The 115,343-nt window shown below is 39.5% G+C and carries 114 protein-coding genes, 2 pseudogenes and 2 riboswitches (2 of these 118 running past the window's edge); of the genes and pseudogenes, 86 read left to right on the top strand and 30 right to left on the bottom strand.

What is annotated here, in order from left to right; translation table 11 throughout:
* The 8 genes from hemE to RGB74_RS16210 all read left to right on the top strand — a co-directional run.
* Window positions 1-490: the end of a uroporphyrinogen decarboxylase gene (gene hemE / locus RGB74_RS16245; RefSeq protein WP_310762909.1), read on the top strand. It extends 539 nt beyond the left edge of the window; only the last 490 of its 1,029 coding nucleotides appear in the window; the start codon falls outside the window, past its left edge; it ends in the stop codon at window positions 488-490.
* A 5-nt stretch (window positions 491-495) separates the two neighbouring features.
* Window positions 496-1,437, top strand: a complete 942-nt coding sequence (gene hemH / locus RGB74_RS16240) for a ferrochelatase (protein ID WP_310760332.1) — start codon at window positions 496-498, stop codon at window positions 1,435-1,437.
* Window positions 1,438-1,442: 5 nt separating this feature from the next.
* Entirely contained in the window at window positions 1,443-2,855 is a 1,413-nt protein-coding gene (gene hemY / locus RGB74_RS16235) for a protoporphyrinogen oxidase (protein ID WP_310760331.1), read from the top strand.
* Between the two features lie 113 nt (window positions 2,856-2,968).
* On the top strand, window positions 2,969-4,246 hold the full coding sequence (locus RGB74_RS16230) for an ATP-binding protein (RefSeq protein ID WP_310760330.1): 1,278 nt from the start codon (window positions 2,969-2,971) through the stop codon (window positions 4,244-4,246).
* Complete coding sequence (locus RGB74_RS16225) at window positions 4,246-4,815, top strand: TetR/AcrR family transcriptional regulator (RefSeq protein WP_310760329.1); 570 nt, start codon at window positions 4,246-4,248, stop codon at window positions 4,813-4,815. The genes RGB74_RS16230 and RGB74_RS16225 overlap by 1 nt, the downstream gene beginning before the upstream one ends.
* 163 nt (window positions 4,816-4,978) lie before the next feature.
* On the top strand, window positions 4,979-7,105 hold the full coding sequence (locus tag RGB74_RS16220) for a YhgE/Pip family protein (RefSeq protein WP_310760328.1): 2,127 nt from the start codon (window positions 4,979-4,981) through the stop codon (window positions 7,103-7,105).
* Window positions 7,106-7,287: 182 nt separating this feature from the next.
* The gene (locus tag RGB74_RS16215; protein ID WP_310760327.1) at window positions 7,288-8,442 is read left to right on the top strand and encodes an ABC transporter ATP-binding protein; all 1,155 of its coding nucleotides are present in this window, start codon (window positions 7,288-7,290) and stop codon (window positions 8,440-8,442) included.
* Window positions 8,435-9,991 (top strand): glycine betaine ABC transporter substrate-binding protein, encoded by a 1,557-nt coding sequence (locus RGB74_RS16210; RefSeq protein ID WP_310760326.1) that lies wholly within the window; start codon window positions 8,435-8,437, stop codon window positions 9,989-9,991. The genes RGB74_RS16215 and RGB74_RS16210 overlap by 8 nt, the downstream gene beginning before the upstream one ends.
* A 273-nt stretch (window positions 9,992-10,264) precedes the next feature.
* Here the strand turns inward: RGB74_RS16210 and RGB74_RS16205 are convergent, their stop codons facing one another.
* Window positions 10,265-10,987 carry an amino acid ABC transporter ATP-binding protein gene (locus tag RGB74_RS16205; RefSeq protein WP_310760325.1) on the bottom strand — a complete coding sequence of 241 codons (723 nt, stop codon included), beginning with the start codon at window positions 10,985-10,987 and terminating at the stop codon, window positions 10,265-10,267.
* Between the two features lie 216 nt (window positions 10,988-11,203).
* On the opposite strand from RGB74_RS16205, the gene RGB74_RS16200 reads away from it, so the two are divergent.
* The 21 genes from RGB74_RS16200 (at window position 11,204) to paaX (ending at window position 31,894) form a co-directional block, all read left to right on the top strand.
* Window positions 11,204-12,190 carry a LacI family DNA-binding transcriptional regulator gene (locus tag RGB74_RS16200; protein ID WP_310760324.1) on the top strand — a complete coding sequence of 329 codons (987 nt, stop codon included), beginning with the start codon at window positions 11,204-11,206 and terminating at the stop codon, window positions 12,188-12,190.
* A 53-nt stretch (window positions 12,191-12,243) separates the two neighbouring features.
* Window positions 12,244-13,539 (top strand): ABC transporter substrate-binding protein, encoded by a 1,296-nt coding sequence (locus RGB74_RS16195; RefSeq protein WP_310760323.1) that lies wholly within the window; start codon window positions 12,244-12,246, stop codon window positions 13,537-13,539.
* A 190-nt stretch (window positions 13,540-13,729) separates the two neighbouring features.
* Window positions 13,730-15,031, top strand: a complete 1,302-nt coding sequence (locus RGB74_RS16190; protein ID WP_310762908.1) for an ABC transporter permease subunit — start codon at window positions 13,730-13,732, stop codon at window positions 15,029-15,031.
* 29 nt (window positions 15,032-15,060) lie between these two features.
* A complete protein-coding gene (locus RGB74_RS16185; protein WP_310760322.1) occupies window positions 15,061-15,888 on the top strand; it encodes a carbohydrate ABC transporter permease in 828 nt (275 codons plus the stop codon).
* 110 nt (window positions 15,889-15,998) lie between these two features.
* Complete coding sequence (locus tag RGB74_RS16180) at window positions 15,999-16,331, top strand: YmaF family protein (RefSeq protein WP_310760321.1); 333 nt, start codon at window positions 15,999-16,001, stop codon at window positions 16,329-16,331.
* A 586-nt stretch (window positions 16,332-16,917) separates the two neighbouring features.
* Complete coding sequence (locus RGB74_RS16175) at window positions 16,918-17,880, top strand: LacI family DNA-binding transcriptional regulator (RefSeq protein WP_310760320.1); 963 nt, start codon at window positions 16,918-16,920, stop codon at window positions 17,878-17,880.
* Between the two features lie 20 nt (window positions 17,881-17,900).
* Window positions 17,901-18,635, top strand: coding sequence for an MBL fold metallo-hydrolase (locus RGB74_RS16170; RefSeq protein WP_310760319.1), 735 nt, complete (start codon window positions 17,901-17,903; stop codon window positions 18,633-18,635).
* 27 nt (window positions 18,636-18,662) lie between these two features.
* Window positions 18,663-19,652 carry a lipoate--protein ligase gene (locus RGB74_RS16165; protein WP_310760318.1) on the top strand — a complete coding sequence of 330 codons (990 nt, stop codon included), beginning with the start codon at window positions 18,663-18,665 and terminating at the stop codon, window positions 19,650-19,652.
* A gap of 621 nt (window positions 19,653-20,273) precedes the next feature.
* Entirely contained in the window at window positions 20,274-21,602 is a 1,329-nt protein-coding gene (locus tag RGB74_RS16160) for a phenylacetate--CoA ligase family protein (RefSeq protein ID WP_310760317.1), read from the top strand.
* Window positions 21,603-21,661: 59 nt separating this feature from the next.
* Entirely contained in the window at window positions 21,662-22,627 is a 966-nt protein-coding gene (gene paaA / locus RGB74_RS16155) for a 1,2-phenylacetyl-CoA epoxidase subunit PaaA (RefSeq protein ID WP_310760316.1), read from the top strand.
* Window positions 22,628-22,648: 21 nt separating this feature from the next.
* Complete coding sequence (gene paaB / locus RGB74_RS16150; protein ID WP_310760315.1) at window positions 22,649-22,993, top strand: 1,2-phenylacetyl-CoA epoxidase subunit PaaB; 345 nt, start codon at window positions 22,649-22,651, stop codon at window positions 22,991-22,993.
* Window positions 22,993-23,799, top strand: coding sequence for a 1,2-phenylacetyl-CoA epoxidase subunit PaaC (paaC, locus tag RGB74_RS16145; RefSeq protein ID WP_310760314.1), 807 nt, complete (start codon window positions 22,993-22,995; stop codon window positions 23,797-23,799). The genes paaB and paaC overlap by 1 nt, the downstream gene beginning before the upstream one ends.
* Window positions 23,800-23,850: 51 nt before the next feature.
* Complete coding sequence (paaD, locus tag RGB74_RS16140) at window positions 23,851-24,330, top strand: 1,2-phenylacetyl-CoA epoxidase subunit PaaD (protein ID WP_310762907.1); 480 nt, start codon at window positions 23,851-23,853, stop codon at window positions 24,328-24,330.
* A gap of 34 nt (window positions 24,331-24,364) precedes the next feature.
* Window positions 24,365-24,670 (top strand): EthD family reductase, encoded by a 306-nt coding sequence (locus tag RGB74_RS16135; RefSeq protein ID WP_310760313.1) that lies wholly within the window; start codon window positions 24,365-24,367, stop codon window positions 24,668-24,670.
* Window positions 24,663-25,439, top strand: a complete 777-nt coding sequence (locus tag RGB74_RS16130; RefSeq protein WP_310760312.1) for an enoyl-CoA hydratase/isomerase family protein — start codon at window positions 24,663-24,665, stop codon at window positions 25,437-25,439. The genes RGB74_RS16135 and RGB74_RS16130 overlap by 8 nt, the downstream gene beginning before the upstream one ends.
* Before the next feature lie 10 nt (window positions 25,440-25,449).
* A complete protein-coding gene (locus tag RGB74_RS16125) occupies window positions 25,450-26,220 on the top strand; it encodes an enoyl-CoA hydratase-related protein (RefSeq protein ID WP_310760311.1) in 771 nt (256 codons plus the stop codon).
* A gap of 28 nt (window positions 26,221-26,248) precedes the next feature.
* Window positions 26,249-27,757: an aldehyde dehydrogenase family protein gene (locus tag RGB74_RS16120; protein WP_310760310.1), complete on the top strand. Its 1,509-nt coding sequence runs from the start codon at window positions 26,249-26,251 to the stop codon at window positions 27,755-27,757.
* A 305-nt stretch (window positions 27,758-28,062) separates the two neighbouring features.
* On the top strand, window positions 28,063-28,935 hold the full coding sequence (locus RGB74_RS16115; protein WP_310760309.1) for a 3-hydroxyacyl-CoA dehydrogenase: 873 nt from the start codon (window positions 28,063-28,065) through the stop codon (window positions 28,933-28,935).
* Complete coding sequence (locus RGB74_RS16110; RefSeq protein ID WP_310760308.1) at window positions 28,935-30,140, top strand: thiolase family protein; 1,206 nt, start codon at window positions 28,935-28,937, stop codon at window positions 30,138-30,140. The genes RGB74_RS16115 and RGB74_RS16110 overlap by 1 nt, the downstream gene beginning before the upstream one ends.
* 19 nt (window positions 30,141-30,159) lie before the next feature.
* Window positions 30,160-30,936 carry an enoyl-CoA hydratase-related protein gene (locus RGB74_RS16105; protein ID WP_310760307.1) on the top strand — a complete coding sequence of 259 codons (777 nt, stop codon included), beginning with the start codon at window positions 30,160-30,162 and terminating at the stop codon, window positions 30,934-30,936.
* Window positions 30,937-31,003: 67 nt separating this feature from the next.
* Window positions 31,004-31,894 carry a phenylacetic acid degradation operon negative regulatory protein PaaX gene (paaX, locus tag RGB74_RS16100; RefSeq protein WP_310760306.1) on the top strand — a complete coding sequence of 297 codons (891 nt, stop codon included), beginning with the start codon at window positions 31,004-31,006 and terminating at the stop codon, window positions 31,892-31,894.
* Window positions 31,895-31,943: 49 nt separating this feature from the next.
* On the opposite strand, the gene RGB74_RS16095 is transcribed toward paaX, so the two are convergent.
* Entirely contained in the window at window positions 31,944-32,459 is a 516-nt protein-coding gene (locus tag RGB74_RS16095) for a gamma carbonic anhydrase family protein (RefSeq protein WP_310760305.1), read from the bottom strand.
* 67 nt (window positions 32,460-32,526) lie between these two features.
* Between RGB74_RS16095 and RGB74_RS16090 the strand changes: the two genes are divergently transcribed.
* The 3 genes from RGB74_RS16090 (at window position 32,527) to RGB74_RS16080 (ending at window position 35,671) form a co-directional block, all read left to right on the top strand.
* Window positions 32,527-33,477 (top strand): NAD(P)H-dependent flavin oxidoreductase, encoded by a 951-nt coding sequence (locus tag RGB74_RS16090; RefSeq protein WP_310760304.1) that lies wholly within the window; start codon window positions 32,527-32,529, stop codon window positions 33,475-33,477.
* A gap of 40 nt (window positions 33,478-33,517) precedes the next feature.
* The gene (locus RGB74_RS16085) at window positions 33,518-34,867 is read left to right on the top strand and encodes a sodium-dependent transporter (protein ID WP_310760303.1); all 1,350 of its coding nucleotides are present in this window, start codon (window positions 33,518-33,520) and stop codon (window positions 34,865-34,867) included.
* 84 nt (window positions 34,868-34,951) lie between these two features.
* Window positions 34,952-35,671 (top strand): SDR family oxidoreductase, encoded by a 720-nt coding sequence (locus RGB74_RS16080; protein WP_310762906.1) that lies wholly within the window; start codon window positions 34,952-34,954, stop codon window positions 35,669-35,671.
* 274 nt (window positions 35,672-35,945) lie between these two features.
* On the opposite strand, the gene RGB74_RS16075 is transcribed toward RGB74_RS16080, so the two are convergent.
* Window positions 35,946-36,362, bottom strand: a complete 417-nt coding sequence (locus tag RGB74_RS16075) for an HIT family protein (protein ID WP_310760302.1) — start codon at window positions 36,360-36,362, stop codon at window positions 35,946-35,948.
* A gap of 155 nt (window positions 36,363-36,517) precedes the next feature.
* On the opposite strand from RGB74_RS16075, the gene RGB74_RS16070 reads away from it, so the two are divergent.
* The 12 genes and pseudogenes from RGB74_RS16070 to RGB74_RS16015 all read left to right on the top strand — a co-directional run bounded on the left by RGB74_RS16070 (window position 36,518) and on the right by RGB74_RS16015 (window position 48,021).
* Entirely contained in the window at window positions 36,518-36,913 is a 396-nt protein-coding gene (locus RGB74_RS16070; protein WP_310760301.1) for a thioesterase family protein, read from the top strand.
* 93 nt (window positions 36,914-37,006) lie between these two features.
* The gene (locus RGB74_RS16065; protein ID WP_310760300.1) at window positions 37,007-38,107 is read left to right on the top strand and encodes a Glu/Leu/Phe/Val family dehydrogenase; all 1,101 of its coding nucleotides are present in this window, start codon (window positions 37,007-37,009) and stop codon (window positions 38,105-38,107) included.
* A gap of 14 nt (window positions 38,108-38,121) precedes the next feature.
* Window positions 38,122-39,187 (top strand): annotated as a pseudogene (pdhA, locus tag RGB74_RS16060) (pyruvate dehydrogenase (acetyl-transferring) E1 component subunit alpha).
* Complete coding sequence (locus RGB74_RS16055; protein ID WP_310760299.1) at window positions 39,187-40,182, top strand: alpha-ketoacid dehydrogenase subunit beta; 996 nt, start codon at window positions 39,187-39,189, stop codon at window positions 40,180-40,182. Before pdhA ends, RGB74_RS16055 begins: the two are co-directional and overlap by 1 nt.
* A gap of 11 nt (window positions 40,183-40,193) precedes the next feature.
* A complete protein-coding gene (locus RGB74_RS16050) occupies window positions 40,194-41,465 on the top strand; it encodes a dihydrolipoamide acetyltransferase family protein (RefSeq protein ID WP_310760298.1) in 1,272 nt (423 codons plus the stop codon).
* Entirely contained in the window at window positions 41,466-42,899 is a 1,434-nt protein-coding gene (gene lpdA, locus RGB74_RS16045; RefSeq protein WP_310760297.1) for a dihydrolipoyl dehydrogenase, read from the top strand.
* Window positions 42,900-43,194: 295 nt separating this feature from the next.
* Entirely contained in the window at window positions 43,195-44,259 is a 1,065-nt protein-coding gene (locus RGB74_RS16040) for an undecaprenyldiphospho-muramoylpentapeptide beta-N-acetylglucosaminyltransferase (protein WP_310760296.1), read from the top strand.
* 69 nt (window positions 44,260-44,328) lie between these two features.
* Window positions 44,329-45,054: an AzlC family ABC transporter permease gene (locus RGB74_RS16035; RefSeq protein WP_310760295.1), complete on the top strand. Its 726-nt coding sequence runs from the start codon at window positions 44,329-44,331 to the stop codon at window positions 45,052-45,054.
* Complete coding sequence (locus RGB74_RS16030) at window positions 45,044-45,349, top strand: AzlD domain-containing protein (RefSeq protein WP_310760294.1); 306 nt, start codon at window positions 45,044-45,046, stop codon at window positions 45,347-45,349. The genes RGB74_RS16035 and RGB74_RS16030 overlap by 11 nt, the downstream gene beginning before the upstream one ends.
* A gap of 95 nt (window positions 45,350-45,444) precedes the next feature.
* Window positions 45,445-45,579: a hypothetical protein gene (locus RGB74_RS16025; RefSeq protein WP_310760293.1), complete on the top strand. Its 135-nt coding sequence runs from the start codon at window positions 45,445-45,447 to the stop codon at window positions 45,577-45,579.
* Between the two features lie 83 nt (window positions 45,580-45,662).
* Window positions 45,663-46,550, top strand: a complete 888-nt coding sequence (locus RGB74_RS16020; RefSeq protein WP_310760292.1) for a Cof-type HAD-IIB family hydrolase — start codon at window positions 45,663-45,665, stop codon at window positions 46,548-46,550.
* A 613-nt stretch (window positions 46,551-47,163) separates the two neighbouring features.
* A complete protein-coding gene (locus RGB74_RS16015) occupies window positions 47,164-48,021 on the top strand; it encodes a glycerophosphodiester phosphodiesterase (RefSeq protein ID WP_396135984.1) in 858 nt (285 codons plus the stop codon).
* Between the two features lie 311 nt (window positions 48,022-48,332).
* On the opposite strand, the gene RGB74_RS16010 is transcribed toward RGB74_RS16015, so the two are convergent.
* From RGB74_RS16010 to RGB74_RS16000, 3 genes are read right to left on the bottom strand one after another with little or no spacing between them, the layout of a single operon-like run.
* Window positions 48,333-49,397: an ABC transporter permease subunit gene (locus RGB74_RS16010; protein ID WP_310760291.1), complete on the bottom strand. Its 1,065-nt coding sequence runs from the start codon at window positions 49,395-49,397 to the stop codon at window positions 48,333-48,335.
* Window positions 49,387-50,271: an ABC transporter ATP-binding protein gene (locus RGB74_RS16005; protein ID WP_310760290.1), complete on the bottom strand. Its 885-nt coding sequence runs from the start codon at window positions 50,269-50,271 to the stop codon at window positions 49,387-49,389. The genes RGB74_RS16010 and RGB74_RS16005 overlap by 11 nt, the downstream gene beginning before the upstream one ends.
* A complete protein-coding gene (locus RGB74_RS16000; RefSeq protein WP_310760289.1) occupies window positions 50,255-50,659 on the bottom strand; it encodes a GntR family transcriptional regulator in 405 nt (134 codons plus the stop codon). Before RGB74_RS16000 ends, RGB74_RS16005 begins: the two co-directional genes overlap by 17 nt.
* A gap of 143 nt (window positions 50,660-50,802) precedes the next feature.
* Between RGB74_RS16000 and RGB74_RS15995 the strand changes: the two genes are divergently transcribed.
* On the top strand, window positions 50,803-51,630 hold the full coding sequence (locus tag RGB74_RS15995; protein WP_310760288.1) for an HAD family hydrolase: 828 nt from the start codon (window positions 50,803-50,805) through the stop codon (window positions 51,628-51,630).
* Between the two features lie 93 nt (window positions 51,631-51,723).
* Window positions 51,724-52,998: a M48 family metallopeptidase gene (locus tag RGB74_RS15990; RefSeq protein WP_310760287.1), complete on the top strand. Its 1,275-nt coding sequence runs from the start codon at window positions 51,724-51,726 to the stop codon at window positions 52,996-52,998.
* 45 nt (window positions 52,999-53,043) lie between these two features.
* Here the strand turns inward: RGB74_RS15990 and motB are convergent, their stop codons facing one another.
* Both motB and motA read right to left on the bottom strand, forming a co-directional pair.
* Entirely contained in the window at window positions 53,044-53,829 is a 786-nt protein-coding gene (gene motB / locus RGB74_RS15985) for a flagellar motor protein MotB (protein ID WP_396135983.1), read from the bottom strand.
* The gene (motA, locus tag RGB74_RS15980) at window positions 53,813-54,598 is read right to left on the bottom strand and encodes a flagellar motor stator protein MotA (RefSeq protein WP_310760285.1); all 786 of its coding nucleotides are present in this window, start codon (window positions 54,596-54,598) and stop codon (window positions 53,813-53,815) included. Before motA ends, motB begins: the two co-directional genes overlap by 17 nt.
* Before the next feature lie 224 nt (window positions 54,599-54,822).
* Between motA and RGB74_RS15975 the strand changes: the two genes are divergently transcribed.
* From RGB74_RS15975 to RGB74_RS15950, 6 genes are all read left to right on the top strand, one after another.
* A complete protein-coding gene (locus tag RGB74_RS15975) occupies window positions 54,823-55,395 on the top strand; it encodes an RNA polymerase sigma factor (RefSeq protein ID WP_310760284.1) in 573 nt (190 codons plus the stop codon).
* Entirely contained in the window at window positions 55,373-56,134 is a 762-nt protein-coding gene (locus tag RGB74_RS15970) for an anti-sigma factor (RefSeq protein WP_310760283.1), read from the top strand. Before RGB74_RS15975 ends, RGB74_RS15970 begins: the two co-directional genes overlap by 23 nt.
* A 274-nt stretch (window positions 56,135-56,408) precedes the next feature.
* On the top strand, window positions 56,409-57,788 hold the full coding sequence (locus RGB74_RS15965; RefSeq protein ID WP_310760282.1) for a plant Invertase/pectin methylesterase inhibitor family protein: 1,380 nt from the start codon (window positions 56,409-56,411) through the stop codon (window positions 57,786-57,788).
* 191 nt (window positions 57,789-57,979) lie between these two features.
* Window positions 57,980-58,621, top strand: coding sequence for a class F sortase (locus RGB74_RS15960; protein ID WP_310760281.1), 642 nt, complete (start codon window positions 57,980-57,982; stop codon window positions 58,619-58,621).
* A 69-nt stretch (window positions 58,622-58,690) separates the two neighbouring features.
* Complete coding sequence (locus RGB74_RS15955; RefSeq protein ID WP_310760280.1) at window positions 58,691-59,239, top strand: TlpA disulfide reductase family protein; 549 nt, start codon at window positions 58,691-58,693, stop codon at window positions 59,237-59,239.
* A 239-nt stretch (window positions 59,240-59,478) separates the two neighbouring features.
* A complete protein-coding gene (locus RGB74_RS15950; RefSeq protein WP_310760279.1) occupies window positions 59,479-60,906 on the top strand; it encodes an ATP-binding protein in 1,428 nt (475 codons plus the stop codon).
* Between the two features lie 49 nt (window positions 60,907-60,955).
* On the opposite strand, the gene RGB74_RS15945 is transcribed toward RGB74_RS15950, so the two are convergent.
* On the bottom strand, window positions 60,956-61,687 hold the full coding sequence (locus RGB74_RS15945; protein ID WP_310760278.1) for a CAP domain-containing protein: 732 nt from the start codon (window positions 61,685-61,687) through the stop codon (window positions 60,956-60,958).
* Between the two features lie 88 nt (window positions 61,688-61,775).
* On the bottom strand, window positions 61,776-62,309 hold the full coding sequence (locus tag RGB74_RS15940) for a histidine phosphatase family protein (RefSeq protein WP_310760277.1): 534 nt from the start codon (window positions 62,307-62,309) through the stop codon (window positions 61,776-61,778).
* Window positions 62,310-62,413: 104 nt separating this feature from the next.
* Between RGB74_RS15940 and RGB74_RS15935 the strand changes: the two genes are divergently transcribed.
* The gene (locus RGB74_RS15935; RefSeq protein ID WP_310760276.1) at window positions 62,414-63,037 is read left to right on the top strand and encodes a hypothetical protein; all 624 of its coding nucleotides are present in this window, start codon (window positions 62,414-62,416) and stop codon (window positions 63,035-63,037) included.
* 420 nt (window positions 63,038-63,457) lie between these two features.
* Here RGB74_RS15935 and RGB74_RS15930 read toward each other — a convergent pair whose 3' ends face one another.
* Genes RGB74_RS15930 through RGB74_RS15920 form a run of 3 tightly spaced genes read right to left on the bottom strand, consistent with a single transcriptional unit; the run spans window position 63,458 to window position 66,317 of the window.
* The gene (locus RGB74_RS15930; protein ID WP_310760275.1) at window positions 63,458-64,459 is read right to left on the bottom strand and encodes an NAD-dependent epimerase/dehydratase family protein; all 1,002 of its coding nucleotides are present in this window, start codon (window positions 64,457-64,459) and stop codon (window positions 63,458-63,460) included.
* Between the two features lie 12 nt (window positions 64,460-64,471).
* The gene (locus RGB74_RS15925; RefSeq protein WP_310760274.1) at window positions 64,472-65,719 is read right to left on the bottom strand and encodes an MFS transporter; all 1,248 of its coding nucleotides are present in this window, start codon (window positions 65,717-65,719) and stop codon (window positions 64,472-64,474) included.
* Between the two features lies 1 nt (window position 65,720).
* On the bottom strand, window positions 65,721-66,317 hold the full coding sequence (locus tag RGB74_RS15920; RefSeq protein WP_310760273.1) for an ArsR/SmtB family transcription factor: 597 nt from the start codon (window positions 66,315-66,317) through the stop codon (window positions 65,721-65,723).
* 170 nt (window positions 66,318-66,487) lie between these two features.
* On the opposite strand from RGB74_RS15920, the gene RGB74_RS15915 reads away from it, so the two are divergent.
* The 7 genes from RGB74_RS15915 to RGB74_RS15885 all read left to right on the top strand — a co-directional run bounded on the left by RGB74_RS15915 (window position 66,488) and on the right by RGB74_RS15885 (window position 75,092).
* Window positions 66,488-66,949, top strand: coding sequence for a MarR family winged helix-turn-helix transcriptional regulator (locus RGB74_RS15915; RefSeq protein ID WP_310760272.1), 462 nt, complete (start codon window positions 66,488-66,490; stop codon window positions 66,947-66,949).
* A gap of 357 nt (window positions 66,950-67,306) precedes the next feature.
* The gene (gene spoIIP / locus RGB74_RS15910) at window positions 67,307-68,458 is read left to right on the top strand and encodes a stage II sporulation protein P (RefSeq protein ID WP_310760271.1); all 1,152 of its coding nucleotides are present in this window, start codon (window positions 67,307-67,309) and stop codon (window positions 68,456-68,458) included.
* A 162-nt stretch (window positions 68,459-68,620) separates the two neighbouring features.
* Window positions 68,621-70,126: a cardiolipin synthase gene (gene cls / locus RGB74_RS15905; protein ID WP_310760270.1), complete on the top strand. Its 1,506-nt coding sequence runs from the start codon at window positions 68,621-68,623 to the stop codon at window positions 70,124-70,126.
* 107 nt (window positions 70,127-70,233) lie between these two features.
* Window positions 70,234-71,016: an undecaprenyl-diphosphate phosphatase gene (locus tag RGB74_RS15900; protein ID WP_310760269.1), complete on the top strand. Its 783-nt coding sequence runs from the start codon at window positions 70,234-70,236 to the stop codon at window positions 71,014-71,016.
* Between the two features lie 77 nt (window positions 71,017-71,093).
* Window positions 71,094-71,250: riboswitch (cyclic di-AMP (ydaO/yuaA leader) on the top strand.
* Window positions 71,251-71,516: 266 nt separating this feature from the next.
* Window positions 71,517-72,176: a potassium channel family protein gene (locus RGB74_RS15895; RefSeq protein WP_310760268.1), complete on the top strand. Its 660-nt coding sequence runs from the start codon at window positions 71,517-71,519 to the stop codon at window positions 72,174-72,176.
* Between the two features lie 35 nt (window positions 72,177-72,211).
* On the top strand, window positions 72,212-73,531 hold the full coding sequence (locus RGB74_RS15890) for a TrkH family potassium uptake protein (RefSeq protein WP_310762904.1): 1,320 nt from the start codon (window positions 72,212-72,214) through the stop codon (window positions 73,529-73,531).
* A gap of 442 nt (window positions 73,532-73,973) precedes the next feature.
* Window positions 73,974-75,092 (top strand): GerAB/ArcD/ProY family transporter, encoded by a 1,119-nt coding sequence (locus RGB74_RS15885; RefSeq protein ID WP_310760267.1) that lies wholly within the window; start codon window positions 73,974-73,976, stop codon window positions 75,090-75,092.
* A 10-nt stretch (window positions 75,093-75,102) separates the two neighbouring features.
* On the opposite strand, the gene RGB74_RS15880 is transcribed toward RGB74_RS15885, so the two are convergent.
* Window positions 75,103-75,561, bottom strand: a complete 459-nt coding sequence (locus tag RGB74_RS15880) for a hypothetical protein (RefSeq protein WP_310760266.1) — start codon at window positions 75,559-75,561, stop codon at window positions 75,103-75,105.
* 185 nt (window positions 75,562-75,746) lie between these two features.
* Between RGB74_RS15880 and hutP the strand changes: the two genes are divergently transcribed.
* From hutP to RGB74_RS15850, 6 genes are all read left to right on the top strand, one after another.
* The gene (hutP, locus tag RGB74_RS15875; protein ID WP_310255711.1) at window positions 75,747-76,181 is read left to right on the top strand and encodes a histidine utilization transcription antiterminator HutP; all 435 of its coding nucleotides are present in this window, start codon (window positions 75,747-75,749) and stop codon (window positions 76,179-76,181) included.
* Window positions 76,182-76,539: 358 nt separating this feature from the next.
* A complete protein-coding gene (gene hutH / locus RGB74_RS15870) occupies window positions 76,540-78,066 on the top strand; it encodes a histidine ammonia-lyase (RefSeq protein WP_310760265.1) in 1,527 nt (508 codons plus the stop codon).
* An 18-nt stretch (window positions 78,067-78,084) separates the two neighbouring features.
* Window positions 78,085-79,746 (top strand): urocanate hydratase, encoded by a 1,662-nt coding sequence (gene hutU / locus RGB74_RS15865; protein ID WP_310760264.1) that lies wholly within the window; start codon window positions 78,085-78,087, stop codon window positions 79,744-79,746.
* A gap of 13 nt (window positions 79,747-79,759) precedes the next feature.
* The gene (gene hutI, locus RGB74_RS15860) at window positions 79,760-81,031 is read left to right on the top strand and encodes an imidazolonepropionase (RefSeq protein ID WP_310760263.1); all 1,272 of its coding nucleotides are present in this window, start codon (window positions 79,760-79,762) and stop codon (window positions 81,029-81,031) included.
* A complete protein-coding gene (hutG, locus tag RGB74_RS15855) occupies window positions 81,006-81,980 on the top strand; it encodes a formimidoylglutamase (RefSeq protein ID WP_310760262.1) in 975 nt (324 codons plus the stop codon). Before hutI ends, hutG begins: the two co-directional genes overlap by 26 nt.
* Window positions 81,973-82,230, top strand: coding sequence for a helix-turn-helix domain-containing protein (locus RGB74_RS15850; protein ID WP_310760261.1), 258 nt, complete (start codon window positions 81,973-81,975; stop codon window positions 82,228-82,230). The genes hutG and RGB74_RS15850 overlap by 8 nt, the downstream gene beginning before the upstream one ends.
* A gap of 44 nt (window positions 82,231-82,274) precedes the next feature.
* Here RGB74_RS15850 and RGB74_RS15845 read toward each other — a convergent pair whose 3' ends face one another.
* The 3 genes from RGB74_RS15845 to RGB74_RS15835 form a co-directional block, all read right to left on the bottom strand.
* The gene (locus RGB74_RS15845; RefSeq protein ID WP_310760260.1) at window positions 82,275-83,318 is read right to left on the bottom strand and encodes an acyltransferase family protein; all 1,044 of its coding nucleotides are present in this window, start codon (window positions 83,316-83,318) and stop codon (window positions 82,275-82,277) included.
* A 155-nt stretch (window positions 83,319-83,473) separates the two neighbouring features.
* The gene (ytvI, locus tag RGB74_RS15840) at window positions 83,474-84,508 is read right to left on the bottom strand and encodes a sporulation integral membrane protein YtvI (protein WP_310760259.1); all 1,035 of its coding nucleotides are present in this window, start codon (window positions 84,506-84,508) and stop codon (window positions 83,474-83,476) included.
* Window positions 84,509-84,663: 155 nt separating this feature from the next.
* Window positions 84,664-85,476 carry a YihY/virulence factor BrkB family protein gene (locus RGB74_RS15835; RefSeq protein ID WP_310760258.1) on the bottom strand — a complete coding sequence of 271 codons (813 nt, stop codon included), beginning with the start codon at window positions 85,474-85,476 and terminating at the stop codon, window positions 84,664-84,666.
* 158 nt (window positions 85,477-85,634) lie between these two features.
* On the opposite strand from RGB74_RS15835, the gene RGB74_RS15830 reads away from it, so the two are divergent.
* The 4 genes and pseudogenes from RGB74_RS15830 (at window position 85,635) to RGB74_RS20160 (ending at window position 89,122) form a co-directional block, all read left to right on the top strand.
* The gene (locus tag RGB74_RS15830) at window positions 85,635-85,832 is read left to right on the top strand and encodes a hypothetical protein (protein WP_310760257.1); all 198 of its coding nucleotides are present in this window, start codon (window positions 85,635-85,637) and stop codon (window positions 85,830-85,832) included.
* A 126-nt stretch (window positions 85,833-85,958) separates the two neighbouring features.
* Complete coding sequence (locus tag RGB74_RS15825; RefSeq protein WP_310760256.1) at window positions 85,959-86,666, top strand: TerC family protein; 708 nt, start codon at window positions 85,959-85,961, stop codon at window positions 86,664-86,666.
* Between the two features lie 446 nt (window positions 86,667-87,112).
* A pseudogene (locus RGB74_RS20165) lies at window positions 87,113-88,177 on the top strand (cache domain-containing protein); the annotation flags it as partial.
* A complete protein-coding gene (locus tag RGB74_RS20160; protein ID WP_396136073.1) occupies window positions 88,172-89,122 on the top strand; it encodes a methyl-accepting chemotaxis protein in 951 nt (316 codons plus the stop codon). The pseudogene RGB74_RS20165 and the gene RGB74_RS20160, both read left to right, overlap by 6 nt.
* 93 nt (window positions 89,123-89,215) lie before the next feature.
* On the opposite strand, the gene RGB74_RS15815 is transcribed toward RGB74_RS20160, so the two are convergent.
* From RGB74_RS15815 to RGB74_RS15805, 3 genes are read right to left on the bottom strand one after another with little or no spacing between them, the layout of a single operon-like run.
* Window positions 89,216-90,196: an ABC transporter permease gene (locus tag RGB74_RS15815; RefSeq protein WP_310760254.1), complete on the bottom strand. Its 981-nt coding sequence runs from the start codon at window positions 90,194-90,196 to the stop codon at window positions 89,216-89,218.
* A complete protein-coding gene (locus RGB74_RS15810) occupies window positions 90,189-91,103 on the bottom strand; it encodes an ABC transporter ATP-binding protein (protein ID WP_310760253.1) in 915 nt (304 codons plus the stop codon). The genes RGB74_RS15815 and RGB74_RS15810 overlap by 8 nt, the downstream gene beginning before the upstream one ends.
* Window positions 91,100-91,903, bottom strand: coding sequence for a GDSL-type esterase/lipase family protein (locus tag RGB74_RS15805; RefSeq protein ID WP_310760252.1), 804 nt, complete (start codon window positions 91,901-91,903; stop codon window positions 91,100-91,102). The genes RGB74_RS15810 and RGB74_RS15805 overlap by 4 nt, the downstream gene beginning before the upstream one ends.
* 143 nt (window positions 91,904-92,046) lie before the next feature.
* Here RGB74_RS15805 and RGB74_RS15800 point away from each other — a divergent pair, with 143 nt between their 5' ends.
* The 4 genes from RGB74_RS15800 (at window position 92,047) to copZ (ending at window position 94,892) form a co-directional block, all read left to right on the top strand.
* Complete coding sequence (locus tag RGB74_RS15800; RefSeq protein WP_310760251.1) at window positions 92,047-93,258, top strand: DUF418 domain-containing protein; 1,212 nt, start codon at window positions 92,047-92,049, stop codon at window positions 93,256-93,258.
* A gap of 34 nt (window positions 93,259-93,292) precedes the next feature.
* Window positions 93,293-93,685 (top strand): hypothetical protein, encoded by a 393-nt coding sequence (locus RGB74_RS15795; protein WP_310760250.1) that lies wholly within the window; start codon window positions 93,293-93,295, stop codon window positions 93,683-93,685.
* Between the two features lie 404 nt (window positions 93,686-94,089).
* A complete protein-coding gene (locus RGB74_RS15790; RefSeq protein ID WP_310760249.1) occupies window positions 94,090-94,635 on the top strand; it encodes a TVP38/TMEM64 family protein in 546 nt (181 codons plus the stop codon).
* 47 nt (window positions 94,636-94,682) lie between these two features.
* Window positions 94,683-94,892, top strand: a complete 210-nt coding sequence (gene copZ / locus RGB74_RS15785) for a copper chaperone CopZ (protein ID WP_310760248.1) — start codon at window positions 94,683-94,685, stop codon at window positions 94,890-94,892.
* Between the two features lie 86 nt (window positions 94,893-94,978).
* Here copZ and wrbA read toward each other — a convergent pair whose 3' ends face one another.
* The 3 genes from wrbA to RGB74_RS15770 form a co-directional block, all read right to left on the bottom strand.
* Window positions 94,979-95,605, bottom strand: a complete 627-nt coding sequence (gene wrbA, locus RGB74_RS15780) for an NAD(P)H:quinone oxidoreductase (protein WP_310760247.1) — start codon at window positions 95,603-95,605, stop codon at window positions 94,979-94,981.
* A gap of 110 nt (window positions 95,606-95,715) precedes the next feature.
* Window positions 95,716-96,153: a hypothetical protein gene (locus tag RGB74_RS15775; RefSeq protein ID WP_310760246.1), complete on the bottom strand. Its 438-nt coding sequence runs from the start codon at window positions 96,151-96,153 to the stop codon at window positions 95,716-95,718.
* 346 nt (window positions 96,154-96,499) lie between these two features.
* Window positions 96,500-97,165, bottom strand: a complete 666-nt coding sequence (locus RGB74_RS15770; protein ID WP_310760245.1) for a phosphatase PAP2 family protein — start codon at window positions 97,163-97,165, stop codon at window positions 96,500-96,502.
* A 329-nt stretch (window positions 97,166-97,494) separates the two neighbouring features.
* On the opposite strand from RGB74_RS15770, the gene RGB74_RS15765 reads away from it, so the two are divergent.
* The 7 genes from RGB74_RS15765 to RGB74_RS15735 all read left to right on the top strand — a co-directional run bounded on the left by RGB74_RS15765 (window position 97,495) and on the right by RGB74_RS15735 (window position 101,807).
* On the top strand, window positions 97,495-97,719 hold the full coding sequence (locus RGB74_RS15765; protein WP_310760244.1) for a hypothetical protein: 225 nt from the start codon (window positions 97,495-97,497) through the stop codon (window positions 97,717-97,719).
* 132 nt (window positions 97,720-97,851) lie between these two features.
* Entirely contained in the window at window positions 97,852-98,061 is a 210-nt protein-coding gene (locus tag RGB74_RS15760; RefSeq protein ID WP_310760243.1) for a hypothetical protein, read from the top strand.
* Between the two features lie 375 nt (window positions 98,062-98,436).
* Entirely contained in the window at window positions 98,437-98,994 is a 558-nt protein-coding gene (locus RGB74_RS15755) for a DJ-1/PfpI family protein (protein WP_310760242.1), read from the top strand.
* Window positions 98,995-99,211: 217 nt separating this feature from the next.
* The gene (locus RGB74_RS15750) at window positions 99,212-99,856 is read left to right on the top strand and encodes an FMN-dependent NADH-azoreductase (protein WP_310760241.1); all 645 of its coding nucleotides are present in this window, start codon (window positions 99,212-99,214) and stop codon (window positions 99,854-99,856) included.
* Between the two features lie 91 nt (window positions 99,857-99,947).
* Window positions 99,948-100,559, top strand: coding sequence for a nitroreductase family protein (locus RGB74_RS15745; protein ID WP_310760240.1), 612 nt, complete (start codon window positions 99,948-99,950; stop codon window positions 100,557-100,559).
* A gap of 106 nt (window positions 100,560-100,665) precedes the next feature.
* On the top strand, window positions 100,666-100,851 hold the full coding sequence (gene ytzI, locus RGB74_RS15740; protein WP_310760239.1) for a YtzI protein: 186 nt from the start codon (window positions 100,666-100,668) through the stop codon (window positions 100,849-100,851).
* Window positions 100,852-100,874: 23 nt separating this feature from the next.
* Window positions 100,875-101,807 carry a DNA-3-methyladenine glycosylase family protein gene (locus RGB74_RS15735; protein WP_310760238.1) on the top strand — a complete coding sequence of 311 codons (933 nt, stop codon included), beginning with the start codon at window positions 100,875-100,877 and terminating at the stop codon, window positions 101,805-101,807.
* 327 nt (window positions 101,808-102,134) lie between these two features.
* On the opposite strand, the gene RGB74_RS15730 is transcribed toward RGB74_RS15735, so the two are convergent.
* The 6 genes from RGB74_RS15730 to RGB74_RS15700 all read right to left on the bottom strand — a co-directional run bounded on the left by RGB74_RS15730 (window position 102,135) and on the right by RGB74_RS15700 (window position 107,667).
* A complete protein-coding gene (locus RGB74_RS15730) occupies window positions 102,135-103,064 on the bottom strand; it encodes an ATP-grasp domain-containing protein (RefSeq protein ID WP_310760237.1) in 930 nt (309 codons plus the stop codon).
* A 93-nt stretch (window positions 103,065-103,157) separates the two neighbouring features.
* Window positions 103,158-104,375: a hypothetical protein gene (locus RGB74_RS15725; protein WP_310760236.1), complete on the bottom strand. Its 1,218-nt coding sequence runs from the start codon at window positions 104,373-104,375 to the stop codon at window positions 103,158-103,160.
* On the bottom strand, window positions 104,369-105,592 hold the full coding sequence (locus RGB74_RS15720; RefSeq protein WP_310760235.1) for a DUF58 domain-containing protein: 1,224 nt from the start codon (window positions 105,590-105,592) through the stop codon (window positions 104,369-104,371). Before RGB74_RS15720 ends, RGB74_RS15725 begins: the two co-directional genes overlap by 7 nt.
* 2 nt (window positions 105,593-105,594) lie before the next feature.
* Window positions 105,595-106,542 carry an AAA family ATPase gene (locus RGB74_RS15715; RefSeq protein WP_310760234.1) on the bottom strand — a complete coding sequence of 316 codons (948 nt, stop codon included), beginning with the start codon at window positions 106,540-106,542 and terminating at the stop codon, window positions 105,595-105,597.
* Between the two features lie 152 nt (window positions 106,543-106,694).
* Window positions 106,695-107,282: a 3D domain-containing protein gene (locus RGB74_RS20155; protein WP_396135982.1), complete on the bottom strand. Its 588-nt coding sequence runs from the start codon at window positions 107,280-107,282 to the stop codon at window positions 106,695-106,697.
* Between the two features lie 229 nt (window positions 107,283-107,511).
* Window positions 107,512-107,667: an aspartyl-phosphate phosphatase Spo0E family protein gene (locus tag RGB74_RS15700; protein WP_310760233.1), complete on the bottom strand. Its 156-nt coding sequence runs from the start codon at window positions 107,665-107,667 to the stop codon at window positions 107,512-107,514.
* A 220-nt stretch (window positions 107,668-107,887) separates the two neighbouring features.
* Here RGB74_RS15700 and RGB74_RS15695 point away from each other — a divergent pair, with 220 nt between their 5' ends.
* On the top strand, window positions 107,888-109,459 hold the full coding sequence (locus tag RGB74_RS15695) for a cation:proton antiporter (protein WP_310760232.1): 1,572 nt from the start codon (window positions 107,888-107,890) through the stop codon (window positions 109,457-109,459).
* A gap of 119 nt (window positions 109,460-109,578) precedes the next feature.
* On the opposite strand, the gene RGB74_RS15690 is transcribed toward RGB74_RS15695, so the two are convergent.
* A complete protein-coding gene (locus RGB74_RS15690) occupies window positions 109,579-109,740 on the bottom strand; it encodes an aspartyl-phosphate phosphatase Spo0E family protein (protein ID WP_310760231.1) in 162 nt (53 codons plus the stop codon).
* 41 nt (window positions 109,741-109,781) lie between these two features.
* Window positions 109,782-109,868, bottom strand: a riboswitch (cyclic di-GMP riboswitch).
* Between the two features lie 256 nt (window positions 109,869-110,124).
* Between RGB74_RS15690 and RGB74_RS15685 the strand changes: the two genes are divergently transcribed.
* The 4 genes from RGB74_RS15685 to RGB74_RS15670 all read left to right on the top strand — a co-directional run.
* Window positions 110,125-111,429, top strand: coding sequence for a hypothetical protein (locus tag RGB74_RS15685; protein WP_310760230.1), 1,305 nt, complete (start codon window positions 110,125-110,127; stop codon window positions 111,427-111,429).
* A complete protein-coding gene (locus tag RGB74_RS15680) occupies window positions 111,426-114,209 on the top strand; it encodes a DEAD/DEAH box helicase (RefSeq protein WP_310760229.1) in 2,784 nt (927 codons plus the stop codon). Before RGB74_RS15685 ends, RGB74_RS15680 begins: the two co-directional genes overlap by 4 nt.
* 178 nt (window positions 114,210-114,387) lie before the next feature.
* Window positions 114,388-115,068, top strand: a complete 681-nt coding sequence (locus RGB74_RS15675) for a hypothetical protein (RefSeq protein ID WP_310760228.1) — start codon at window positions 114,388-114,390, stop codon at window positions 115,066-115,068.
* A 125-nt stretch (window positions 115,069-115,193) separates the two neighbouring features.
* On the top strand, window positions 115,194-115,343 hold the 5' portion of the coding sequence (locus RGB74_RS15670) for an SDR family NAD(P)-dependent oxidoreductase (RefSeq protein WP_310760227.1). 621 nt of this gene lie beyond the right edge of the window; the window shows 150 of its 771 coding nt (coding positions 1-150); the start codon lies at window positions 115,194-115,196; its stop codon lies beyond the right edge, outside the window.

The raw sequence follows: 115,343 nt of genomic DNA, 5'->3' as shown, positions 1-115,343 counted from the left end.
CATGACAATCGCATATGCAAAAGCACAGATTGCTGCAGGTGCACAAGCTTTTCAAATTTTCGATTCTTGGGTTGGGGCATTGAATGCTGCTGACTACAGAAAATATATTAAACCAGTGATGTTCCGCATTTTTTCCGCATTGCGCGAAGAGAATATTCCATTGATCCTTTACGGAACTGGTGCTCGTCACTTAGTGATGGAGTGGAATGAGCTACCAATCGATGTCATCGGACTGGATTGGAGACTTTCACCGCGAGAAGCTCGGCAAATGGGTGTAACAAAAGCACTTCAAGGAAACTTAGATCCTTCCATTCTATTAGCACCATGGGAAGTGATCGAAGCAAGAACGAAAGAAATATTGGATGAAGGTATGGAAGAGCCCGGATTCATTTTCAATGTAGGTAAAGGTATTTTCCCTGAAGTTAACATTGCGACTTTGAAACAGTTAACGACCTTTGTTCATGAATATACGTCTAAAAAGCTAGGGTGAGTAAATTGAGTAAAAAGAAAACAGGTTTGCTGGTTATGGCTTACGGAACGCCAAGAAGCTTGGATGAAGTAGAAGGTTATTACACACATATTAGACGTGGACGCAAACCTTCTCCTGAACAGCTTCAAGATTTGACAGAACGATATGAACTGATCGGCGGTATTTCACCTTTAGCAAAGATTACAGAAGACCAAGCTCAAAAGCTTGAAGAAGAGATGAACAGCCGATATCCGGACCGTGAATTCAAAAGTTTCCTAGGTTTAAAACATATCGACCCTTACATTGAAGATGCTGTCGGGCAGATGAAAGATGAGGGAATTGAAGAAGCGGTAACACTCGTGCTGGCACCTCATTATTCAACGTTCAGTGTAAAATCCTATAATGGACGTGCAGTTGAAGAGTCAGCTAAGATCGGCGGACCTTCATTTACTACAATTGACAGCTGGTATGATGAACCTGAATATATTCAATTTTGGTCGGATAAAATTAAACAAACGTTTAAAAGCATACCCGCAGATGAGCATGATAAAACGGTAGTCATTTTCTCTGCACATAGTCTTCCGGAAAAGATTTTGCAGATGGGTGACCCTTATCCGAAACAATTGCAGGAAACAGCAGACTTTATCGCAAGAAGTGCTGATGTTCCACATTATACAATCGGCTGGCAAAGTGCGGGTAATACACCAGAACCATGGATTGGACCAGATGTGCAAGATCTTACCCGTGACCTTTTCAATGAGCATGGATACACTCATTTTGTTTATTGTCCTGTAGGTTTTGTTGCCGATCACTTAGAAGTTTTATATGACAATGATTATGAATGCAAAGTGGTAACAGATGAACTAGGCGTAAACTATTATCGTCCTGAAATGCCGAATGCGAGTCAGGAATTTATCGATTGTCTGGCAACAGTTGTTGAAAAAGCTTTAACGAAAGAAAGAATGTGAATCCGATGAGCGAGCGAAAGCACGTGATCATTTTAGGCGGCGGCATTACGGGATTAGCTGCTGCCTTTTATGTACAAAAATATGCAAAAGAAACGGGAAAACCTGTCACGTTTACACTGCTTGAAGGCAGTGATAGACTTGGTGGGAAAATAGAGACGATTCTTCATGATGGATTTGTGATTGAACGAGGACCGGATTCGTATCTTGCCCGAAAAACGGTCATGACCGATCTTATTAATGAGGTTGGCCTTGGGGGAGACCTCGTTTCAAACAATGCGGGTCAAGCTTATATTTTGCATAATAAAAGACTGCACCCGATACCAGAGGGAGCGGTGATGGGTGTCCCGACAAAAATGATGCCTTTTGCTTTCACTCCGTTATTTTCGATTTTTGGAAAGGTAAGAGCTTCTTTCGATTTGGTTCTTCCAAAACGTTCAAATGCAGACCAGGATATTTCAGTAGGACATTTCTTTAGAAGACGTTTAGGTGACGAGGTAGTGGATCGTCTGATCGAGCCGCTGTTGTCTGGTATTTATGCTGGTAAGATTGACCGGCTAAGTTTGGAGTCTACGTTCCCGCAGTTTGTTCAAACTGAAAAAAAGCATAGAAGTTTGATTGTAGGAATGAAAAAGTCTCAGCCAAAAGCTGAAAAAACACAGCCCGTTCAAAATAAAAAGGGTGCGTTTTTAACATTGAAAAAAGGATTGTCTTCACTTGTGGATGCACTTGAGAAATCTATTCCTGCTGAGAGCATATTAAAAGGTGTGAATGCGAATCAAGTTAAGCAGCTTGATGATGGAACATATGAAGTGAGTTTAGAAAACGGTTCATCACTTACTGGAGATCACGTTATTGTGACAACACCATACTCCGTTACGAAGAAATTGTTTAATGAACAACTGTTCCCAGAAGGATTTCATGAAACAAAACCGACATCTGTTGCGACGGTTGCCATGGAATTCAATGCAGAAGAAGTTGCTTTTGCACTAGAAGGTACTGGTTTCGTAGTGGCGAAAAGTGAAGATACTGTCATTACGGCGTGTACTTGGACGACACGAAAATGGCCGCATACAACACCCGCAGGCAAGGTGCTGCTGAGGTGCTATGTAGGTCGTGCTGAAGATCAGGAAATTGTTTCAGAACCAGACGAAGTGATACTTGAAAAAGTTTTGACAGACTTGAAATCTACGATGGGTGTTGAAGTTCGTCCGGAAAATTATCATGTTTCACGTATGGTGAATGCAATGCCGCAATATGAAGTCGGTCATAAGGAATATGTACAGAAACTGCAAACCGCGTTTCATAAACAGCTTCCGGGGATACTTTTAGCAGGGGCTTATTATGATGGAGTTGGGTTGCCTGATTGTGTGAATTCTGCCAAAAAAGCTGTAGAAAGTTTATTTTCACTGAATAAATAAATAATGTATTGAAATAATTGACGACAAATGGATAAGTTTGTCGTTTTTTATATTTTATTGTATTAACATTCTGCTATACTGTAGGGAGAAAAAGCGGGGGGGGAGAGGACAAAGTGGAAGCATTCATTGAACCATTATTCGTAAATATTGCAATCGTTTTCTCCTTTACACATCTGATTAATATGATTTATCCTCTTCACCCAGGTGTAATTCCCGGTATAAAGAATAAGATTTTATTTGGTGTTATTAGCGGTATTGCAGCACTTGTATGTATGATGTATCCAATTGAAACACTGCGTGATTCATTTTTTGACCTGCGTAATGTTCCCATTATGATTGTAACCCTATATTCTGGCTGGCTCCCTGGGGCGATATGTTCAATATTTGTTATTGCTGCCCGCACGATTATGGGAGGAGAGTTTGTTTGGCTAGGGATTGTACTTACATTGCTCGCTTTTATCGTAGCATTGACGTATCAGAAATTCTTCGATGAAGATAAACGCAGGTGGGTCTCAGCATTTTATATTTCGATTGTTTATACTTTGTTTTATATCCTATTTATTCATACGTATTTGAAGTTTTTAACTCTCAATTTTTATTTAGTGTATTTCTCATGCTTCATGATTGCTTTTTTTTCATGTATTTTTTTAATAGAAAGATTAGTTAAAATAAACATGCAGTTAAAAGAAACGGTATATTTGGACAAACTAGCTGTGGCAGGCCAAATGGCAGCTGCTATTGCTCATGAAGTCCGAAACCCGATGACAACGATCAGGGGAATGATTCAATTCCTCGGAAGTACGACAACCGATGCAAAATTAAAAGAATATTCACCGCTATTAATCGAAGAATTGGATCGTACAAATAAGATTATTACAGATTACTTGTCGATGGTAAAACCAGACGAGCCAAAATTGGAGAGTATTAAACTTAATAAAGTGCTGTCAGATGTTGTATCTTTAACAGCACCATATGGCAATATTTATAATGTAGAGGTATCGGGAAGCAAAATTGGTCCGCACATTGTAAATGCTGATGAACCAAAGCTGAAGCAGGGACTTATTAACATTATTAAAAATGGCATTGAAGCAATCAGTGAATCAGGAAACATTCATTTGTACACATACAATGTATCGAAAAAAAGTATCACGATTGCTATTGAAGACAATGGAGCTGGCATGACGAAGGAACAGCTTGAACAGATTGGCCTTCCTTTCTATACAACTAAGGCAAAAGGAACAGGTCTTGGAATGATGGTTACGTATAAACTTATTCAAGACATGGGCGGTAAGATAAGATACGAAAGTGAAGTCAACGTTGGTACGAGAGTGCTTTTAACATTGCCATTATGCCCGAAGTCATTACAGCTGGATGAGGAAGTGAGAAATTGATGGATCGCAGGCAGAGTATATTAGAAGCAGCAGAAAAATCTTTTTCAATGTTCGGATATAAAGCAAGTACAGTTGATCAAATTGCTAAAATCGCGAATGTAGGGAAAGGTACAATCTACACCTTTTTTGCAAATAAGGAAGAACTTTTTTCTGAGATCGTTACAAGTCTCGTAATGGAGACAAAGCACGCTGCTTCTGAAGCGATTAAAGATGATCGTCCTTTTTATGAAAATCTTCATGATGCACTATATCGAGTTATTGAGCTTCGAAAAACACATCAATTAGCGGTAAAATTGTCACAAGAAGTAAAAGAACTTAACACTTCTCCAGTGAAAGAGGCGGTTCACAGAATTGAAAAAGCCGTATTAAATTTTGTGAAAAATGAATTAGATAAAGCAGTGGAAAAAGGGGAACTGAAGAATTGTCCAACTGACATCGTAGCTTTTATGATGGTTAAGCTTTATGTAGCACTCATCTTCGATTGGGAAAAAGACAACCCAGCAATTCAGAAGGAAAAAATGCTTGAAGTACTTGAAATGTTTGTTATGGATGGTTTGCGAAAATCTTGATGTTGCAGAAGGGGATAAAACGTGATAAGTTAAGTTGTGACCGAAAATGAAATCTGGTCAGTTTTAAAAAGTGGACGATGCGATGTCTCTTTTTTTGATATTAAATGACCATTTGACTGAAATAGTCATTCGGTATTATATAGAATTGTAAGGAGTGAATATGTTGTTTAAAAGTATCACTGCACAGTTTAAGGCAGTATTTACAAATAAAAAAATTGCTATACCTGTTTTGGCAGTTCTTTTTATACCGATTATGTATAGCGGAACTTATTTATGGGCGTTCTGGAATCCATACGGCAAGATGGAGGAGCTCCCAGTCGCTGTAGTTAATCAGGATGAAGGCTACAAACATGATGGAGAAAACCTGCATGCCGGTGACGATTTTGTGGAAAAACTGAAAGAAAACCCTTCTTTTAAGTGGAAATTTGTTAGTGAAGAAAAAGCACAGCAAGGGTTGAAAAATAATGACTATTACATGATGATCGAAATACCTAAAGACTTTTCTAAAAATGCTTCAGAAGTATCTGATGATAAGGTGAAGAAGCCAGAATTAATTTTCACACAAAACCAGGGGTTTAACTTTCTTGCTTCTCAAATAGGCGGATCGGCCGTAAATAAAATGAAAGAAAGTCTTTCACATGAACTTACGAAAACATATGCTAAGGTAATGTTTGAGCAAGTAGAAGAGCTAGGCGGAGGACTCAAACAGGCAGCAGATGGTTCTCAAAAAATTACTGATGGTTTAGAAAAAACAGCTTCTGGAAGCGGCGAACTTGCGAAGGGTATGGCTGATAAAAGTCCCCAGATTCAGCAGCTGAACAGCGGAGCCATACAATTAAATGAAAAAATGGGACAGTTAAACAACGGTTTAAATCAATTAGCCGCTGGTCATAAGCAGCTTTTAGCTGGCCAACAGCAGCTAAGTGATGGAGCAACATCCCTAGAGCAAGGTTTGGGAGAAGCTGCAGTCGGATCTGGAAAAGTAAAAAATGGCAGTCTGGCGCTGCAATCAGCAGCTGAAAAATTATCAAAAGGAGCGAACACACTTTCAAGCTCTGCTTCACAATGGAATGCCGGAGCGCAAAAAACTAGTGCTGGATCAAAGCAAGTGGAACAGCAGCTAAATGCTTTGATTCAAAATCAGAAGAATATGTCTGATGAAGAGATTGCAGCATCATTAAAACAAATAGCTGCAGTAAGCGGTCAAGTGAATGCTGGAATGGACGGATTAACAGCTGCCTCTGGAAAAATAGCAGAAGGCGCTGATCAGCTTTCTAGCGGTTCTAAAAAGCTGAGTGATTCACAGGCAGCTGTAGCTAATGGGGCACAACAAGTACATGATGGCCAGCTAAAACTCGTTAACGGTGCGGACCAGCTTTCTAAAGGCCAAGCTGAATTAAACGGCGGTACACAAACGTTCCAAACTAAATTAAATGAAGCAGCAGCAGGTGCTGGAAAGTTACAAAGCGGCACGAAGCAACTGGCAGATGGAACTGCGGCAGCAGCAAATGGTTGGAATGAAGTATCAGGACATGTTCAGGAGATCCATAATGGAGAAGAACAGATTTTGGCAGGCAGCAGTGAGCTGACCGCAAAATTAAGTGATGCGGCTATTAAGACAGATAAACTTGACCCGGATGATAAAACGTTTGAACGAATTTCAAACCCGGTAAATTTGAAAACGAAAAGCTATACTGAAGTACCGAACTATGGGACCGGAATTGCTCCTTACTTTTTATCGCTTGGATTATTTGTAGGGGCACTTTTCACAACGATCGTATTTCCATTGCGTGATTTGGCTGGAAGACCTAGATCGGGATTCAGCTGGTTTGCGAGCAAGTTTTCCTTTCTAGCGGCAGTTGGTATTCTGCAGGCGATCATTGCAGATTCCATATTATTATATGGATTGGATATACAGGTCAGCAGTACACCCGCATTCTTTGGTTTTACGATTTTAACAAGTCTTACATTTATGGCACTTGTTCAGCTTCTTGTAACGATACTCGGAGATCCGGGCCGTTTTATTGCGATAATCATACTGGTTCTTCAGCTTACAACAAGTGCGGGTACGTTCCCGTTAGAAATGATTCCTCACAAACTGCAAGTATTTAATTCATGGCTCCCGATGTCATATTCAGTTTCTGGTTTCAGATCTGTAATTTCAAGCGGGAACATAGATACTTTTACGTCCAGTGTCTGGGCACTGTTCGGATTTATGACAATATTTATGATTGGCACTCTCATTTTCTTTATCAGCCAGTTTAGTAAAGTAAATAAGACAGCAGAATAAAAATTCAATTACAGAAATGCACCCGGATACGTTTACTCCGGGTGTTTTTTTATCGAATGGTGTAAAGAGCTTATGTTTTTCGAAAAATAAATTAATGTTTGCAAGTTAGCAAGCAAGGGAAACATACTAATTGGGCATTCTAATAGATGCAGCTTAATTCATAAAAAAGGAGAGAACCATTCTTGATTACTTTCAAAAACGTAGGGAAAAAGTTCCCTGACGGTTTTGAGGCCTTAAAAAACATTGACTTTCATATTAAACCAGGGGAGTTAGTCACGTTGATCGGGCCTAGTGGTTGCGGTAAAACGACGACCATGAGGATGATAAACCGTTTGATCGAACCATCAAAAGGAACAATCTTAATTGATGGAGAGGATATTGCAACTAAAAACCCCGTTGAGCTGAGAAGGAATATCGGATACGTTATTCAGCAGATTGGTTTACTGCCGCATATGACGATTGAAGACAATATTTCTCTTGTCCCACGCTTAAAAGGGTGGAAGAAGGAAGAGTATGAGGGCAGAGTAGACGAATTGCTAGATTTAGTAGGACTCGATCCTGCTACTTTCAGAAAAAGGTATCCTTCTGAGCTAAGCGGCGGTCAGCAGCAGCGTATTGGAGTTATCCGCGCACTTGCTGCAGAACCTCCAATCATATTAATGGACGAACCGTTCTCGGCACTGGATCCAATAAGCCGTGAACAGCTTCAGGATGAACTTGTTAAGCTTCAGGAAACAATTAAGAAAACGATTGTGTTTGTAACCCATGACATGGATGAAGCCATCAAAATTGCAGACCGCATTGCTATCTTGAATAAAGGTGAAATCGTACAATTTGATACACCTGAAAGAATTCTGCGCCATCCAGCGAATGACTTCGTTAAAGGCTTTCTTGGTGAAAACAGACTCGCTTCAGGAGACACTGATATGCCGGAAGCAGTTGATCTTATGAGACCGAACCCGGTAACTTCGAGATACACAAGAGGGCTAGCAGAAGCATTGAAGATGATGAAGCGTTATGGAGTAGACAGTCTTCTTGTAACAGATCAGCAAAATAAATTGCTTGGTATAACTACACTTGAATCGATCGAACGCCATTATCCAGAAGAGGATAAAACGGTCGGTGATCTAATGAAAACAGATATACTAACGGTTGATACGAAGACCACATATACAGATGTTGCTGAAATATTCGCTACAAATCAGGTTAGTATGATTCCAGTTCTTGAAGACGAGAAGCTTGTCGGTCTAATTACAAGAGCAACGATGATGAGAGGACTAGCTGGATTAAACATTGCTGCGCAAAAGCCTCTAGAGGGAGGTGCGGGCAATGAATAATTTCTTTACAACAATGAAAGATACTTTCGTAAACCGTTGGCCAGAAATTTTAACCGGTCTTCAGCAGCATTTATTTTTATCGTTTGTATCGATCTTAATTGCAGCTATTATTGCCGTACCGCTTGGGATTTTTATTTCGAGAAGAAAACGTGTCGCAGAGCCCGTTATCGGAGTTACTGCCATTTTTCAAACGATTCCAAGTTTAGCCCTTTTTGGTTTCCTATTGCCTGTCTTCGGAATCGGAAGCACAACGGCGATCATCGCTCTTACTGTTTATGCGCTTTTACCGATTTTGCGAAACACATATACCGGGATTACAGGTGTCGATAAATCGGCAGTTGAAGCCGGAAAAGGGATGGGGATGACGAATTCTCAAATACTGAGAATGATCGAACTTCCTCTCGCATTGCCGATCATTATGGCAGGACTTCGAACAGCTACGGTATTAACAATAGGTGTAGCAACACTTGCCGCCTTTATCGGTGCAGGAGGACTTGGAGATCTGATCTATCGCGGGTTATCTACTACGCGAAATGAACTCGTTTTAGCTGGAGCAATCCCGGCTGCATTGCTGGCAATCATTTTTGACTTTATTTTGCGCCGAATTGAAATGGCAACGGAACCTAGAGCTAACAAACGAGCGGGGTCATGGAAATTACCTGTATTGATTGTGGTTCCTGTAGCAGCACTTATTCTTTTCTTAGCCTTAAGAGGCGGAACGGATGAGGATGCGATCGTTATAACCGGTAAGAAGTGGACAGAACAATATATCCTGCCATATCTTATTTCTGAGTATGTGAAAGACAAAACAGATTATCCTGTTGTCGTTAAAGAAGCAATCGGTGAAACCCCTATTTTAACGGAAGCGATTAAAAAGGGTGATATCGATATGTATGTGGAATACACAGGGACAGGGTATTTAACGATACTTAAAGAAAAATATGATCCAAGTATGACTCCAGATGAAATCTACGACAGTGTTAAAAAGGGTTATGCGGATAAATATAATTTGAAGTGGACGAAGCCGCTTGGATTTGAGAACACGTATGCACTGGCGTTGAATCCAGCAGTTGCTAAGCGAGTGAATGTTGATACGATTTCAGAGCTCGCGCCAAAATCTAGTCAGCTTAGTTTTGGCGGCCCTACGGAGTTTTTTGAGCGTGAAGATGGTTACACACCATTCATTAAAACATATAACTTAAACTTCAAAGATAAGAAAAGTCTGGATCCAAACTTAATGTATACGGCTGTTAAAGAAGGTAAAGTGGACGCGATTCCAGCATATACGACAGATGGAAGAATTGTTCGCTTTAACTTAAAAACGCTAGAAGATAACAAGAAGTTTTTCCCGCCATACTTTGCAGCACCAGTAGTAAGGGAAGATACGCTGAAAAAATATCCGAAGCTTGAGAAAGTCATGAATGAGCTTGCCGGAAAAATTTCAGAAAAAGATATGGCAGAAATGAATGCGAAAGTAGACTTGGATAAGAAAGATCCACGTGAAGTGGCTCAAGAATTCTTGAAAAGCAAAGGCTTGATCAAAAAATAATAAAGTAAGCTGGGAAAAGTGCGGGAAACCGCACTTTTTTCTTTTGTTTCAGGGGTGACAGGCGAGTTGGTGAGGGAGTATTTCTGGAGGATTAAGTCTAATTTGAAAAAATTAAGTCCGATGGAGGGTGAATTAAGTCTGTTTTGATGAAGATTAAGTCTGATTGAACCTTAATTAAGTCTCATTCAAAACAAGCCATCTCATTTTATTCCCCTGCATAATGACAGCAAAAAACCAGCTCGCATTTGTGAGCTGGCTTTTCACACTATATTTTTATAGTACTTTACTTAAAAAAGACTTCGTACGTTCGTGCTGGGTATTGCCGAAAAGTTCGGAAGGTATGTTTTCTTCTACGATATATCCGCCGTCCATAAAAATAACGCGGTCGCCAACTTCACGTGCAAAGCCCATTTCATGTGTAACGACGACCATTGTCATTCCTTCTCGGGCAAGGTCTTTCATAACTTCCAATACTTCTCCGACCATTTCTGGATCCAGGGCGGAAGTCGGTTCATCAAACAGCATAATTTTAGGGTCCATTGCCAGTGCACGGGCGATTGCTACACGCTGCTTTTGTCCGCCGCTTAGCTGTGATGGATAGGCATTGGCTTTTTCTTTCAGGCCGACTTTTTCTAATAGTGCAGCTGCTTTTTCCGCAGCTTGCTGTTTGTTCACGTTTTTAACTTTGAGCGGTGCAAGTGTTACGTTTTCTAATACGGTTTTATGAGGGAAGAGGTTAAATTGCTGAAACACCATACCAACATCTTCACGGATTTTATTGATGTTTGTTTTTGGATCCGTAATATCTGTGCCATTGACGATCACTTGACCGCCTGTAATTTCCTCCAGCTTATTGATGCAGCGGAGGAAAGTGCTTTTCCCTGAGCCAGAAGGACCGATCACACAGACAACTTCCTGTGGTTTAATTTCAGCATTGATATCCTTTAGTACCTCTAGGTCACCGAAGGACTTTTTTAGATTTTTTACTTTAATCATAGTCTGGCTCCTTTCATAGTTCGATTAAACATTTGTTTAAGTATTTTATCATAGTTTCGGCTGTTCCTTCTTATATCCTGCTTTCTGATACAAACTTTCGTTTAATTATAAAAACTTTCTGAAAAATCATTGACCGAGTTAAAAAGTTGAAATATACTCTGTTTATGAAAACGATTTCATGAATTCGATTCCAGAAAGTTTCAAGAGGAGAATTTGATGGCAACCATTCAAGATGTGGCAAAACTGGCAGGCTTGTCCCGTACAACAGTTTCAAGGGTAATCAATCGGCATCCATATGTAACTGATGAGAAAAAAAAGCTCGTTACAAAAGCGATGCAGGAATTGAATTACGTTCCGAATTCATCAGCACGCAGGCTGCGAAGGCAACAGACTGAAACCATCGCTGTTTATGTACCGCGTATCACAAATCCGTTTTTCAGCCACTTGGTTGAAGTAATGGAAAAAGAAGCAGCAAAAAGAGGGTATCAGCTCATTTTATGCCAAACCCAGTACAAAAAAGAGCAGGAGCGTAACTTTTTAGAGCTTCTAAAAACAAAGCAAGTAGACGGATTGATCCTGACATCGATCGAAAATGATTGGAGTCAGTTCGAACCTTACTTAACGTTTGGTCCGATAGTTGTCTGCAACGAATATTCGGATGAAGCTCAAGTTCCATCCGTATTCTTAAACCAGATTGAAGGAAGCTACTTAGGAACGAAACACCTACTCGATCAAGGTTATAAGAAGCTTGGATACTGTGCGGGGAACCATAAAAGTTCCAGAATCTCGAAAGATAGAAAAATCGGTTTTTTAAAAGCCCTTGAAGATGCTGGGATTGGGATAAAAGACGAGTGGTTTTTCAATAAAGCCTACAGTGTACAAGATGGGTTTGATGTTTTTGAAACTATACTTAAATTGGACGACCCGCCAGAAGCCGTTTTTACGGGAAGTGATGAAGTCGCTGCTGGAATTGCAAAAGCTGCAAAAGACGCTGGATGGAAAGTTCCTGAAGACATTGCTATCATCGGATTTGATAATCAGCCTCTAGCTGAACTTATGGATTTAACAACAGTGGAACAACCGATTGAACGAATTGCCCGTCATGCGATGGAGTTAATGGTTGAAGCGATTAAAATGAAGAAGCCTCTCAAAAGGAAAGAAGTCATTTTGCCGTTTCAATTAATCAAAAGGTTATCCACTTAAATTACTCGAATAAATGAAACCGTTTACAAAACAGAAGAGTAGGGGGAAAAGACATGAAAAAGCTTAAAAAGATTTCTAAAGTGATTTCGACTTCACTAGCGCTTTCACTTGTGCTTGCAGCTTGTTCTGACAAAGATGACAGCAGCAGCAAATCCGGCAGTAAGGACGAGAAGGTAAAAATTGTTTATGCACGTGGTAAGGATGATACACAAGGGACAAAAGCAATGGTGGAAGCTTTTGAAAAGAAATACCCTAACATTGATGTTCAAGTAAAAGAAATGCCTGCTGATACGGGTAAACAGCATGATGCTTATGTAACAGCATTTAATGCAAATTCCGATGAGATCGACGTGATCAATCTGGATGTAATCTGGCCGGCAGAATTTGCTCAAGCTGGATACTTAATGCCTCTGGATCGTTTTATCGAGAAAGATAATGTTGATCTAGATGCACATAACCAAGGAGCTTTAAGTGCTTCTAAATTTAAAGGTAAGCAATGGTCGCTTCCTTTGTTCATTGATGCAGGTATGCTTTTCTATCGTACAGACCTAATAAAAGAAGGAACTGCACCGAAAACATGGGATGAGCTATTGGCTAAAGCGAAAGAAACAAAAGGGCAAGGCGGAACTCAGTTCGGTTACTTAATGCAAGCGAAACAATACGAAGGCCTGGTATGTAACGCGGTTGAATTTATCGCATCTTACGGCGGTAAAATTATCGATGAGAACGGCGAAGTGAAAGTGGATTCTCCTGAAGCAATCAAAGGGATCAGTAAGATGGTTGAAGTTGTAAATTCTGATGTTGTTCCACAAAACGTTACAACATTCTCTGAGCCTGAATCTCATACGGCTTTCATCAATGGTCAAAGTCCTTTAATTCGTAACTGGCCATATCAATTTGCTCTTGCAAACGACAAGTCTCAATCTAAAATCGCAGGCAAAGTTGGAGTAGCTCCACTTCCGGCTGGTGATGCTGGTTCTGCAGCAGCACTTGGTGGATGGATGATGGGTATCAACAAGAACACGAAGCACGCTGAAGCATCTTGGAAGTTCTTAAGCTTCATGACTGGAAAAGATGGACAAAAGATCAGTGCCATCAAAGGTGGACATGCACCAACAATTCTTTCTCTATATGAGGACAAAGAAGTTTTAGATGCTAACCCATACTTTAAAGAAGAAGGATTCGTAAACGCACTTAAAGCAGCGGTATCTCGTCCGGTAGCACCGAATTATCCTGAGATTTCAGACATCATTCAAGTTCAGATGTCTAAAGCAATCGCTAAGCAAATCACACCTGAAGAAGCTGCGAAAAATATGCAAAAAGAGATCTCTGAAAAGCTAGAAAAGTAATCAAGTTATTTTAGTTAAATAGGGGTAAGCCTTCGTCAATGGAGGCTCCCCCTTTTACTATAACTGGTATCGATTTCATAGAGTGAAATGGATGGACGTTACAACGCCCGTCCGTCGATTGCATTCGAATAGCAAGGAGCTGAATCTGTTGAAACCAAATCTAATGCCGAATGATCCGAAAACAATAAAAATGGATACGAAAAGCAAGACGAAAAAGAAGATGTCTGAGAAAAATCTGGGCTATCTGCTTGTTGCACCAGCATTGATTCTTATACTTGTCATTGCCATTTGGCCAGTAATTCAATCGTTTTATTTTAGTTTGTTTGATCTTCGATTGAGTAAACCATCGAAGTCAGAAGCTTTTATATCCTATAAAGTAGATCTGCATACTTACTTAGATAACTACCCGTTTTTAATCAGTTCTTTAGAAGATGAGACGGAAAAAGCAACGGGGAAAACAAAAGAAGAACTTGAAGAAATACAGGCTCGTCTAGAAAAAGTAGATTCAAAACTGAAATCCGATAGCAAAGTAAAAGAACGTTATGACCAAGTTGATGAAAAACTGATGGTAATGAAACCTGTCAGTGAAGATCTTGCAAAAACGAAAGCTGACAAAGAAGTCGTACTTGAACTGGAAAAAGTAACTAGCGATACGACAAGTTTAGGAAAAGAAATGAAGGATGAGCTGCAAAATCCAGATGATGTAATCGGCTTATCATCTTCATTAAATGATGCTGTTATTAAGCCGAACTTTATTGGATTTAAGCATTATAAAGATAATTTAAGCGACGGCCGGATGTGGAAAGCACTGCAAAATACGACTGTATTTACAATCATTTCTGTACTTGCAGAGCTTGTCATTGGTTTAGCGATAGCAGTTCTGATTAATAAAGCGTTTATTGGAAGAGGGCTTGTTCGTGCGACGATACTGATTCCATGGGCAATTCCAACGGCAGTATCAGCTTTTATGTGGAAGTATTTATATGATGGTCAAAATGGAATAGTCGCAAAAGTGTTCGAGAAGGCCGGACTAGTTGATCATATGACATCCCTTTTAACAAGCAGTAATGGTGCGATGTTCTCTGTTATTTTCGCCGATGTTTGGAAAACGACTCCATATATGGCTCTCTTGCTATTAGCAGGCTTGCAGACGATACCAACGTCGCTGTATGAAGCTGCTGCAATTGATGGAGCCAGCAAGTGGAAGCAGTTCATTACGATCACATTGCCACTATTAAAGTCTAGCATTCTAGTTGCGTTGCTGTTCCGTACTTTGGACGCGTTCCGTGTGTTTGACTTAGTGTATGTGTTAACAGGCGGAGGTCCTGCAAACTCAACAGAAACGATATCGATTTTGGCTTATAAAGTGATGTTCGGACAGACCAATTTCGGTGAAGGTTCGGCGTTGTCCGTTATTGTGTTTGTCTGTGTAGCCGCCATTTCAATGATTTATATTAAGTTCTTAGGCCGTGACCTTTTAAATGATAAGTAAAAACGGAAAAGTAAAGGAGTGAATAGGAAATGAACAAAAAAGCAGGTCCGTTATTTTATGTCTTCTTAGCATTGTTTGTCTTCCTTGTCATGTTTCCGTTTTTATGGGTACTGACAAGTTCGGTTAAACCAGTAGCAGAGCTTTTTGGTGAACGGGCGTTTAAACCATTTACAGATAATATGACAATAGCAAATTATAAATCTGTATTTGTGAATTATCCCTTTTTAAAATATTTATGGAACAGTTTAGTTGTTTCAACTGTTACTACATTATACGTGGTGTTTGTTGCGAGTTTTGCAGCTTATGCAATCGCTCGATTGAAGTTTAAAGGGAAAACCTTTATCTTGGGATTGGTTTTATCGGTCTCAATGTTCCCGCAGATCGCAACGATTTCACCTATTTATATCTTTTTAAAGAACATTGGACTGACAAACAGTTATCTAGGTTTGATCATTCCTTACACAACATTTACACTGCCATTATCCATCTGGCTGCTCGTAACGTTTTTCAGAAAGATTCCGTTCGATCTGGAAGAAGCAGCGAAAATCGATGGTGCTTCCATGATGCAGACATACTGGAGAGTCATCTTGCCGCTTGCGATTCCAGGGATTTTTACAACAGCCATTCTTGTGTTTATCTCAGCTTGGAATGAGTTCCTGTTTGCACTAACCATCAATACAGATGATGCTTACAAAACGGTTCCGGTTGGGATCGCGATGTTTGAAGGCCAGTTCACGATTCCTTGGGGAGAAATAACGGCTGCAACAATTATTGTTACCGTTCCTCTCGTAATCATGGTATTGGCGTTCCAGCGCCGTATCGTATCTGGATTAACATCTGGTGCGGTAAAAGAATAGAGTTTATTAATGAGAACCTGCACCTATAAGGATGCAGGTTTTTGTTATGTATTTTTTTATATCAAAAACATAGAAATATGAAGATGATATTTAAGGAAGGAGGAAGTTTAGTGCACGGTCATGATATTGAACATATAAAATGGAGAGGCAGAAATGTTCATGTTCATCAATATTCTACCCAGACCACTGTAAATGATGGGCACTCACATACTGTCCAAGGAATGACAAACACTGCATATAATACGATGGGACATGTTCATCACTATGAAGGAACAACTACTTTTGATGACGGTCATGTACATCGCTTCTCGGGAACAACCGGCCCTCCTGTTTATACGGCAGATGGAACACATTATCATATGATTACCGGAACAACTTCTTTTAATGATGGACACCTGCATCAATATTCAGGCTGGACCGGGAAAAATATTACTGAGGGATAAAAGTGTGGTAAATAAAAAAGAAAACTCTTGTTTGAATTGAACCAATAAAGTTGGACAATAGGGGACAGAAGTAACTCTGCAGAGATTTGCTGCAGAGCTTTTTAATGTTAAGGGTATTTTGGACGGTGCGGTGTGAGATGTTGTCGAATTTTGTAGAAAGGCTTAATTATTTTAAATTAGACTTAATTATGTTCCAAACAGACTTAATTCATCCCGAATTAGACTAAATCGAGAAAATCCCAGTCAAATTCACCTCTGCTAATTCTGCATAAACCGCGAAAAACCGACCAGCCGTTGTGATCGGTTTTTTAACGTGCGAAAATAAAAGGAAAAGACCTCACAATTAATCACCATACACATCAAATAAGTAGTCGAAAGGATCTTTGCTTATATTTGGGTTCTTTCTCTTGTTAAAAGGTAATGATAATGCAATCGAGAATGTAAGTAACACCGTGAAGCATAGTAGAAGTAAACAAATTAAACCGATTATAATATCCATATCGAATTCCCCCCTTTCTTTAAATTCAGGGTAAAGTATGGAACGCGTTTCAGAGCAAGAAAAAGTTTGAGTGAAAAAGGTGAGAAGATGGCCAACATAAAAGATATCGCTAAAATGGCTGGAGTTTCAGTCACAACAGTCTCCAGAGTTCTGAATCAGCAACCTTATGTCAGTGCGGAAAAAAAGCAAGCGGTTCTCGAAGCAATTAAGAAAAGCAACTATAAGCCAAACATTAACGCTATCCACCTGAGTACAGGAAAGACGTTTCTTGTTGGTGTCGTTGTTCCATTTTCTAATCATCCATATTTCGGTTACTTAATTGAAGGGATCGCAAAGGAAGCATTGAAGCATAATTACAAACTCGTTTTGTTTCAGACGAATTATGAGGAAGAGAGAGAACTGGAAGCCTTAACAATGTTAAAGTTAAAACAAATTGATGCATTGATCATCTGTTCCAGAAATTGTTCCTGGGAAACGATTAAAGATTATATTTCTTTTGGACCGATTGTTTTATGTGAAGATGCAAGAGACAAGCAGGTTTCCTCAACATTTATCGATCATTATAAAAGTTTTACCATAGCGTTAGACTATTTATATGAAAAAGGTCATAGAGAAATCGGCTTTTGTATAGGCAGAAAATCGGGAACGAGCAGTGAACAGAGGTACCTTGCATACCGGGATTTTCTTAACAAAATTAAACAACCGTTTAAAAAAGAATTCATATTTTACGATTGTTATCAGCTTGATGATGGTGAAAAAGTAGTGAACAAACTGCAGAGTATGGGGCACCGGCCATCTGCATTGCTCGTAACAAGTGATCAAGTAGCAGCAGGGATACTAGCATGCGCAAAGGAACATACAATCACTGTGCCGGATCAGCTAGCCATACTGGGTTTTGATAATCAACCAATTGCAAAGGTAATGAACATTACGACATTGGAAATTCCTTTGTTTGAGGTAGGCAGAAAATTATTTAACCAGGCGATGCAGACTGAAACTATACTTTATGAAGAAGTAGAAGTGAAACTCATTGAAAGAAAAACGGTTTGAATATAGAGGAGGATGTAAAAATGAAGTTAACAGTATTAGGTTTTTGGGGTGGCTATCCTGGTGCAGGAGAAGCGACATCAGGCTATCTTTTGCAAAGCGAAGGGTTTAACCTGCTTATTGATTGCGGAAGCGGGGTTCTTGCGCAGCTTCAAAAATACATAAAGCCAGAAGAGCTTGATGCAGTTGTACTTTCTCACTATCACGCCGATCATGTAGCGGATATTGGTGTCTTGCAATACAGCAGACTTATTCAGTCCTTTTTACAGAAGGGGATGCAGACACTGCCGATTTATGGACATAACGATGATGAAGCTGGATTGCTTTCGCTTACACATCTTCACCATACAAAAGGTATGTCGTATGATCCTTCTCGTGAACTAAAGGTTGGACCGTTTACGATTACGTTCCAGCTGACAAAGCATGCAGCAGTTTGTTATGCGATGAGAATCACCGACGGAAAGGAAACGATCGTTTATACGGCAGATACTGCGTTGATTCCCGAGCTCGTTCCTTTAAGCAGCCAAGCGGATTTACTGATTGCTGAGTGCAATTTTTATAAAGGAATGGATGGAAGCGGTCCAGGTCACATGACGTCTGAGGATTGCGGGAAGCTTGCTGCACAAGCGGAAGTGAATCATCTTCTTCTGACACATCTTCCTCATTTTGGAGAGTTGCCACAACTTGTCACAGAGGCGAAAGAGGTGTATAACAATAAAGTGGAGCTTGCATCGTCTGGCTGGACGTGGGGAGCTTAAAGTTTAGGGGTTGAAAGAGGGAAGAGTATGCTTTTTATTGATAATGAGAACATTACAGATCCACGCGTGAATCTGGCAATAGAAGAGTTTGCTTTAAAACATTTAGACATTAATGAAACGTATTTGCTATTTTATATAAATGAACCTTCTATAATTATTGGGAAGAATCAAAATACAATAGAAGAGATTAATTCAGAGTATGTTCGTGAAGAAGGGATTCATGTGGTTCGCCGATTATCTGGCGGCGGAGCTGTTTATCACGATCTAGGCAATCTTAATTTTAGTTTTATTACAAAGGATGACGGAAATTCTTTTCATGATTTTAAAAAGTTTACCGATCCTGTTGTAAAGGCGCTGAAAAAACTCGGTGTTCACGCAGAACTTAGCGGAAGAAATGATATTTTAGTAGATGGCAGAAAGATTTCTGGAAACGCACAATTCTCTACAAAGGGAAGAATGTTTAGCCACGGAACACTGTTGTTTGATTCTGAGATCGAAAATGTTGTTTCTGCATTGAAAGTTCGATTGGATAAAATTGAATCTAAAGGAATTAAATCGATTCGAAGCCGAGTAACGAATATTTCTGAACACCTTCCTGAGAAAACAACGATGGAAGAGTTTAAACAAACACTTCTTACGTATCTTTTTGAAGAATTTGATGCTGTTCCAAAATACGAACTAACAGCTAAGGATTGGGAAGAGATTCGCAAAATCTCCAGAGAACGTTATGCGAACTGGGATTGGAACTACGGAAAATCTCCAAAATTCAATGTTGAGTTATCTAATCGTTTTGCAGCGGGATCCGTTGATATTCGGCTCCATATTGTAAAAGGAATCATTCAAGAAAATAAAATTTTCGGGGATTTCTTTGGTGTAGGCGATGTTTCGGATATCGAGAAAAAATTAACTGGAATACGCTATGATCGTGAAGAGATTGAAAAAGCGCTCGAAGATGTTGATATGAATCATTATTTTGGCAATGTATCTCGTCAGGAGTTTTTAGACCTTTTATATTAATAAAAATAGCTGTTTTCGCATTGTTTGTAGCTTTTTTAAGTTGTTAATTTCCGCTCCAGGATGCTCGCTTTCCGCGGGGCGTGCGGTGAGCCTCCCTGGCGCCTTGCACCTTCAGAGTCTCACCTGTCCCGCTGATCCCGCAGGAGTCTCGCACCTTGCACTTCAATCAACTTATCCATGATGAGAACGAACAATACGAGCCAAAAACAACAATCTTCTAGAAAACAGCCATAAAAATAGAGAAACCGCCTTTTTGTGAGGCGGTTTTTGTTTTGAATTCTTATCATTCCATTTTAAATACACATTTTTTAGATTAGTTGGCATAATCCCAGAAAAAAACTCAATAATCCCAGAAAAATTTTTAACAATACCAGACTTTTTTTAGTTAATCCCACAAAAACAACGGTTCATTACAGATTTTCCAATAAAGTGTCCGCCTGAGAAGGAAACTAGCAAGTTAAAGCAGTTATTCGGTACTATTTTTATTTGACACCAATTCGCCCAAAATGGTAAGCTGAATTCAAATCACATTACACTAATAGTTATTAACGGTATAAAAACGTCATATTTTTTTAATCATTAATGAAACCGCTTACATATCATATAGGGAGATGAGAATGTATGATCCTTCATCCTGATGTAGAGTGCTTGAGTGATAGTAAAAAAAGGGAGCTTCAGCTTCAACGTTTAAAGAACACGGCAGAAACCGTTTATGAAAAAGTACCATTTTATAAACAAGCGTTTAATGAAAAGGGCATTCATCCAGATGATATAAAGTCTTTGGAAGACCTTCAGAAACTGCCGTTTACCGTAAAAAAAGATCTTCGTAATAACTACCCGTTTGGTCTATTTGCAGTTCAGCAAGGTGAGCTTGTTCGTTTGCATGCTTCTTCCGGTACGAGCGGAAAACCGACAGTTGTGGGTTATACACAGGGTGACATCGATCGTTGGAGTGATATGGTAGCCAGGTCGATCGCCATCGCAGGCGGGGAGCCTGGAAATGTTCTTCACAATGCTTATGGATATGGTCTTTTCACAGGGGGACTTGGACTTCATTACGGGTCAGAGCGGTTAGGTATGATAACTGTTCCAGTGTCTGGCGGCAATACAGAAAGACAGATTATGCTTATTGAAGACTTTGAACCGCAAGTGATATGCGGAACACCTTCCTATATATTGACGATTGCGGAAAAGATGGAGCAGCTCGGCAAAGATCCGCGTGCCACTTCATTAAAATATGGAATTTTTGGTGCTGAACCTTGGTCAGAAGAGATGAGAGCAACCTTAGAAGAAAAGTTCAACATTAAGGCGATGGATATCTATGGCCTAAGTGAAGTGATGGGTCCAGGTGTAGCGATGGAATGCCATGAAGCACAGAACGGACTGCACATTATGGATGACCATTTTATTGCTGAAATCATTGATCCTGAATCACTGCAGCCTGTTCCTGACGGTGAATATGGTGAGCTTGTTTTCACTAGTCTCACGAAGGAAGCATTCCCGATTATCCGCTACCGAACGGGTGACATTGCTTCCATTGATCGGACACCTTGCAGCTGTGGAAGAACATCGGTAAGAATGAGCAGGGTTAAAGGAAGAATTGACGATATGCTCATCGTCAAAGGCGTAAACGTGTTTCCGTCTGAAATCGAAAACTGTCTTCTTTCAGTAGAAGATATTGTGCCGCACTATCAGGTTCATATTTTCAAAGATGGATTGAAAGAAAGAATAGAGCTTCATGTGGAGATGAGCGAAAAGCTTTACGCATTAACGATTGGTGATGAATCACAAGGGAATGCAGAACTGTTGAAGCAGACGATTAAGAAAAAAATAAAAGATACTTGTCTCGTTATGATGGAAATAAAAGTACATTCACCAAAAAGTATCCCTCGTTCTGAAGGGAAAGCGATTCGAGTTGTAAGGCATGAGCAAAAAAAATTAGAAGTTTAATATATAACGATATTTAAGGATTACGGTAATTAAACGTAATATAACAGGAGGGAAATAGCATGACAGTTGGAATAAGCTTTAATCAGCTAAGTGAAGAAGAAAAAATGCAGCATTTTCTTGACCGGATCAATGCGGGTGAGAAGATTGAACCGGATGACTGGATGCCGGATGACTACAGATTGCAGCTCATCCGTCTAATCTCCATGCACGGAATTTCGGAAATCATGGGGGCGCTTCCTGAAAAAGAGTGGGTGCCAAAAGCACCTTCACTGCACAGAAAGCTAGCAATCATGGCAAAGGTGCAAGATGAGATGGGTCACGGACAGCTGCTGCTTCGTGTTGCTGAAGATCTGATGGCGCCGCTTGGCAAAACACGCCATGACATTATGGAAGATCTTTTTTCCGGAAAGCTGAAGTTTCATAATGTGTTCCATATGGACGCACCAACTTGGGGAGACGCAGGGATTATTGCGTGGCTTGTTGATGGAGCGGCAATTATTTCGCAAAGCATGATGCTTGATTCATCTTATGGACCGTACGCACGCGCATTAAAACGTATTTGTGCGGAAGAAGTATTCCATGCACAGCATGGTGAAAGCATCATTTTAGCGATGGCAGAAGGTACACCTGAACAGCGTGAGATGCTTCAAGACGCATTAAACCGCTGGTGGGAAGCCCTGATCATGTTCTTCGGACCAAAGTCCGCGCAAGAAACAGGGAATTCAAATGCAGATAAGAACATCATGTATAAAATTCGTGCAAAAACGAACGAAGATCTTCGCCAGGAATTTTTCACAAAATACATTCCTCGCATCCAGTCTCTTGGACTGACGATTCCGGATGATACGATTCGATTCGATGAAGATACACAAATGTGGATCTATAAAGATGCTGACTGGAGCAAGTTTAAGCAGATCGTTACAGGACATGGACCGCAATCACAAAATCGTCTAGATCTGCGACGCCGTTCGTATCAGAACAATGAGTGGGTCCGCGCGGCATTGGCTGCCAAAAAGGCGATCTAACAGGGGAAGGAGAATTCAAAAGTGAACGAGCAGAATAATGAATTTTATAACGTATATGAAGTATTCAGCAAAAAAACAGACAAATCTCCGTTTCAGCATAGCTTCAGCTTGCTGGCTCCCAATGCGGATATGGCGCTCATCATGGCAAAAGAGAACTTTTTCAGAAGAGAGACAGTCGCTGATATTTGGGTCGTGAAGAGAGAGAACATCCGAGGTTTGAGCCAAGATGAAAAAGAAATGCTCAAACGTTTGGATAAGGAGTATCGAGAGACTAAAGGATACGGTTATTTAAAGAAAAAATGGCGTGACTACAATCAAGAGCAATTTACCGAGAAGCACATTCTTGGCGGAAGGGGAGACAATTAATGACACAGGAAACAATAAAGCCACAAGAGAAAGCAGCGTTAATCGAGCTCCTCTATCAATTAGCAGATGATGATTTCATTCTTGCTTACCGCGGATCAGAATGGCTCGGTCTTGCGCCTCATATTGAAGAAGACGTTGCTTTTTCTTCAATCAGCCAGGATATGATGGGACATGCGAACCTTTACTATCGTCTTCTTGAAGATTTAGGAGAAGGGGAAGCGGACAAAATCGCTCATCTCCGTTCAGCTGACAAGTTCAAAAATGCCATTCTTTTAGAAGAAGTAAACGGACATGGAACGTATTTGAAAGAGCCTGATTATGATTGGGCCTTTGCTGTAGTAAGAAACTATTTTTACGCTTTGCATAAGCAAATTCGCCTTGAATCATTAAGACATTCGGACTATGAGCCGTTAGCAGAAGCAGCACGCAAGATTATGATTGAGCAATACTATCATTTGATGCACTGGGAAATCTGGTTTAAGCAACTTATGACGAGTACTGATGAAGCGAAGAAACGCATGACGGCAGCTGTTGAAAAGGTTTGGAATGACTTTGGCGGTGTTTTAACTCTTGGCCCTTCGTACGCTGAAATCGTAAAAGCGAACTTTATCGATGATGAAGCGGTCATGAAGAAACGCTTTATGAATAAAATTGAAGCTGTATTTAATGAGGTTGGTCTCAACATTTCTGGTGAACCTCGAATGGAAAGAGGCAACGGGCGGAATGGAGTTCATACAATGGACTTAGAAAACGCACTTGCAACATTATCAGAAGTTTACGCAACGAACCCTGCAACAGGCTGGTAATTAAAGACGAGAAGAAAGGAGATGAACCACGTGTCCGAATCAATAAACAGCATGAAACTGACAGTTATGGATGTGCTAGGGCATGTTAAAGATCCTGAGATTGCTTCCGTCAATATTCTTGACCTCGGTATGATCCACGAAGTTGAAGTGACAGATGGAACAGTGAAAGTATCTGTACTTCCTACTTTTTCCGGGTGTCCAGCGTTGCACATTATTGAAAGAGATATTAAAAAGGCTGTCGAAAAAGTAGAAGGAATTACATCAGTAGAAGTGAACTTTGTATATACACCGCCTTGGACAACAGACAGGATTTCTCCAGAAGGACGTGAGAAGCTAAAAGAGTTTGGCATCTCGCCTCCGCCGGCAAACCATGTAATGGGCGAGCCTTGGGAGATTGACTGTCCGTACTGCGGTTCAACTTATGTGACGATGGAAAACATCTTTGGTCCGACAGCTTGCAGAAGCATCCTTTACTGCAAATCGTGCAAGAACCCGTTTGAGGCAATGAAACCCGTTGCCGATATGGGATAAAAAATATGTATGTAAATATAGGGAGGAAACAAACATGGTAAAACTAATCGCACTATACAAAACACCTGAGAATATCGAAAAATTCGACGAACACTATTATGGACATCATACAGAAATCACGAAACAAATTCCTGGCCTTCGTAAAATGGAAGTAACAAAAATTGTAGGTTCACCAATGGGAAAAAGCGACTACCACATTCTTTGTGAAATGTACTATGACGACCATGATGCATTAAAAGCAGCGATGAAGTCTGATGAAGGAAAAGCTTCTGGAAAAGACTTGATGAGCTTTGCAGCTGAACTTGTAACGCTCATGATCGGTGAGGAAGTCAATGAGTAATTTTGAGACAATCTTAACCTCAGTTGATGATGGGATTGCCTTAATTCAATTAAACAGGCCGCGCGTGCTCAATGCGATTAACAGGCCGATGGTTACGGAACTTCTGGATGCTTTTGAAGGATTTGATCGTAACGACGAGGTAAAAGCGATTGTTTTGACTGGCAATGAACGAGCATTTGCCGCAGGTGCCGATATTGATGAAATGAAAGATGACGACAGCGTATCTCTTGAACTATTAAACCAGTTTAAGGAATGGGATCGTCTTGCAACAATAAAGAAGCCGATTATCGGTGCTGTTAATGGCTACTGTTTCGGCGGAGGTTTTGAATTAGCATTATGTGCCGATATTTTGTTTGCCGCTGAAAACGCTCAGTTTGGTTTTCCTGAAATCAAGCTGGGTGTTATGCCAGGAGCTGGCGGAACGGTTAAGCTCACAAAATTAATGGGCCAGAAAAAAGCGTTGGAATGGCTGTGGCTAGGTGATCCGATGACTGCCGGAGAAGCTCTTCAACACGGTGTGATCAACCGCGTGATTGCTCCGGAACTCGTTTTAGATGAAGCTATAAAATATGCGAAGCAAGTAGCATCAAGAGCACCATTATCTGTTCGTTTAATTAAAGAAACTGTCTATAAATCAATCGACTATTCAACTTACGATGGCATGCAGTTTGAACGAAAAAACTTTTATCTCTTATTCTCATCACAGGATCAAAAAGAAGGCATGAAAGCTTTTGTTGAAAAACGTCCTGCAGAGTTTAAGGGTAAATAGGGGGATAACGATGTTTGAAACGATAAGCTATGAAACAAGAGGGAAAACGGCTTGGATTACATTAAACCGTCCAGATAAGCTGAACGCTTTTACATCCCTTATGCATAAAGAAATGGTGTCGGCGATTAAAGAAGCGAACAAAGACAGCAATGTGAGAGCTGTTGTCATCACTGGTTCTGGCCGGGCGTTCTGTTCAGGACAAGATCTATCAGGTTCAACAGATACGGATTATGGCGAAGTTCTTCGCAAAGGTTATAACCCGATGGTTCAAGCTTTAGTAGCTATGGAAAAGCCTGTTATCGCAGCAGTTAACGGTGTAGCAGCCGGTGCGGGTATGAGCCTCGCGCTTGCTTGTGATTTCCGGATTGCGAGTGAAAAAGCAAGTTTCATAGAAGCGTTCATTCATGTTGGATTAGTACCTGATTCAGGAAATCTATATTTCTTGCCTAGGCTTGTCGGACATGCGAAAGCGATGGAACTTGCCGTATTAGGCGAAAAAATTTCAGCAGCACAAGCGAAAGAGTTTGGACTTGTTACGAAGACGGTTAGTGAAGAGGATTTCATGCTGGAAGTTGAGACGTTTGCAGAGAAACTTTCCAACATGCCTACAAAAGCGATCGGACTTATTAAGCGCTACATGAATAAAAGTTGGGATAGCGACCTGAACGAAGTGCTCGAATATGAAGCACAAGCTCAAAAGATTGCTGGGGAATCAGAAGATCATCAAGAAGGATTACATGCTTTTTTAGAAAAGAGAAAACCTGCATTCACAGGCAAGTAGACAGCTAAGAAAAGGGGAGTCGAGTAACATGGGTACACCTAAGACAGAAGTAAAAGCAGTAAAGCGTGATCAATACGATATGATTATCGGCGGACAAAGTGCAGGCGGTTCAGAAGGTGAGTATTTCATAACGTGCAATCCTGCGACTGGCGAACCGTTAGCAAAAGTGGCAAAAGCAACGAAAGCTGACGTAGACCGTGCTGTTGAAGCTGCACGGACTGCTTTTGAAACGGGGAAATGGAAGCGTTCTCCTGTAAATAAGCGCTCGCGAACCATGAACAAGATTGCGAGCATCATGCGTTCACGCTTCAACGAGCTTGTTGAACTGGAGATTTTAAACAGCGGAAAATCATTAAGTGCTGCACAAGGACAAGTGATGCAGGCAATCGAGGACTTTGAGTTCTATGCAGGTGCGATTGTAAGTCACCGCGGTGCTGTGAACCCGATGCCTGGACCTTTCATGAACTATACACTGAAAGAGCCGCTAGGAGTATGTGCACAGATCATTCCTTGGAACTATCCGATGATGATGGCAGCTTGGAAGATCGCTCCGGCTATCGCTGTTGGCTGTTCTGTTATTTTAAAACCTGCAAGTTTAACACCTTTAACGGCAATCGTGATGACTGAGATTTGTCATGAGGCGGGTGTTCCAGAAGGTGTTGTAAATATCATTACGGGTGACGGTGCTACCGTTGGATCCTATCTTGCTGAACACGAAGGTGTTGATAAGGTAGCCTTCACAGGTGAAACAGGAACGGGTAAAGATATTATGGCAAAAGCTTCACAAACACTTAAGCGTGTTACGCTTGAACTGGGCGGAAAATCTCCTAATCTCGTTTTTGAAGATAGTGATATTGATGCTGCTGTTGACGGTTCTCTATTTGGAATCTTTTATAACACAGGTCAGTCTTGTGAAGCGCGTTCCCGTCTGTACGTTCAAGAAAGTGTATATGAAGCGTTCATGCAAAAATTTGTTGAGAAAGCGAAAAGACTTGTTCTTGGCAATCCACTTGATTCAGGTACTCATGTTGGAGCAATTATCTCAGAGCGTCAGCTTGAAGTAATCGATGGCTACGTGAAGTCCGCTGAAGAAGAAGGAGCAACAATTGCTTTAGGCGGCGGACGTGCGAAAGTGGATGGTTTTGAAAATGGTCACTGGTACTTGCCGACGATCATTACAGATGTTAACGAAAACATGAAGGTGGTTAAGGAAGAAATCTTTGGTCCGGTAGTTGTCGTTTCAACGTTTAAGGATGAGAAGGAAGCGGTAAAACTTGCAAACAACACCGATTTTGGTCTGGCTGCAGCGATCTGGACAAAGGATCATGCTAAAGCTACTCGGGTTGCAGGTATGATTCAAGCTGGTACAATCATGATCAACTCACCGTTTTCTGCTTTCCCGGGAACACCGTTCGGCGGGTATAAGCAATCCGGATTCGGCCGTGAGCTTTGTATCGAAACGTTAGATCTGTATACAGAGACAAAGAGCGTCGTTTCCTACACAGGATCTCGTCCATTGAATCCTTTTAACCTTTAAGATACTTTTTTTCTAAATGATTGCTGCTTATGGGTAAATGCTTATAATGAGTCTCCATTGACAAGTTAATTGGAGCGGAAGTTGCGAGACTCCTACGGGATGAGTGGGACAGGTGAGACCACTTAGGGCGCGCAGCGCATGGGGGCTCACCGCACACCCCGAGGAAAGCGAGCAAACTGCAGCGGAAATCAACCACCCTAAAAAAGCATCAAAGTATACAAGTACAGCTAAAAAAAGCGGGCCATCGTGCTCGCTTTTTCATAATAAACGTTAAACACTTGTTTAAAAGAAAGGCAGGAGAAACCATGTTGCAAAATGCAGTAGTCATCGGATCTGGTGTAATGGGAAGAGGAATTGCATACGTATGTGCAGTAGGCGGTTTTGATGTACAGCTCGTTGATGTAAAGGAAGAACAGTTGAATAATGCTAAAAAGGAAATCGATTCTATTTTTTCAAAAGCCGTATCGCGCGGAAAGCTTTCTCCAGAAATCGCACATTCTGCACAAGGAAGACTCAACTACTCAGTGAATCTTTCTGCAGCAGTCAGTGCTGCTGATATCGTGATCGAAGCAGTTCCTGAAAACATAGAAATCAAGCGTGCAGTTTTTGAAGAATTAGACCGTTCAGCACCAAGTCATTGTGTGCTTGCTACAAATACGTCAACGATGAGCCCGACTGAAATTGGTTCGTTTACAAAGCGTCCTGAAAAAGTAATTGCGATGCACTTCTTTAATCCTGTTCACCGTATGCCGCTCGTTGAAATTGTACGCGGGCATGAGACAGATGATGCTACAGTTGAACTGGCAACAGAGGCAGCCGTGAAGATGGGGAAAGAAACAGTAACTGTTAACGAGTTTCCTGGTTTCGTAACGAGCCGTATTTCAGCGATGATCGGCAACGAAGCGTTCTATATGCTGCAGGAAGGTGTAGGGACGCCAGAAGACATCGATAAAGCGATCAAGCTTGGATTGAACTTCCCGATGGGACCCTTTGAGTTAGGGGATTTAGTCGGGCTTGATACACGTTTAAACAATTTGAATTATCTTCATCAAACACTAGGTGAAAAATATCGCCCTGCACCATTGCTCGTTAAATATGTAAAAGCAGGGAGACTTGGCCGCAAATCAGGCAAAGGGGTATATGACTACACGACAGAAGATAGCGGAGTGAAAAAATAATGAGAGAAGTCGTTATCGTTGATGCAGTAAGAACACCGATTGGCCGGTATAAAGGTGCTTTAAAATCTGTGCGTCCTGATGATCTTGGTGCGGTTGTCATATCCGCGCTTCTGGAGCGAAACAGCAGCTTGCCTTCTGGAGAAATTGAAGAAGTCATCTTCGGAAACGCGAACGGTGCAGGGGAAGATAATCGAAACGTTGCGAGAATGTCTGCTCTTTTAGCAGGACTTCCTGTGGAAGTAGGCGGAACAACGATCAATCGTCTATGCGGATCAGGAATGGATGCTGTTATTTACGCCGCCCGTGCTATTATGGCTGGAGAAGGCGATGTTTTTATTGCGGGTGGAACGGAAAGTATGACACGTGCACCGCTTGTTATGGGGAAACCTGAAGTGGAATATCCTCGCGGCGATATGAAAATGTTTGATACGACGATCGGCTGGCGCTTCGTTAATCCGCTCATGCATGAAAAGTATGGTACGGATTCGATGCCTGAAACTGCAGAAAATGTAGCGAAGAAATTTGGAATTTCGCGTGAAGAGCAAGACCAATTCGCATACAACAGCCAGCAGCGTGCCAAAAAGGCGATAAGCGAAAACCGTTTTAAAGAAGAAATCGTACCTGTAAGATTAATAGATAGAAAAGGGAACGAAACTTGGATTACAGAAGATGAGCATCCGCGTCCTGAAACTTCCCTAGAAAAATTAGGTACTCTTAAACCATTGTTTAAAGATGGATCCGTTACAGCAGGGAACGCTTCCGGTGTAAATGACGGAGCATCTGCATTATTATTGATGAGCCGGGAAAAAGCGGATGAACTCGGATTAAAACCGCTAGCACGCTATGTGTCATCCGGGGTTGCAGGACTAGAACCGTCGATAATGGGTGTAGGGCCGATTGAAGCTTCTCGAAAGGCTTTAAAGCGTGCAGGACTCTCGGTAGAAAATATTGACCTTGTTGAACTGAATGAAGCATTCGCTTCACAGTCATTGGCATGTATGAATGAACTTGGGTTGGATGCTGAAAAAGTTAATGTGAACGGAGGAGCGATTGCTTTCGGTCATCCGCTTGGTGCGAGCGGAGCGAGAATTTTAACAACACTTGTTCACGAAATGAAAAAACAAGGATCGCGGTATGGACTTGCTGCAATGTGCATCGGCGTTGGCCAAGGAATTGCTTCTGTCATTGAAGTTATACAAGATTAATAAGGGGGAAGTTATCGAGATGTCAGCTATTTTATATGAAGTAAAAGACCATGTTGCATACGTTACACTTAATCGTCCTGAAGTATTGAACTGTTTCAACTTTGCAACGTTAAAAGAACTAGAAGAAGTCGTTGAAGATATCCATCACAACAGCGATGTCCGTGTTGTTATTTTTACGGGAGCAGGCGAAAAAGCATTCAGTGCTGGTGCAGATTTAAAAGAACGCCGTAATCTTTCGGAAGCAGAAGTGAGACGCAACGTCCGTAAAATCCGGGATGTGTTTTCAGCTGTTGAAGCTTTGCCGCAGCCGACGATCTGTGCGATCAATGGACACGCGTTTGGCGGCGGGTTCGAGCTGGCATTAGCTTGTGATCTTCGCGTTTCTGTCAGAGAAGCTTCAATGGGACTGACGGAAGTAAGCTGGGCGATTATTCCGGGAGCTGGCGGAACGCAGCGTCTGCCTAGAATTATCGGTCAGGCGAAAGCAATGGAGCTTATTCTAACAGCGAAAAAATTGATGGCAGAAGAAGCGTTCTCATATGGCATTTTGAACCAAGTCACATCCAGAGAAGAATTGATGGCTGTTTGCGAGAACTATGCTGCGGCAATCATGAAGAATGGTCCTGTTGCAGTTCAGCAAGCAAAGTATGCGATCAAGCACGGAACTGAAGTGGATCTTCAAACAGGTCTTGCGATTGAAGCGAAGGCGTATGAAGTGACGATTCCTACAAAAGATCGAATAGAAGCGCTTGTAGCGTTCGGAGAAAAAAGAGCACCTGTCTTTAAGGGAGAGTAGCTTGTTCTTCTTTATAGGATTCTGATAGGATTGTACAGAGAATACAGGTACAAATGAGGTTATGAACATGCAAAACAGTTTGAACACGCGTTCCATGATCTTCACCCTTTACGGTGATTATATTCGTCATTATGGAAGTGAAATATGGATCGGGAGCTTGATCCGTCTATTAGAAGAGTTTGGTCATAATGAACAAGCGGTAAGAGCCGCGATATCCAGAATGAACAAACAAGGGTGGATCGCCGCCAGGAAACAAGGCAACAAAAGTTATTATTATTTAACAGAACGCGGAAAAAAGCGGATGGATGAAGCAGCGAAAAGAATCTTTAAGGTGCAGCAGGAACCTTGGAACGGTGAATGGCTCATGTTTACATATACCATTCCAGAAGATAAAAGAAGTATTAGAGACGAACTGAGAAAAGAACTGGTGTGGAGCGGATTTGGCCTTTTAGCCAACAGCTTTTGGATTTCGCCGCATCAATCAGATGAACAAATTAAATTGATGATAGATAAATATTCAATTGAAGATTATGTTCATTCGTTTACCGCGGTATACAACGGCCCCAACGAAAATGAAAAGCTAGTTTCAGAGTGCTGGGATTTAAATGACATCAACGAGAAATACAATTCGTTCATCGTAACGTACTCTCAAAAATATGTTATTGATAAAAACAAGATTGAAAAAGGTGAGATGACGGACGGTGAATGCTTTGTTGAACGTACAAAGCTTGTTCACGAATATCGTAAATTCCTTTTCATTGATCCGGGACTTCCTCAAGAGCTTCTCCCTTCTGAATGGCTTGGAGATCATGCAGCTTCTTTGTTCAGTGACTATTACCGAGCATTAGCAGGACCGGCAAGCCGCTTTTTTGAAAGCATCTATTCAGACGGAAATGAACTTACGAAAAATACAAAACACGATGTGCTGAATCATCCTCTAATCCAAGAAAATCGGTAACATAAAAAAAGCACTTTCGGGAATATCTGACGAAAGTGCTTTCTGTTTACTACTTTTTCAGTTCGGCAGCAAATTGTTTTCCTTTTTCGTAATACGTGTCGATCGTCAGCTGAATGAGCTTAAGGTCTTCATCGTTCAGTTCACGGACTATTTTTCCAGGAGAGCCCATAACCATTACGCGGGGAGGAATCTTTTTGCCTGATGGAATGAGTGTGTTCGCTCCGATAAAAGACTGTTCACCAATTTCAGCGCCATCTAAGATTGTGGAACCCATGCCGACGAGGGCTCCTTTTTTTATCGTACATCCGTGTAAAATGACGTTATGGCCGATTGAAACTTCATCTTCAAGGACAAGTGGAAATCCTCCATAAAGGTGAAGTGTACAGTTGTCTTGAACGTTTGTTTTTTTACCTATTGTAATAGGACCTTCATCACCGCGCAGAACACTGTTGAACCAGATGGTAGAGCCTTCACCGATTTCAACATCACCAATAATATGTGCTCCAGGAGCTATAAAAGCGCTTTCATGAATGTTTGGCGTTTTACCGTTAAATGTATATTTCATAAAGTGTGCCTCCTCAACTGCATAGATAGTTTTAGTATAACAAAGGAAAGAATATGAGGTGGAGATATTGAATACGATTTGTGAAAAATTAAACATTACCTACCCTATTATCCAAGGCGGAATGGGGAATGTTAGTAATGCCGAATTGGCAGCGGCAATCTCCAATGCTGGCGGATTAGGTACGATTGGCGCCGGAACAATGACACCGGAACAAGTGGAAAATTTAATCATTGCCACAAAAGGGATGACAGAGCGGCCATTTGCTGTTAATGTACCTTTATCCGTTTCATCAAATGTGAAAGAAATTTTAAAACTTGTGATTAAGCATAACGTTGAAGTCGTTTCATTATCTGCAGGCAATCCAGCACCTTTTATTCCAAAACTAAAGGAACATGGGATAAAAGTGATCACTGTCATTGCCTCGGTTTATCATGCGAAAAAAGCAGAAACAGCTGGGACTGACCTGCTTGTGGCGGAAGGGTACGAAGCAGCAGGTCTGAACTCTCCGTATGAAACTACAACGATGACACTGCTCCCGCAAGTTTGCAGGAGTGTTTCTGTTCCTGTTATTGCGGCTGGAGGAATAGCGGATGGGAGCGGGTTGGCAGCTGCATTTGCACTTGGTGCTCAAGGTGTACAGATGGGTACACGTTTTATCGCCACTAAGGAAGCTCCATTCCACGAATCTTACAAAACTTCGCTTGTACAAGCTGATGATACGAAAACATTGATTGTCGGACGTTCCGTCGGAAAGATTAGAAGACTGTATGATACACCATATGCCCAGCATCTTATTCAACGTGAGAAAAGCGGTACCACACCTGAAGAATTTCAACAGCTTACTACGGAAGACCATCATATATTAGGTGCTGTAAAAGGTGATTTGGAGAACGGATTTATTAACAGCGGGCAGATTGCTGGAGCGATTAAAGATGTTCCTTCAGTAAAAGAGTTGCTTGAGAAAATGATGAAAGAAGCGAAAGAAGCGGTTAGTTTATTAAACAAGCGTTTAATGTAGGCTAACTAGGTGTTAATGAATTAGAGGAGGAAACATAAGTATGAATCAGCAAGATCAATGGACGTCGAAGCTAGCGTTCATTTTAGCAGCAGCAGGGTCAGCGATCGGACTCGGGGCCATATGGAAATTTCCTTATGTAGTTGGAACAAGCGGGGGCGGTGCATTTTTTCTTATCTTTTTATTGTTTACATTTTTAGTAGGTTTTCCACTACTGATGGCTGAATTTGTGATCGGACGAGGTGCTCAGAAAGAAGCGATTTCTGCTTATCGGACACTTGCACCAGGATCTGCTTGGCCGTGGCTGGGCAGAATGGGTGTAGTTACTGCCTTTATTCTCTTATCTTTTTACAGTGTGATTGGCGGCTGGATTGTTCTTTATTTAAGCAAAAGCTTCTCATCAAATTTCTTTAATCATGATTTTAATCAGATGTTTGGTGAATCGATTACAAGCACTTGGCCGGCAGTGGTTTCGCAATTTGTTTTTATGATTATCACGATTTTTGTTGTAAGTCGCGGGATTAAGAACGGGATTGAAAAAGCAAATCAAATAATGATGCCTGCACTTTTTGTCCTTTTTGCCGTTCTTATTATCCGTTCACTAACACTTGACGGTGCGATGGAGGGCGTTAAGTTTTTTCTTTACCCTGATTTTTCAGAGATCGGTGGAGATGATGTTCTTTTTGCATTGGGACAATCGTTCTTTTCTCTAAGTGTCGGTATTTCCGTTATGGTAACGTATAGTTCTTATTTAGGAAAAAATGAGAGTTTGACCAAATCGGCAACGACTATTGTGCTGCTGAACGTTTTGATTTCACTATTGGCTGGATTGGCGATTTTCCCTGGAGTTTTCTCGCTTGGTCTTAAGCCGACTGAAGGACCAGGATTATTGTTTGTCGTCCTTCCTGCGGTATTTGATCAGATCATGTTTGGACAATTCTTTTTTATCGTTTTCCTGGCATTGTTCTTGTTCGCAACATTAACGTCTGCGTTTTCGATGCTTGAAATCATTGTGGCATCCATTACAAAAGGTAAATTAACAAACCGTGCAAAATGGTCGTGGATCATTGGATTGTTAATCTTTGCTTTCGGTGTTCCTTCAACACTTTCTTACGGTGTTTTATCACATGTTACTTTATTTGATAAAATCATCTTTGATCAATTGGACTATTTAGTAAGTAATATTCTGTTACCTTTAGGTGCATTGTTCATTGCCTTATTTGTAGGTTATAGATATCCAAAAGACCTGCTTCTTCAGGAATTTAAAGCAGGATCTTCCGTAACGGTCAGAGGATTTGCGATGTGGCTTATGCTGATTCGATATGTAGTTCCGGTCATTATTTTTATCGTATTCCTGAACAGTCTCGGTATTTTTAAAATGATAACAGGTTAATGAAAAGCGGCGCAGACGATTTGGTTCTGCGCCTTTTTTACCTTATAATGAGTCAGAATGCGAATGCTGAAAGGATGATTAATGTTGCTGCAAAATAAAGTAGCGGTTGTTACTGGTGCTTCACGCGGATGCGGAAGAGCCATTGCTGAAAAATTAGGTACGCTTGGAACGAAGTTAACGGTTGTCGGATCGTCTGATAGTATTTTTAAAACAGCTGAAGAATTAAAAGATAAAGGATACGAGGTTCTGGCAGTAAAAGCCGATGTATCGATCGAAGCAGATGTTGCTGAACTTTTTAAACAAACGTTTGATCAATTTGGACATGTAGATCTATTAGTGAATAATGCTGGTATTGGGCAATTCAAGCTGGCAGAAGAACATTCTTTGGAGGATTTTAAACGGATGTTTGAGGTAAACGTACAAGGTGTTTTCTTGTGCAGTACAGCAGTCGTTCCTCACATGAAAGAGCGTAAGGAAGGAACAATCATCACGATTTCATCTGATGTTGGCCGCCGAACAATTGCGAACGGATCAGTTTACACGGCAACAAAATATGCGGTACAAGGTTTCTGCGGCTCATTAGCTCAAGAACTGCGCGAGTTCGGAGTTCGAGTTGGCACGGTGAATCCGGGTGCGATCGACACGTATTTTGCAGATAGCGAACCAGGCCTTAATTTTAAAGAAGACTGGCTGAAAGTGAGTGACATCGCTGATGCAGTAGCCTACATGGCGAGTGCGCCAAAGCACATGGTAGTGGATGAAATCATGCTTCACCCTCTTTCGCAAGAATACCCGAACGTATAAAAAGAGGCTTTTAAGCTGAAAAATAAGTAAAATCCCGTTCAAATGAGCGGGATTTTTTTCAAAAAGTCTAATAAACAATCGTAAAGTGGACAAACATCCTGAAAATAGGGTGTTTATCTTTATGTAAGGTGCTGTGATCTAATTAATTCCACGGTAAATCCAAATATACCCACGGTAATCACGAATATATCCACGTTAATTTTGATTTAACCACGAACTGTCAACAAATGATAAATTTCGCACGAACTCTCATTCAATGCCCGATCAAAAAAAGTTACTTAACTCCAGCCTCGCTCATCTTCCCAGGTCTGCGGTTTGCTTCGGACTTAATCCACGCTCTAATTCCTTTTCCAGCATACGGCTCATCAGCAAAACGAGGAATAATGTGAAAATGAGCATGAGGGATGCTTTGGCCGCCGACTGGTTTCACATTCCATCCCGTACTGTAGCCGTCAGGCGTATGTAACTCATCTAACAAGCTTTTTGCTTGCTGCATCAAATCAAATGTATCCATCCATTCTTTTTCGCTGAGATCGAAAACCGTTTCTTTATGCGCTTTAGGGATGATCAGTCCTGCACCTTCTAAAATATTTTGCGCTTTTGGACTTTGAAGAAAATAACAGCTATCATTCTCAAAAACTATTTTTTGCTCTGGAAAATTCATTGGATTGCAAAATAAACATTCTTCCATTTAACCACACCTCTTCATTTATGATCACTATTATTGTAAATGATTTCAAACAAATGGAACAATTCGGGTGATTCATTGACCGCTTATCACACAAAATGATATGATTACGTTAAGAAAACGTTATATAAATTTCTTGAAAGATATGAGGTGTATGCATGAAATCAGGTATGGAAGTTGGTCAAATCGCTACTATATCAGCTACAGTAACACCCGATATGTTTGCACAATTTGAAGGGAACCTTGTTCATCCTGCGTATTCAACCGTGAGTATGGTCTATCACATGGAATGGGCAGCCCGGCAGATTATTCTTCCTTATCTAGAAGATCATGAGGAAGGAATCGGTGGCGGAGTAGCTGCTAAGCATGTGGCACCAACTCCAGAGGGAGCTAACCTAACGATCACTGCAACATTGCGTGAATTAAAAGGCAAAGCGGTTATTTGTGATGTAGTCGTTCATAACGGAAAGGCCGTTGTGGGTGAAGGGGAAGTGACACAGTATATTTTACCTAGAGCAGCCATTGCTCAAAAAATAGACGAAATGAAAGTGTGAATTTTTTTGAGTTAAAATGTAAGCGCTTTCACTTTAAAGCAGCAAAGTGAAACAGAATCAAAGAGAACTAGAGAAATACTAGGGGGATTCAACATGTTTGAAAAAATATCACAGCATGAGCAAGTCGTATTTTGTAATGATCCATCAACTGGTTTGCAGGCGATTATCGCGATACATAACACAACGCTTGGTCCAGCTTTAGGCGGATGCCGAATGAGACCTTATTCATCAGTCGATGAGGCGTTAGAGGATGTATTGCGTTTATCTAAAGGAATGACCTACAAATGTGCGGGAGCAGACGTGGATTTTGGAGGAGGGAAATCGGTTATTATCGGAGATCCGACAACTCACAAATCACCAGAGCTTTTCAGGGCTTTCGGACAATTTGTAGATTCATTGAATGGACGTTTTTACACAGGAACTGATATGGGAACAACGCCTGATGATTTCGTTCATGCACTAAAAGAAACAAACTGTATCGTAGGTGTCCCAGAAGAGTACGGCGGCAGCGGCGATTCTTCGATTCCTACAGCACAAGGCGTCATCTACGGACTTCAAGCAACGATTCAGACACTTGAAGGTACTGATGATCTAGGAGATAAATCGTATACGATTCAAGGATTAGGAAAAGTAGGTTTTAAGGTTGCTGAACAGCTTTTGGCTGCAGGAGCACAGATATATGTAACAGATATTAATGAAAAAGCGCTAAAACAAATTCAAGAGCGTGCTGAATTACTTCCTGGAAATGTTGAAGTAGTAGAGGGCAGTGACATCTATGGTGTGGATGCGGACATTTTTATTCCGTGTGCATTAGGCGGAATTATTCACGACGAAACGATTGAACAATTAAAAGTTAAAGCGATCGTTGGAAGTGCGAACAACCAGCTGCTTGAAGACAAACATGGTTTGTATCTGCAGCAAAAAGGGATTCTGTATGGACCAGATTACATCGTGAACGCGGGCGGATTGATTCAGGTTGCTGATGAACTTTATAGTCCGAACAAAGCACGGGTACTGACAAAAACACGCGCGATCTATGACAGCTTGATTCAAATCTATCGTGAAAGCACACAAAACAATATTTCTACAATGGAAGCAGCCAATCGTTATTGTGAAGAAAAAATGGTGGCTCGATCAAAACGCAACAGCTTTTTTGCTCACAACCAGCGTCCTAAATGGCAGGTTCGAAACTAAGGAGGGATTCATTCATGGAGAAGTTATTTCCGAAAATGCAAATCATTAATGAGAACGGTGAATGGACGGATGAAACGTATCGCAGTGAAATTACCGAAGAGCTGACTAAAGAGCTGTATACGAAGATGCTGCGTGCCCGTCTGTTTGACCGTAAAGGTGTTAACTTGCAGCGTCAAGGAAGAATCGGGACATATGTTCCATTTGAAGGTCAGGAAGCTTCTCAAATCGGGAGCTCAATGGTAATGGGTGAAGGTGACTGGATGTTCCCGACTTACAGAGATCATGCAGCAACGATGACGTTCGGTCATTCTTTGAAGACACTTTTCCTTTATTGGAAAGGTCGTCAAGAGGGCTGTATTCCTCCGGAAGGAAAGAACATATTTCCGCCTGCAGTGCCGATTGCATCACAGCTTTTACACGCGACAGGAGCAGCTTGGGCTGAAAAGCTAAAAGGAACAGACCGTGCGTCCATCGTTTACTTTGGTGATGGAGCGACTTCTGAAGGGGATTTTCATGAAGGTTTGAACTTTGCGAGTGTATTCAACGCACCCGTTGTATTTTTTAACCAAAATAATGGCTTTGCGATTTCGGTTCCGATTGAAAAACAAATGAAAAGTAAAACGATCGCTCAAAAGGCTGCTAGCGTATGAAATCGAAGGCGTACGATTAGACGGTAATGATGTTTTCGCTGTTTATTTTCATACACGGACGGCAGTTGAGCGTGCTAGAAGAGGCGACGGTCCTACATTGATTGAAGCTGTGACATGGCGCTATGGAGCACATACAACAGCGGATGATCCGTCTAAGTACAGAGACCAAAATGAATCAGCTTCACGCCGTGAAACAACAGATCCAATTTTGCGTTTAGAACGTTTTATGAAAAAGGAAAACATGTGGGATGAACAATGGGCAGCTGAATTATCCGAATCGCTCACAGCTGAAATCGAAAACGCTGTAAAAGAGATGGAAGAAATGCCTGCAGCCCATGTTAACGATATGTTTGATCATGTGTTTGCTGAAAATCCTTGGCCGATTGACAGCCAAAAAGAAGCATATGCAGAGTCGAGAGGTGATCGCTAATGACAACGGCAGTTGATACGAAAAAATTAACGATGGTTCAAGCTGTAACAGACGGCATGCGCGTGATGATGAAGGAACATGAGAACGTAATCGTGCTTGGGGAAGACGTTGGACAAAACGGCGGTGTTTTCCGTGCAACAGACGGATTGTTTGCTGAGTTTGGTGACAGACGAGTAATTGATACACCGCTTGCTGAATCTGGAATCATTGGAACTTCTATCGGCCTTGCGATGAACGGTTTTAAACCGATCGCTGAGATGCAATTTCTTGGCTTTATCTACCCGGCATTCAACCAGATCATGACACATGCATCCCGTATTCGTGCACGAACACTTGGTGCTTTTACAGTACCGATGGTTATAAGGGCACCATTCGGAGCAGGTGTCCGTGCGCCTGAAATACATTCTGATTCAGTGGAAGCTCTTTTTACACAAATGCCTGGTATGAAGGTCGTTGTACCATCAAATCCATATGATGCAAAAGGATTGCTGATCTCGGCGATTGAAGATCCGGACCCTGTCCTTTTCTTAGAGCCGATGCGATGCTACAGAAGTACAAAAATGGATGTTCCGGACGGAAAATACAATGTTCCCCTTGGAAAAGCTGCTCGTTTGCAAGAAGGGGACGATGTAACGATTTTTGCTTATGGTGCGATGATTGATGTTGTGACGAAAGCGGCTAAAACGGCAGAAAAAAAAGGCATCAAATGTGATGTGATCGACCTCCGCACACTTTATCCGCTAGATAGAGATATGATTGCAGAAAGTGTTCAAAAAACTGGCCGTGCTGTAATTGTTCACGAAGCTCCTGGAACGGGCGGACTTGGCGAAACGATTGTATCACTCATCAATGACACTTCGTTTTTATACATGAAAGCACCGGTTGAGCGTGTTACTGGTTTTGATACGCCAGTGCCGATGTTCGCTTTAGAAGATCACTATTTGCCTAGTGCAGACCGTGTAGTAAAAGCGATTGAAAAAGTAACGCAATTTTAGGAGGTGGAAACATGGTAGAAGTAAAACTGCATGATATCGGAGAAGGTATGCATGAAGGAGAAGTGATCCACTTTTTTGTGAAAGCGGGAGATACGGTGAAAATTGATCAGCCGCTTGTAGAAGTGCAAACAGATAAAGTGACTGCTGAACTGCCTTCACCTGCTGCCGGAACGATTAAAGACATAAAGGTCAAAGAAGGCGACGTGGTAACAGTGGGATCCGTTATCCTTACCATCGAAGCTGTTTCCGCACAACCTGCTAAAGAGATGAAGGATGAACCTGCAGCCGAACAGGAACAGCCTGTTGTTGATAGAATTATAGCAACACCGAAAAATACAATGTTTACAGGCGGTATTTCAACGTTGAATAAACGCGTACTTGCTGCACCTTTTACAAGAAAGATTGCACGCGAAAATGGCGTTAGCATTGAAGAAATTGAAGGAACAGGACCAGGCGGCCGGGTTACAGATCAAGATGTTTATCGTTTTATAGAAAATGGCTCCGCACCTAAAGCAGAAGAAAAAGCGGATTCCGTTGATACACCTGTCACATCATCAGCAGCTACTGCTTCAAAGGAAGCGGAAGAGATTCCGTTTAAAGGGCGCAGAAAACAGATCGCGAAGAAGATGGTTCAGTCACTCGCGACGATTCCTCACGTTACACATTTTGAAGAAATCGATGTTACAGCTGTAATGGATTTGAAGAAACAGCTAAAAGCTATGGATCCAGATAATAGGCGTGGTATGAATGTGTCTGTAGCCGCATTTTTTGTAAAAGCGATTCAAATCGCACTGAAAGATTTCCCGATTTTCAATGCGAAGCTGGATGAGGAAAAAGAAGTGATCCGACTTGAGAAAAACGTCAATATCGGGATTGCGACGGATTCCGATGAAGGATTAATCGTTCCGGTCATTTCTCATGTAGAACAGCGAAATGTAAGAGATATCGCGGTTGATATGAAGGATAAGATCACGCGTGCCAAAACAAACAAGTTAAAAGGCTCTGATATGACGGGTGGGACGTTTACGATTTCGAACGTTGGACCTCTTGGATCCATTGCAGCAACTCCGATTATCAACCATCCTGAAGTGGCATTAATGGCTTTTCATAAAACAAAGAAAACACCGGTAGTGGTCGGCAATGAGATCGTGATTCGCTCGATGATGAACGTTTCTATGTCATTCGACCATCGTGTAGCAGACGGGGCAACGGCCGTTATGTTCACGAACCGGGTAAAAGAACTCATCGAGAACCCTTACTTCATGACACTGGAGCTGATATAAATGGTTGTAGGTGATTTTGCAACAAAACGCCAGTTGGTCATTATCGGAGGCGGACCTGGCGGGTATCATGCAGCCATCCGTGCGGCACAGCTTGGATTAGAAGTGACATTGATCGAGAAAGAGAAGCTTGGCGGGGTATGTCTTCATAAAGGATGCATCCCTTCTAAAAGCTTAACGCAAACGGCGGCCAATTTTTCAGGAGTGTCCCAATTCAAACAAATGGGAATCACTGTAGCTGAAGCAACCTTTGATTATGAAACGTTCTCAAACTACTATACTAATGTAGTGGAAGGTCTCCAAAAGGGAGTAGAGGCACTGATCAAAGCGAACAAAATTGAGCATTTAACTGGTTCTGCATCGTTCATGTCAGATGAGAGAATCGGGATAGACTCTGGTCATCATTTTGAGATGTATGAGTTTGAACATGCATTGATCGCAACTGGCTCAACGCCAAAGCTGCCGGAACAGGCAAGTCTATCCAGCCGTTTGATGACACCTCATACATTATGGGAGTTAAATGTGCGCCCTAAAAGCTTGGTAGTTTACGGTTCTGATTATTTTGCGCTTGAAGCGGCGATGGCGTACAGACAGCTGGGCAGTGAAGTAACGTTAGTGACAACGGGTGATGGGTTTGGTTTGGACACTGGCATTGAAAAAGAACTGCAGCGGGTGTTAAAGAAAAATAAGATCAAAGTCTTTAAAAATCATCAATGGGTCAGTGCTGAAGAATCTGATGAGACCATTACGGTTACGTTATCTAAAGAAACAGACGAAAAAGTTTCTGTTGAAGCCACCCATGTTCTTTTTATTGATGGATATGTCCCTAACACGGATGGACTAGGTCTTGAAGCTATTGGACTCGAACGTGATGAAAAAGATTTTATCGTAGTAAATGAACATAGTCAGACGAGTATCTCCAATATTTATGCGGCAGGTGATTGCACGATCGGCATGAAGCTTGCATCAAAAGCGATCAAACAAGGAAAGACGGCAGCTGAACATATGGCAGGGCAGCACTCTGCTTATAATTTAAGCTTAGTACCTCTAGTTGTTCATACGAATCCTCCAATCGCAACTGTAGGATTGACAGAAGAACAAGCCGTTAGTGAAGGATATGAAGTGAAGACAGGGCAGTTCTCCATGAGCGGTAATGGCTTTGCATCTATTCTTGGACAAAAAGAAGGTCTTGCAAAAATGGTTATGGATACAAAAACTGATGTTTTACTCGGAATCCATATGATGGGCGCAGGTGCCATAGAAATGGTTCAAGCAGGCACTTTTGCTTTAGAGATGGTGGCACGGGAAGAAGACTTGGCTTACCCGGTTTATGCACACCCTTCTTTAAACGAAGCGTGGCTGGAAGCGGTTGAAAGCATGAGCGGAAAAGCGATTCATGTTCCTCCAGTACGTAAAAAAGAGAAAAGTTCAGTGTAATGAAGAAGCTGACTCGAAAGTGTGATTGTACACTTGAGTCAGCGTTTTTTATTATGCTACATATTTTTCTGTTAGACGATTCCTCACAAATTTGACGTTTTCACTCTCTTAAAGGCGATTTTGTAACAATCTGAATCAAAAAATGCTGATGTTGTGACGAATTATTTTAAACAGTTGTTTAAACACTGTAATAACATCCAGCTGCCATTTTCTTTTTTTAGCAACATATATTAAAATGGCGGTAAGATAAAATCCGTTGAGATAGCCGGATATACAAAGAAGTGAGGAATGCAGTTTGAAAAAGTTAGTTTTAACAGGCGGTGGTTCTGCTGGCCATGTAACACCGCATCTTGCCTTAATACCAAAATTAGAAAAAATGGGATGGGACCTGCATTATATTGGTTCTGTTGATGGCATAGAAAAAAGCTTGATCGAAGAAGGTACAAACGTCCCTTATTATGGAATCTCCAGCGGGAAGCTGCGCCGTTATTTTGATTTAAAAAATATTAAAGATCCTTTTAAGGTATCGGCAGGGGTTGCGCAAGCTTATTTTAAACTCGGGAAAATTAAGCCGGATGCTGTATTTTCAAAGGGCGGCTTTGTATCGGTTCCAGTTGTTATTGCTGCAAAGCTGCGAAATATCCCGGTTTATATTCATGAATCAGATATAACACCAGGACTTGCGAATAAAATTTCTTCTAAGTTTGCAACGAAGATTTTCGTTACGTTTGATGAGGCGAAAAAACATTTTGCCGCAGGTCAGGCAATTGTGACGGGTTCACCGATCCGGGACGAACTTTTGCAAGGTTCAAAAGAGAAAGGTCTAACCTATTTAGGTTTTCGAAGTCACCTTCCTGTATTGACGATTATGGGAGGAAGCTTAGGTGCCCGTAAAATTAATGAAGCAGTAAGAGGAGCTCTTCCTGAATTGACTCGTTCATATCAGATCGTTCATATTTGCGGTAAAGGGAATACGGATGAAAGTCTGCAAAATACTGAAGGGTATAAACAGTTTGAATACATTCAGAATGAATTGCCTGACGTTGTTGCTGCAACTGATTTTGTTATTTCTCGTGCAGGTTCTAACAGTATTTTCGAATGGCTGACATTAAAGATACCAATGCTGCTTATTCCTTTATCAAAAGCAGCAAGTCGAGGAGATCAGATTTTAAATGCTGAGTCTTTTGAAAAACAAGGATTCTGTCATGTTTTACATGAGGAAGATCTTACGAAAGAATCATTGCTGCGTTCATTAAAAGAACTAAAAGCAGATGAAGTGAACATGAAGCAGCACATGGAGAACTACAAAGCGTCCGATAGTGTAGACGTTATTTTGCGAACAATTACAGGCGGAAAATAACAAGAAAACAAAGGGGGTCTGTCCCGGGGACAGACCCCTTTATCCTAAAAAAACGGAGATGAGAAAACGATGCTGCCAAGTCCGGCACTTTTCAGAGACCAACCCCAAATGCCATGGAAGAAGGGTGTTCAAGCTGGTCTGCCCATCGCAATAGGCTACATGCCAATTGCTTTTACCTTTGGTCTGCTTGCAAAATCGGCAGGTTTATCTTTATTTGAAACGGTTGGAATGAGTTTGATTGTTTTTGCGGGCGCTTCCCAATACATCGCACTCTCCATGATTGCAGCTGCCAGCGGGGCTGTGGAACTTATATTAACTACTTTTATTATGAATATCCGTCATTTGTTAATGAGTGCTTCTCTGAACGAAAAAGCAGAGGATGATCCAAAATGGCTGAAAGGGATTTATGCGTTTTTTATTACAGATGAAACGTTTTCTGTCGCAGCAACTTCGGGAAAAACCATTAACGGCGCCTTTCTATTAGGACTTGGTCTTATTGCATACAGCTGTTGGGTTGTTTTTTCAGGAATCGGTTATCTGATGGGAGCGGGTCTGCCTGCTGAGTTGCAGGCAAGCATGGGCATTGCGCTTTATGCGATGTTTATTGCTCTACTTGTTCCAGCGGCAAAGAAGAGCCGAAAAGTGGTTTTTTTAGCAGGAAGTGCAGCTATCTTGAATTCATTGTTCTCATTTATTCCGGGATTAAATGGAGGATGGGGAATTATTTTATCCACTTCTATTGCAGCTGTCACGATTGAATTCTTTATGAAGGGTGATGAGCCGAATGAATCCTGATCTTATATGGGTAATTTTAGTAATGGGTCTAGTAACCTATATTCCTAGGATGCTGCCGCTCGTATTGTTTCATACGAACAACCTTCATCCTAGAATTCAAGGGATCTTGAAAAACGTGCCTTTTGCCATTTTAGGGGCGTTGATATTTCCTGGCGTATTAAAAATAAACCCCGATTCTTATCTTTATGGAATCATTGGAGCTGCAGCAGCTTTTGTAGCAGCATGGCTGAATTTAAACGTTATTGTCGTTGTTCTTGCCTCAATTTTAGTGCTGTATGGGTATACCTTTTTTTAAATCATTGTCATAATTTGCAATAAAATATTTAACCTTATGAATTGAATTTAAGCAATCATAGGCGTATAATCACTGTTAAAAGGAGGAGATGAAAAGTGCCTCAATTAATTCGTTTTATATTTATAGGCCTGTTTTCAATTTCAGCCTTGTCCGTGTTATCGTTTCAAGCGGTTGAAATCTTCCATGCCGTAACAGATATGGTGCAATCGTTTATTTCTAAAGATTTGTAAGATATATAATTTATTTAAGGAGCTAAAGATAATAGCTCTTTTTTTCATGATTAAATATAACTGTGTTAAGGTTAAACTTAATAATGGATAAAGCAATAGAGGATGATTATATGAAATTAATCGCGATTGATATGGATGGAACACTTGTTAATAAACAACTCAAAGTAACAAAAGAAAACAGCAAAGTCATTTCGCAAGCTGTAAAAGAAGGACATCATGTTGTGATTGCTACTGGGCGTTCTTATGACGAGGCAAGACATACACTGGAAGATGCAGATCTTCATTTGCCGCTTATATGTGTGAATGGCGCTGAAATCCGTTCTCAGGATTGGGAGATTCTATCTTCGGTTCCATTGAAGCAAACACAGTATGAAGATATCAAAACCATTCTAGATGAAGAAGACATCTATTATGAACTTTATACGAGCAAGGGAACATTTACCGATAATCGGGAAAAAGCTTATGAAGTTATGAAAGATATCGTCTTAACGTCAAACCCTGAAGCAACGGATGATGATGTTGAAAAAGCAGCACTGCGCAGATTCCGTTTAGGTCTCGTAAGTGTTGTAGGAGATTTCACTAAGTTATTAGAACAAGAAGGCATGGAAGTTTATAAATTTCTTGCGTTCTCGAGTAAATCGGAAAAACTTCAGCAAGCTTTTAAACGGTTAAAAGGGTTAGAGGCATTAGCAGTCAGTTCATCTGCTGATAATAACTTGGAAATCACCAATTTTGAAGCGCAAAAGGGCATCGCACTTAAAAGATATGCTGAATTGAAGGAAATACCTTTAGAAAATACAATGGCTGTCGGTGATAACTATAACGATGTTTCAATGCTTGAGATCGCTGGATTCCCAGTAGCAATGGGGAATGCGGTAGACGAGATAAAAGAAATAGCGGCATTTGTGACAAAAGACAATGATCAGAGCGGTGTGGCCTTTGCCATTCAGAAATTTTTAGAAGAAAAGTAAATAGGAGTTTTACAAAAGGTTAGTTCTATTATTGAACTAGCTTTTTTTATTGTTAGGAAAGTTGTTCGAAAATTTAAGTAATTACAGATACAAAAGCGGGGCCATTAAAGGAGAATTGAAAGCCATATTGCCACGGAAAAACAGATCCTGTCTTAAGGTCAAATAATCATTATTTTTAATGTACCTCATCGTCATAAGGGGTTTATTGTACCCATTTAGGAATAAAAGTAAAATTCCAGGCAAAAAAGATGAAAAAATGACCGGAAATACAATCAATACGGAAGAAGATCGACCATTCCATCTTCAAAACCTTGTAGATAAGAACTTTTTTAGAATTAATAAGCCTCCTACAAACCATATATCCACGGTCATCCTCAATATATCCACGCTAATTCAAATAATTCCACGTTAAACGGCCATATTTCCACGTTAATTTCCGGATTACCACGAACCGACATCATTCGACACTAATCTATGCCTCCTCCACTATTTTTCCAGTTGATTCCTCCTTAACGAACTCTTAACAACGCATTAACTTTTCTGTAATCGATTGTTCAAACTCTCTTGTTAAAGTGACTCAGTAGGTTACATAAGAAGAGGAGAGTGAAACATCATGAAAAAGAGTTTTAAAACGATTGGTGCTCTTGCACTTAGTTTATCGATTATGGGGACAGGGCTTGCCGGGGCACATGCTTCTGAAAAAAAGCAAGAAGATATTCTAAATGTTGCTCATCGCGGAGCTTCAGGGTATGCTCCCGAACATACGATAACTTCATATAAAATGGGCGAGAAGATGCATGGCGATTATATCGAACTTGATCTTCAGATGACGAAAGATGGAAAGCTCATTGTGATGCATGATGAAACACTCGACCGTACAACAAACGGAACAGGACAAGTTAAGGATCACACGCTGGCGGAAATAAAAAAACTGGATGCTGGAAGCTGGTTTAACGAGAAATATCCAGAAAAAGCGAACCCGGATTATGAAGGCTTGAAAGTGCCGACGTTAGAAGAAGTGTTCCAAACCTTTGGCAAGAATGCGAGCTATTACATTGAAACAAAATCACCTGAAGTATATCCAGGAATGGAACAAAAACTCGAAGATATGGTGAACGAGTATCACATTAATAAAGACAAACTTCTTGTACAGTCGTTCAGTTCAGCAAGTTTGCTGAAAATGCACGAAATCGATCCGAGCCTTAAATTAGTTCAGCTAATGGAGTATACTGCACCTGCATCATTAAGTGATGCTGAAGTACAAGCTATCAAAAAATATGCTGTAGGTATCGGGCCAAATAGTGATATGATCGATAAAGCTTACGTTCAAAAAGCTGTACAAAATGGACTGCAGATTCATCCATACACAGTAAACGAAAAAGAAGAAATGCAGAAGCTGATTGATTGGGGCGTGACGGGTATGTTTACAAATTACCCGGATCTCTTGAACGAAGTGAAAAAAGGAAGATAATTAAAAATTTGAAATAAGATGATCCAAAAAAATGTTGCTAAAACATTTCTTTTGGGTCATTTTTTGATTCTTTTACTAAATTTAATTTACATTTAGTAAATCATCCCCCGTTTAGAATAAAGATACTAAACAGGATGCCCAAGGGGGTCTGACCCCAAACAATTTATTTCCATCAACGGTTTAAGGATACACTCCTGGGGAAATGCTCTATTTTCTGTGCAATTATCACCTAATTTTATTTTGCTGAAAAAATAGGGATGCCGCTAAAGTTTGCAATAATTGCAGCCTTTCTCAGCATCCCATTATTCATTTTATCGAGTTAATCGAAGTTGGAGATTAATAAATTTTTTTAAGATAAAATAACTGATTATTCCCCCGATTGCAGCAGAGAAATAATAGGCTAAATAGGAAGGTTCTCCATATGATCCAAAGATCTCTCCACCGAACATGCCTCCAAGCAAGGCGAAGCAGAGTACAACTCCACATATGAAAAATCTTTTTCCTCTTTCAAACACGAGCAGCTTTCCGTTGTTTTCATTTTTGGTGATGCTAAAGAGCCAAGTTCCAATCAGCAGGGTGATCAGTAAATAAACACAAGCTACCAAGATCGCATTATAAGAAGGTGCCTGTAATTCATTTTGAATCATTCCTTTACTGCTGTCATCTGCATAATAGAAAAAATGCAGAATAGGGATTGGCAATGTGATTAACTCTGAAATTTTCCCAAGTATATTTAAAGAACCATCCAAACGATGCATCGGATCATTCAAAAAGCCGTTAAAAGTAAAGAACGACCCAAGCAATGTTAAAAAGCCAATGGGAAAGAAAATAAAGATTAAGCTAAGGATGAATTGAGAAACCATAGTGCCGGCAATGGTTCCAATAAACATGCAGAATGAAAAAATTGCAAGTGATGTCGGAATAACAAAACTCGTGAACTCCAATAGAAATTTTGCATTGGTTACTTCAGAAAGCACAGAAAATTTAAGAATCAGTACACACAATAATAGGTTAACTAATAGACTTGTAATAATATGTGCTGCTCCAAACAGCCATTTTGAAAGAAAGATATCTTTTCGGCTAAATGGCAGTGCAAATGTAAGATCAGTAGAATGCGTCGTCCGTTCTTGCCCAATTAATAATGCGGCCATCCCAACTAATATAAGTGTTAATATGACAGCGATTTCTCCGCCTTGAAAGTGAAAATACAGATTAAAATCTCCTGGATGATCCCGAAACCGATCCATTTCCTTTTTAAAATTTGCCGCTTTTCCATAAAAAGAAAAAGGCAGTAAGAAAAAAAGGACAAGATAAAGCGCCCAAACAGCGGAAGCGGCCAATTTATAATTGCGCATCCATAATGCTTTATGAAACATGTGATTCGCCTCCTAGGGAAGAAATGAAAATGTCCTCTAGTGTCATCGGAAGTTCTTCTACTAATAAAGGGTTCTCTTGATGAAGCTGGTTCAATGTTGCTTCAATATTTCCTTTTATTAATAATGTAGAGACTCTGCCAATTTGTGAAAGGATGGAAATGTTGTTTAATTGCAAGATCGATTCAGGCAGTGAGTTTTTATATACAACTTGAACTTTTTTGTATTCTGATTTTGCATCTTCTATGGATGTAACAGATTCTAGTTTTCCTTCTTTCATCATGATCAGCACATCCGCCATTTTTTCCACTTCTTCTAAGTGGTGAGTTGAAATCAATACACATAGCTGGCGTTCGCTCACTTCTTCAATGATGAATTGTAAAATGTTGCGTTTAACGATAGGATCCAATCCGTTTGTAGGCTCATCTAAAATGATGAATTCCGCTTTCGTAGAAAAGGAGAGAATCATTAAAAATAAAGCTTTCATCCCTTTAGAATAGCTTCTAAGTTTTTTATTTTTAGGAAGCTTGAAGCGGTCCATCAAAGAGTAGAAATACACGACGTCAAAACTTTCATAGATTGCATCGAACAGCTTAACAATCTCTTTTACATTGTAGGTTTTCAATAGCTCGGTAGAATCTGGAACGTATGACAGTTTTTGTTTAACATACGGCTGTTCGTGGATGTTCATCTCATTAAATATGACTTCACCATGATCAGGATCTAATATCCCAGCCATCGTACGTAAAAGAGTAGATTTCCCGACGCCGTTTCTTCCAACAATCCCTGCAATTGATCCTGGTGTTAATTCGAGATTAATATTTTCTAAAACGAGTTTTCCGTCAATCGTTTTACTGACATTACTCACTTTCAGCATGATTACTTATCCCCCCAAGGTCCTCAGCCTGTTTGTTTATCCATTCTATTAATGTTTGTTGATCAATACCCAAATAAGACGCATCAATCAAGAGCTGTTTAAGCTGCAGTCTTAACGTTTCTATTTTTTGTTCATCTGCCTTGGGAGTAATGTTAGACGAAACAAATGTGCCTTTGCCTCTTAACGTTTCAATAATACCTTGACGCTCTAGTTCCTGATAGGCTTTGCTAACTGTATTCGGATTAATTAATACCGAAGCTGATAATTCTCTTACCGAAGGCAACTTGTCTTCTGGCAGCAGGACTTCCTTCAAAATGAGCTCTTTTATTTGATGGACGACTTGTTCCCAAATTGGTGTATTGCTTCGGGGATCTAAATTTAATAACATACTATCCCACCTTTATATACTACATGTGTATTACTAAGTATAGTACACACATAACATTACATGAATGACAAAATCGTGTCAATGTTCATTTTTTGCTTTTACCGTCATGGAAACTTAAAATATGAAGCAGGAGGGATACCATTTTGAAAAATATAATAGATGACGCTAAATTGCTTATATTTGATTTAGATGGAACACTTTACGAGGATACAGATCACTTTGATTATTATGGCAGGCTACTGCAAAAACGAGTATCAGAAAATAATAAACAAGCTTTTTGGAATACATATGAAAGTATGAAGGACGGAACTCACCCCATAGGAATTGGGAAAGTATACGATATCAAAAACGATGCGAGTGTCACTGTAGATCCGATGACACTGCAAGTTACAAAAGTCATTTCCTTTGATGGAATAGAATGGTCTGAAGAACAAATTAAGAAGGAATATGAAGGCGAATTAGTGTATGACTTTGAACGTTTGATCGCAATCGGCGACGGATGGTGGCTCCCTTATGCAACAGCGATGCATTTTGGATTGAAGCAAAGTGACACTTGGGAGTGCTACAACGCTACAAAAGATTATATGGTAACTGATGAGTTTACTTTATCAAAAACACCTGGATTAAAAGAAGCGCTTTTAAAGCTGCGTCAAAACAAAAAATTGGTACTCATGACCAACAGTGAGAAAGAAGATGTGAAAAGGCTCCTTAACGAGCTTGAGTTAGAAGAAATCTTTCACACCCTTCACACAGAAAGCCAGAAACCTTTGCTGACACAAGATAAACTGCAGGCTATTTTGGAAGAATTTCAAGTACAGCCGCATGAAGCAGTTTCTATTGGTGATAATTTTATTAACGAGATTGCCCCGGCATTGCTGATGGGGTTAAAGGCGATCTATATACAGCCGAACAAAATAGAAACAGAACATGAAAATCTGCATGTGGTTCCGACATTGTCTAACGCACTTTAAATAAATGAAAGATGGATTTTTTCATGATGCTTGTTCTAATTTGGACAAATTAACCTACATTTTATAGTAGGGCATAAAAAGGGGGCATCCATTTTGAGAAAATCCATTTTGTTTTTGGCGGGCTTCGCTATATATGGCGTATTGATGTGGTATTATCTTTTTCACGGCGCGAACTCAGTATTGCCGATCGACCTTAAAGGATCCGCAGCAGACCCAGCCATGTTTATGACAGATCGCGAACTCGAGTTAAGCACTGATTTTTCAAGGATCAAAGATTTTTTGTATTTTATTTCTGTTCCACTGGAATGGCTGATCTATTTGTTCGTTCTAGGTTTTGGACTTTCACGCTGGTTCAGAAAAGCTTCAAGCGGGTTAACAAAATTTTCGATTGTTCATACAGGAATCTATGTTTTACTTTTATCGTTTGCAAGCTGGGTTTTAACGTTTCCTCTTAAGTATTACAGCTTCACCGTTTCAAAAAGCTATCACATTTCTGTGCAGACCTTCCATAGCTGGATGAGAGACAGTCTAGTCGATTTTTGGATCAGCTGGCTATTGACAACCGTTATGGTAGCTGTGATGTACTGGCTAATTAGGAAAAATGAAAAGAGATGGTGGCTTTATGCATGGATGCTTTCGATTCCGTTCACCATTTTTATGTACTTCATTCAGCCGGTCGTAATCGATCCGCTGTATAACGATTTTTATCCTTTAAAGGACCAGGTACTGAAAGAAAAAATATTGAACATTGCTGATAAAGCTGATATCCCTGCGGAAAATGTATATGAAGTGAACATGTCGCAAAAGACAAATGCTTTAAATGCGTACGTGAACGGGATAGGATCGAACCTTAGAATTGTTCTTTGGGATACTACGTTAAACAAGCTGACTGATAATCAGGTGCTTTTCGTAATGGCTCATGAGATGGGGCATTATGTAATGAATCACCTGTATTGGAATCTGATTTCTTCGGTAGTTCTATCGTTCCTCGGCTTATGGATCGGGAATATGCTGTACCGGAAATGGATTGAGAAATACGGAAAGAGCTGGGGGATAAAAGGTGTAGGCGATCTTGCCGCATTACCTGTATTGCTGCTTATTTTTTCATTGCTAACCTTTGCGGTTTCTCCGGTTGAAAATGCTGTTTCCAGAAAGGCAGAGAGAGATGCTGATCTGTATGCGATTGAAATGACAAAGAATCCAAAAGCGGCGGTCGGTGCTTTCCAAGAGCTAGCTACGGTTTCATTGAGTGAGGTCAATCCACCAAAAATCGTAAAATGGTTCTTGTATGGACATCCGACAATGCTGGAGAGACTGCACTTTTTAGACAGCTTCGAAACTTCGAATATGACAGAAATGAAAAAGTAATAGGGTAAAGAAAAAGAACTTGAGGGGAATTCCTCAAGTTCTTTCTTATTTTACAGATTTCAAATTCGCGTTTGGTAAAACCAATACTTCAACACGGCGGTTTTTCGCACGTCCTTCAGCTGTTTTATTATCCGCTTTTGGTCTGTACTCACCATAACCGCTGGCACTTACTTGATTAGGTTTTAATCCAGGGTTCTCAAGTAACACGCGCATAAAATTAATTCCCCGGAAAGCACTTAATTCCCAGTTTGACTGGATATCCGGTTTATTGATCGGTACGTTATCCGTATGCCCTGCGATTACGATGTTACGAGGAGGAGTGGTAACAAGTAGCTCTGAAAGTTTCTTGCCAATCTCTCTTGATCCAGGTTTCACGATTGCACTTCCTGAATCAAATAGTGCATTGTCGAGTATCGTGATAAGCAGTCCATTTTCAGTGAGCTGTGTCTGCAGGCTCGAGGTTAACTTATTCGATTGAATATAAGAATTGATCTTCTTTTGCAGTTCTTCTAGCGCTTCAAGCTCTTTTTTTGCTGTTTCCAGCGTTTTTTGTTCTTCTTTTGATAATGCGATTGATTCTGTATCTTTTGGTATAGGGTCTGTATCAGGTGTAGGAATCGTTGCCTGTTCCTCCATAACCCCCGTGCCGCTCGTAAATTCGTTTCTAAACGCACTTGCCATCTGCTTGAACTTTTGAGCATCGACTTCGCTCATTGCGAAAAGTACGATAAATAGAGCCAATAGCAGTGTAAGCATGTCTGCATATGGGATGAGCCATGATTCATCTACATGTTCTTCATGATGCTTCTTCTTTTTAGCCAACCGGACCACCTGCTTTATATTGATCGCGCTCGCTCGTCGGAATATAAGTTAACAGTTTTTCTTCTAAAATTTTTGGTGAAGTTCCATCTTGTATCGATAACAAGCCTTCAATCATAATTTCTTTAATCATGATTTCTCTTTTAGATTTGCGTTTTAATTTATTTGCGAATGGATGCCATAGGACATATCCTGAAAAAATTCCAAACAGTGTTGCGATAAAGGCAGCGGAAATCGCGTGACCAAGAGCTTCGATGTCTGCCATGTTGCTCAGTGCTGCTACTAGACCAACAACTGCACCTAATACGCCAAGTGTAGGAGCGTATGTACCAGCTTGGGTAAAAATTGTTGCGTTGCTCTGATGTCTTTCTTCCATCGTTTCTAAATCTTTCATAAGAACATCTTTTATAAATTCAGGAGGCTGTCCATCAACGATCATTTTAATTCCTTGCTGCAAGAAAGGATCATTCACTTCTTCAGCTTTTGGTTCAAGTGCGAGTAATCCTTCTTTTCTGGCGATCGTTGCCCATTCAATAAAAGTTGTGACGAGATCTTTCATGCCGATCAGCTGCTGTTCTTTAAAAAGGATTTTAAAAAGAGAAGGTATTTTTTTAATCTCATTCATCGGGAATGCAATCAAAATTGCAGCAGCCGTTCCAGCGAAAATGATGAGCAATGCTGCCGGATTCAATAATGAAAGAGGACTGACCCCTTTTAGTACCATTCCAACTCCTATTGCGATAACCCCTAAAATAATGCCTATAAAACTTGTGCGATCCATTTGATGTTCCTCACTTTATCTTTTATTTCTGAATTAAATACTATTTTTTAAGATTTTTCTTTATATCGGAAAGAAACAGGGAAACTTAATGATAAAAGATGGAAAAATAGTGATCCGAAGCAACTATTTAAACGTTAGCTATGTACATCCATCCTATTAAAAGACAAACACTGACTCATTTTGGTATGATGTAACTATTCTATTGAGCAGTAAAGGAGACAAAGATGGGTAGAATTTCTGATTTAGAACTTTATATTCAAGTTCAACAAGAAAATAAAGAAGCCCTTGAACGGTTATATGACCGCTATGAAAAGCTATTGTTTTCCTTTTCATATAAAATGTTGAAGCAGCCTGAACTTGCTGAAGAGGCAGTTCAGGATGTTTTTATGAAACTGTGGCGGAAAAAAGGGATCTATGCAGAAGAAAAAGGGAAGTTCTCTTCTTGGCTGTTAACCGTTACCCGAAATGCATGTATTGATCTTATACGGAAACAAAATAAAAATGAGGTCGAAATACTGGAAAGAGATATTGATTATGAACGTTCTGAAAGTGTAGAAGAAACGGTCACATGGAACGAAGAAAGAGAAGTGCTTAAAGAAGCTGTCTCAACATTAAATGAGGAACAGCAGGATATTGTAGAGATGTTCTATTTTAAAGGATACTCTCAGTCTGATATTGCGGATAAAAAGCAGCTTCCGATCGGTACAGTTAAGGGAAGGATAAGATTGGCACTCAAACACCTAAAGAAAATCTATTCAGAGAGGGGGGATAAATATGGAGCAGAAAGAATGCGATAAGCTGCTGGACTATTATAATGAAATACTGGTAGGGGAAGAAAAAGCAGCTTTTGAATCACATTTACAAGATTGTGATTCTTGCCAGGAAGAATTGGCGGAATGGCAGGAGCTAACGGCTGATCTGCCCTATTTATCGGAAGAGATTGAGCCTCCTCTTGGAATGAAGAAACGCATCATAACGAATGTAACATCAGAAGATTCACTTGATGCTGTGCCATTTACTAGTGAGAGTGATAGTAAAACTAACACTGATGCTGCTCCAATTCCTATTTCTGTGCAAACAAAGAAACCAAGAACTTGGATGTCAGGGCTATTAGCAGCCGGACTTCTCCTGTCGCTTGGTGCAAATGCCTATTTATTTGTAGAAAATAATAAAAATGAGCAAGTGATTGAAGAGCAGATGAGCAAAACGTTTAAAACGGTTCAAATGGCTTCTGACCAAGGTGATTCCGCTGGTGTCGCTTCAATGGTTCAAGAAGACAAAACGATGAAGCTTGTCATTCAAACACGCAACATGTCACAAGTTAAAGGTACAGAATCCTATCAGGTTTGGCTTATTGAAGGAGACAAAAAGTACAGAGCAGGTACATTTACACCAGATGAAAATGGAAATGGGGCTGTTGTTTATCCTGTAACATATCCAGGTGAACATAAATGGGATGCAGTTGCGATCTCCCATGAGCCGACACCAAATAGCAAACAGCCAAAAGGCAAAATTGTTATGGCATCCAATTTGTAAATTCCCAAAAAACAACAACTCGAAACATGAGGTGTTGTTTTTTTGTGCTTAGATAAATTTAGGTATGATTCATGCCGAAATTTGTAGAAAGACTTAATTATTTTAAATGAGACTTAATCATGAATTATTTAGATTTAATTTTTTATATGAGACTTAATTCTTCAGAAATTAGACTTAATCTGTTCTCTGAAATAAAAAAATCCTCAAAAAAGTGATCCAAATTAAAATCCATTCCGTTAGCTAAGTGAAAATACAAATTAAAGGAGTGGTTTTAATGATAGGGTTGTCGAATACGCATACAAATTGGAAAAAATGGATGGTTGCTGTACCACTAGGGTTATCTTTAGCTATCTCATCAAGTGCAGGTGTAAGCGCACACGGAAATGAACAGCATGCAGCTAAGCCGATGGTGGATACACCAGCTGTTGAATTACGTTCAACATTAGACCAATTATTATCAGAGCATGCTTATCTTGCTGTTGTAGCAATGCGTAAAGGTGTAGACGGCAAAGCTGATTTTGACGCAGCAGCAGGAGCTCTGAATCAAAACACAGAAGATCTATCAGCAGCGATCGGATCTGTTTATGGTGAAGAAGCGGGTGCACAATTTAAAAAAATGTGGGGAGACCACATCGGTTTTTTTGTAGAATATGTTCAAGCAACAGCTAAAAAGGACGAAGCGGGCAAGAAAGCCGCTTTAGATAAACTGAATAATTATCGAACAGACTTTTCTAAGTTTCTTGAAACCGCAACAGGGGAAAGACTCGAGGCTGGTGCGCTGGCTGAAGGTCTGCAAATGCATGTTAACCAGTTAATAGGGGCGTTCGATGCTTATGTAGCAGGTGATTATGATAAGGCTTACGAATACGAACATGAAGTAACTTCTCATATGTTTATGGTAAGTAAAGGTCTATCCAGTGCGATCACTGATCAGTTCAAAGACAAATTTGAAAACTCGAAGGCTGTAACACCGGCAGCTGATCTACGTTCTAACTTAAATCAATTAATGACAGAACATGCTTCACTAGCTGTTCTAGCCATGCAAAATGGTATTGATGGTTCTCCAGACTTTGAAGCTTCAGCAGCTTCTTTAAATGAGAATACAGAAGCATTGGCAAAAGCAATCGGAAGTATTTACGGAGAAGAAGCGGGAGCACAATTTAAGGAAATGTGGTCTGCTCACATCGGTAACTTTGTGGATTATGTGAAAGCAACTGGTGCAAAAGATGAAGCGAAGAAAGAAGAAGCACAAAAAGCGCTTGATTCTTACCGAGCTGAATTCTCAAAATTCATTGAAACTGCAACTGAAGGACGTGTAAAAGCTGATGGTCTTTCACAAGGGCTTCAAGAACATGTTAACCAGCTAACGGCTTCATTTGATGCTTATGCCGCAAAGGATTATGACACTGCATATGAAAAAGCACGTGAAGCATACGCACATATGCTAATGCCTGCAAAAGGTTTATCTGCAGCATTTGTGGATCAATTCCCGGACAAGTTTCAAGGAAACATGCCATCTGATATGCCGAAAACAGGTATGGGCGGTATGAGCCATGAGAACGGTATTGATGAACAGTGGATGCTATTAGGATTGTTGCCTGCAGCGGCACTTGTAATGTATATGGCCCGAAGAAAAATGGCTAAAAATAAGTAAACGATTCAAAAAATAGTGAGGGAGAGAAGGGGTTTCCTTCTCTCCTTTTTCCACTTTAAGAAAGTATAACTTGCGGCAAAGGTGATAGCCGGTGCCGTTACAATTTTCATGTGCAAAGTATAAGTGCAGCTGAGGCTGAAAAAAAGGCTTAGCGTCAGCCCGTTTTCTTTATAAGAAAGGATGTGATGTTTTTGAAGAGGCTATTGCTAATTTACCTTTGTATATTCTTTGTTTTTATATCAGGCTGTTCAACTGAAGATAATGGAAGATCGCAGGAAAAGAAGGATGTAACTTATTCAGCGAAAAGTAATGATACTGTTAATGCTTCAAGTGCAAATGCATCTTCTAAAAACATTGATGGAGAGATTATTAAAGATGAAAATACATCAATCATACCGAAGATGATTGAAATTCCTGCCATACATGTCAAAGCCACGATCGAACAAGTCGGTACATTGAAGAATGGCCAGATGGGTGTTCCAGAAGATTTCAATTCGGTTGGCTGGTACAAGGAAGGTTCAATGCCAGGTGATCGAGGCAGTGCGGTTATGGCCGGGCATGTTGACAGCAAGACGGGTCCTGCTGTTTTTTATAAGCTTGAGGATTTAAAAAAAGGCGATAAAATCTTGGTTTCTGACGGTGATGGGAAGCAATTGACATTCGAAGTCATGCGTACTGAAGCTTATCCGCGAAAAAACGCTCCCGTGGATAAAGTATTTGGTTTCACTTATCGAAAAAAACTGAACTTGATCACGTGTACAGGAAATTTTAATCGGGATGCAGGGACACATGAAAAAAGGCTGGTAGTTTATACTGAGCTTGTAAATTCCTGAACTTTTGCGAAACAGAATGCAAATCCTCTATACTAGTAACAGATTGAATAGGAAATGAGGAATTTTGCAATGAAACTCAAACCGATTATTATCATTGTTATTTTTGCTTTTCTAATCGGGGGAGCTATTTATACAGCGCAAATTGATAACAAACAAGCAGAAAATAAAGGAACTTCTAATCTGAAAAGCGGATTAAAAGAAGGCAGTATAGCACCGAATTTTACTCTTAACACGTTAGATGGAAAGCAGATTTCTTTAAAAGATTACAGAGGGAAAAAAGTGATATTGAATTTTTGGGCTACATGGTGTCCTCCTTGTAAGGAAGAGATCCCTGAAATGATGCGGTTTTATAAAGAATATCATACAAAAAATGTAGAAATTCTAGCTGTAAATCTTGCGTTTACAGAAACAAAACCACAGAAAATAAAGGATTTTGTCAGAGATTACGGAATGACGTTTCCTATTCCGTTAGATGAAAAAAATACGATCAATAAACAGTTCCGGGCAGTTTCCATCCCGACAAGTTACTTTATTAATGAAAAAGGAATGGTCAAAAGCAGGCATGTAGGTCCTATGGACTACGATTTCATGAAAAAAGAAATAAATGAAATGCAGTGATAAATATTAAGAACACCTTTGTATTTTTAAAATACAAAGGGTTTTTTTTAGTTCTTTTTTTGAAATTTGAATATTTATACAGCTGAAACTGAACCTAAAGACCTGCATCAATTTATTGAAAAAATGGTAAAGTCGACCAATAGGGGAATGAGTGATTTTGTCGAATTAATGAAAATGGATTTGAATATTATTTTATGAAAATTTAATAAGCGAATTTATTTTTTAAAGGGGATTACTTAATGAACAAGCAATATGAAGAAGCAGAATCTAAGCGTATTGCAGATTTTCATGCTACCACATTGTCAAACTGTCCCATCCATCTCTTTGGATTAAGGAAAGAAATGAGAGGGTTCTATTCATATACGTATTCTGCTAGGGCAATGTTCGATAATTTAGGGATATCCATGCCTTCGCCAGGAAAAAAGCTTCATCAGCATTATTCTAAAGAACAGATGTCACAATGGATCCCGCAAATCGAAAACTCGTTTGTCGGGGAAGTAGAAATCGTCGATACAGATCTCACAGACAAAATGATAAAAACAATTCTGTACCCTGTAAAAGATAATGAGCAGATCATTGCCGAAGTTGTCGGTACTGCATATATACTTCCTAAACAGGAAATGAAAAAGGATGAACAAATTCAAAGTTTGCAAACGTTTAAACAGCTGTTTGATCATGTTATGGATGCGATAGTATTATGTCATTCTGATTTTAGAATCGCAGAAGCAAATGTAAGGGCATGTGAGCTTTTCAGGCTGGAAAGACACGAGTTAATCCATAAAAATGCTGAAGATTTTTTTAAGAACAATGGAAAACTTATCGCTGAAAAACGGGACCAGGTAATGAACGGCAAGAAGGTTTATGGTGAATTTCGATTTAAAACAGCAGACGGCTTTTTTAAAGAAATTGAGTACACGTGTGATAGCGATAATGTTGAAGGTTTTTATGTCATCATTTTAAAAGACATAACAGAACGGAAATTAACGGAACAAAAGCTACTTAAGGCAGAAACATTAAATGTTGTCGGTGAACTTGCAGCGGGAGTGGCCCATGAAATCCGGAATCCTTTGACGTCTTTAAAAGGATTTGTTCAGCTCATTCAAAATCAAACGGCTGACTATAATCACTATCTGTCGATTATTTTAACTGAAATAGATAGGATCGAGCATATTATTAAAGAATTTTTAGTTCTTTCAAAGAGTAATTCACAAAACTTTGAGTTAGCTAATGTAAAAGATATTATTCAAGATACTGTTTATTTATTGAACACACAAGCGATAATGAGAAATATAGAAATTAAAACAGAATATGAAGAAAATTTGCCGCCAATTTATTGTGATCCTTTGCAATTAAAACAGGTATTTATTAATTTTGTTAAAAATGGAATTGAAGCCTCAAAAGTAGGTGGATGTGTAAAAGTAGTGATGAAGAAAACCAGCAATTCATTTCTTCAGATTCAAATTCGTGACTATGGATGCGGAATGGATGAGGAAGTTCTAAAGAATATAGGAAAACCATTTTATACAACGAAAGAAGAGGGAACTGGCTTGGGGTTAATGGTTAGCAGCAATATTATAAAGCATCACAGTGGAAGACTGGACGTGCAGAGTGAGAAAGGAAAAGGGACCAATTTTATTATTTCTATACCCATGCAACCTGAAAAGTAGAAAAAAGCTGACTCATAAGAGTCAGCTTTCTTAGTAATAATAATATTAATTAACCTTTAAATTCTTGAACGAACATTTTCCCGTAAGATCCGCCATCGACAATACCGATTCCAACTTTAGTGTAATCAGCTTTTAAGATGTTTTCACGGTGACCTTGAGAGTTCATTAATGCTGTGTGAGCTGCATCTACAGTTTGGTTGCCTGCAAGGTTCTCACCAGCTGTATTGTACTCAATTCCAAATGTCTTCATCATATCAAATGGTGAACCGTATTTTGGTGAATTATGATCGAAATAGTTATTGTCGATCATGTCTTTTGCTTTAACGCGAGCCATTTTTGTTAATTCTGGGTCAGCTGTTAATGCTGGAACACCAGCCTTTTGACGCTCTTGGTTCACTTTGTCTAACATTTGTTGTTCTTGAGCAGTTAAATCCGCACTAGTTTCAGCTTTTGGTGCTTCTTGAGCTGGAGCTGCTTGTTGCTGTTGAGGAGCAGCTTGTGTTTGTTGCTTTGGAGCCGGAGCTGGAGCAGCTTGCTGCTGCTTAGGTGCCGGAGCTTGAGTTTGTTGTTGCTGTGGCACCTGAGCCAGACCCTTTTGAATTTGTTGCTGAATTTCCGGCGGTAAATTTTTAATAAGTTGAGCCGGATCCACTTGAGTTTGTGGTTGCTGTGGCTGTGCTTGATTATTATTTAATGGGCATGATGATGCTGCCTCTGAGATTCCTGCGTTTGCGCCGAAAAGGGAAGCGCCTAATACTGATGCAATTACTAATTTTTTCATGTTGTGTTTCCCTCCTAATGATTTAGCTTACGTGTACATGATTCGGGACTTTAGTAGGAGGGATGGGGGTCTGGAATTAACTACCAGTTTAAAGACCCCAAACCTTGGACACAGTTCTTTTTGATGTCTCAATGAGATATACATCGGGGTTGGAGAGAAGCTGCCATTCATCAAATCCAAATGAGGATTGAAACAAGTTAATCATTAAACTCATTAAGTTTCCATGTGTTACGACTAAAACACAGTTGTAAGAATGTGATTCTAAATCACCAATAAATGAATGTATTCTTTCTTTCGCTTCAAAAGTTGATTCACCACCTGGAAATTTTAGATGTTCTTCTATATATGTACGTTTTAAATTTGTCTTCCAATTTGGATCATCTTCGTTTGATAAAATCCTTTCCGTTAATCTTTCATCCAGGTGGATCTTATACTTTTTAGAATCGGCAAATGGTTTGATCGAATCTATTGCTCTTAAGAAACAACTGGAATAAACAGCATCGAATTGATATTTTTCTAAAAAAGAAACTAATTCCTCCGCTTGTACTTTCCCTTCGGCTGTTAAGGCAGCATTTCTTTCTTGTCCTTCTGCTTTGCAGTGTCTGACTACAATGATTTTCATGAGTAACCCTCTTTTCAATGTCCTGTGCTTCTTTTTTCATTCGAGACGTTAAATGAGTTTCCTTCCCGAAAACTATAAATGGTTATATACGAAGGGGGATTAAGATGTATCCTGAATTAAATCATTTTAAGCAAATGAAAAAAGAATATGATGAAGACATAGCAAGAGTGAACGAAAGATGGACGCTGTTACATAAACAAAAAGAATGGGCATCAAATGAGTACGAAGATTTGCTGAATGCATATGGGGTAAGAAATTCTAAAGTAACAATGGAAAACTTATCAGAAGTAAAAAATAAGTATTTGAAAGCTCTGGAAAAAGAGCGAGAGGCAATGGAAGAATTGGACCAGTTAAAAGAGAGCAGGGATGACAGGCTTGCGGAATATTTAAAGACAGTCTACATGTCACGTGACCGTGAACTAGATGCTGCCCAAAAAAGCATGGAGAAAAAAATAGATCAAATCGAACGGTTAAAAGCAGAATATTTAATGATGGTTCAGCAAATTCATGAAATTCATGGTTACAGGCTATCTGTTGAAAAGGAAACGAGTGATGTCGTTAACAGTTATCAGCAATCATATACGCCTAAAGAAATTTTGCCATTATATCCTGAATTAACGCGTATGGAGATTCCGCTGAATGATATTCAGTATGTTTTTCAAAAAGGCGAGATTCCTGATCATTTGAAAAAATATGTACAGTTTGATGTTACTTCTAAGACGAAATAAAAAGACCATAACCCTTTACGGAAGGGTTATGGAAAAAAAACCGAACGCATGATGAAGAAATGGGGGTAGGGAATTGCTCTGTTGACCTTTGCCAACAGGAGAGATTATATCTCACAATCCTACTATATGCATAATGAAGCAAATGGTATGGACAAGTGCCATGGGCAAATATGTAATTTTAATAAAAGTGAAAAATATAATAAAGTCTTTGAATAACTAGTGAAAAGACTCAAACGGCTGATATACAGCAGCCTTTGAGTCTTTTTGGTTGATTAGTACTCGGACAGTAGTAAACAGGGACGGGAAATAACAAGGCTATATTATACACAAAATGTAAACCGTATGAATTACATTAAGAGAAATGAGAAAACGCTTTAGATCAAATCGAGAGTTTTAGTAAGGGAAATAAATTATTTGGGGTCAGTCCCCATTTTTTGTTTTGGCAGTCCATTTTCTAAGGAGGTCTTTTTCTTTGTCTGGATGTAATCCAGCTTTCCATTGTTCTGGCTGCTGTCTTCTGCTAAGGGACCAAGAAGCAGTATCCTGAATCGTTTCTTCAAGAGACCTGAATGCCAATCCTTTATTTACTGCTTTAGAGTCATCAGCATAATCAAGCCCTCTGTAATCTTCACTTGAGATCCATAACGGCATCTCAACCCATTCTCCAACACCTTCTTCTAATAAGAAGGATTCTGGAACAGAGACTATTTTTGTATCTAATTCTTTTGATAGACACTTCTGGATAAAGTCATTAAAATTATATGTTCCCCCAACTGCCTGATAGACTCCGTTTTCTTTATTTTCAACCATTCTTACTATCCAATCTGAAAGATCACGAGCATCAATAAAACGGACAGTAGGATCTTTCATATCGGGAACGAGGATATCACCGCCGCGAGCCCCTCTGTCTGGCCAATACGTAAATCGGTCGGTATAATCGTATGGTCCTACAATTAAGCCTGGGCGTACGATTAATGCTCTATCTTTAAAAATGTTCTGAACTTCTTTTTCACATTGTGCTTTTAATTCACCGTACATTTCTAACTTGAATTCAGTGATGTTTGGATCTTTTAATTCACTGACTTCATCCTCTTCAGTGATATTGCGCTTCGATTGGTCAGCGTAAACTGAAACAGATGAAATATAGACATATGATGCTGCATTCTGTTTTAACGTTTCAGCCATTTTGCGAACATGGATCGGAAGGAAACCGCATGTATCGATTATTGCATCCCATGTGCGATTTTCTAATGGGCTTAAATCTTTTTCCCTGTCACCAAGAATGATTTCGCATGAAGAAATCTTTTCAGGCGGAGGTGTATTACCTCTGTGAAACAAAGTAACTTCATGGTTGTTTTTTAAAAGAGAGTCTGTAAGATGTTTTCCTAAAAATCGTGTACCGCCAATGATTAATACTTTCATCTTTAACACCGCCTATTCCATTTTTCTTAAAGCAGGAAGTTTCCATATGATCATCAAGTTTACAACGATTAAGCTTACTGCTCCCCCAGCCATGATTTTGTCAATCGTAAGTCCATAGGAGATCAGCGTAGAGGTTGCTGCGAGTGAAAGAGGTGCAAGCCCCATACTTGCCATAGTTAAAAGACCCATTAACCGTCCCAACATTTTTTTATCAACGGATGATTGTACAGCAGAAATGAGTGGGATGTTTGTTGCTGGAAATGTTATTCCGATAAAGAAAATTGCGATCATACAAATATGAAGCGACGTACTTTGGCTAAACCAAAGAAAGAATACGTTCATTGCCAGCAGGGACACGGTAACCATAAGGCCGCGTCTTTTTTTTGTGTTGAAAATACCAATAATAATAGAACTTAATAGCATCCCAACTGCCATCGATCCTTCAACATAGCTAAAGTCGAGAGCACTGCCGTTGAGTATACTTTTTACAAAGATCGGAAGACCCATCATTAAAGGACCCGTGACAAAAACATTCAAAAAAACAGTACTAATAAAAAGCGCTTTCAAAAAGGAGGATTGTTTTACGACGTCAATGCCTTCTTTAATGGACTGCCACATGCCTGATTTTTTCTCGCCAGTGCTTTCGGATGCAGGTGCGTTCAAAAGAAAAGCGAGTATTGCTGAAATGAACAGCATGACAGCAGGTACACCAAAGGAGAACATGTAGCTTCCGCTGCTTGCAACCAGAAGTCCGCCAATCATCGGTCCTAGGATCATTGAACTTTGCTGAGTTGTCTGGATGATTGAATTAGCTCTAGTTAATTGATCATTATCAACGATTGCAGCAATTAATGAACCGTTAGCTGGCCAAACAAAAGCATCCAATACACCAAAAAACAAGCCGAAAATGATGAAGGATAAAAGGGACAGATGGTCGGTTGCGAGAAGAAAGAGCAGACTGCAAAGTAAAACGGTTCTGAGAGTATTTGAAACATATAAAATCTTAGTCCTACTGATTCGGTCTGCTAGTACGCCGCCAATTGCCATAAATAGAATCCGGGGTACATTCGCAGCTATAAATACGAGACCCAAAGAAGCTTCTTTATCGAGTGTTTTTACGACATACCAGCTTTGGGAAAACTGAATGATCGCGATTGAAAAGGACGAACAAAGTACGATTGCCCAATAAAACAAAAATGAGCGTGATTTTAAAATTGATTTCATTTTGGATGGTGTAGTGAGCACGGCAGCCTGTGACATATTAATCAAGCCCCTCTTCAGGATATGGTGTATCTTTTAATGGAAATGAAAGCATAAAGTAATGATAAATTTCTCCCTCCTCATTTTCTGTTTTCTTAAACTCCGAAATGAGCTCAGAAACTTCTTTTGCTTTTTCCTGCAGCAGTTTTACTTGATCAGGAAGCAGCTTTACATGTCTATAGCCGAATTTGAGCGGTGAGTTTGAATACATAAAAATTTCCGGATCGAGCTTACGGATCATTGACTTCGTTTTGTCTAATGAAACAAGAATATTTTCTTTGAGCGCATCCGATAGTTCATCCTTTACGGCAGTTCGTTGGTCGGGAAGAATTTCTTCGATGGAGAAAGACTGAGCAATCGGTCTGTAAAATTTTTGGATGATTCCATTTTTCTCCTCTGTTCGTTCTACCTTAATTAGTCCTACACGTTCTAACTCTTTGAGGTGGTAGTGAATCTTAGGAGCAGGGGATTCTAATATGTCTGCTAAAATTTTTCCGGTCTTTGCTTCGTCCATGATCTCCCATAAAATTTTGATGCGCAGCGGGTCGCTTATTACTTTTAATTGTTCGACTTCACGAATAGAATAAACTTCTTGCATGTTTAACACTCCTAAAACGTTCAAATATATTTGAAGGAAGCATACTGTAATTATATGTAAAATGTCAACTTGATTCCACATTATTGTAAAAAATAGTTCAAATGTTGTGAAAATTTATGTATAATCTTAGTATTATATTCGCTAATCAACTAGGCATGGGGGTTCTTAGTATGGGGAATAAGGATTTGAAATCGTATGTAGAAAGACTCGAACGTGTACATTACATTGTTTCAAAAAGACTGCATCCAGAAATTGGTATTGAACGAGAGCTGACCAAAACACAATTTGTTTTGTTAAAAACATTGTGTGTTAAAAATAAATGGACGGTTTCAAAATTAGCTGAATATATGGGTGTAAAACCAAGTGCGATAACAGTTGGTGCTGACCGACTTTACAAACGAGGTTTCGTACGTCGTTATAGAAGCGAACTGGATAGAAGGATCGTATATTTAGAAATAACTGATGAAGGTCAGCAAATTCTTAAAGAAGCTGAAAATGAGAGACTTACTTCTATCAGTAATTACTTAACGCATCTGTCAACAGATGAATTGGGTACATTTATAGAAATATATGAAAAACTTGCAAATGGAAGCCAGACGGAAGATTTTGTTCTTTCAACAAAAACGAGTTAAATCAAGTTTGTGTAAATATGAAGTATTTATATGGAAAGACTCAAACGGTTCAAGTAAGAGCCGTTTGAGTCTTTTTGTTTTCTAATATTCCTCTTTTTTTGAGCTCGAGATTACTAACAGCAGCGGAAATTTGGAAGTGGTAAATATCTATATTTAAAAGCATTTAAATAGAAAAGTAATAATAAACATAGGCAGAAGTTGAGTAAACACACATAAGCAAATCTCGAAAATAGCAAAGGAAATAAATTGTTTGGGGTCAGTCCCCCCTCTCTATTATTTTTTCATAGAATAGATTCTATTTAAATTTTCTCCTGCATAAGATGTGATAGAAACGACTTAAGAAGTGGAGGAGGACGAATGTTTACCCCGCAGATTAATATGAAACGTCTACCAATTTTAGTTGCAGGAGCCATGCTATTTATTGTAATAGCCACAAGTTTTATCACTTCATTTGAGCACAAGTACAGGCTGAGCTCTTCGATGATGCATAAGTGGCTGACCGATTTTTCGGGTGAAGCTCTCGTATATTTTGTAGGCTGGGAGAACCGGTACTTTACTCAGGAACTTCCAAAAGAAAGTAAGCCTCCAGCTTTATCCAGCGTTTTGCTGGAACTGGCAACAAGCATTAAGCCTGGTGATATCAGAAGCTTGTTAGGCAATGAACTTCCTGGATTCGCCCTTTACGATTCAACGATCATTGTTGCAGGGAAAGGGACGGATTACACCAATATCGGCTATGAATCACCCCCGCCGATGGAACTTCTGTTGAGCGGAGAAGATGCTGAAGTGCAGGATATTGAGAGACTTGAGGACCCGTCACCAAATGATTCAGACAATCAGCCGAATCAAACGACAGAAGGGAAGACAGTAGCCTATATTTATCACTCACATAGCTGGGAATCCTTTTTGCCGCATTTAAAAGGTGTAACCAATCCAGATCATGCCATCCATTCAAAAGTTAACATCACGATGGTTGGAAAAAAACTAGGGGAGGACCTAGAAGCACATGGAATTGGAACATCAGTAGATATGACGAATATGACAGAGCTTTTAAGAAAAAATAATACCGATTACCGGAAAAGCTATCCGATGTCCAGAACACTTGTACAGAGTGCGATGGCAAGCAACCAGGACTTGCAATTAATTTTTGATCTTCACAGGGATTCTTCCCGCAGAAAAACAACGACCGCCACTATAAACGGCAAGCCATATGCACGTGTCTTATTTGTAATTGGAACAGCAAATCCTCATTTCGAAAAAAATCAGGAGATGGCTAAGGAGCTTGACCAAATTCTCAGCAAAAAATTCCCTGGACTTAGCAGGGGAGTTATCGGTAAGAACAAAACAAAAGGAAATGGCGTGTACAATCAGGATTTATCATCAAACTCCTTGCTAATCGAGTTCGGGGGAGTAGATAACAATATGGATGAATTGTATAGAAGTGCCGATGCCGTTGCAGATGCTGTTGCTCAATATTATTGGGACAAGAAGAATGTAAAAGCTGAATAAACATTTAAAAACGCCCGGGCTTTTCGGGTGTTTTTTTGTATGAAGTAACATATTCTGCAAATAGTAAGCAAAAATGGTATAAAAAGAAATAGGGGTTTGTTTTATTTCTAAAGAGTAGGGAATAAAAAAGTAATTGGTAGACTGGGAAGAAGGAGCTATTACATGAAAAGAAGGATCTGGGAGTTTTTTCTCACCATATTGTTGCTTATTTCAATATACGTTGTATTTTTCACACAAGGATTATTCATTATCAAAACGATATTTGTACTCCTATATTCATCTGTAATCATTTACACAATTTATTCGTTAATGCTGGAAAACCGAACGGCACAGCATACCCTCTTATGGATTTATGTTCTCATTTTTTTCCCGTTTTTCGGATATATGTTTTATTTGTATTCCGGACAACTGTATTTAAAAGGATACTTATTTAAATCCAAACGGAAAAATGATAGAGACGAGTGGATACGTGTTTCGAAGCAAGATGAAAAACCGGATTTCAGTGATCTGAAAAGGCATCAAACCAATTTTGCAAAACATGCTCACCATATTACTCTGACTCGTTTAAATAGAAAAACAGCTACGAAAATCCTTGAAAATGGTGAAGAAACCTTTCCGGAGATTAAAAAAAGGCTGTTAGAAGCGCAAGAATACATACATATTCAGTTTTATATTTTTCGCTCTGATCGCCTTGGTAAAGAAATCATTGATATCTTGATTCAAAAAGCGAAAGAAGGTGTAAAGGTAAGATTTCTATTCGATGGAGTAGGCAGTCTATCCTTACAGCAGCAAGATATAGACCGGATGAAAAAAGCTGGAGTTTTAGTTCAGGCATTCCTGCCGGTTCGTTATGGATTTTTTAATCAAAAGCTTAATTTCCGAAACCATAGAAAAATTGTAGTAATCGATGGCAAGGTAGGTTTTGTCGGCGGTTTAAATGTGGGGGTTGAGTACTTAGGCGAAAATCCTGATATTGGATTTTGGCGTGATACACATATGGTCATGGAAGGTGAGGCGGTACAGGTTCTGCATGCCATCTTCCTAATGGACTGGGAATATGTGTGCGGAGAAGACTTGCTTGAAGATGATCATCTAACAACAGCGTACCCGTCAGACGGAGATGGCACTGTTCATGTAGTGGCGAGCGGACCTGATACACAGCTGGGCATTATGAGTGATCTGTATTATTCACTGATCTCTTGTGCTGAAAAATCGATATGGATAGCTACTCCATACTTTGTGCCAAACATTGCCATACGAACTGCTTTAAGGATCGCTGCCCAAAAAGGGATTCAAGTGCGGCTGATGGTTCCAGAAATCAACGATGGGTTTTTAACGCAATATGCGACACGTTCTTACTTTCCAGAACTGCTTCGTGCAGGGATCGAGATTTATTCGTATCAAAAAGGGTTTCTGCATCAAAAAGTCATTATAGTTGATGGAGATACAGCTTCGATCGGAACGGCAAATATGGACATGAGAAGTTTTCATTTGAATTTTGAGGTCAATGTTTTCTTATTAAACACAAAGTCCGTTAATGATTTAGTGGAACAATATGAAAGTGACATGGAAGATTCAAAAAAATTGCGCCCAGTTGAATTTTACAAGCGAGGTCTTTATGAACGAACAAAAGAATCATTTGCCCGTCTCTTTTCAGGCGTACTTTAAATAGATGTAGTGATGAGATTCGCGGTTTATCAAAAAACTAAGGTATAGAAGAGTCCCTTTGAGAATAAGGTTGTACGAAACAATCAATTCTTGAGGGGGCTTTTTTTATGGATTGGTTAGAGGCTGTTATTTTAGGAATCGTTCAAGGATTGACTGAGTTCCTGCCTGTTAGTTCTACAGGTCACCTTTTACTAGGTCGCAAGCTGTTTGACTTAGACGAAGCGGGATTGTTTCTGGACAGCATGCTGCATATCGGAACGCTTCTTGCTGTTATGACAGTCTATGGAAAGGAAATTTTACAGGTTTTAAAAAAACCCTTTGGACGTACGGGTATCCTGCTCATAGCAGGAACGATTCCAACTGCTGCAATCGGACTGCTATTTAAAGATTTTTTTGAGGAGATTTCTAAGACAGGCATAACAGTCGGGTGGGAGTTCTTAGCTACAGGCTTGCTTCTTTGGTGGGCTGATTCGTTTAAAAGAAATGGCTACAAACGAGTAGAGGAAATTACAATAAGAGATGCCGTTATAATCGGTACGTTTCAAGGAGCAGCTATACTTCCTGCTGTGTCGAGGTCCGGGTTAACGATCGCGGCAGCGCTGTTTTGTAAAATTGATAAAAAAGCAGCAGCTTACTTTTCCTTTTTATTATCGATCCCATCGATAGCAGGCGGGGTCGTTCTTCAATCAAAAGACCTTTTCACGGGTTCAGCTCCAGTTGTTTCTTTTGAGGTACTGGCATTAGGTACTGTAGCATCTGCGCTATTTGGTTACATTGCGGTGAAATGGATGATTAAACTGCTGCAAACAGGAACATTAAAAGGCTTTGCAATCTATGTCTGGCTAGTTGGAATCGTCGTTCTTACTCTTCAATTTTCAGGGAAAATGTAAAGTATTTGTGAACCTATAAAAATGGATTGACAATTAATATATGGAGGATTACAGTATATGTAATTCAAAATTTAGCAGGCTTTAGATCGCTGAATTTACAGTTAATTCTTAATAAAGAAGAGCATTGTAAAGCGGGGGAACCAATTTTTTGGGGTGAATTTTGCACAACGCAAAAAGGGATACTCCAATCCCTAATCCGACAGCTAACCCCGTAAGCGTCATGTCACTGGAGAGGTCTAAAATGGTGAGTAACCAGACCCGCTTTTTTGTGTGGTCTTTTTTTTGTTTTTTCACTTCCATAAAGATAACTGGCTACTTGGATGAATTACGACGTAGTGACAAGTTTAAGTTTAAAGTATGAGTGCAACTAAAGCTGGCGGAAACAGTCTAGCATTTTAGCTAAGTTTTCTTTATAAATTCTTTGTGACCCTCTTAACCAGCTAGGCTAGGGAACAACAAAGCAAAACTTCGAAATGAGTTTAAGGGGAGAATAATCAATTATGAAAAAAAAGCAGTTTGCAGTAATAGGATTGGGTCGCTTCGGCGGTAGTATTACGAGAGAGTTTGCTGAAATGGGATATGATGTCCTTGCAATTGATAAGGATATGGAAAAAGTAAACGAATTCGCTACAATTGCAACACAAGCAGTACAAGCTAATTCTACAGATGAGAAGGTCATGCAGTCTTTAGGAATTCGCAACTTTAATCACGTAATCGTTTCAATTGGTGAAGATATACAGTCAAGTATTTTGACAACATTGCTTTTAAAAGAAGCTGGAGTAAATAAAGTATGGGTTAAAGCTCAAAATGACTACCATCATAAAGTACTGGAAAAACTAGGAGCAGACCGTATTATCCATCCGGAACGAGATATGGCACTAAGAGTCGCACAGCTTATCTCATCGGAAAAAATTATTGATTTTATCGAGTTATCACAAGAACATAGTATTGTTGAGATAGGTGTAACAGATAAATTAGTAAATAAAACATTAACTGATTTAGATGTTCGTGCCCGTTTCGGATGTAATATTGTAGCGATTAAACGCGGTGATGATATTCTTGTTTCACCTATTGCGGATGTAGAACTCAATTATGGAGATGTTCTTGTAGTCATTGGGCGCAATGAGGATTTAAACCGCTTTGAGGATGAGGGAGTGTAAATTTGGCACTGTTTGTTAATAAATCAAGACAATTTATGTACCACCCATTTTCTTTAAAGCCGCCGCAGATTTTAGCTTTGCTTTTTTTGTTTTTAATCATTGTTGGAGCTGTTTTGTTAAAACTGCCAATTGCTCACGAGAAGACTTTGTCATGGGTGGATGCTTTTTTTATTGCAACGTCTGCATCTACCGTTACAGGTCTAGTGACCGTTGATCCAGGAACGACATTTACTTTATTCGGTGAGATCGTCATTCTTTTCTTAATCCAAGTCGGCGGTCTAGGCGTTATGTCATTTGCTTCACTTATCGTAATTATGCTTGGAAAAAAAATATCGATTAAGCAAAGAATGCTAATGCAAGAAGCACTTAATCAGCCCTCTTTAGGCGGGGTTATTAGGCTTGTAAGAAATTTATTTCTCTTTTCGATTAGTATTCAAATCATAGCAATTACTATTCTTTCTATACGATGGGTACCGGATATGGGCTTTTCAAAAGGTGTATATTATAGCGTTTTCCACGTGATTTCAGCGTATAATAATGCCGGATTTGCGCTATGGTCAGATGGATTGATGAGATATGTAGGTGATCCAACGGTTAACCTTGTTATTACATGGCTTATCATTACTGGTGGAATTGGATTTACTGTATTGATTGACTTATGGGTGAGTAAAACGTGGAAAGAGTTAACACTTCATACAAAAGTGATGATTATCTCTACATTTGCAATAAACATTTTAGCTATTTTACTCGTTTATTTATTCGAGTTTAATAACCCGAAAACATTAGGTGTACTTTCAGGAGCGGAAAAACTGTGGGCCGCTTATTTTCAAGGAATCTCTCCAAGAACTGCTGGCTTCAACTCCATTGATATGACAGCGATTCAGCCAGATACAGCTCTCTTGATGACCTTGCTAATGTTTGTAGGAGCAGGTAGTGCTTCAACAGGCGGAGGTATTAAGTTAACAACGTTTGTCGTGATTCTTTTTACTGTTTTGACTTTTATTAAAGGAAAAGATGAAACGGTAATTTTAAAACGTACAATACGTAATGCGGTTATTTTCCGGGCGCTAGCCATTACGATGATCTCTTTAATGGTAGTATTTATAGCACTTTTCATCTTAACGTATGCTCAAAAAGGAGACTCCTTTATGGTAATTCTTTTTGAGGTTGTCTCTGCATTTGGTACAGTCGGGCTAAGTATGGGATTGAGCCCGCACCTAATGCTGGTCAGCAAAATAGTGATTATGGCAGTAATGATCTTTGGAAAACTTGGACCATTAACGCTGCTGTTCAGTTTAGCAGCACCAAAAAGAGAAAATATCCGCTATCCTGACGGTGAAGTATTAACAGGATGATGAGATTGAGAAAAGCCTAACTCAAATGAACATTTTGGGTTAGGTTTTTTTTATATTTTTAATGTTAGCAAGATTCCGGTCAAAAAAGGTGAAAAACCGACCATAAATAAGACCAATTCGGAAGAAGATGGACCATTCCATCTTCAAAACCTAATAAACAAGAACTTTTTCAGCCTCACTAAAGCTTTAAACACCATATATCCACGGTAAATCTTATTTATTCCACGGTAATTCAAATAATTCCACGTTAAACGGCCATATTTCCACGTTAATTTCGGGATAACCACGAACCGACATCATTCGACACCAGTCTCGCATATTATACGTCGATCACCATTTTGATTTGAGGCAGTTACAAAAATCTAGTTATTATTGGGTTAATTATGAAAAGGGTGGGAAAGCTATAACAAGATAAAATGGCCGGACGAAAGGATAAGAAGTGATGCAGAAAATTAAAGAAGTTTTCCTTGTTTCTCCCTTTCTTGTGTTTTTCCTCATACACTCTGAACAAGTCGGTGTCGGTGTTTTAGGTTATCAAAGAATCATAGCGAAATATGCTGGATATGATTCCTGGATATCTGTCATAATTGCTGCTGTTTTTGTTCACATTCTGATATGGATGATTTATTATGTGCTCGACAATGGCGGCGGAGATATTGTCACAATTCACAAAACGCTGTTTGGAGGTTTTATAGGCAATATATTCAATCTCGCTATTGTTTTGTATTTTCTTTTATGGTCGATTACGGTTCTGCGAACGTACATAGAAGTTATTCAAGTATGGATGTTTCCAACGCTGAATACTTGGAAGCTTGCTGTTGTATTTTTGATTTTAACGTATTATGTCGTATCCGCGGGTTTTCGAACGGTAGCAGGGGTATGCTTTCTTGGTGTTGTTATCCCGCTCGCACTTATCGGTCTATTGGTTTATCCGCTGCACTTCACCCATTTTTCTAACCTATTGCCAGTTTTCGATGAGAGTATTAAGGATTATTTAACTGCCACTAAAAATATGATGCTAAGCTATCTTGGATTTGAAACGATTCTGGTTTTTTATCCATTTATTAAAAATGCGAAAAAATCACAAAAGTTTGCTCATCATGCAAACATTTTTACCTTTATGATGTATCTTCTCGTTACGTTGTTTTCATTTGCCTTCTTTAGTCAGGAACAATTGGCAAGGAATATTTGGGCAACTCTTTCAATGGTGAAAATTGTACAAGTTTCATTCGTAGAACGATTTGATTATATTTTCGTATCAGTCTGGTGTTTAGTAATTTTGCCAAATATCACGCTGGCGATCTGGTGTTCAAGCCGTATTGCAAAATTAATGCTTAATGTTCGGCAGCATTATACACTCATTGTTGTTCTGGCTATCGCTCTGTTTGCGTGTATTCTTTTAGATAGCCGTTTCAAAATCAACATGCTAAATAATTACACAAATAAAGTGGGATTTTATTTGGCGGTCAGCTACATACCATTTCTCTTTGCAGTGACATTTATCCGGAAGATGATAAAGAAAAAAGGAGCTAACAGTGAACAAAGCTCCTCTTCTTCTTAAAGTTTGTTAATTATGCCTGCAGTAATTGAGTTAGGCGGTCTTTATGCTTTTCACGCTGCTGCTGATCAGATGTGTTATGCCACTCTTGAAGTGTCTCGTTAATCAACTGTTTCACCATGTTCTTCGTCCATACTACATAAGCTCCATAAGTATCTCCCTTAAAAAAGTGTGTGAGCATGTTATTTTCAGGACCGAAAAAGAATCCGAGCTGGTCATGAATCAATGTCGCTTCATTTAGGTTAAATGGCATGATCGTATCAGAAAGTGAAAATTGGTACGAATTATTTTCATCTTTTATAAAAGCAATTCCGTAAAGTTGTTCCTCCGGCAAGAAACCTTTAGTAGTTGGAAGCAATAGTACTGGGTTATGTCCTTGATCATAAGCGATAAAAAAGTTATTCACATCTTCCTCAAATTGCGGAGTTCTTAACATAGAAGCTAATGTAATTTCTTTTTGAACATGCAGCATCCAGCAGCCCTCATTTCCGTTGTTTTTATTTAATCACAGTGTTGCCGCTAGATTGATAGATTATACGTAGAATCCATCCTTTATTCTGATGACGTGATAAGTTGTTGAAAGGGAATTGACGGACAAATTGGAAACGCATACACTAAAGGTAGTGATTAGCTGCGAGCAGAAAGAGTGAATAAATTATGGCATTATCCAATGACAGGCTTTTAGGAAAAATGGCCATGTTAGGTGTTCTTGATGAGAGCTATTTATCAGAGATTGAGAAACAAGGCTGGAAGTATTGCACAGGCAAAGCCGGTTCTATGGATTCTCAAAAAGTAGTGGCGGCTATTGAAACAGCTGCTAAAAATGAAGGTGTCATTCATACAGGAATCTATCGTGAAACACATTCACTGTATCATGCGATCATGGAAGCTTTTCATGGTGTGACGCGTGGACAGGTACAGCTTGGAACTGTTCTTAGGACGGTAGGTCTGCGCTTTATCGTAGTACGCGGGAATCCGTATGAAAAAAAAGAAGAGGGCGACTGGATAGCAGTTGCTTTATACGGAACGATCGGAGCTCCTGTAAAGGGACTTGAGCATGAAGCGATCGGTCTTGGCATTAACCATATTTAAATAACTGCCCATAGTTATTAGTGATGAGGGGGCGTATTCGAAAGAGTTTTCTTTCGAGTGCGCTCTTTTTTGTTTGGTTCTCGGCTGTTGTTTGTGAAAGTAGTTGATCTCCGTTTCAGGATGCTCGCTTTCCGCGGGGCTTGCGGTGAGCCCCCTGGCGCTTTGCGCCTTTAAGGGTCTCACCTGTCCCGCTGATCCCGCAGGACATGGAAGGCTTCGGCAGCTATATAGCGCACGAAGAAAATGTGGTTTTCCATTTTCGAGGAGTCTCGCACCTTACACTCCAATCAACGAAGCAGCGATGGGGCATCATAACACCATTCAAAAACAACAATCTTTTAGAAAAAGAGGGATAATCATGGTTACATTAACGGGAAACACACTGTCCATGGAAGAAATTAAACGAATTTTGCACGGAAATGAACCGGTTGAAGCATGTCCATTAAGCATGAAAAAAGTTGCTGACAGCCGTAAAGCGGTTGAAGAAATCGTGAATTCAGGAAAAGTGGTATATGGTATCACAACTGGATTTGGAAAGTTTAGTGATGTCTTTATTTCAAGAGATGATGTTGAAACACTGCAATTAAACTTAATTCGCAGCCATGCATGTGGAATCGGGGACCCGTTTCCTGAGACAATCAGCAGACTCATGCTGATTTTACGAGCAAATGCTCTATTAAAAGGATTGTCTGGCATTCGGCCTGTTGTGATCGAAAGACTGCTTGATCTTGTTGCCCATGGCGTGCATCCGGTCGTCCCGCAGCAAGGATCACTCGGTGCAAGCGGTGACTTGGCTCCGTTATCACATTTAGCACTCGTTTTAGTAGGCGAGGGTGAAGCGATTTATAAAGGTGAACGCATGCCGGGACAAGACGCATTAATGAGAGCAGGGATAGAGCCGGTCGTATTAACTGCTAAAGAAGGTTTGGCTTTGATCAATGGTACACAGGCGATGACTGCGCAAGGAATAGCGGCTTATATCGAAGCAGAGCGGATCGGGCTGATGGCCGATGCGATTGCTTCACTGACAACAGAATCATTAAGAGGAATTACAGATGCTTTTGATGAAGATGTACACATCGCACGAGGTTACAAGGAACAGGTTGAAGTAGCTGAAAGGCTGCGCAGTTATTTAGAAGGCAGCCAGCTAACAACAAAACAAGGTGAAGTACGAGTTCAGGATGCCTACTCGTTAAGATGCATTCCTCAAGTGCATGGTGCTTCATGGCAAGTACTTGGATATGTAAAGGAGAAGCTAGAGATCGAAATGAACGCGGCAACTGATAACCCGCTTATTTTTGATAATGGAAACAAGATTATTTCTGGCGGCAACTTTCACGGACAGCCGATCGCATTTGCAATGGATTTCTTGAAACTGGCAGCAGCAGAGTGGGCGAACATTTCCGAACGCCGCATCGAGAGGATGGTAAATCCGCAATTAAGTGATCTGCCAGGTTTCTTGAGTCCAAATCCTGGTCTTGAATCAGGTGCGATGATTATGCAATATGCTGCAGCATCACTCGTATCGGAAAACAAAACATTGGCACACCCAGCGAGTGTTGATTCTATTCCGTCTTCTGCCAATCAGGAAGATCATGTGAGTATGGGTACGATCGCATCAAGACATGCTGCTCAGATCATTGCAAATGCGAGACGTGTGCTTGCGGTTGAATTAATCTGTGCCATGCAGGCTGCAGATTTTAGAGGACCGGAAAAGTTAGCTCCGAAAACAAAGAAAATATATGAGCACGGCAGAAAAGTTAGTCCCGCAATCCACTGTGACCGCATGTTCCATCGTGATATGGAAGCGATTGCTTCTTGGATGCTGGATCAATCGTGGAACGATATTTTAATAGAAACGAAAACCGAAAAACTACCACACTAATTAGAGGAGGCAATTACTATGACAAACGTAAAACAAACGATAAAAGCAGCACGCGGAACAGAGATGACAGCAAAGGGATGGGTGCAGGAAGCTGCTATGCGTATGCTGATGAATAATCTTGATGGCCAAGTGGCAGAAAACCCGGATGATCTCGTCGTTTATGGTGGAATCGGGAAAGCTGCCCGCAACTGGGATTCTTATCATAAAATCGTAGAAACGCTTCAGAAACTGGAAAACGATGAAACTCTTCTTGTTCAGTCAGGTAAACCCGTTGCAGTATTCAAGTCTCATAGTGATGCACCTCGTGTACTGCTTGCTAACTCAAATCTTGTTCCGGCATGGGCGAACTGGGATACGTTCCGTGATTTAGAAAAACGCGGCCTTATGATGTACGGCCAAATGACCGCAGGAAGCTGGATCTATATCGGAACACAAGGCATTCTGCAAGGCACATATGAAACATTTGCGGAAGCGGCCCGAAAGCATTTTAACGGGTCATTAAAAGGAACGATTACCCTTACGGCCGGTCTTGGCGGAATGGGAGGCGCACAGCCACTAGCTGTAACGATGAATGACGGAGTAGTCATCGCGATCGATGTGGATGAAACAAGAATACAAAGAAGACTCGACACAAAATATTTAGATAGAAAAACAGACAGCTTGGAAGAAGCTTTGAAACTTGCAAAAGAATATGCAGAAAAAGGTGAGCCTCTCTCAATCGGATTACTTGGAAACGCTGCTGAAATTTTACCAAAACTTATTGAGATGGGTGAGATTCCTGACTTGGTAACTGACCAAACGTCAGCTCATGATCCGCTGCATGGCTACTTGCCGGTCGGTTTCTCTATGGAAGAAGGAGCAGAACTGCGTACGCGCAATCCGGAACAGTATATTGAAAAATCAAAAGAGTCGATGGCGATTCATGTTCAAGCGATGCTTGATATGCAGAAAAAAGGAGCTGTTGTCTTCGATTACGGGAACAATATCAGACAAGTTGCTTTAGATGAAGGTGTGAAGGATGCTTTTGATTTCCCAGGTTTCGTTCCAGCGTTTATCAGGCCATTATTCTGCGAAGGAAAAGGTCCTTTCAGATGGGTAGCATTATCTGGTGACCCAGAGGATATCCGTAAAACAGATGAAGTTATTTTACGTGAGTTCAGCGATAACGAACATCTTTGCAAATGGATTAAGATGGCGCAGGAAAAAGTACAATTCCAAGGACTTCCTTCCCGCATTTGCTGGCTAGGGTACGGAGAACGTGCGAAGTTTGGAAGAATTATTAATGAAATGGTAGCTAATGGCGAGCTGTCAGCACCAATCGTAATTGGGCGTGACCATCTGGATTGCGGATCTGTTGCTTCTCCAAACCGTGAAACAGAGGCGATGCAGGATGGCAGCGATGCAGTTGCAGACTGGCCGATTCTTAACGCAATGATCAACGCAGTAAACGGTGCGAGCTGGGTTTCTGTTCATCATGGCGGCGGTGTTGGAATGGGCTACTCGCTTCATGCAGGAATGGTCATTGTGGCTGACGGAACAGAAGAGGCTGCACGCCGATTGGAACGCGTTCTGACGAGTGACCCTGGTATGGGAATCGTAAGACATGCAGACGCGGGATATGATTTAGCGATCCAAACAGCGAAAGAAAAAGGCGTAAACTTGCCGATGATTAACGAATAAAGGAGTGTTACTTATGCTGGATACTTTAATTTTTGCTTCACAAGTTATCGTTCCCCAAGGTGAGAACAGGGCACTGCGCGGTGCAGAAATGAACGAGCTTAAAGTGATCGATAATGGAGCTGTCGGAATAAAGGACGGCAAAATCGCTTTTATCGGAACTCGTGAAGAAGCAACTCACTTACAAGCAAAAGAAACGATTGACGGTACAGGCAAACTTTTATCTCCTGGTTTAGTGGATCCCCATACACATCTTGTGTTTGGTGGATCCCGTGAACATGAGCTTGCTTTAAAGCAGCAAGGAGTTCCTTACTTGGAGATCTTAGCACAAGGCGGCGGGATTCATTCCACGGTAAAAGCGACGCGTGAAACGAGTGAAGAAGCTCTTTATGAAAAAGGTCTGTTTCATTTAAACAGATGTTTAACTTATGGTGTTACGACGATGGAAGCGAAAAGTGGCTATGGATTGGATAAAGAAACAGAAATGAAGCAGCTGCGAGTTGCTAAGAAACTGAATGAAAACCATCCAATTGATTTGGTTTCAACGTTTTTAGGAGCTCACGCGATTCCGGAAAAATACAAAGGCAGACCGGAAGCTTTTTTGGAAGAAATGCTTTCGATGCTGAAGGAAATATCGAAAGAAGGCTTAGCTGAGTTTGTTGATATTTTTTGTGAAACCGGCGTGTTTTCGGTTGAACAATCGCGCATCTTCCTGCAAAAAGCAAAAACAGCAGGCTTTGGTGTGAAGATCCATGCCGATGAGATCGATCCTCTTGGCGGAACGGAAATGGCTTGCGAGATTGGCGCCATTTCAGCTGATCATTTAGTCGGTGCAAGTAAGAAAGGCGTTCGTATGTTAGGAGAATCCGATACGATTGCCGTACTTCTTCCGGGAACAACGTTTTATTTAGGAAAGGAACATTTTGCACCTGCACGGGATATGATTTCAAGCGGAGCAGCCGTTGCATTATCCACGGACTTTAATCCCGGGAGTTCACCTACCGAAAATCTTCAATTCATTATGAACTTGGCAGCTTTAAAGCTGAAAATGTCTCCGGAAGAAATTTGGAACGCTGTTACGGTTAATGCGGCTTACGCAATTGGCAGAGGGAATGCTGCAGGCAGTCTGTTAGAAGGCAGAAATGCAGATCTTGTCTTATGGGACGTGCCGAATTACAAATATGTTCCTTATCATTATGGTGTGAACCACGTGAACAAAGTATGGAAAAACGGAAAAGTGGTGGCAGGAAGGGCGGATTCACATGCAAACTATACCCTTTCTTCTTAAAACGGGAGAGCCGCCATTTACAGACAGAGGTATTAAGAAAGCAGGTCAGCTTTTAAAGCAGTGGAACGGTGAACAGGTGAAAGGGGTAGCAATAGCAGGTGCGCCTCTTTCGAAAACCTCGATTTCACATTCGGGAGCTCATTTAGCACCGCAGACGATTCGAGCAATGATGCAGTCGTTTTCTACGTACAGTATTGAGCTTGAAAAAGACATGTGGGATCACGTTATAACAGATTTTGGTGATATTGAGATGCATGTTACAGACCTCTTACAATCACAGGCCCGCATACATTCGGTATTAAAAGAGATTCAAGAAGAGCATCGTGAAGCAGTTGTGATTACACTTGGCGGTGATCATTCCGTCTCAGCAGGTGCCATTCAGGCGTTTCAAGAAACGAGAGGAAAAGTCGGCATCATTCAGTTTGATGCTCATTTTGATCTAAGGAACACTGAAGATGGAGGTCCTTCAAACGGTACTCCATTCAGACAGCTTATTGAAAAAGGGATCATTTCCGGTGATCAGCTCATTCAGCTCGGTATCCGTGATTTTGCTAATGGCAAGCTTTATCATGATTATGCAAAAGAGCATGGCGTAACTGTTTATACGATGGGTGATATAAAACGAGAAAGCTTGCTCGTTTTGCTGAAAAAATCAGTTGAACAGTTAAAACAGACAACAGATAACATATATATTTCACTGGATATGGATGTACTGGATCAGGCATTTGCTCCTGGATGTCCTGCGATCGGTCCTGGCGGTTTGGACAGTGAGTCATTAATCGAAGGCATTCAGTGGCTTGGGCAGAATGAGTCTGTAAAGGGGATGGATATAGTAGAGATTGATCCCACTCTTGATTTTAGAAATATGACAAGCCGACTCGCTGCCTACTTAATCATGCAGTTTACCTTATTTTATTCGAATAGAATGGGAGGAAATGAAAATGGGTGAGTTTGGAACATTTATCGAAACTTCCAGAAAACAAAAAGGATTAAGCAAATCAGAACTTGCGAGAAGATTGAACATTACACCACAGTATATGGCAGATATCGAAAAAGGCAGAATGATTCCTTCTGAGGAAAAAATCGAAAAGCTAGTCATTGCGTTAGAGCTGAATGAAAAAGAAACATATAAACTGGCAGACAAACTCCCTTTACGAGTGCTGGCAGAAGCTAAACAAGCATTCTATAATTTAGTGTAAAAAAAAGTCTGCCGAATATGGCAGACTTTTTATCTTATTATCAATTATTCTTCTTGCGGCCTGGATGGTGTAGATGGCTTTTGTTTAAACAGTTGTTTAAGTTTAGACCAGCGAAGCTCGATTAATGGCTGTGCGATTGCGATAACAGGTTTGCTGGCCAAGAATAATGTAACGATTACAGCAAAGAAAAGCAGCATGAAGTACAAACCGTTTTCTTTTATTGATGCAAAAAGCTCTGTTGTAAACAAATACTTCAAGATAAACCCATGCAAAAGATAGATGTATAAAGTTCTTTCACCAAACGCTGTGAAGAACATTTTTCGCCTTGGGATCAGCGCCAAAACACTAAACGTAGCAAGAAACATCACACCGTACATCACAAGTCTGATCAATCCCCCAAACCACGTCTTATACCCTATGATTTCAGAGTAGGAGGATGAAGCTAGAAACCATTCTTTCATTCCATTTGGTAAAAAGAAATGATAAGTGATGAATAAAACGACCAAGAATACGGCTGCAGCTGCTTTTCGTGAAGGCTTCATTATTTTTTTGAAGTCTCTTTTTTCAAGCAAATGTCCCAGTAAGAAAACCGGGAAGAAGACAAAAGTTCTCATCAGACTAAGGAAAGTCCCCAGTTCATGAATGTAGCCTACTGCTACGCCTATACCTATCGCTAAGATTAGCGGGTGTTTCATTTTTACAAATAGTTTCAACAGTACGTTCCAGAATAACAAGCTTAACAGAAACCAGAGTGTCCAATGCGGATCAAAGAAATCGAGTTTCATTTCGCTTTTTCCGTATAAGTCATAATAGAAAAAACTATAAACAATTTGAAAGATCAAATAAGGAATGAAAATCTTTTTGAAAATTTTAGTTAAATATCCATCTCGCCATACACCTTTTGTGAAAAAGCCGCCAATTAATATGAAAGCAGGCATATGAAACGTATAGATAAAGTTGTAAATCGTATAAAGCCACTCATTCTGTCCTTTTATAGGAGAAATGAAGTGTCCGAACACGACCAGAAAAATCAAAATAAATTTGGCGTTATCAAAATAGTAATCGCGTTCGCGTGTTGCAGTACTCATTCAAAATTCCTCCAATAAAAATTCACCATATTAAGTATTCGTATAAATTTCGCTCTTTTCTACTATAATTCCCAACCTTCACATGTTTTCTAACCTCTAAATGTAAAAAAACGCATTTCCCTTATAAAAGGAAACACGTTTTTTGTTTTCAAGCGTTAAAAATCAATTTTGATTTTCAAGAATCCGGCACTTCTAAGTGCTTCATAAATAATCACTATGGCAGGTCCGATGATCAATCCCATAAATCCGAGAAGTTTGAAACCGATATAAAGGGATACGAGAGCTGCTAATGCAGATATGCCAAGGCTCGATCCGAGAATTTTTGGTTCAATAATCCTTCTAATGATGGTAATGAGACCGAACATGATCAAAAGGCCAATGGCTAGGTGATCATTATGATTAACGAAGAACGAATATGCGGCCCATGGAACAAGTACAGATCCCGTTCCTAATATAGGAAGAATGTCGACTACGACGATTAAGACCGCTATGATTACAGCATATTGTACATCTAATATCATAAGTCCGACAAAAGCTAGAATGTAAGTAACAAAACTTAAGATAATCTGCGCTCTGAAAAAACCGACTGTTGCTTTAGATAACTGGCTAAAAACAAGTTCAACTTTCTCGCGTGCAGAAGTTGTAAATAAGTTAAGAAATTCAGCGTACAATCTAGGTAAGTCCAATGAAAATAAAAATAGGGCTACAAGGTAAATGATAAAGTAAATCATTAATCCTGGTATAGAAGTGATAATTCCTAAAATGCCTGTTGTAAGTCCTTTTGCAGATTGAACGGCGTATTCTCTTAATCCACTTAAGCTGTCCTCGAGTGTTCCAACCACCTCAGGAGGCAGACTAGCATAAAAGTTTTCCATTTCATAAAATGTGTTTTCTGCTATTTCAAACAAATGGACAGAATAGGATGGGAGAACGGTTATGAATTCGATGACCTGAATAACGAGTGTTGTAACAAGCCAATATGTAAGTAGGCCGGTTCCTGTTAAAAATAATAAAAATGTAATCGTAACTGAAAGCAGCCGCCTGCCCTTCATCAGCTTGATAAACATTTTTACGATCGGTTCGAGCATGATAGCCGTAATTAATGCAAGAAGGAGAGGAATACTGTAAAAGACAAAAACGATGATTCCAGCAAGCAATATAAGCAGTAAAACGATGTTCTTTACAGTCATGATCCGGCTCCTATCCCCGTAAAATTATCCGGTATATTTGCAGTTTAATGTTAACCATTATGACCGGAAATTGAGGTGAAAATTCTCCCTCTACACAATGATGTTACGACAGCGTGAAAAAGTCAATTGTAAGAAGTGAAGTTTTCAAAAATCTTTTATTTTATTAACTGTTTTTTCAAAGCGAGAATAGCATTAAGCTGTCCTCCTGCAATAAGAATCATCGCAGAAAGATAAAACCACACCATCAACGTTAAAAGTGCTCCAAGGTTTCCGTATATTTGACTATAATCAAAAATCAAAACATAAGATGAGAATAAGTATGAAATGACATGCCATCCTATAGTGGAAAAAATGGCTCCTGGCCAAACATTTTTGAATGATAAGTTTACGTTTGGTGCAAACATATACAGTGCCGAGAAAATGGAAAGCAATACAGAAAATCCAATAACATAACGGGCTGTTTCCCAAATCTGCCAGATCGGATTTGAAAAACCGCTTTTCTCAAAAACATACATGCCGATAGTTCTTCCAAAAACGGGTAATAGGAGTGCAGTTATGCTCGCACTTACTAATCCAAATGTTAAAAATATGCCTAATATCAGTTCTTTAAAAAAGGGTCTGCTTTCTTCTACTTGATAGGCTTGGTTGAATACACGAATAATTGCATGAATGCCAATGGATGCAAGCCAGATCATCACAACGAACGAAACAGATAATACATCTCCCCGCTGCTCGTCCAGTACTGTTATTAAATTATATTCTAGTAATTTATATGCCTCTTCAGGGGCAATAGACTGAAAAAGAGTTAAAACATAAGAAGTAGAAATCGGTAAATACCCTAGAATTGTAAAGATCAAAAAAACAAACGGAAAAATAGAAACGAGAAAATAATAGGCGAGCTGTGCTGACAGATCGAACACTTTATCTTCAAAAAAGCGGTGAAGCCATTGCTTTAACAACCAGCGCATATGTATAAGTCCTCCAGACTGCAGCTATCTTATCATGCATTATTCCCCTAATGAAAAAAAAGAACGCTTTTTTTGAAACAAAACGTTCGTTTATCCGTAGTAGTGTGTTGAGGTGAAAAAACTAAAATCTATTACAGCAGGATGAGGTACTTCTAACAGTGTTAGAGCCGCAGCCGCTGCTGCATAGAGTAATTAAAGGAGAGGTAGCAGGCGGTGACGGAAGAATGGGACAGCAGCATGGAGAAATATCTTGGCAGAAAATAGGGGCACCACCTATTCATACACACGACATGCACGTAATAGTACAACCGCATGAGAACATGAGAAAAAACACCCTTTTCACTTATTGTATGTAAAGTGGTATAAGCCTGGCAGGGCATAAAGGCTTTGTTAGCAGCCTTTTTTCTATGATTTGATCGAAATTAATTCAATCTTTGAAGGTTATACTATTAAACAGATGCTTAACAGGGAGGATATTAGGAATGGAATTATTTGCAGCAGATTTTTGGTCTGCATTACTGGCGATTGTCGTCATCGACTTAGTTCTGGCGGGAGACAATGCGATCGTAATCGGATTAGCAGCTAGAAATTTACCAAAAGAAAACCAAAAGAAAGTGATTCTTTGGGGTACTGTAGGTGCTATCGTAATAAGAGCAGCAGCAACATTAGCCGTTGTCTGGCTTTTAAAGATTCCAGGTTTATTATTAGCGGGAGGACTCATCCTTTTATATATTGCTTATAAATTAATGGTAGAAGAAAAAGATCACGAAGTTCAAGCGAAAGATAATATATTCGCAGCAATCAGGACAATCATTATCGCGGACGCAGTAATGGGGCTGGATAACGTTCTAGCAGTAGCCGGTGCCGCACATGGAGATTTTCTGCTTGTTGTCATAGGATTATTGATCTCTGTTCCGATTGTTGTTTGGGGAAGTACCTTATTCCTAAAACTGATGGAAAAATATCCGTTCATCATTACGATTGGTGCTGGAGTGCTCGCGTGGACCGCTTCTAAAATGATCGTCGGTGAAAAATTCATGAAGCCTTATTTTGAAAATGACTTCATTAAATACGGATTTGAATTCTTAATGATCGTTATCGTATTAGGGCTGGGAATGCTGAAAAAGAAGAAAATGAGTGAAGAAAAAGAGGAAGAAACGGAAACACCCCCTACTAAAAGTGAAGTATAAATGATGCGCTGATCCAAAAGGAAACCTATCCTTTTGGATCTTTTTTTTTGATGGGAGGAGCAAGATTGCAGGATTGGAGTGTTTGTTGGCAGGATTAGACTCCCATTAAGCAGGACTATGATGGAGAAAGCCTAATTTTGAAAGGTGAAAACTGTAATTTTCACCTGCACAAGCTATTAATCCAACGACTTTTGATCATAATTCAACGAAAAATAGGTATAATCCAACGACTTTTGTTCATAATCCAACGAGAATTGACCATATATCCCCGAGTCGACAAGAAACGACACGTCTTAAACATCAGCGGGTAATCCTTACTACGTAACGAGTAGCTTTTAAAATAACTGTGTCTTTTGTACCTGTTTCGCCCTATGCGATAAAACTCATGTAAGTATTTGTCGATATTTAGAAGGTAATGAACCAGGGATGAACAGGGGGTTAAACAGATGTTTAAAAAGATACAAACTAAAGTCATGTTATCTGTAAGTATTCTCGTTGCAGTGGCGCTTATTTCTTCCTCATTGTTTTCATATTTTCAAACGAAAAAGCAGATGGAGAAGAACATTCAAGAACAAGCAACGGGACTAGCAAACGATGTGAAATCTTCAACAGAGTTATATTTAAAGTCTTATGGAAGTACAATTGACCGCTATAGTAAAGATAGCCGTCTGATCAATTATTTACAAACATTAAAGACGGATGAAACAAAAGGGATTGGAGAATCGTGGCCGATTGTCGATCAGGATTTCCATCATTTTTTAGATCTGAACAAAAATGCGGCTATTTTATATGTAGGGGCTGCAACGAAGCAGTTCAAAACCTCGCCTAAGATTGATCTTCCTGAAGGTTTTGATCCGACTAGCCGGCCGTGGTATCAAACGGCTATTCAATCGCCAGAAAAAGTGATGTGGACAGAACCTTATAAAGATGCAAGTTCTGGAGAATATGTTGTGACAGTGGCTAAGCCTGTGCTTGATCCTGTGAGCAGTGAAGTTCTTGGTGTAGTTGGAATGGACTTAAGTCTTGCTGGTCTATCTAGTATGATCAATCAAACGAAGGTTGGCTATAATGGTTACCCAATACTATTGGATGCAAAAGGGATGGCACTTGTACATCCAAATGAACAAGGAAAAAACTTAAGCAAGCATTCTTTTATTAAAGAGATGTTTAATAATGAAAAAGGAAACATCTATTATAAGTATAAAAATACGGACCGTGAGCTATTTTACAATTCAATTAAGGATACAGGCTGGAAGCTCGGATTAGTTTATAAAAAAGCAGATTTGTTGAAAGATGCCCAGCAGCTTAGAAATACCGTTTTATTATTCGCTTCTATTGCTGTAGTCATTGCTCTTTTATTAACCTATTTCTTAGCTAGAAGTATCGCGAATCCAATCAGGAATCTGCAAAAACAAGTACAGCTCGTAGCAGAGGGCGATCTGACAGTTTCGGTCAATACAAAATCCAAAGATGAAGTGGGGACTCTCACTCATCATTTTAATGCGATGGTAGAAAACATGAGAGGACTGATTGCTTCAGTCAGTCAATCTGTTGAGACGGTGAATGAATCAACATCAAACTTAAGCGCTGTGTCGGAAGAGACGATTGCCGCGAGTGAAGAAGTATCCAGAGCGGTTGCAGAGATTGCGTCAGGAGCTACAACACAGGCAGAGGATGCGGACGAAACGAATAGAAGAACGCTCGATTTGTCTTCACAAATTGAAAAAGTAAACAGCCATGCAGAAGAAATGACCCGCTTATCATCATTTGCGGAAACTGCGAACACAAACGGTCTTGCCCAAATGAACGTTCTGCGTGAAAAAACGAGTGAGAGCAACAAAGTGCTGCACAATATTGAAGAAGTCATTTCAGGTCTCGCAAATAAAGTGGAAGAAATTGAACATGTCATTCAATCGATAACGGATATTTCTGAACAGACCAACTTGCTTGCCTTAAATGCAAGCATTGAAGCGGCTCGAGCGGGTGATAGCGGAAGAGGCTTTGCGGTGGTTGCAGATGAAGTCCGTAAACTCGCTGAACAATCAGCAATCGCGGCAGATAAAGTCAGAAAAACAATTACCGGAATCGGAACAGAATCCGAACGCGCTGTAAAAGAAATGGAGCAGACGAAACAGATTGCGTATGAGCAAAATCAAACAGTTTCTGATACAGAGCTAGCATTTAATGAAATCGCTGCTACGATGAATAATATGGTTAAATCCATTCAAGAGATTACGAGTGAAGTAGATGTCATAAACAACTACAAAGATGAAGTAGTCGCTTCTATTCAAAGCATTGCAGCTGTAGCGGAACAATCCGCAGCCGCAAGTGAGCAAGTGAGTGCATCTACAGAAGAACAAGTTCGTGCACTTAGTACCGTTTCAAAGTCAGCAGAGGAATTGAACGAGGCTTCTCACTCATTAGCGAATATGATTAAGTATTTTAAAATCGATTAAGAATACTGTTGAATTGATATAAAAAGGAAACAAAGCCTTGAGCTCTGTTTCCTTTTTTTTAGCTATTTTTAGAATTCTTTTAACAAAGCCCTTTTAATAAATATCCCGTTTTGAAAAGGTTACGAATGAAATGATAAAGCCGGCAAGTCCCCAAACTGCAAGGACAGTCATTGAAAATCCTAATGTCATTCCTTCGATTGGCGTAGCCATTCCGCTTATATAGTTTGTGAGCTGTAAGTTGACCATAAAGAAATATTTTGCGCTTTCCCATGAAGATACCATGTTGATGAGGATTGCCCCGGCGATGAGAGAAGCGAGCATGATTCCCATTACTGCAGCGGTACTTCTTAACAATACCGAAAGCATAAAGGTCAATGTACCGACGATGACACACACATACCAGACGAGGCCGAACTCCATCAAAATGTATTGCCATTGCGGGACGATATGCACAAAATCTGTAACGAGCTCATCTCCAGAAACAGAAAACCCGGTTAAAAGAGGCATACTCCAGCCACCATATCCGAAAACTAATCCTGATATCGTATAAGATAAAAAGGCTACTGAAAGGACAATAAATGAAACAGAAAGCAGCATGGCTATATATTTACTTAACAAAACGCGCCATCTTTTTACTGGTCTGGTCAGCAGAAGCTTTATCGTACCTCCGCTTGATTCAGAAGAAACGAGGTCAGCGACGATAACCATGACGAGAAGAGGTAATAACAAGTCAATCGAATTCTCTACAAAAACACGCATAAACGTTGGAGCGCCAGGTGTGTTGGGGTCGATGTCATTTTCAAGATAATACTGCTGCTGAGATAATCTGATCTTTAAGTATTTGCGCCACTCATCCTGCAGGCGGCTAGAACTGAGTCTGTTTTGGGTATCCGTTATTTCTTGCTGAAGAACGGTCCGCCAATCTTGCGTCCCCATCTTTTCGCGCTGTTCCTGGATCTGCTTGAACTGAGCGTATGTAAATAATGGTACGAGGAAAGCGATAATGAGCACGATGACGTATAATCTTTTTTTTCGAAGGAGCTTCAGCATTTCATTGCGCACAAGATTAATCAATAGTTTCTCCTCCTGTCACTTCCAAGAACAAGTCTTCAAGAGAAGGCAGCTGTGTTCTCATCTCTTTAACTTTCACTCCAGCCATAACAAGCTTTTTGTTCCACTCTGGCAATAATGATTCATTACAAAGCGTAATCAAAGTTTCGTCTGGACCTTCTGTTACAGCCGTTTCTTCTTGTAAAAGCTGTTTTGCAAACTCGATAGGCTCTGCTTTCCAAATCACTCTTTCTTGTTCTGCAAGTAAATTTTCTACCGAATCTGTTCGAATGACAGAGCCTTTTGAAATAATAGCGACTCTGTCACACATAAGCTGAATCTCGCTCAGTAGATGTGATGAAACGAGTACACTTAAATTTTCTTCCGTTGCAAGCTGTCTGATAAATTCTCGCATCTCCCGTATTCCAGCAGGATCAAGACCGTTTGTCGGCTCATCGAGAATAAGTACTTTTGGTTTTCCTAGCAGAGCTTGGGCAATTCCGAGCCTTTGTCTCATCCCGAGGGAGTATGTACTGACACGGTCATGTATTCGATTTGACAGACCTACTAGTGTTATAACTTCTGTTAATCTATCTTTTGAAATGGAAGGATCCATTCTAGCAAAATGGTCCAGATTCTCCCAACCGGTTAAATAAGAATAAAGCTCTGGGTTTTCAACAATACAGCCAAGGTGTTTCATCGCTGCTGTAAATTCTGTCCGTACATTTCTTCCGCCGATTCTTATCGTACCTGAAGTAGGAGAGATCAAACCGACGATCATCCGGATCGTCGTCGTCTTCCCAGCTCCATTTGGTCCCAGAAATCCAAATACTTCCCCTGGATAAAGTGTAAATGAGACGTCTTTTATAATTTGCTTGCCTTTAATCTTCTTTGTGAGATGGTTTACTTCTAATGCGGGAGTATTTGTCATGACTCTTTTTCCTCCTGTTCAAAGTCGATCAGTGAGGCTACGCGTTCTGCGATAAGCTTGTAACCTTTTGTATTAGGGTGAAATTGATCTGTGTATAAAAAGTTTTCAACCTGAAGCTGAAAAAGATCAAAAGTAGGAACATAAACGATTTTTTGAAAAGCGGCCGCCGTTTCTGCTGTTTGAAAGTTCCAGTCTCGTACGATAGAGGATGTTGTTTTTGCATCTGCTAGATTACTGAATGGGTTATAGAGACCGACATGATAGATGACAGCTTGATCGTTTAATTCTCGCAGTTGTTTATAAATCTTTGAAACGTTGTTAAGGTAGACATCTTTTTGTGTATTTATTTTAGTGAGATTTAAGGATTCTAAAGCGGTACCTTGCTGGAAAAGATCGTTGCCGCCGATCGTCATGATAATAACATCTGCATTCTTCACCTGACGCTGTATTTCGCGTTGATGAAGCTGCCTGAGAAGCCCCTGTGATTTCTCCCCTTTAACAGCTGTATTGATAAGGTTGACATCTTTGTCTGACTTTTTCTTTATGATGTCTGCAAGGTAGCCAGCATATCCTTTACTGTCAGCATCGCCTGTTCCTCGCGTTAAAGAATCGCCTAAAGCGAAAATGTTTAAGTTATTATCATCCTTTTTTTGGATGGCTGATTCTATTTTTTCTTCTGGTTTCATTAATTGTTTATTGGCAGTGAACTGATCCTGCAGTGTCCATCCTAAACCGAGCAGCCATATAACGGTAGCCAAAATCGAAACAACAGATATTACAGTTAGCATGTACTTTTTCAAAACGGTCTTCATCCTTCCCGATTCCCTTACTCTGTTCTTTATAGGATAGCAAAAAATGAATCGTATTCTAACTTTTTTGCCTTTTTAAGGTAAAATAAATCAAAGAGGAGTGAAAATATGCAAAAATATGAGTGGTTATATATATGAAGTGGGCTCCGATTGGTGAAAAACAGCGGATAGAATCGTTAGATATTTTAAGAGGAATCGCCATTTTTGGTATTTTACTCGTTAATATGAAATCTTTTTCGGGTCCAGATGATCCGGTCAGAAGCTTAAGTTATGAATTTTTTGATCAGCCTTATCACATTTGGACGAATATTTTACTGGACTTTTTTGTTCAAGGAAATTTCATTACAATGTTTTCGTTTTTGTTTGGATTTGGAATGATATTGATGGCCGAAAGAGCGGCAGAAAACGATAAAGGTTTTGTTACAGTTTGGATCAGACGGCAATTCGTTTTGCTGGCATTTGGAATTCTTCATGTCGTCCTTTTTTGGTACGGAGATATTCTGATTACGTATTCGATCGTTGGATTGCTGATGCTTTTATTTTATAAGCTGCCGCCTAAGTTTTTGCTGATCGCAGGAATAGTGCTCCTCGTTCTGTACGGTTTGTTTATGACCAGCCTTACTTATTTCTACTGGGCTAGCGGGACTGCATTAAGTGAACAGGCAGCGTCAAACGCGCATTACCTTTCAGAAATTAAACAATCGGTACAAATTTATAGTGAAGGAACATTTGGAGAAATTACGTCAGAACGTATACGAGAATGGACAGATTTAAACAGCTTTCTGCCATTTTTTATAGCAGGGCTGCTGCCGATGTTTCTTTGGGGAGCATATGCGGCTAAAAAGCGTACTTTTTCAAACAGAACGTTGTGGAAGCTTTGGTTTGCTACGATGATCTTAGGGGCAGGAAGCAAGCTGCTGCCTATACTATGGTTTGGTTATAAAGGCGAAGATTGGCACTATGACACGGTAATGTCCTGGGGATATGAATTTGGCGGTCCGATGATGAGTATCTTTTATATTTGTTCGATTGTTCTTCTCAATAGACATGGAAAGTTTAAACGTTTGTTTAACTTATTCCGTTTTACAGGCAGGATGGCGTTTACGAATTATTTAACACAATCAATAGTCGCAACAACTATTTTTTATAGCTATGGATTTGGTCTGTATGGAAAGTATGGTCCGTTAGTTGGCGTATGTTTTGCATTTATTATTTTCGGTGTTCAAGTTGTGTTTTCGAAATGGTGGCTTGCTAATTATTACTTTGGTCCATTTGAGTGGGTTTGGAGGTCATTGACTTACGGTAAAGTTCAGCGGTTAAAAAGAGCAAAAGAACAATCTGCATAATGTGACGATGAAAAAAAAGAAAAGAGGCGGGCAGATGCAAGAGTATGGATATACAAAAACGGTAGGTGTGACCTTAGGTGTGTTAACAATCATTGGAGCAATCGGATTTGGCATCTTGTCTTTAATCGGAATGAGTTTATCAAAAGCATTAAATGGTACACCGGATAATTCTTCAATGGGCAGTTCCGTTTTGATGGTTTTTTGTATACTTCTTCTATGCGGTTTAATTACAGCCTTTGGATCTTATAAGCTAAAAAGTAAAGCTTGGAAAAAGTCTTATATGGGATTCTGTTTTATCATTGGTATCGGTTCAGTCATAACCTTTTTCGTTTCGTTCGGGGCGTTGGGATTTAATAACGAAATCTTCATTTTGTGTATGGGAATTGTTTATTTAGTTTTAAGCTATTTAGTGAAAAGGAAAAAATGATCGTAATAGATTGTTGTCGGGGTAGAGGAGTATGATCGCGTCGAAGCATGTCGGTTCGTGGTTAAATCAAAATTAACGTGGAATTATGCTTTATTTTCGTGGATATATGAGCGATTACTGTGGAATAAATAAGGTTTACTGTGGATATATGGCGTGGAGAGTATTTATTGTCAGGCAGAAAGATCCTATTATATTAAAATGGAAGATGAAAATAAACATTTTCTACCTTATTTTCTGATTTTTTTCGTTTTTATAAGCTTTTTTAAGCAGTATACATGAATTTTCCTTCAAGGTATGAGGTGAACCAGCTCTTCATAATAATACCGATCTAAAATCATGCAGATGCATGGTTTTTTTAGTACCATAAACTTTGTTGATGTTAACCAATGTGGGGGCGATACATAGTGACGGATTCAATCTTAACTTTTTTTAATGAATACAGTGAGTGGGCAGTGGCGGTCTCCCTTTTCATAAATATCATAATTGCTGTGTTGGGTATTGTCCCATCCGTTTTTATAACAGCTGCAAATATTCTGTTCTTTGGATTTTGGTACGGAACGGCTGTTTCTTTTATTGGAGAGGCACTTGGAGCGGTCGTTTCTTTTGCTTTATACAGAAAAGGATTTCAGAGCGTGTCCAGACAAAAGCTGATGAAGTACCCCCGGGTGGTAAAACTGCTGAATGCTCGAGGGAAAGAAGCTTTTACCTTAATCTTTTCATTGCGTCTGCTGCCATTCGTCCCATCTGGTCTTGTTACTTTTGCAGGCGCGATTGGCACCGTTTCTATAGGAATATTTACAGCAGGCAGCTCACTGGGGAAAATTCCAGCTCTTATTCTGGAAGCTTACTCGGTATACAATATAACTGAGTGGAATAGGGAAGGAAAGATAATCTTAGGGGTAATCGCACTGATAGGGATTTATGGAATTGTAAAAAAGTTGAGAATATAAGCAAATTAAAACGAGTAAGTTTAAAACAAAATTAGGAGGAAATTAAAATGGAAATGAAAACATTCAATGTAGAAGGTATGACTTGCGGACATTGTAAAAGTGCGGTAACTAAAGCATTAACTGAGCTGGATGGTGTTAAAAACGTAGTGGTTCATCTTGAATCAGGTAAAGTTGATGTAGAAGTGGATTTGTCCAAAGTAACGGTTGCGGAAATGCGTGAAGCAGTAGAAGAGCAAGGCTATGATGTTAAAAACTAATAAACGTTCTATATAAAGAAGGGGTCTGTCCCGGGTCTGACCCCGGGACAGACCCCTATTTTATAGAAAGCTTGTCCAGTTACAAATTAGATGTTTCCTTTTAGTGCTTTTGCAACTTTTGCAACTCGTGCTCCTAATCGTGAGGCCATTTGTTTTTCACCATCAGCTGGCTGTTTGCTTCCGTCAGCTCCCGCAACAGTTGATGCAGCATACGGTGAACCGCCGATACCATCGGCCGTCATCTGTTCTGGATTTTCGCCGTAAGGGAGACCTACATAGATCATTCCAAAATGCATCAACGGAACAAATGAAGTAATAGCTGTGGATTCCTGTCCGCCATGAATCGTATTCGAGCTTGTAATAACCGCTGTTGCTTTACCTTCAAGATCTCCATTTGCCCAAAGACCTCCAGCAGAGTCCAGAAGCTGCTTCATCTGTGCAGGCATCATGCCATATCTCGTTGGTATCCCCCAAACGATTCCATCAGCCCATTTTAAATCATCAAGTGTAGCCTCCGGAATATCTTCCTGAGCTTCTTGAGCTTTAACATATGCATCCTGCTGTGACATATATTTTTTCGTTATTTCAAATTCTGGAACTTTTACGACTTTAACTTCTGCACCTTCTACCTGCTTGGCACCTTCAGCAGCTGCCAGAGCCATTTCATGAATGTGTCCATATGAACTGTAATAAACAACTAAAACATTAGCCAAAATAATCTACCTCCTTAAATTTAACGACGATATTACTCTTCCCGTTTCTATAAGGTTAAAATCATTAAAAATAAAAAAAACGCCTGAATTCTTATCAGGCCATCATTTTTTTAATATGGATAATATGGATAAGAATAAGGGGATGGGTATGCTGGATATGGATAAGGTGTGTAGTACAATGGATAAAGTGATAGTGCAACAATTGTAGAAACTGGGAATATCTGTCGGTAATACCTTCGATAATGCGGGCCGCCATTCCATTGACGCTGTATTTGTTGGCTTACTTGGCCAGACTGCTGGGCGCTTTGCAGAGTCATCTGCTCTTCGGGTTGCTGCTGTGCACCCTGCTGTTCTTCATCAGCAGGCATCATGTATTGCGGGACTAGCATGTAAACATTTTTATGATCCAAATCCGTAATAATTCCTTCCACTTGCTGACCACCGCTCGTTTGTGCGATAACGTGATAATACATATGCTGCTTGCAAAGCTCATGCATCGATTTGTCCGTACGATTCACTGCTTCTGGATCAGCATTTCTATGATTCATTGGTATCACTCCTTCCCATTTATATCTTTATTTCATCATTTTTAGAGATATGCCTAACTCAAAAATTGATAATAATACCGCTAAAAACAAAAACACCTTTCTTAATATTTAATAAAAAGCTCTGTTAATTGATAGTGTTGATAATTCTTGAAGGTCAGAAAATCCAATTCCTTTCCACTGACGAACCGCCAAGTCTCCTCGTCGTACCTCCTGCGGGATCTCGGATGCACGTTTTTCCGCAGAAGTGTCACAGATTTTCTTTGCAATTTCAACAACGATGTTCAGAGCAAATAAAAAACAGCTCAAAGTGATAGAATCACATTGAGCTGTTCTTTTTGCGAAATGTTTAACTTTTTTCTGAGCTAGGCAATTTAGCTTTAAACAACCGTTTGAAAAATGAAAAAACCATTTCTGCTTCCAAGTAATAAAAAAGTTTGAAAAGTAAGCTTCCGAGTAAAATACCTGCAACAGCATCTAATACGACATGCTGTTTAAGAAATAAAGTCGATAGGATAATACTGAATGAAATCGTTGAAACGAAAAAGTCTTTTTTAATGGTCCATGTTTTACTGTGGCGTATCGCCAAAATCATTAAATAACTGGTAAGAACATGGATACTCGGAAAACAGTTAAAAGGCTGGTCGGCCCCATATACATATTTAACCATGCCAGTAATAATCCCATCTCCATTTAAATCAGGGCGGGGGACAGTCGTCTGAAAAAAGAAGTATACAGCATAACAAGTAAGCATACCGATGCAAAAACTTAATAAGGTCTTGTAATAAATCGCTCGATCAAATACACATAAATAAACAAACATCAAAAAAATAAACGCATACCATAATAAATAGGGAACCACAAAAATCTCTATAAATGGGATTTTGTGATCTACTGCAGTGATAAGTTGTCTTGCTCCACGCTCCCCATTGTTTAACACACCATAAATGATACTTAGTAAAGGGATTGAGAGGAGAAGACATAATGCCAAAATATTCTCTTTTATTAATCGCACTACGAACTACTCCTTTATCAATTATCAAACAATTTAATTATTCTATTTCTATACCCGTTCTGTGAAGATATACACGTATCCTTAAAAATTACCATATTGTGGGTGTTGTGTCATTCAAAAACCCTTCAATTTTACCAAAAATTTTTTCAATGTTTCTTCTATTAGTGTTCCCCAGTATTTTTTCAAAAGGTCTGGCACTATTTGTGACAAGTAGTAATAATATCAAATAAAACGAAATATTTTTTGACTTTTCTGATAAATACAATATAATGAAGGTACAACCGTGTGACCTATTGCATAATTAACCTCTTTTGAAAGGAGTGTTATGGATGTATGTAGGCAATACCATTAAAGTTAGCCGCTATGATGGAGAGTATTTTGAAATTAGCCATGATTGGATGATGGAAGTGGTATGGAATAAATATAACATGCCGCTTAAAGAGTTCATGTCGTCTTATGACAAATTTGACAGTGATTATATTTATTCACTGGCAGTCATTGAATCCATTGATTTTAAATTAGAGCATGATGAAGACTACCTGCATATCGGGTAGTCTTTTTTTACTGTTATAGGTGTAACTATCGAATAAGTTTAAAATCATTTACTAACTAAGTTTCTTTATGTCAAAAGTCCCTCTGCCAACATACACTGTGTTTAGAGTTCAGGGTAGGGGAGTGCAGAAGAAATGGCGAAAAAAAAAGCGAAGAAAAATAATAAATATGACAGCCAAGTTAATAAATATCAGCACACATTGAAAATGGTAACGAGCGAAACATGCATTGCTTGTAAAACACAATGTGCAAGAGGACTGGAATATATTGAACGAATGAGTGAACCAGGAGCTTTCGGAAAAGGAGTCCCTTGCCATCTTACAAAAGGCAAAGGTTTTAGATGATATTAAAATAATTGAAAGTTGAGATCGTCTTAAAAGGATGATCTCTATTTTATTTATTAGGGACACTGGTGGAAACACGTACTAGCAAGACACAATAAGCAGAATACGAATGAGAAATCTTAGTCTATCGTCAGCGGAAAGGATGTAAAATTTCTGGTTATCAACAGAGAAGTTGCTTATTCCGTTGCTTTTTTAGATAATAACCGCTATTTCTTACCAGAAAACTTGGGAAAACTGCATGCATTATACTAAAAAGAAAGCACATGTTCTCGTTCAATTTTCCCAATACACAGGATTCATCACCCTTGTTACAATAAGGTTATCCCAACGATCTTATGAAAGGCGGGTAAAATTGTAACAGGACGGGTGAATGGCGTGAAAAAGAAAGTACTTGTTTATTTGTATCCTCAATTTAGAGAAGTTGAGATTATGACAACTTTGTCTATAGTCGGTAGAAAATATGAGGTTTTACCTTTTTCACTATTGCCAGGAACTGTTACGAGTGAATGTGGATTAATGATGCAGCCTGTCATTAAGATGAAGAATATCAGCCCAATGGATTATGAAATGTTGATCATACCCGGAGGAAAACAAGTATTCACCCAAGGAAACACAAGACTTTTGCATTTAATTCAAGTGTTTAACCGCGAAGGGATAAAAATTGCCGCGATCGGTAACGGTGCAGCAATTTTAGGCAGAGCGGGTATATTAAATGATCGTACTTATACCGTTTCTTTGAAAGAAGATGAATACTCAAAGGCGGGGATCTGGCTAAATGGGAATTTCACTTCTAAACCATTGGTAGAAGATAAGAATATCCTTACTGCCCAAAGTCATGCATATATTGATTTTGGCTTAACGATCGGGGACCGTTTGAAATGCTTTGACGGCCTTGAAGAATATAATTTTTATAAAGGTACAAGTTCCTTTTAAGGAATTAACGATGCTCCCCCTTACGTTCTCTGGCTTACGCCGGAGAACGTTTTTTACTATTGGAAATAACTAACAAAAAGTCAGGGTAATAATTTTAAGTTCACTGCTTGACAAAAGTAAGTGTCCGTTTTATTATATAAAAGAATTAACTAACAAAAAGGAAGTTAGTTGAAAATACTTACAATATTACTCATACAAAAAGGGAGAGCTGCTTCAAATGAAAATACTTTATATCAATGCCAATCCAAAACCGATGGAACAATCTTTTGGTCTCCGTTTAGGGCGCCATTTTCTTAATGAATTATCTAACCAAAGTGAAAATGTAGAAATCGAAACAGTTAATTTATACGAAGAAAACATTCCGTTTATTGATGCTGATGTTCTCGATGCTTGGGGGAAAGCAGCAGCTGGTCAAGAACTTTCACCATCTCAAATCGAAAAAACAACTCGAATGGGTGAAGTTTTAAACCAATTTTTATCTGCTGATGTATATGTTTTTAATACACCAATGTGGAATTTAAGCTATCCTCCAATGTTAAAAGCATATATCGATAACGTAGTAATGGCTGGTAAAACATTTAAATATACCGAAAATGGACCAGCAGGACTGCTTGGCGGCAAAACAGCTGTTCACATACAATCACGCGGCGGTGTTTATTCTGAAGGACCTGCTCAAGCGTTTGAATTTACGAACGGTTACTTGCAAGGTATAATGGCGTTCATCGGAATCACTGATTATCATCATGTATTTACAGAAGGTATGGCTGCTGAGCCAAATCGTGCAGAAGAAATTTTATCTGCAGCGAGCGAAAAAGCTTCTGAATTAGCACAAGTTTTAGCAGCAGCTAAAAATAACGCTTAATAATGGATGAATAATAGTGGAATAGTAAAAAGGTGACTGTGAAATCAGCACCTTTTTATATTTTTTGAAGATGAAAAAGGAGTGGAGAGGCATGAACGAAACATTCAAAGTCATGGAAGAACGGTCATCGGTTCGTCTTTATCAAAAAGATAAAGAAATACCAAATGAGACATTGTACAAAATTTTAGAGATGGCAGGAAAAGCACCCTCTGCATGGAATCTTCAGCATTGGCGATTCCTTGTTGTAACATCGAAAGAACAGAAAGAAACGCTTTTCCCAATTGCCTATAATCAAAAGCATGTGCTGGATGCATCAGCCGTTGTTATTATATTAGGGGATACTGAAGCTGATAAAGTGGCTCCGGAAGTTTTTGAAAAAGCACCTGAAGAAGCACGGAACATGTTACTGAACAATATTAAAAGTGCTTACTCGCAAGGGCGGCCTTTAGGGGAGAAAGAAGCTCTGAAAAATGCATCATTAGGAGCGATGCAGTTAATGCTTGCCGCTAAAGCATTAGGCATCGATTCATGTCCAATGTCTGGATTTGATCATGAGGCGATTATTCCGGCATTTGGCATCCCGGAAAGATTTATTCCAGTAATGATGATTACACTCGGGTATGCAGATGAACCTGCAAAACCAACCGATCGATTTGATATTAAACGACTTGTCATGCACGAAAAGTTTGAAGATAATTTTTAATAGCTAATGAATAAGCAGTCTTGTTTCACATTGATGAAACAGGCTGCTTTTTGTTTAGGTAAATATGCTATTATTTATATAACATCCATCCATAAAGGGGCTTTTTATGAGTACGTTAACGATTTCTTTACTTGTTTCGCTTGTCATTATTATTTTTGTCATCATCATTTTTGCTGCTGCGATCACGAAAGGCTATTCCTACAAACATACTGTGGATACACTGGAAGATAATCCGTATTTAAAGAATGAAAAAGAGAAAAACGGAGCGGAAGAAAACGAAAAATATGAATAACTTGATGATCCTTGAAGGGAAGTATGGAAGACATGGAATTTACGATCAGTCCAAAACCACCATTTGATTTTCAAAAAATGATGCAGCGTTTGACGGTTACAGGAAAAACTCATGTCTTAAAACTAAATGAAGAGCTCACAAAGTATGAAAAAATTATACATATCAATCGTTTGCCTTGTTATCTTGGTGTGACGTCACTAGGGACTGTTAATCATCCAGTTTTGAATTGCCGGGTAATACCGATCGAAGGGAACATTCGTGAAGAAGAAGCTAGAAAAAAAGTACAGCAGCTTTTTTCAACAGACCTGGACCTTTTTCCTTTATATAAATATTTTAAAGATCATGAAGAATTAGGACCCGTATTAGAACGCTTTAAAGGTTTAAAGCTTTTAACGGAAACTGACTTGTTTGAATCCATTGTAAAAATCATATTAGGCCAGCAAGTAAATTTAACTTTTGCTGGAACACTAACAGACCGCTTAATCAGACTTGCAGGGAAAGAGATTGAGTTTGAGGGCTCATTTTTTCAAGTGTTTCCGACACCAGAGGACACAGCTCAATTAGCATACGAGGATTTGCGTGAATTGCAATTTAGCCAGAGAAAAGCTGAATACATCATCGACCTTGCTCGATTAATTGTAGATGGGACGCTTGATTTAGAAGGGTTATGGAATCATACAGATGACGAAATCATGAAGTGTTTGCTACCTATAAGAGGTATTGGAAAGTGGACAATTGAATGCCTTTTAATATTTGGAATGGGGCGTCCAGATATTTTACCGGCAGCGGATATTGGCCTAAGAAATGCCGTTCGAAATGTGTGGCATTTAAACAGCCAGCCGAATGAAGAAGAAGTGCGCCAGCTTGCAGAAAATTGGAAACCATGGCGTACATACATCACCTATTATTTATGGGAAAGTCTGAATCAAACGCCAAATGTTGTGGATCAAACGTAAATGTTTTCAGAATGACTCAATAAGTGCTGAAAAAGTACTTATTGGGTATTTTTTTGTTCATTTTTCAGAGAAAATGAAGTGAATATTCGTTTATGAAAATTCCGGGACCGGAAATTACATTTTTTTTATTATCGTAATAAGATTGAGAGACATCGTAAGAAATAATCCAACGAGAATCAGCGATAATCCAACGGAAATAGGACTTAATCCAACGGGTATTGAGTATAATCCAACGAGTTTTTATTAAATACTTCCGAGTCGACAATATTAGACACGTGAACTTTCATAAAAAAGGTAAACCCCAACAGTGGGGTTTACCTCTACTAATTAAAGCTCTTTCCCTAAAAACTCCGCAATAGCCTTCATTCCATAGATGCCTGCAGTTTCTTCGGCATCACGATTATAGTTGGTATTCGTGTTAACGTCATAAGCAAACACGTTTCCGTTTTTATCCGTAATGATCTCAATTCCAGCAAACGCTATTCCATTAGCTTTTAAAAACGCTTCATAATTGGATTGAAGGGGCAGTGTAAAGTCCTTTAAGATATGAAACTTAGGTGTTTGCTCAGCTGGTTCTTCAGTAATCGGGCAAAATTGATCGCCGATTTGGCAAGCATCAGCAGGACATAACTCAAACCCTTCTGAAGTATCAACTCGTACGGCATACAAAAATTTTCCGCCAACGAATTCACAGCGAACGATGAACGGTTCAGGTGCCTCGATATAATCCTGCAGCAATGTGATTCCGTCAATGGAATCGTCAAACTGCTCACCATTCACATATGATTCTAACGCTGATATTGATTGAAACAGTTGAACGCCAAGTCCTTTACCAGCTCGATTATGTTTCGTAATAAATGGGCCATTAAAATAATCCGCTGCTTTTAAAAGTTCCTCTTTACCATAAGCCGCAATAGTACGAGGTGTTGGAATGTCGAAATTTTTTAGTGCACTATATTGGTTTACTTTACTGATTTCTAGCTGAAGCGCCCTGCTATCATTGAATACTTTTCTGCCGTAGCTCTCCAGCCAGGCAAGGACCGCAGAGGTGTACTCTGGTGAATAACGATGTCCTCTTGTATGGGATGAAGCACTCATCCGATTATAAAATATACCCTCCGGTGGTGCAGTGCTTAAATCAATATGCCCTTTTGCCATATGCCAATCTTCATAGGGAAGACCGAGTTCATCAAAACGTTGGAATAATGGGGCAGTCCACTCACTGTTTTCATGAATGACGTATATTTTTTTGTCCATGGGAATCCTCCTCACATCAAATCCGACTGCTCTTACAAACTTAGTCTATTATAGATAGCAGTGATTGAACAGGTAAACGCAAAAAAAGAAGTCTTATTTCAACTTCTTTTTCTGAATGTGTTCTATTTTTTCTATATTTTTTAATGCTTTTGAGTAATCATGGAATTCATCATTTGAAAGTAAGCGATCTCCATAACGGACTTTTTCATAAGCATTCAGAACAGTGTCTGCCTCAGAACCTGAAAGCTTTAGCCGTTCAAACCATAGTGGCGCAGATTCACCGGGCATTCTTGGGAACCCGTGCTTGAACATCGTTTTTTCAAACTGTGAAAACTTCTTTCTCGTTCGATCTTTCGATTGTAGCCATCTGCGGTTTTTAAAAAAAGAATCATCTAAATCAGAGCTGTTAATAGACGATACAGTTCCTGTCAATAATGCGGCAGGTTTGAGCTGTGGAAACAGTCCCTTTTTCCATATGTAGATTATAATTACGAGGAGAACAAGAGCCATTAAACTCCACATCAAGATAGAATAATCATGATCGAATAAATGTTTATCCCACTTTTGTTTAACTAAATCATTACTTGCACCAGTTTCTCCGCTTTTTCTTTTTGAAACCTTATCGGCCAGTAAATTCCTCAAGAATAATATGAATCCTGAATCGAACAATTTCGAAAAAGGGATACCAACTATATAATAAAGTACAAAGAGAATGCCATTAAAAACCCATAGGATAAATGATTTTAGTGGACCCATAATGACGAGCATGATGATTCCCAAACCAGCAATCAAAAGTGCAGGCGAAAATTCTTTCCACATTTTAGCTCGGTTTGCAGCGTTTTTTAAGTAATGAAGAAACATCTTTATGCCCAACATGAGTAAAAATTGCATAAAAACAGCACCGAATAGAACGCCGAAACCTTCTTTTTGAAAAAGTGATAGTCCGCCTGCAAATAACGCGCTTATTGTAATAATGGCTTCTGTATCAGGCTTTAATGGATCTTCCCAGTTAACTGTTGTTCTCCATGCGACAATAAATGCAAGTAAAATGGAAAGGACAAGCGATAAAGTAAGCATCCAAAATAGTGCGGCTGACAGCACGAATGAAGAAACAAGTGATAATTTAACAAGATTAGGTTTTAGATTAAAGAAAGCAGCACTAACGGCAACGACCGCTAGATTAGCCAAAATAAACAAACCTAAACCTTGCCAAGCTGTTCCTTTATTAAATAGAGCAAGAACTAAAAACAATAACAAACTGTCAAGTATCATGTTCATTGTATAAAGGAGGTTTCGTTCATAAGTCAGCATGAAATTTCCTCCCTGGATACATAAGGCATAAGATAGCTCTCTGTTCCATTTTGATTCACATAAAAGATTCTGCCGCTTGATTTTCTCCATTTTTGCAGCATGATTCGATTAGCGGCATCGGTAGGTACTGAGCCAAGCAAAATCACAAAAGGAGTCGTACCGGTAAAATTCTTATCAATCTTTTTCCACATCAAGCTAGGTTTCACAGTAATACTTGTTCGATCAATTCTAGCTAATCCTTCTAAAATCTTGGCCAGATGCTGAGAGCCACTGCCAGATGCAGCGTGATAAACACCTGTTGGGCCAGGTACTTTAAAGTTAATATAGACTTCGAACGGAATCCCTTTTTCCGTTGCAAACTTGCACATATACGCTAAATAACTTATTTCCTTCTCAATTTCATCCGTTGTCTTCATATTTTTTTTACTAAGTTCGGACTGAATCGTATATATGAAAGTCCAGTGAAAAACGACCGTTTTTTCGAATACCTTCGTCTGGAGTAATCCAGTTTTTGCAGTTGCTTTCCAATGGATTTTATGAAAAGAATCGCCTGAAGTATAATTCCGTGTTCCAGCAGGAAGCGAATCATTCTCATAAAGTGCAAAAGGACGTGCTGTTTCTCCGTTGCCTTGATAATAAAGTAGTTCGATCCCGTAAACAGGCAACAATTCTGGATAAACAATGATTTCGGCAGGGAACAGTTGTTGATAGGATAATACAAGCCCCCCTGTTTGAAGAGGGTCCTGAACACGGACTGTAAGATTTGAAATTCTAGTAGTTCCGCGTCTGTTTGCAGTAAATTGAACAGATTGCCGATAAGCCGTTTTCCTATGTACGGCAAAGGGGCGGGTGATTTCAATCCTTCCTTTTGCCCCTTCATTAATTAGAGATTTGCCTGGTTCAGATATGACATCCCTATGAGTGATTGATATTTCTCCGCTGAACGACGGCCATTTTCCTTTATGTAAGAGTTGTATATAAAATTGATCCGTATCTCCGGGAAAAAGACGGTAAGTCTGTTTTGTGGTTTCGACATCAAAATCATTGGCAGCTGATTTAAATTGTATGAGAGCAGAAGCATAGATCAGTATGATCAGAATTCCTGTTGCAAAAAGGAATGTGATCTCCCGGTACATACCAATGATAATAATAATAGGGCTAAATAAAACAAGAGATTTAAATATCCCATTTATCCAAACTTCACTGTTCCATTGCATCGTTATCTTCCTGCCTCAGATTCGACTGGTACTTCAGTTGTTTCTAAGATTTCTCGGAGTACTTGATCTTTCGTTTTCCTCATTGTTCCTTCCATCGACAGGACGAGACGATGTGAAAGAACATATGGAGCAACAAGCTGAATGTCATCAGGAGTAACAAAATCGCTTCCTTTGACATAGGCTGCACCCTGAGCTGCTTTCATGAAGGCAAGTGTTCCGCGCGGTGATACACCTGTCTCGATAAATTCATGATGACGTGTAGCATTAACAATGGATAGCAAGTAGTTCTCAATCTCATCACTAACAAAAATTTGCTGGACTTCTTCCTGCATCTTCATGATATCTTCCAGTGAGAAAACAGGATCAAGGAAATCTTGAGGGTTTTGCTGACGGTACATTTGCATCATTGCTTTCTCTTGGCTCAAATTAGGATAACCGGATGGAAGCTTCATGAAAAACCGGTCAAGCTGTGCTTCGGGCAGCGGGAATGTTCCGTGAGATTCGATCGGGTTTTGTGTAGCTATAACTAAAAACGGGGAAGGGAGCTTAAGTGTTTCTCCGTCGATCGTTACCTGGCGTTCTTCCATTACTTCTAAAAGACTGGATTGAGCACGCGGTGTCGCACGATTTATTTCGTCAGCTAATAAAATATTCGTCATAACTGGTCCTGGTCTCATCTCGAATTCTTGATGCTTCGGATGAAAAAACTGGATTCCAGTAATATCAGCAGGCAGGATATCGGGTGTGAATTGTATTCTTTTAAAATCCCCGCCGATTAATCTTGCCAGACTTTTAGCCAGCACGGTTTTTCCTGTGCCGGGCACATCCTCTAATAAAAGATGTCCTTTATTTACAAGTGCAATCATAGTGAGTTCTACAAGGCTGTCCTTACCAGTTAAAACTTTTCCGACAGAATTCTTCATTATAGAAACTTGATTTAGTATGTTCATATAGACCTTCCTCCCAAAGTAAGTACTACAACCATACCATTATTACAATATTTAGAAAATATAAAATTTGGAATAAAATTGAAAAAAGCCAGACCTTAGTCAGGTCTGGCTAAAAATTATTTATTTAAGAAAGTCTAGTAAACTTTTTTTCTTTAGTGCAAGATTGAGATATTTACCGTTTTTCTTCCCCAATTAACAGCTTTGGAATAATCATTCATAAAAACGTCAATTTCATTGCCATTGATTCCTCCGCCAGTATCAGCTGCAACCGCATAGCCATATCCAGGGACATAAACCACAGTTCCCATTGGAATTACGTCAGGATCAACCGCGATAATTTTTGCGTATGGATAGTCAATTAGACTTGTCCCGCTTGCAGTAACACCGCTGCAGCCTTCACATTCGCTTGTATAGGCAGTGGCTGAAACAGTCATACTTTTTGATTGCAAGTTGTTTTTGATCGTGCTGAATGTTTGTTGTCCTGCGATTCCATCTACAGAAATACCTTTTGAACGCTGGAAATCAAGTACAGATTGTTTAGTAACAGGTCCATAATATCCAGTTGTAACAGGGAAATCAAAGAATCCCATCGCTTTTAATTTTGCTTGAAGTTCATGGACATCTTGATCCCATACGCCAGGACGAAGAGTATGATCTCCCATTGCAGCTTGTCCGCTTAGTGGTGATGAAATTAGTAAACCAAATGCTAATGCCCCTGTAATTACCCATTTTTTTATCATATGTAATTCCTCCTGTTATGTATAATTGGTTAAATGCACCTCGGTTTCCAATTATACAAGGACAATGTGACAATCTGGTTAGCAGAAAGTAACAAAGAGGTTACAATATTATTTTCATATAATAATAGGTAAAAATAGGAATTTATGTAATGGTGAGGAAAGGTTATAAGATTGGCAGCAAATAAAGAAGCATAACTCGACAAATTTCCCAGGAAATAGACAAAGTTTACTATTTTTCTTGTGAATCAGGTAAGTCTGCATTTAATCGATTTAAAAGTTGGTCCAATTCTTGACTGCAAATAACTGTTTCTTTAGCTGTAAGGCCAAATGTTTTTCCAAGACAAAGAAGCACTTCTCTTTTTTCTTCAATTAATTGTAACAACATGTATCATTCACAACTTTCTTGAAAGATTTTGTCTCAAAAAGTATGCAATATTTTCAGCAAAAGAAAAAGGGTTTCGCGGAAAATAGTGAAAATATTACAAGAAGCTTCAAAGCTCGTAAGAATATGTCGAATAATAATATTTATTTTTGTATTTTCGTTTGAGGATGTGCAGGAGAGGAAAAAATATTAGAAAAAGCTAACAAGTGGAGAGGTGAAGCGTATGCATCACTCATTGAATGTAGCCTTAATTTTATTAGCAGTAGCAGTTGGAGTGACAGCTCTAGCGAAAAAATGGCACAAACCTTATCCGATTGCACTTGTTATAGTTGGGGGAATCATCGGTCTGGTTCCAGTACCCTCGCTAGAACCTGTTAAAGGAATTATAGAAGAAGGGCATACATTTCAATTCATCATCATTTCGTTATTATTGCCTACATTACTTGGTGAGGCTAGTTTGAAGCTGCCTTTTAGCCATTTGCGTGATAATACGAAGTCAATTTTGGCATTAGCATTAGGCGGAACTTTAATCACTTTTAGTATAGTTGGAACATCCTCTTATTTTGGACTAGGGATGGGTGTACAAACGGCCTTTGTTTTTGCAGCGCTAATGAGTGCTACAGATCCTGTTTCTGTCTTAAGTATATTTAAATCTCTTGGGGTAAACCGGAGATTAGCCACCATTATTGAAGGTGAAAGTTTGTTTAACGATGGTGTAGCCGTTGTATTGTTCATGATTACTTCTGTTTATCTTCCTTCATACATACAGATGGGTGCTGGAGGAATAACTGCAACAATTATTATACTAGTAAAAGTTGCGTTAGGCGGTGCTCTCATTGGAGGTGCGCTGGGTTATGTATTTTCTAAGATTACAAGCTGGTATGATGATTATCCTTTAGAAATTCTGTTTTCACTTTTGTTATTTTACGGAAGCTTTTCAATAGCTGAGTCCATTCATGTTTCAGGGGTTATCGCTGTTGTAGTAGCAGGACTGATCTTTGGCAATTATGGAGCAAAGATTGGGATGAGTCCGACTACAAAAGTAAACATACATTCGTTTTGGGATGTGCTGGCCCTATTTGCAAATTCACTTGTTTTTTTGTTAGTAGGATTAGAAATCGCTTATATTAATATCGGGAACAAGTTTGGTTTAATCATTGGTGCTATTTTAATAGTTCTTGCTGCGAGAACGATTGCTGTTTATGTATCCTTGGTTCCGGTTAAAGGAATCCCTTCCAAGTGGAAGCACATTTTAAATTGGGGCGGATTAAAAGGATCTTTGTCCATCGCACTTGCTCTAAGTTTGCCAGGAGATTTTCCTGGGAGAGAAGATATTATTGTCCTTTCATTCAGTATTGTTTTCTTTTCATTGCTTGTCCAAGGCTTGACGATACCAGCACTTATAAAACGATTAAACATAAAAGGGCACGAGAAAGAAAAAACAGAATACGATGTTACGTTAGCTGCTGTCCACCGTTATGATTATGCATTAAAAAGGCTTCAGAAACTGAAGAATGAGGCAGTGATTTCCAGTGTGGTTTTTGATCGGATGAATAAACTTTACGAATATAGAAGAGATGAAGAAAAGAAAAAACTAGATGATATGTACGAATCACATCCTGAATGGAAAAGGTCACAAGAACGATTGGCTAAAATTGAATTGCTTTATGCAGAACATGAGGCTGTGGAGAGGCTTTTGCGTAAAGAGATGATTTCAACCAAGCTGGCTGAAGAAGAAATAGAGAGGATCGTTGATGAAATTGAAAAGTGCAAAAATGAGGATCAGGAGCTGTAAAAGGCGGGTTTTTTCATGATGAGTTGAATAATGGTCCAGCGGCATTGTATAGCATTTGGTACAGGTAGAGCTAAGGCTGACGGAATAATCTGCGTCAGCCAAGTTTTGTTTTTATGAAATTACTTTTGTACAACACTGTTGTATTGATTGAGTAATTTATCTAGCTGCTGGCTAACCTTTACTAACTTAGGGTGAGCTAATTCATGATTTAACATAGATGAAGTTCGATAGAGTTCTTCTCTCAGCAAAGAAATGCGGTCAAGCATCGTCTTCTCCTTCATATATATATCTCCCTTACTAAATATTTACGACGAAGGAGTCATTCGGCAACTGGCTGACATATCTACAATTAGACTTAGTCCCTATAGCTTTGCGTCCTTCTCTTTCGAAAAGTTTGCCTTTTCGTCGATTTTCCATAGTATAACATATTTAACCAGAAATGTTTACAAAAAATTACATAAATAGACAATATATTATGGGTAGTTCACCTTAATTATTTCACTTTAGTTTAATTATCGGATGAAACCAATTTGTTTTGAAGAGTGATTCAGAGCAATCTTTGGTCATTTGAGGAAGTTTCCTTTAAAATAGAAATGATATGCATGAATGAGAGAATAAATAATTTGCTATAATTGGTAATAAAGCGCGTAAGGAGGGAGACGGGTATGGATCGTATGAATGAAAAGACTTCTAATAATCATTATGATTCACCTGAAAAAAAGGTCCAAAACACGCACTCCGTTCAGTTATGGCGTGAATATTTCTCTGACCGGTTTGAGATATTTGAAAAACGTAAAATGCAAACCGTCACCTTTCGTGACATGGCAGACGGTAAAGATACGAGTTACACATTTGTTCATATTTATAGAGATTATTATCCTGCACTATTGAACGCTGGACAATTTTTCGATGAAGATATTGCATTGTTGTATAAATTTCATGTACAGATCGAGACGTTGATTCGTCTTTTTTCATTTGAAGCACATTACGGAATCGCTTCTTATATGCAAGCTAATTTTACAGCTACAGTAGATAAGTTATCTGATCAGATGTATATCACACTGAAGCAGTTGAATAGTGAAAAATTGATGAATGAAAATAAAGAGCTTATTGAAGAGAGTCTTAGGAATTTTCAGAGTCTATATGAAATTCCTCCTAAATGGGGGTATTTATTATTTTTCTTGTTTCAAGTCAGCTGGTCTCTTTTGTATACCGATGAATCTTGGCTTGAAAAATATGAAAAGCAGCTATTAGAAGAAAAAGAGGCAGGAAACACTACACAAATGCTTGAATTGGCACTTGTACATTTTGCGTTTGCACGAAAGAAAGATGAACTCGCTTTTGAACGAATTCAGAAGAATGATAAAAAGATTGAAATGGTGCATTTTTTAGTCTGGATGAAGCTATTAGTTGAAAAACAAGAATGGAACAGGCTTTTATCTTGGCTGCTTTATTTAAAACCAACGTTTTTAGAGGGAGTTAATACGTACTATTATCATTCAAATGCCCGGGAATTTTTCCATGAATACCTGAATTATTTCTGGAAGTATGCTCAGCATACAGGTGATGAAGAACAATATGAAGAAATGCTCATTGAATTCTTGCCGATCACATTTTATGAATATGGCGAATATCTAATGGTAATCGGTGAATATGAGCGGTGGGTAGAGCTGCAAGTAATTATGGGATACTCGCCCGAACTCATACAAAGAAAAGATTTAAAAGAGGTTATCTCACTAAATAAAGAATCTGTACTGCCGATATATCATCAAACGATAGACCGTTTGATCAATGAACGTACACGGAAATCATATCAATCAGCTATTAAACATTTAAAAACACTTCGGTCTATTTATTTTGATTTAGGAGAAGAAGAGCGTTTTTCGGTTTATATTAACCAGATCGCATCTGTATACGGCAGGTTAAGAGCATTTCAGGAAGAGCTGAGGAAAGGGAAGTTTATTTCATGATCGATACAAGCAATCTTTTACTTCATACAAAATGGCTGCAAGGCAATATGGTCTTGTGGGCGACAAGAAAAGAAAAAAGAGTGCATGTCAGCGACTGGAAACCTTTGTTATTCACATGGCATCAGCCTTCCTTTTATGGTACTATGCTTGACTCTGACGATCATCAAAATGTGTATTTAAATGCCGGCGATGCTTTTTTATTGTTTAACCGATATCCTGATTTTTTTATTGCTGAACATAATTGGGATGGAGAATCATTGGAAACCGTACACGAAGCAAATGATATTTTTAAATTAATGAAAAAAGAACGTGTTATTCCTGATTTCGAGGCATGGAAAGATGGGATATGGTCTTGGAAGGCTGAAGGTAAGCGGATTGAAACACCTTGGATCAATGAGGCACTTGCTACTCTTCCAGAGAGTGGTTCTGAGGTTGTTCCATCTTCTTTTCGCGGAGACCTTGTAAAAGGTATTTCCAGGCCGGTTATTTCGGCTTTGAAGAACTTAGATGAAACCGAATGGCTGATCAAAATTGGCTGGCGTATGGATCCAAAACCTTTTTCTATTATTTTTGAACTGAACGAACCATTTGATGGTGCAGATAAAGATGAATGGACGATACATGCTTTTTTACAAGAAAAAGGAGAAGGAATCCGTGTTCCTTACAAAGGAAAAAGTACACTATATCCTGATGATTGGAAATCCTATAAAGACGCCGTCGAACAAGATATAGAGCTTGCATCAAAACTGATTTCCTGGTTGAAAATAGGCAATAAAAATGAGATCAAGGAAGTAATATCGGAAAAAGAAGCTTGGGACTTCTTAACTGGGAAGAGTGATCTTTTGACCCAGATTGGTATTTCTGTTTCTTTACCGGAATGGTGGAAAACTGTACAGGACATGCAGCCAAAGGTTAAAGCGAAAATTAAAACGAAACCGCAAGCTGGCGGAGCGGCCCCATCTTTTCTCGGATTAAATGCGATCATGCAATTTGATTGGAGGCTATCTACCGGCGATGAGGAGCTTTCAGAAGACGAGTTTAGAAAGCTTGTTGATGGCAGCAGAAGACTAGTTAGAAGAAATGGACAATGGTACCGTGTTGATCCGGAGTGGATGAAACAAGTCCGGAGTCTCATAAAAAATGTCGACCGGTCAGGAATTCAATTAAAAGATGTATTAGAACAGCATCTTTTAAACATGGAGACGAATCCTGCTGATGATATTTTCGAGATGGAAGCTGAAGGTCCGATGCTTGATATGGAATGGGATGAACCGCTTAACTTATGGATGGATCAGTTATCCGAAGTGAAAACGATCCCGGTTGAACCAAAAGCAGAAAATCTTCAAGGTACATTAAGAGACTATCAGGTCACAGGAAGCTCTTGGATGTATTTTCTACGCAAGTTTGGTCTTGGAGCTTGCCTGGCGGATGATATGGGACTTGGTAAAACTGTTCAGACGATAGATTATTTCTTAAAAGTGAAGGAAAAAGGAGAACAGGAAGGGACATTTTTACTCATTTGTCCTACTTCCGTTATCGGAAACTGGCAAAAAGAACTGGAGCACTTTTCACCATTACTGAAAGTTGGTCTGCATTATGGTGCAAATAGGAAAAAAGGTGAGGATTTTCACGAATGGTACAAACAGTTTGATGTTGTGATCACTTCTTATACGACGAGCCAGCTGGATCAGAAAGAGACTGGTGAAGTTTTATGGGAAGCCATCGTGTTAGATGAAGCGCAAAATATTAAGAACAGCTATACGAAACAATCGAGGAGTATTCGTAAGCTAAACGGCCGTCATAAAATAGGTCTTACTGGAACGCCTGTTGAAAATCGCTTATTGGAGCTTTGGGCTATTTTTGATTTTCTTAATCCTGGCTATCTCGGCAGTGAGCCGTCTTTTCAGAAAAAGTTTGTGCTGCCAGTGGAAAAAGATAATGATCATGAACGTCTTGGACAATTAAAAAAGCTCGTTCAGCCTTTCTTGCTGCGGCGGACGAAGATGGACCCGGCTGTTCAGCTCAATCTGCCTGAAAAACAAGAAATCAAAGAATACTGTCCTTTAACAAAGGATCAAGCTTCATTATATGAAAGACTTGTTCAGGATACGTTTGAACAGTTAGAAAAAGTAACAGGCATGCAGCGGCGCGGGCTTCTTCTCGCCATGCTCGGAAAGCTTAAACAAATTTGTGATCATCCATACCTCTACACAAAAAATGATAAGCTAGCTAAGGCAGAGGATCAGTCTGCTAAGTTTTCAAAAATGATTGAATTGCTGGATGCTATTCTTGAAAAGGATGAAAAGTGTCTGATCTTCACTCAATTCATTTTTATGGGAGATATGATTAAAAGGTATGTGGAGAAAAAATTTGGAAAGCCCGTATTATTTTTGCACGGCAGTTTAACTAAACAAAAGCGTGACGAAATGATCGAAAGCTTTCAAAATGGAGAAAATCCCATTTTCGTTTTGTCTTTAAAAGCTGGTGGAACGGGCTTGAACTTAACAGAAGCAAACCATGTCATTCATTATGATAGATGGTGGAATCCAGCTGTTGAGAATCAAGCAACAGATCGTGCTCATCGTATTGGTCAGAAAAAATTCGTTACTGTCCACAAGATGATAACACTGGGGACACTGGAAGAGAAAATCGATATGATGCTTGAAAGTAAGAAGGAACTCTCTGAGAAGGTGATTCAAAGTGAGAACTGGATTACTGAATTATCAACAGACGAATTAAAAGACCTGTTCACTCTTAGAAAAGAGTGGGTAAAATCATAATAAAAAAGACAGGCCGATTGCGGCATGTCTTTTTTTGTTGGTTCTTTTCTAAATATAACAATGAACCGTCATCAAGCGACAAAATCCACACTCCTATCAATTAGATAAAATAATATCCACAGCACTCGGGAGAATCTGATACACTGAATATAATATCCAAAAAATGGAGGAAAAAATCATGGCAACTCTTTTAGGAACAAAGCTAGAAGCAATGAACCACTACCTTGAATCCTTAGGTGAAAAAGTGAAAGGTCAAGATGTGCGAAGAGCTGTTCTTGAATCATTTCAACTTGATTTAGACATGATTTCTAAAAATAAATATGGCATCAAGTTAAGCATATACCCTGAACCTATTATGAAAAGTGTAAGGCAATCATTAAACATGGATAATGATTCCGTTGATTTAGACGCAAAAATTATGGATATGCCAAAAGCGGAAGTTATGGACAGATATATTGCAGTACATAATTACTCGCTAACTTGTGCTGAGAACAGAATGTTAATCAATCAAATATTTGGTGTGAATCTGGACGGGATCTCTAGTCTTCAGCATTCGAAGTTATCGATTTTTTCAAAAGGGCAGTGGATTACTCATAGTGACGCTGATTTATTCTATATTCATACAAGCAATGATGATATTGCACTTGATGTAGGAAAGACAGATATAAATAGAACAAATTCAGGTTCCGATGAACTTCCTGAATCATTGAAACAAAAGCTGATTAACTTCGGTTTTACTTGTGATAACGAAACAGGGGTTGCCAGCTTCTCGAATCCAACAGGTGAATCTGTGCCTGATGCATTAAAAGGTCAAATTATAAAAGCGATCGTTACAACAATTCAGGCAGAATATAATTAATCAAATTGGAACTTATTAAGGAGACAGGGGAGAATTCATATTCTGGAGATCGTTATGATTATTACACGATATCCCCCGACCTTTACGAATAATTTAATAGTTTGAAAAAATAGGAGGCTACTATCATGTATTTACCATCATTTTCATTAAACGGAAAAAAAGCTCTTGTTACAGGTGCAGGAAGAGGGATTGGGCGTGCTCTTGCAATTGGATTTGCAGAAGCTGGAGCAGATGTTGTCCTCGTGTCCCGAACTCAAGCTGATCTGGAAGAAGTG

This window comes from Bacillus sp. NEB1478 (genome assembly GCF_031582965.1).
In the GTDB taxonomy this organism is placed as follows: domain Bacteria; phylum Bacillota; class Bacilli; order Bacillales; family Fictibacillaceae; genus Fictibacillus.
This window is presented reverse-complemented; position numbering and strand designations above follow the sequence as displayed.

Excerpts from the sequence above, each read along its gene's own strand:
- hemY (WP_310760331.1), top strand. The coding sequence starts at position 1,443 with ATGAGCGAGCGAAAGCACGTGATCATTTTAGGCGGCGGCATTACGGGA.
- RGB74_RS16225 (WP_310760329.1), top strand. The coding sequence starts at position 4,246 with ATGGATCGCAGGCAGAGTATATTAGAAGCAGCAGAAAAATCTTTTTCA.
- RGB74_RS16210 (WP_310760326.1), top strand. The coding sequence starts at position 8,435 with ATGAATAATTTCTTTACAACAATGAAAGATACTTTCGTAAACCGTTGG.
- RGB74_RS16205 (WP_310760325.1), bottom strand. The coding sequence starts at position 10,987 with ATGATTAAAGTAAAAAATCTAAAAAAGTCCTTCGGTGACCTAGAGGTA.
- RGB74_RS16200 (WP_310760324.1), top strand. The coding sequence starts at position 11,204 with ATGGCAACCATTCAAGATGTGGCAAAACTGGCAGGCTTGTCCCGTACA.
- RGB74_RS16195 (WP_310760323.1), top strand. The coding sequence starts at position 12,244 with ATGAAAAAGCTTAAAAAGATTTCTAAAGTGATTTCGACTTCACTAGCG.
- RGB74_RS16190 (WP_310762908.1), top strand. The coding sequence starts at position 13,730 with ATGGATACGAAAAGCAAGACGAAAAAGAAGATGTCTGAGAAAAATCTG.
- RGB74_RS16185 (WP_310760322.1), top strand. The coding sequence starts at position 15,061 with ATGAACAAAAAAGCAGGTCCGTTATTTTATGTCTTCTTAGCATTGTTT.
- RGB74_RS16175 (WP_310760320.1), top strand. The coding sequence starts at position 16,918 with ATGGCCAACATAAAAGATATCGCTAAAATGGCTGGAGTTTCAGTCACA.
- RGB74_RS16170 (WP_310760319.1), top strand. The coding sequence starts at position 17,901 with ATGAAGTTAACAGTATTAGGTTTTTGGGGTGGCTATCCTGGTGCAGGA.
- RGB74_RS16165 (WP_310760318.1), top strand. The coding sequence starts at position 18,663 with ATGCTTTTTATTGATAATGAGAACATTACAGATCCACGCGTGAATCTG.
- RGB74_RS16160 (WP_310760317.1), top strand. The coding sequence starts at position 20,274 with ATGATCCTTCATCCTGATGTAGAGTGCTTGAGTGATAGTAAAAAAAGG.
- paaA (WP_310760316.1), top strand. The coding sequence starts at position 21,662 with ATGACAGTTGGAATAAGCTTTAATCAGCTAAGTGAAGAAGAAAAAATG.
- paaC (WP_310760314.1), top strand. The coding sequence starts at position 22,993 with ATGACACAGGAAACAATAAAGCCACAAGAGAAAGCAGCGTTAATCGAG.
- paaD (WP_310762907.1), top strand. The coding sequence starts at position 23,851 with ATGAAACTGACAGTTATGGATGTGCTAGGGCATGTTAAAGATCCTGAG.
- RGB74_RS16135 (WP_310760313.1), top strand. The coding sequence starts at position 24,365 with ATGGTAAAACTAATCGCACTATACAAAACACCTGAGAATATCGAAAAA.
- RGB74_RS16130 (WP_310760312.1), top strand. The coding sequence starts at position 24,663 with ATGAGTAATTTTGAGACAATCTTAACCTCAGTTGATGATGGGATTGCC.
- RGB74_RS16125 (WP_310760311.1), top strand. The coding sequence starts at position 25,450 with ATGTTTGAAACGATAAGCTATGAAACAAGAGGGAAAACGGCTTGGATT.
- RGB74_RS16120 (WP_310760310.1), top strand. The coding sequence starts at position 26,249 with ATGGGTACACCTAAGACAGAAGTAAAAGCAGTAAAGCGTGATCAATAC.
- RGB74_RS16115 (WP_310760309.1), top strand. The coding sequence starts at position 28,063 with ATGTTGCAAAATGCAGTAGTCATCGGATCTGGTGTAATGGGAAGAGGA.
- RGB74_RS16110 (WP_310760308.1), top strand. The coding sequence starts at position 28,935 with ATGAGAGAAGTCGTTATCGTTGATGCAGTAAGAACACCGATTGGCCGG.
- RGB74_RS16105 (WP_310760307.1), top strand. The coding sequence starts at position 30,160 with ATGTCAGCTATTTTATATGAAGTAAAAGACCATGTTGCATACGTTACA.
- paaX (WP_310760306.1), top strand. The coding sequence starts at position 31,004 with ATGCAAAACAGTTTGAACACGCGTTCCATGATCTTCACCCTTTACGGT.
- RGB74_RS16095 (WP_310760305.1), bottom strand. The coding sequence starts at position 32,459 with ATGAAATATACATTTAACGGTAAAACGCCAAACATTCATGAAAGCGCT.
- RGB74_RS16085 (WP_310760303.1), top strand. The coding sequence starts at position 33,518 with ATGAATCAGCAAGATCAATGGACGTCGAAGCTAGCGTTCATTTTAGCA.
- RGB74_RS16075 (WP_310760302.1), bottom strand. The coding sequence starts at position 36,362 with ATGGAAGAATGTTTATTTTGCAATCCAATGAATTTTCCAGAGCAAAAA.
- RGB74_RS16070 (WP_310760301.1), top strand. The coding sequence starts at position 36,518 with ATGAAATCAGGTATGGAAGTTGGTCAAATCGCTACTATATCAGCTACA.
- RGB74_RS16065 (WP_310760300.1), top strand. The coding sequence starts at position 37,007 with ATGTTTGAAAAAATATCACAGCATGAGCAAGTCGTATTTTGTAATGAT.
- RGB74_RS16055 (WP_310760299.1), top strand. The coding sequence starts at position 39,187 with ATGACAACGGCAGTTGATACGAAAAAATTAACGATGGTTCAAGCTGTA.
- RGB74_RS16050 (WP_310760298.1), top strand. The coding sequence starts at position 40,194 with ATGGTAGAAGTAAAACTGCATGATATCGGAGAAGGTATGCATGAAGGA.
- lpdA (WP_310760297.1), top strand. The coding sequence starts at position 41,466 with ATGGTTGTAGGTGATTTTGCAACAAAACGCCAGTTGGTCATTATCGGA.
- RGB74_RS16035 (WP_310760295.1), top strand. The coding sequence starts at position 44,329 with ATGCTGCCAAGTCCGGCACTTTTCAGAGACCAACCCCAAATGCCATGG.
- RGB74_RS16030 (WP_310760294.1), top strand. The coding sequence starts at position 45,044 with ATGAATCCTGATCTTATATGGGTAATTTTAGTAATGGGTCTAGTAACC.
- RGB74_RS16020 (WP_310760292.1), top strand. The coding sequence starts at position 45,663 with ATGGATAAAGCAATAGAGGATGATTATATGAAATTAATCGCGATTGAT.
- RGB74_RS16015 (WP_396135984.1), top strand. The coding sequence starts at position 47,164 with ATGAAAAAGAGTTTTAAAACGATTGGTGCTCTTGCACTTAGTTTATCG.
- RGB74_RS16010 (WP_310760291.1), bottom strand. The coding sequence starts at position 49,397 with ATGTTTCATAAAGCATTATGGATGCGCAATTATAAATTGGCCGCTTCC.
- RGB74_RS16005 (WP_310760290.1), bottom strand. The coding sequence starts at position 50,271 with ATGCTGAAAGTGAGTAATGTCAGTAAAACGATTGACGGAAAACTCGTT.
- RGB74_RS16000 (WP_310760289.1), bottom strand. The coding sequence starts at position 50,659 with ATGTTATTAAATTTAGATCCCCGAAGCAATACACCAATTTGGGAACAA.
- motA (WP_310760285.1), bottom strand. The coding sequence starts at position 54,598 with ATGGATCGCACAAGTTTTATAGGCATTATTTTAGGGGTTATCGCAATA.
- RGB74_RS15975 (WP_310760284.1), top strand. The coding sequence starts at position 54,823 with ATGGGTAGAATTTCTGATTTAGAACTTTATATTCAAGTTCAACAAGAA.
- RGB74_RS15970 (WP_310760283.1), top strand. The coding sequence starts at position 55,373 with ATGGAGCAGAAAGAATGCGATAAGCTGCTGGACTATTATAATGAAATA.
- RGB74_RS15965 (WP_310760282.1), top strand. The coding sequence starts at position 56,409 with ATGATAGGGTTGTCGAATACGCATACAAATTGGAAAAAATGGATGGTT.
- RGB74_RS15955 (WP_310760280.1), top strand. The coding sequence starts at position 58,691 with ATGAAACTCAAACCGATTATTATCATTGTTATTTTTGCTTTTCTAATC.
- RGB74_RS15950 (WP_310760279.1), top strand. The coding sequence starts at position 59,479 with ATGAACAAGCAATATGAAGAAGCAGAATCTAAGCGTATTGCAGATTTT.
- RGB74_RS15945 (WP_310760278.1), bottom strand. The coding sequence starts at position 61,687 with ATGAAAAAATTAGTAATTGCATCAGTATTAGGCGCTTCCCTTTTCGGC.
- RGB74_RS15940 (WP_310760277.1), bottom strand. The coding sequence starts at position 62,309 with ATGAAAATCATTGTAGTCAGACACTGCAAAGCAGAAGGACAAGAAAGA.
- RGB74_RS15935 (WP_310760276.1), top strand. The coding sequence starts at position 62,414 with ATGTATCCTGAATTAAATCATTTTAAGCAAATGAAAAAAGAATATGAT.
- RGB74_RS15930 (WP_310760275.1), bottom strand. The coding sequence starts at position 64,459 with ATGAAAGTATTAATCATTGGCGGTACACGATTTTTAGGAAAACATCTT.
- RGB74_RS15925 (WP_310760274.1), bottom strand. The coding sequence starts at position 65,719 with ATGTCACAGGCTGCCGTGCTCACTACACCATCCAAAATGAAATCAATT.
- RGB74_RS15920 (WP_310760273.1), bottom strand. The coding sequence starts at position 66,317 with ATGCAAGAAGTTTATTCTATTCGTGAAGTCGAACAATTAAAAGTAATA.
- RGB74_RS15915 (WP_310760272.1), top strand. The coding sequence starts at position 66,488 with ATGGGGAATAAGGATTTGAAATCGTATGTAGAAAGACTCGAACGTGTA.
- spoIIP (WP_310760271.1), top strand. The coding sequence starts at position 67,307 with ATGTTTACCCCGCAGATTAATATGAAACGTCTACCAATTTTAGTTGCA.
- cls (WP_310760270.1), top strand. The coding sequence starts at position 68,621 with ATGAAAAGAAGGATCTGGGAGTTTTTTCTCACCATATTGTTGCTTATT.
- RGB74_RS15900 (WP_310760269.1), top strand. The coding sequence starts at position 70,234 with ATGGATTGGTTAGAGGCTGTTATTTTAGGAATCGTTCAAGGATTGACT.
- RGB74_RS15895 (WP_310760268.1), top strand. The coding sequence starts at position 71,517 with ATGAAAAAAAAGCAGTTTGCAGTAATAGGATTGGGTCGCTTCGGCGGT.
- RGB74_RS15890 (WP_310762904.1), top strand. The coding sequence starts at position 72,212 with ATGTACCACCCATTTTCTTTAAAGCCGCCGCAGATTTTAGCTTTGCTT.
- RGB74_RS15885 (WP_310760267.1), top strand. The coding sequence starts at position 73,974 with ATGCAGAAAATTAAAGAAGTTTTCCTTGTTTCTCCCTTTCTTGTGTTT.
- RGB74_RS15880 (WP_310760266.1), bottom strand. The coding sequence starts at position 75,561 with ATGCTGCATGTTCAAAAAGAAATTACATTAGCTTCTATGTTAAGAACT.
- hutP (WP_310255711.1), top strand. The coding sequence starts at position 75,747 with ATGGCATTATCCAATGACAGGCTTTTAGGAAAAATGGCCATGTTAGGT.
- hutH (WP_310760265.1), top strand. The coding sequence starts at position 76,540 with ATGGTTACATTAACGGGAAACACACTGTCCATGGAAGAAATTAAACGA.
- hutU (WP_310760264.1), top strand. The coding sequence starts at position 78,085 with ATGACAAACGTAAAACAAACGATAAAAGCAGCACGCGGAACAGAGATG.
- hutI (WP_310760263.1), top strand. The coding sequence starts at position 79,760 with ATGCTGGATACTTTAATTTTTGCTTCACAAGTTATCGTTCCCCAAGGT.
- hutG (WP_310760262.1), top strand. The coding sequence starts at position 81,006 with ATGCAAACTATACCCTTTCTTCTTAAAACGGGAGAGCCGCCATTTACA.
- RGB74_RS15850 (WP_310760261.1), top strand. The coding sequence starts at position 81,973 with ATGGGTGAGTTTGGAACATTTATCGAAACTTCCAGAAAACAAAAAGGA.
- RGB74_RS15845 (WP_310760260.1), bottom strand. The coding sequence starts at position 83,318 with ATGAGTACTGCAACACGCGAACGCGATTACTATTTTGATAACGCCAAA.
- ytvI (WP_310760259.1), bottom strand. The coding sequence starts at position 84,508 with ATGACTGTAAAGAACATCGTTTTACTGCTTATATTGCTTGCTGGAATC.
- RGB74_RS15835 (WP_310760258.1), bottom strand. The coding sequence starts at position 85,476 with ATGCGCTGGTTGTTAAAGCAATGGCTTCACCGCTTTTTTGAAGATAAA.
- RGB74_RS15825 (WP_310760256.1), top strand. The coding sequence starts at position 85,959 with ATGGAATTATTTGCAGCAGATTTTTGGTCTGCATTACTGGCGATTGTC.
- RGB74_RS20160 (WP_396136073.1), top strand. The coding sequence starts at position 88,172 with ATGGTAGAAAACATGAGAGGACTGATTGCTTCAGTCAGTCAATCTGTT.
- RGB74_RS15810 (WP_310760253.1), bottom strand. The coding sequence starts at position 91,103 with ATGACAAATACTCCCGCATTAGAAGTAAACCATCTCACAAAGAAGATT.
- RGB74_RS15800 (WP_310760251.1), top strand. The coding sequence starts at position 92,047 with ATGAAGTGGGCTCCGATTGGTGAAAAACAGCGGATAGAATCGTTAGAT.
- RGB74_RS15795 (WP_310760250.1), top strand. The coding sequence starts at position 93,293 with ATGCAAGAGTATGGATATACAAAAACGGTAGGTGTGACCTTAGGTGTG.
- copZ (WP_310760248.1), top strand. The coding sequence starts at position 94,683 with ATGGAAATGAAAACATTCAATGTAGAAGGTATGACTTGCGGACATTGT.
- RGB74_RS15775 (WP_310760246.1), bottom strand. The coding sequence starts at position 96,153 with ATGAATCATAGAAATGCTGATCCAGAAGCAGTGAATCGTACGGACAAA.
- RGB74_RS15765 (WP_310760244.1), top strand. The coding sequence starts at position 97,495 with ATGTATGTAGGCAATACCATTAAAGTTAGCCGCTATGATGGAGAGTAT.
- RGB74_RS15760 (WP_310760243.1), top strand. The coding sequence starts at position 97,852 with ATGGCGAAAAAAAAAGCGAAGAAAAATAATAAATATGACAGCCAAGTT.
- RGB74_RS15750 (WP_310760241.1), top strand. The coding sequence starts at position 99,212 with ATGAAAATACTTTATATCAATGCCAATCCAAAACCGATGGAACAATCT.
- RGB74_RS15745 (WP_310760240.1), top strand. The coding sequence starts at position 99,948 with ATGAACGAAACATTCAAAGTCATGGAAGAACGGTCATCGGTTCGTCTT.
- ytzI (WP_310760239.1), top strand. The coding sequence starts at position 100,666 with ATGAGTACGTTAACGATTTCTTTACTTGTTTCGCTTGTCATTATTATT.
- RGB74_RS15735 (WP_310760238.1), top strand. The coding sequence starts at position 100,875 with ATGGAAGACATGGAATTTACGATCAGTCCAAAACCACCATTTGATTTT.
- RGB74_RS15730 (WP_310760237.1), bottom strand. The coding sequence starts at position 103,064 with ATGGACAAAAAAATATACGTCATTCATGAAAACAGTGAGTGGACTGCC.
- RGB74_RS15725 (WP_310760236.1), bottom strand. The coding sequence starts at position 104,375 with ATGCTGACTTATGAACGAAACCTCCTTTATACAATGAACATGATACTT.
- RGB74_RS15720 (WP_310760235.1), bottom strand. The coding sequence starts at position 105,592 with ATGCAATGGAACAGTGAAGTTTGGATAAATGGGATATTTAAATCTCTT.
- RGB74_RS15715 (WP_310760234.1), bottom strand. The coding sequence starts at position 106,542 with ATGAACATACTAAATCAAGTTTCTATAATGAAGAATTCTGTCGGAAAA.
- RGB74_RS20155 (WP_396135982.1), bottom strand. The coding sequence starts at position 107,282 with ATGATAAAAAAATGGGTAATTACAGGGGCATTAGCATTTGGTTTACTA.
- RGB74_RS15700 (WP_310760233.1), bottom strand. The coding sequence starts at position 107,667 with ATGTTGTTACAATTAATTGAAGAAAAAAGAGAAGTGCTTCTTTGTCTT.
- RGB74_RS15695 (WP_310760232.1), top strand. The coding sequence starts at position 107,888 with ATGCATCACTCATTGAATGTAGCCTTAATTTTATTAGCAGTAGCAGTT.
- RGB74_RS15690 (WP_310760231.1), bottom strand. The coding sequence starts at position 109,740 with ATGAAGGAGAAGACGATGCTTGACCGCATTTCTTTGCTGAGAGAAGAA.
- RGB74_RS15685 (WP_310760230.1), top strand. The coding sequence starts at position 110,125 with ATGGATCGTATGAATGAAAAGACTTCTAATAATCATTATGATTCACCT.
- RGB74_RS15680 (WP_310760229.1), top strand. The coding sequence starts at position 111,426 with ATGATCGATACAAGCAATCTTTTACTTCATACAAAATGGCTGCAAGGC.
- RGB74_RS15675 (WP_310760228.1), top strand. The coding sequence starts at position 114,388 with ATGGCAACTCTTTTAGGAACAAAGCTAGAAGCAATGAACCACTACCTT.